Origin of the sequence: Amycolatopsis mediterranei, assembly GCF_026017845.1 — a bacterium.
Lineage (GTDB): Bacteria > Actinomycetota > Actinomycetes > Mycobacteriales > Pseudonocardiaceae > Amycolatopsis > Amycolatopsis mediterranei.
The window spans coordinates 3,199,962-3,313,634 of sequence record NZ_CP100416.1 but is presented as its reverse complement, the minus strand read 5'-3'; the positions used below and the strand labels follow the sequence as shown (position 1 = coordinate 3,313,634).

The 113,673-nt window shown below is 72.3% G+C and carries 105 protein-coding genes, 1 pseudogene and 1 riboswitch (1 of these 107 cut by a window edge); of the genes and pseudogenes, 43 read left to right on the top strand and 63 right to left on the bottom strand.

Features of this window, described 5'->3' with window-relative positions; all coding sequences use genetic code 11:
• On the bottom strand, nt 1-453 hold the 5' portion of the coding sequence (locus tag ISP_RS15805; protein WP_013224873.1) for a hypothetical protein. The gene continues 213 nt to the left of window position 1, outside the view; the window shows 453 of its 666 coding nt (coding positions 1-453); the start codon lies at nt 451-453; its stop codon lies beyond the left edge, outside the window.
• Between the two features lie 2 nt (nt 454-455).
• On the bottom strand, nt 456-1,247 hold the full coding sequence (locus ISP_RS15800; protein WP_013224872.1) for a hypothetical protein: 792 nt from the start codon (nt 1,245-1,247) through the stop codon (nt 456-458).
• Between the two features lie 263 nt (nt 1,248-1,510).
• On the opposite strand from ISP_RS15800, the gene ISP_RS15795 reads away from it, so the two are divergent.
• Nucleotides 1,511-2,254 carry an SDR family oxidoreductase gene (locus ISP_RS15795; protein ID WP_013224871.1) on the top strand — a complete coding sequence of 248 codons (744 nt, stop codon included), beginning with the start codon at nt 1,511-1,513 and terminating at the stop codon, nt 2,252-2,254.
• Between the two features lie 9 nt (nt 2,255-2,263).
• On the opposite strand, the gene ISP_RS15790 is transcribed toward ISP_RS15795, so the two are convergent.
• The gene (locus tag ISP_RS15790) at nt 2,264-2,692 is read right to left on the bottom strand and encodes a DUF6314 family protein (protein ID WP_013224870.1); all 429 of its coding nucleotides are present in this window, start codon (nt 2,690-2,692) and stop codon (nt 2,264-2,266) included.
• A 68-nt stretch (nt 2,693-2,760) separates the two neighbouring features.
• Between ISP_RS15790 and recQ the strand changes: the two genes are divergently transcribed.
• Nucleotides 2,761-4,599, top strand: a complete 1,839-nt coding sequence (gene recQ, locus ISP_RS15785; RefSeq protein WP_013224869.1) for a DNA helicase RecQ — start codon at nt 2,761-2,763, stop codon at nt 4,597-4,599.
• A 1-nt stretch (nt 4,600) separates the two neighbouring features.
• Here the strand turns inward: recQ and ISP_RS15780 are convergent, their stop codons facing one another.
• Nucleotides 4,601-4,816, bottom strand: coding sequence for an antitoxin (locus ISP_RS15780; RefSeq protein WP_014466907.1), 216 nt, complete (start codon nt 4,814-4,816; stop codon nt 4,601-4,603).
• A 162-nt stretch (nt 4,817-4,978) separates the two neighbouring features.
• Between ISP_RS15780 and add the strand changes: the two genes are divergently transcribed.
• Nucleotides 4,979-5,953 (top strand): adenosine deaminase, encoded by a 975-nt coding sequence (gene add / locus ISP_RS15775; protein WP_013224867.1) that lies wholly within the window; start codon nt 4,979-4,981, stop codon nt 5,951-5,953.
• Here add and ISP_RS15770 read toward each other — a convergent pair.
• Nucleotides 5,931-7,298 (bottom strand): vWA domain-containing protein, encoded by a 1,368-nt coding sequence (locus ISP_RS15770; protein WP_013224866.1) that lies wholly within the window; start codon nt 7,296-7,298, stop codon nt 5,931-5,933. The two genes, add and ISP_RS15770, sit on opposite strands and share 23 nt — an antisense overlap.
• Nucleotides 7,295-8,176, bottom strand: a complete 882-nt coding sequence (locus ISP_RS15765) for an AAA family ATPase (protein WP_013224865.1) — start codon at nt 8,174-8,176, stop codon at nt 7,295-7,297. The genes ISP_RS15770 and ISP_RS15765 overlap by 4 nt, the downstream gene beginning before the upstream one ends.
• Nucleotides 8,177-8,239: 63 nt before the next feature.
• Here ISP_RS15765 and mgrA point away from each other — a divergent pair, with 63 nt between their 5' ends.
• Entirely contained in the window at nt 8,240-9,268 is a 1,029-nt protein-coding gene (mgrA, locus tag ISP_RS15760; protein ID WP_013224864.1) for an L-glyceraldehyde 3-phosphate reductase, read from the top strand.
• Between the two features lie 47 nt (nt 9,269-9,315).
• Here the strand turns inward: mgrA and ISP_RS15755 are convergent, their stop codons facing one another.
• Nucleotides 9,316-10,176 (bottom strand): SDR family NAD(P)-dependent oxidoreductase, encoded by an 861-nt coding sequence (locus tag ISP_RS15755; protein ID WP_013224863.1) that lies wholly within the window; start codon nt 10,174-10,176, stop codon nt 9,316-9,318.
• Nucleotides 10,177-10,331: 155 nt separating this feature from the next.
• Here ISP_RS15755 and ISP_RS15750 point away from each other — a divergent pair, with 155 nt between their 5' ends.
• The 3 genes from ISP_RS15750 to ISP_RS15740 are packed head-to-tail and all read left to right on the top strand — an operon-like array spanning nt 10,332 to nt 12,156.
• On the top strand, nt 10,332-10,997 hold the full coding sequence (locus tag ISP_RS15750) for a TetR/AcrR family transcriptional regulator (protein WP_013224862.1): 666 nt from the start codon (nt 10,332-10,334) through the stop codon (nt 10,995-10,997).
• Nucleotides 10,998-11,014: 17 nt separating this feature from the next.
• Nucleotides 11,015-11,884, top strand: coding sequence for a TIGR03564 family F420-dependent LLM class oxidoreductase (locus tag ISP_RS15745; RefSeq protein WP_014466906.1), 870 nt, complete (start codon nt 11,015-11,017; stop codon nt 11,882-11,884).
• On the top strand, nt 11,881-12,156 hold the full coding sequence (locus tag ISP_RS15740) for a cyclic-phosphate processing receiver domain-containing protein (protein ID WP_013224860.1): 276 nt from the start codon (nt 11,881-11,883) through the stop codon (nt 12,154-12,156). The genes ISP_RS15745 and ISP_RS15740 overlap by 4 nt, the downstream gene beginning before the upstream one ends.
• Here the strand turns inward: ISP_RS15740 and ISP_RS15735 are convergent.
• The 4 genes from ISP_RS15735 to ISP_RS15720 form a co-directional block, all read right to left on the bottom strand.
• Complete coding sequence (locus ISP_RS15735) at nt 12,153-13,376, bottom strand: PucR family transcriptional regulator (RefSeq protein ID WP_013224859.1); 1,224 nt, start codon at nt 13,374-13,376, stop codon at nt 12,153-12,155. The two genes, ISP_RS15740 and ISP_RS15735, sit on opposite strands and share 4 nt — an antisense overlap.
• Before the next feature lie 135 nt (nt 13,377-13,511).
• The gene (locus ISP_RS15730; RefSeq protein ID WP_013224858.1) at nt 13,512-13,970 is read right to left on the bottom strand and encodes a (2Fe-2S)-binding protein; all 459 of its coding nucleotides are present in this window, start codon (nt 13,968-13,970) and stop codon (nt 13,512-13,514) included.
• An 11-nt stretch (nt 13,971-13,981) separates the two neighbouring features.
• A complete protein-coding gene (locus tag ISP_RS15725; RefSeq protein WP_013224857.1) occupies nt 13,982-16,228 on the bottom strand; it encodes a xanthine dehydrogenase family protein molybdopterin-binding subunit in 2,247 nt (748 codons plus the stop codon).
• 164 nt (nt 16,229-16,392) lie between these two features.
• Nucleotides 16,393-16,944 (bottom strand): sigma-70 family RNA polymerase sigma factor, encoded by a 552-nt coding sequence (locus ISP_RS15720; RefSeq protein ID WP_013224856.1) that lies wholly within the window; start codon nt 16,942-16,944, stop codon nt 16,393-16,395.
• Nucleotides 16,945-17,001: 57 nt separating this feature from the next.
• On the opposite strand from ISP_RS15720, the gene ISP_RS15715 reads away from it, so the two are divergent.
• Nucleotides 17,002-17,688, top strand: coding sequence for a zf-HC2 domain-containing protein (locus tag ISP_RS15715; protein WP_034284363.1), 687 nt, complete (start codon nt 17,002-17,004; stop codon nt 17,686-17,688).
• Nucleotides 17,689-17,719: 31 nt separating this feature from the next.
• Here ISP_RS15715 and ISP_RS15710 read toward each other — a convergent pair whose 3' ends face one another.
• Complete coding sequence (locus tag ISP_RS15710) at nt 17,720-18,232, bottom strand: PadR family transcriptional regulator (protein WP_013224854.1); 513 nt, start codon at nt 18,230-18,232, stop codon at nt 17,720-17,722.
• A 90-nt stretch (nt 18,233-18,322) separates the two neighbouring features.
• On the opposite strand from ISP_RS15710, the gene ISP_RS15705 reads away from it, so the two are divergent.
• Nucleotides 18,323-18,883: a DUF3159 domain-containing protein gene (locus ISP_RS15705; RefSeq protein ID WP_013224853.1), complete on the top strand. Its 561-nt coding sequence runs from the start codon at nt 18,323-18,325 to the stop codon at nt 18,881-18,883.
• A complete protein-coding gene (locus tag ISP_RS15700; RefSeq protein WP_013224852.1) occupies nt 18,880-20,160 on the top strand; it encodes a carotenoid oxygenase family protein in 1,281 nt (426 codons plus the stop codon). Before ISP_RS15705 ends, ISP_RS15700 begins: the two co-directional genes overlap by 4 nt.
• Nucleotides 20,161-20,165: 5 nt before the next feature.
• Here the strand turns inward: ISP_RS15700 and ISP_RS15695 are convergent, their stop codons facing one another.
• Nucleotides 20,166-20,906, bottom strand: a complete 741-nt coding sequence (locus tag ISP_RS15695; protein ID WP_049878120.1) for a DUF427 domain-containing protein — start codon at nt 20,904-20,906, stop codon at nt 20,166-20,168.
• Between the two features lie 100 nt (nt 20,907-21,006).
• On the opposite strand from ISP_RS15695, the gene ISP_RS15690 reads away from it, so the two are divergent.
• Entirely contained in the window at nt 21,007-22,206 is a 1,200-nt protein-coding gene (locus tag ISP_RS15690; protein ID WP_013224850.1) for an ROK family transcriptional regulator, read from the top strand.
• Here ISP_RS15690 and ISP_RS15685 read toward each other — a convergent pair.
• Nucleotides 22,203-22,664 carry a pyridoxamine 5'-phosphate oxidase family protein gene (locus ISP_RS15685; RefSeq protein ID WP_013224849.1) on the bottom strand — a complete coding sequence of 154 codons (462 nt, stop codon included), beginning with the start codon at nt 22,662-22,664 and terminating at the stop codon, nt 22,203-22,205. The genes ISP_RS15690 and ISP_RS15685 overlap by 4 nt on opposite strands.
• On the opposite strand from ISP_RS15685, the gene ISP_RS15680 reads away from it, so the two are divergent.
• Both ISP_RS15680 and ISP_RS15675 read left to right on the top strand, forming a co-directional pair.
• Nucleotides 22,663-23,139 carry a MarR family winged helix-turn-helix transcriptional regulator gene (locus tag ISP_RS15680; RefSeq protein ID WP_013224848.1) on the top strand — a complete coding sequence of 159 codons (477 nt, stop codon included), beginning with the start codon at nt 22,663-22,665 and terminating at the stop codon, nt 23,137-23,139. The two genes, ISP_RS15685 and ISP_RS15680, sit on opposite strands and share 2 nt — an antisense overlap.
• 50 nt (nt 23,140-23,189) lie before the next feature.
• Complete coding sequence (locus tag ISP_RS15675; RefSeq protein ID WP_013224847.1) at nt 23,190-23,510, top strand: nuclear transport factor 2 family protein; 321 nt, start codon at nt 23,190-23,192, stop codon at nt 23,508-23,510.
• Here ISP_RS15675 and ISP_RS15670 read toward each other — a convergent pair.
• Nucleotides 23,500-24,000 carry a PaaI family thioesterase gene (locus ISP_RS15670; protein ID WP_013224846.1) on the bottom strand — a complete coding sequence of 167 codons (501 nt, stop codon included), beginning with the start codon at nt 23,998-24,000 and terminating at the stop codon, nt 23,500-23,502. The genes ISP_RS15675 and ISP_RS15670 overlap by 11 nt on opposite strands.
• Before the next feature lie 124 nt (nt 24,001-24,124).
• Between ISP_RS15670 and ISP_RS15665 the strand changes: the two genes are divergently transcribed.
• Genes ISP_RS15665 through ISP_RS15655 form a run of 3 tightly spaced genes read left to right on the top strand, consistent with a single transcriptional unit; the run spans nt 24,125 to nt 27,621 of the window.
• Nucleotides 24,125-24,484, top strand: a complete 360-nt coding sequence (locus ISP_RS15665; RefSeq protein ID WP_013224845.1) for an ArsR/SmtB family transcription factor — start codon at nt 24,125-24,127, stop codon at nt 24,482-24,484.
• A 9-nt stretch (nt 24,485-24,493) separates the two neighbouring features.
• Nucleotides 24,494-25,225 (top strand): HAD family hydrolase, encoded by a 732-nt coding sequence (locus tag ISP_RS15660; protein ID WP_013224844.1) that lies wholly within the window; start codon nt 24,494-24,496, stop codon nt 25,223-25,225.
• The gene (locus tag ISP_RS15655) at nt 25,222-27,621 is read left to right on the top strand and encodes a glycoside hydrolase family 65 protein (RefSeq protein ID WP_013224843.1); all 2,400 of its coding nucleotides are present in this window, start codon (nt 25,222-25,224) and stop codon (nt 27,619-27,621) included. The genes ISP_RS15660 and ISP_RS15655 overlap by 4 nt, the downstream gene beginning before the upstream one ends.
• Here the strand turns inward: ISP_RS15655 and ISP_RS15650 are convergent.
• Both ISP_RS15650 and ISP_RS15645 read right to left on the bottom strand, forming a co-directional pair.
• Nucleotides 27,602-27,784 (bottom strand): hypothetical protein, encoded by a 183-nt coding sequence (locus ISP_RS15650; protein ID WP_014466904.1) that lies wholly within the window; start codon nt 27,782-27,784, stop codon nt 27,602-27,604. The two genes, ISP_RS15655 and ISP_RS15650, sit on opposite strands and share 20 nt — an antisense overlap.
• A gap of 41 nt (nt 27,785-27,825) precedes the next feature.
• The gene (locus tag ISP_RS15645; protein WP_034284362.1) at nt 27,826-28,767 is read right to left on the bottom strand and encodes a Ppx/GppA phosphatase family protein; all 942 of its coding nucleotides are present in this window, start codon (nt 28,765-28,767) and stop codon (nt 27,826-27,828) included.
• Between the two features lie 256 nt (nt 28,768-29,023).
• Here ISP_RS15645 and ISP_RS15640 point away from each other — a divergent pair, with 256 nt between their 5' ends.
• Nucleotides 29,024-29,599, top strand: coding sequence for a class F sortase (locus ISP_RS15640; protein WP_013224841.1), 576 nt, complete (start codon nt 29,024-29,026; stop codon nt 29,597-29,599).
• Nucleotides 29,600-29,980: 381 nt separating this feature from the next.
• Here ISP_RS15640 and ISP_RS15635 read toward each other — a convergent pair whose 3' ends face one another.
• The 3 genes from ISP_RS15635 to ISP_RS15625 are packed head-to-tail and all read right to left on the bottom strand — an operon-like array spanning nt 29,981 to nt 38,890.
• Entirely contained in the window at nt 29,981-31,021 is a 1,041-nt protein-coding gene (locus tag ISP_RS15635) for an LLM class F420-dependent oxidoreductase (protein ID WP_013224840.1), read from the bottom strand.
• A 31-nt stretch (nt 31,022-31,052) separates the two neighbouring features.
• Entirely contained in the window at nt 31,053-32,297 is a 1,245-nt protein-coding gene (fahA, locus tag ISP_RS15630; protein WP_013224839.1) for a fumarylacetoacetase, read from the bottom strand.
• Nucleotides 32,261-38,890, bottom strand: coding sequence for a DUF885 domain-containing protein (locus ISP_RS15625; protein WP_013224838.1), 6,630 nt, complete (start codon nt 38,888-38,890; stop codon nt 32,261-32,263). Before ISP_RS15625 ends, fahA begins: the two co-directional genes overlap by 37 nt.
• A 134-nt stretch (nt 38,891-39,024) precedes the next feature.
• Between ISP_RS15625 and ISP_RS15620 the strand changes: the two genes are divergently transcribed.
• On the top strand, nt 39,025-40,026 hold the full coding sequence (locus ISP_RS15620; protein WP_013224837.1) for an AsnC family protein: 1,002 nt from the start codon (nt 39,025-39,027) through the stop codon (nt 40,024-40,026).
• Here the strand turns inward: ISP_RS15620 and ISP_RS15615 are convergent.
• The 9 genes from ISP_RS15615 to ISP_RS15575 all read right to left on the bottom strand — a co-directional run bounded on the left by ISP_RS15615 (nt 40,023) and on the right by ISP_RS15575 (nt 52,855).
• Nucleotides 40,023-40,952: an RluA family pseudouridine synthase gene (locus tag ISP_RS15615; protein WP_013224836.1), complete on the bottom strand. Its 930-nt coding sequence runs from the start codon at nt 40,950-40,952 to the stop codon at nt 40,023-40,025. The genes ISP_RS15620 and ISP_RS15615 overlap by 4 nt on opposite strands.
• Nucleotides 40,949-41,731 carry a signal peptidase II gene (gene lspA / locus ISP_RS15610; protein WP_013224835.1) on the bottom strand — a complete coding sequence of 261 codons (783 nt, stop codon included), beginning with the start codon at nt 41,729-41,731 and terminating at the stop codon, nt 40,949-40,951. The genes ISP_RS15615 and lspA overlap by 4 nt, the downstream gene beginning before the upstream one ends.
• 26 nt (nt 41,732-41,757) lie before the next feature.
• Nucleotides 41,758-42,108 (bottom strand): hypothetical protein, encoded by a 351-nt coding sequence (locus tag ISP_RS15605; protein WP_013224834.1) that lies wholly within the window; start codon nt 42,106-42,108, stop codon nt 41,758-41,760.
• Nucleotides 42,109-42,371: 263 nt separating this feature from the next.
• A complete protein-coding gene (locus ISP_RS15600) occupies nt 42,372-43,715 on the bottom strand; it encodes an aminotransferase class V-fold PLP-dependent enzyme (RefSeq protein WP_013224833.1) in 1,344 nt (447 codons plus the stop codon).
• Nucleotides 43,716-43,754: 39 nt separating this feature from the next.
• Nucleotides 43,755-43,869, bottom strand: a riboswitch (SAM riboswitch).
• Nucleotides 43,870-43,947: 78 nt separating this feature from the next.
• Nucleotides 43,948-45,426 carry a potassium/proton antiporter gene (locus ISP_RS15595; protein ID WP_013224832.1) on the bottom strand — a complete coding sequence of 493 codons (1,479 nt, stop codon included), beginning with the start codon at nt 45,424-45,426 and terminating at the stop codon, nt 43,948-43,950.
• Nucleotides 45,427-45,523: 97 nt separating this feature from the next.
• Nucleotides 45,524-46,216, bottom strand: a complete 693-nt coding sequence (locus ISP_RS15590) for an ArsR/SmtB family transcription factor (protein WP_013224831.1) — start codon at nt 46,214-46,216, stop codon at nt 45,524-45,526.
• Between the two features lie 214 nt (nt 46,217-46,430).
• Nucleotides 46,431-48,056 (bottom strand): penicillin-binding transpeptidase domain-containing protein, encoded by a 1,626-nt coding sequence (locus ISP_RS15585; RefSeq protein ID WP_013224830.1) that lies wholly within the window; start codon nt 48,054-48,056, stop codon nt 46,431-46,433.
• 83 nt (nt 48,057-48,139) lie between these two features.
• Nucleotides 48,140-51,298 carry an isoleucine--tRNA ligase gene (gene ileS / locus ISP_RS15580; RefSeq protein WP_013224829.1) on the bottom strand — a complete coding sequence of 1,053 codons (3,159 nt, stop codon included), beginning with the start codon at nt 51,296-51,298 and terminating at the stop codon, nt 48,140-48,142.
• Between the two features lie 234 nt (nt 51,299-51,532).
• Nucleotides 51,533-52,855 (bottom strand): MFS transporter, encoded by a 1,323-nt coding sequence (locus tag ISP_RS15575; RefSeq protein WP_013224828.1) that lies wholly within the window; start codon nt 52,853-52,855, stop codon nt 51,533-51,535.
• Between the two features lie 64 nt (nt 52,856-52,919).
• Here ISP_RS15575 and ISP_RS15570 point away from each other — a divergent pair, with 64 nt between their 5' ends.
• Nucleotides 52,920-53,666: an ArsR/SmtB family transcription factor gene (locus tag ISP_RS15570; protein ID WP_013224827.1), complete on the top strand. Its 747-nt coding sequence runs from the start codon at nt 52,920-52,922 to the stop codon at nt 53,664-53,666.
• A gap of 180 nt (nt 53,667-53,846) precedes the next feature.
• On the opposite strand, the gene ISP_RS15565 is transcribed toward ISP_RS15570, so the two are convergent.
• From ISP_RS15565 to ISP_RS15515, 11 genes are all read right to left on the bottom strand, one after another.
• Nucleotides 53,847-54,431: a hypothetical protein gene (locus tag ISP_RS15565; protein ID WP_013224826.1), complete on the bottom strand. Its 585-nt coding sequence runs from the start codon at nt 54,429-54,431 to the stop codon at nt 53,847-53,849.
• 124 nt (nt 54,432-54,555) lie between these two features.
• Nucleotides 54,556-55,410, bottom strand: a complete 855-nt coding sequence (wag31, locus tag ISP_RS15560; protein WP_013224825.1) for a DivIVA-like cell division protein Wag31 — start codon at nt 55,408-55,410, stop codon at nt 54,556-54,558.
• A 52-nt stretch (nt 55,411-55,462) separates the two neighbouring features.
• Nucleotides 55,463-55,738 (bottom strand): YggT family protein, encoded by a 276-nt coding sequence (locus ISP_RS15555; RefSeq protein WP_013224824.1) that lies wholly within the window; start codon nt 55,736-55,738, stop codon nt 55,463-55,465.
• A 115-nt stretch (nt 55,739-55,853) separates the two neighbouring features.
• Nucleotides 55,854-56,456 (bottom strand): cell division protein SepF, encoded by a 603-nt coding sequence (locus ISP_RS15550; protein ID WP_013224823.1) that lies wholly within the window; start codon nt 56,454-56,456, stop codon nt 55,854-55,856.
• A gap of 98 nt (nt 56,457-56,554) precedes the next feature.
• Nucleotides 56,555-57,268, bottom strand: a complete 714-nt coding sequence (locus ISP_RS15545; protein WP_013224822.1) for a YggS family pyridoxal phosphate-dependent enzyme — start codon at nt 57,266-57,268, stop codon at nt 56,555-56,557.
• Entirely contained in the window at nt 57,265-57,969 is a 705-nt protein-coding gene (pgeF, locus tag ISP_RS15540; RefSeq protein WP_013224821.1) for a peptidoglycan editing factor PgeF, read from the bottom strand. Before pgeF ends, ISP_RS15545 begins: the two co-directional genes overlap by 4 nt.
• Before the next feature lie 74 nt (nt 57,970-58,043).
• Nucleotides 58,044-59,348 (bottom strand): cell division protein FtsZ, encoded by a 1,305-nt coding sequence (gene ftsZ, locus ISP_RS15535; RefSeq protein ID WP_013224820.1) that lies wholly within the window; start codon nt 59,346-59,348, stop codon nt 58,044-58,046.
• 242 nt (nt 59,349-59,590) lie between these two features.
• Nucleotides 59,591-60,346 carry an anti-sigma factor gene (locus ISP_RS15530; RefSeq protein WP_013224819.1) on the bottom strand — a complete coding sequence of 252 codons (756 nt, stop codon included), beginning with the start codon at nt 60,344-60,346 and terminating at the stop codon, nt 59,591-59,593.
• Nucleotides 60,347-60,357: 11 nt separating this feature from the next.
• A complete protein-coding gene (gene sigK / locus ISP_RS15525; protein WP_014466900.1) occupies nt 60,358-60,972 on the bottom strand; it encodes an ECF RNA polymerase sigma factor SigK in 615 nt (204 codons plus the stop codon).
• On the bottom strand, nt 60,965-61,699 hold the full coding sequence (locus ISP_RS15520; RefSeq protein ID WP_013224817.1) for a DUF1365 domain-containing protein: 735 nt from the start codon (nt 61,697-61,699) through the stop codon (nt 60,965-60,967). The genes sigK and ISP_RS15520 overlap by 8 nt, the downstream gene beginning before the upstream one ends.
• Complete coding sequence (locus ISP_RS15515) at nt 61,693-62,961, bottom strand: NAD(P)/FAD-dependent oxidoreductase (protein WP_013224816.1); 1,269 nt, start codon at nt 62,959-62,961, stop codon at nt 61,693-61,695. Before ISP_RS15515 ends, ISP_RS15520 begins: the two co-directional genes overlap by 7 nt.
• Nucleotides 62,962-63,043: 82 nt before the next feature.
• On the opposite strand from ISP_RS15515, the gene ISP_RS15510 reads away from it, so the two are divergent.
• Both ISP_RS15510 and ISP_RS15505 read left to right on the top strand, forming a co-directional pair.
• Nucleotides 63,044-64,309: an SAM-dependent methyltransferase gene (locus tag ISP_RS15510; RefSeq protein WP_013224815.1), complete on the top strand. Its 1,266-nt coding sequence runs from the start codon at nt 63,044-63,046 to the stop codon at nt 64,307-64,309.
• 2 nt (nt 64,310-64,311) lie between these two features.
• Complete coding sequence (locus tag ISP_RS15505) at nt 64,312-65,073, top strand: DUF1295 domain-containing protein (RefSeq protein WP_176742172.1); 762 nt, start codon at nt 64,312-64,314, stop codon at nt 65,071-65,073.
• Here ISP_RS15505 and ISP_RS15500 read toward each other — a convergent pair.
• Nucleotides 65,060-65,566, bottom strand: coding sequence for a DinB family protein (locus ISP_RS15500; protein ID WP_013224813.1), 507 nt, complete (start codon nt 65,564-65,566; stop codon nt 65,060-65,062). The genes ISP_RS15505 and ISP_RS15500 overlap by 14 nt on opposite strands.
• Nucleotides 65,567-65,643: 77 nt before the next feature.
• Between ISP_RS15500 and ISP_RS15495 the strand changes: the two genes are divergently transcribed.
• Complete coding sequence (locus ISP_RS15495) at nt 65,644-66,087, top strand: MarR family winged helix-turn-helix transcriptional regulator (RefSeq protein WP_013224812.1); 444 nt, start codon at nt 65,644-65,646, stop codon at nt 66,085-66,087.
• 40 nt (nt 66,088-66,127) lie between these two features.
• A complete protein-coding gene (locus tag ISP_RS15490) occupies nt 66,128-66,562 on the top strand; it encodes an OsmC family peroxiredoxin (RefSeq protein WP_013224811.1) in 435 nt (144 codons plus the stop codon).
• 77 nt (nt 66,563-66,639) lie between these two features.
• Here ISP_RS15490 and ISP_RS15485 read toward each other — a convergent pair whose 3' ends face one another.
• A complete protein-coding gene (locus ISP_RS15485) occupies nt 66,640-67,443 on the bottom strand; it encodes an SDR family NAD(P)-dependent oxidoreductase (RefSeq protein ID WP_013224810.1) in 804 nt (267 codons plus the stop codon).
• 85 nt (nt 67,444-67,528) lie between these two features.
• On the opposite strand from ISP_RS15485, the gene ISP_RS15480 reads away from it, so the two are divergent.
• Both ISP_RS15480 and ISP_RS15475 read left to right on the top strand, forming a co-directional pair.
• Nucleotides 67,529-68,203, top strand: a complete 675-nt coding sequence (locus ISP_RS15480) for a TetR/AcrR family transcriptional regulator (protein ID WP_013224809.1) — start codon at nt 67,529-67,531, stop codon at nt 68,201-68,203.
• A gap of 75 nt (nt 68,204-68,278) precedes the next feature.
• A complete protein-coding gene (locus ISP_RS15475; protein WP_013224808.1) occupies nt 68,279-68,848 on the top strand; it encodes a TetR/AcrR family transcriptional regulator in 570 nt (189 codons plus the stop codon).
• Nucleotides 68,849-68,854: 6 nt separating this feature from the next.
• On the opposite strand, the gene ISP_RS15470 is transcribed toward ISP_RS15475, so the two are convergent.
• The gene (locus tag ISP_RS15470) at nt 68,855-69,376 is read right to left on the bottom strand and encodes a 4Fe-4S binding protein (protein ID WP_013224807.1); all 522 of its coding nucleotides are present in this window, start codon (nt 69,374-69,376) and stop codon (nt 68,855-68,857) included.
• A 608-nt stretch (nt 69,377-69,984) separates the two neighbouring features.
• Here ISP_RS15470 and ISP_RS15465 point away from each other — a divergent pair.
• Complete coding sequence (locus tag ISP_RS15465; protein WP_013224806.1) at nt 69,985-70,878, top strand: LacI family DNA-binding transcriptional regulator; 894 nt, start codon at nt 69,985-69,987, stop codon at nt 70,876-70,878.
• Nucleotides 70,879-71,085: 207 nt separating this feature from the next.
• On the top strand, nt 71,086-74,376 hold the full coding sequence (locus ISP_RS15460) for a S8 family serine peptidase (protein ID WP_013224805.1): 3,291 nt from the start codon (nt 71,086-71,088) through the stop codon (nt 74,374-74,376).
• Here the strand turns inward: ISP_RS15460 and ISP_RS15455 are convergent.
• Genes ISP_RS15455 through ISP_RS15435 form a run of 5 tightly spaced genes read right to left on the bottom strand, consistent with a single transcriptional unit; the run spans nt 74,351 to nt 76,849 of the window.
• Nucleotides 74,351-74,914: a hypothetical protein gene (locus ISP_RS15455; RefSeq protein WP_013224804.1), complete on the bottom strand. Its 564-nt coding sequence runs from the start codon at nt 74,912-74,914 to the stop codon at nt 74,351-74,353. The genes ISP_RS15460 and ISP_RS15455 overlap by 26 nt on opposite strands.
• A gap of 18 nt (nt 74,915-74,932) precedes the next feature.
• A complete protein-coding gene (locus ISP_RS15450) occupies nt 74,933-75,106 on the bottom strand; it encodes a hypothetical protein (protein ID WP_014466898.1) in 174 nt (57 codons plus the stop codon).
• Nucleotides 75,103-75,669, bottom strand: a complete 567-nt coding sequence (locus tag ISP_RS15445; RefSeq protein WP_013224803.1) for a hypothetical protein — start codon at nt 75,667-75,669, stop codon at nt 75,103-75,105. Before ISP_RS15445 ends, ISP_RS15450 begins: the two co-directional genes overlap by 4 nt.
• The gene (locus tag ISP_RS15440; RefSeq protein WP_013224802.1) at nt 75,666-76,160 is read right to left on the bottom strand and encodes a hypothetical protein; all 495 of its coding nucleotides are present in this window, start codon (nt 76,158-76,160) and stop codon (nt 75,666-75,668) included. The genes ISP_RS15445 and ISP_RS15440 overlap by 4 nt, the downstream gene beginning before the upstream one ends.
• Nucleotides 76,157-76,849 carry a hypothetical protein gene (locus ISP_RS15435; protein ID WP_013224801.1) on the bottom strand — a complete coding sequence of 231 codons (693 nt, stop codon included), beginning with the start codon at nt 76,847-76,849 and terminating at the stop codon, nt 76,157-76,159. The genes ISP_RS15440 and ISP_RS15435 overlap by 4 nt, the downstream gene beginning before the upstream one ends.
• A 147-nt stretch (nt 76,850-76,996) precedes the next feature.
• Here ISP_RS15435 and ISP_RS15430 point away from each other — a divergent pair, with 147 nt between their 5' ends.
• Complete coding sequence (locus ISP_RS15430; protein ID WP_013224800.1) at nt 76,997-77,524, top strand: MauE/DoxX family redox-associated membrane protein; 528 nt, start codon at nt 76,997-76,999, stop codon at nt 77,522-77,524.
• A gap of 55 nt (nt 77,525-77,579) precedes the next feature.
• Here the strand turns inward: ISP_RS15430 and ISP_RS15425 are convergent, their stop codons facing one another.
• On the bottom strand, nt 77,580-78,056 hold the full coding sequence (locus ISP_RS15425; RefSeq protein WP_013224799.1) for a hypothetical protein: 477 nt from the start codon (nt 78,054-78,056) through the stop codon (nt 77,580-77,582).
• Nucleotides 78,057-78,191: 135 nt separating this feature from the next.
• Between ISP_RS15425 and ISP_RS15420 the strand changes: the two genes are divergently transcribed.
• Entirely contained in the window at nt 78,192-79,373 is a 1,182-nt protein-coding gene (locus tag ISP_RS15420; RefSeq protein ID WP_013224798.1) for a sensor histidine kinase, read from the top strand.
• A 16-nt stretch (nt 79,374-79,389) separates the two neighbouring features.
• A complete protein-coding gene (locus ISP_RS15415) occupies nt 79,390-80,040 on the top strand; it encodes a response regulator (RefSeq protein WP_165476094.1) in 651 nt (216 codons plus the stop codon).
• Here the strand turns inward: ISP_RS15415 and ISP_RS15410 are convergent.
• The gene (locus ISP_RS15410) at nt 79,921-80,487 is read right to left on the bottom strand and encodes an RDD family protein (protein ID WP_071831614.1); all 567 of its coding nucleotides are present in this window, start codon (nt 80,485-80,487) and stop codon (nt 79,921-79,923) included. The two genes, ISP_RS15415 and ISP_RS15410, sit on opposite strands and share 120 nt — an antisense overlap.
• 158 nt (nt 80,488-80,645) lie before the next feature.
• Here ISP_RS15410 and ISP_RS15405 point away from each other — a divergent pair, with 158 nt between their 5' ends.
• Nucleotides 80,646-82,328 (top strand): alpha/beta fold hydrolase, encoded by a 1,683-nt coding sequence (locus ISP_RS15405; protein WP_013224796.1) that lies wholly within the window; start codon nt 80,646-80,648, stop codon nt 82,326-82,328.
• A 90-nt stretch (nt 82,329-82,418) separates the two neighbouring features.
• Nucleotides 82,419-83,612, top strand: a complete 1,194-nt coding sequence (locus ISP_RS15400; protein WP_013224795.1) for a hypothetical protein — start codon at nt 82,419-82,421, stop codon at nt 83,610-83,612.
• A gap of 23 nt (nt 83,613-83,635) precedes the next feature.
• On the opposite strand, the gene ISP_RS15395 is transcribed toward ISP_RS15400, so the two are convergent.
• Nucleotides 83,636-84,124, bottom strand: a complete 489-nt coding sequence (locus ISP_RS15395) for a MarR family winged helix-turn-helix transcriptional regulator (protein WP_013224794.1) — start codon at nt 84,122-84,124, stop codon at nt 83,636-83,638.
• A gap of 64 nt (nt 84,125-84,188) precedes the next feature.
• Between ISP_RS15395 and ISP_RS15390 the strand changes: the two genes are divergently transcribed.
• Entirely contained in the window at nt 84,189-84,617 is a 429-nt protein-coding gene (locus tag ISP_RS15390) for a hypothetical protein (RefSeq protein WP_013224793.1), read from the top strand.
• On the opposite strand, the gene ISP_RS15385 is transcribed toward ISP_RS15390, so the two are convergent.
• A complete protein-coding gene (locus ISP_RS15385) occupies nt 84,614-85,432 on the bottom strand; it encodes a hypothetical protein (RefSeq protein WP_013224792.1) in 819 nt (272 codons plus the stop codon). The two genes, ISP_RS15390 and ISP_RS15385, sit on opposite strands and share 4 nt — an antisense overlap.
• A 125-nt stretch (nt 85,433-85,557) precedes the next feature.
• Nucleotides 85,558-86,136 carry a TetR/AcrR family transcriptional regulator gene (locus tag ISP_RS15380; protein WP_013224791.1) on the bottom strand — a complete coding sequence of 193 codons (579 nt, stop codon included), beginning with the start codon at nt 86,134-86,136 and terminating at the stop codon, nt 85,558-85,560.
• A gap of 85 nt (nt 86,137-86,221) precedes the next feature.
• Between ISP_RS15380 and ISP_RS15375 the strand changes: the two genes are divergently transcribed.
• The 3 genes from ISP_RS15375 (at nt 86,222) to ISP_RS15365 (ending at nt 94,470) form a co-directional block, all read left to right on the top strand.
• On the top strand, nt 86,222-87,412 hold the full coding sequence (locus ISP_RS15375) for an alpha/beta fold hydrolase (RefSeq protein ID WP_013224790.1): 1,191 nt from the start codon (nt 86,222-86,224) through the stop codon (nt 87,410-87,412).
• A gap of 116 nt (nt 87,413-87,528) precedes the next feature.
• Nucleotides 87,529-90,822: a ubiquitin family protein gene (locus ISP_RS15370; RefSeq protein ID WP_013224789.1), complete on the top strand. Its 3,294-nt coding sequence runs from the start codon at nt 87,529-87,531 to the stop codon at nt 90,820-90,822.
• Nucleotides 90,823-90,921: 99 nt separating this feature from the next.
• Complete coding sequence (locus ISP_RS15365; RefSeq protein WP_230468790.1) at nt 90,922-94,470, top strand: CHAT domain-containing protein; 3,549 nt, start codon at nt 90,922-90,924, stop codon at nt 94,468-94,470.
• A 43-nt stretch (nt 94,471-94,513) separates the two neighbouring features.
• Here the strand turns inward: ISP_RS15365 and ISP_RS15360 are convergent, their stop codons facing one another.
• The 3 genes from ISP_RS15360 to ISP_RS15350 are packed head-to-tail and all read right to left on the bottom strand — an operon-like array spanning nt 94,514 to nt 96,379.
• Complete coding sequence (locus ISP_RS15360; RefSeq protein WP_013224787.1) at nt 94,514-94,708, bottom strand: hypothetical protein; 195 nt, start codon at nt 94,706-94,708, stop codon at nt 94,514-94,516.
• The gene (locus ISP_RS15355; protein ID WP_013224786.1) at nt 94,671-95,363 is read right to left on the bottom strand and encodes a DUF6338 family protein; all 693 of its coding nucleotides are present in this window, start codon (nt 95,361-95,363) and stop codon (nt 94,671-94,673) included. Before ISP_RS15355 ends, ISP_RS15360 begins: the two co-directional genes overlap by 38 nt.
• 50 nt (nt 95,364-95,413) lie before the next feature.
• Complete coding sequence (locus ISP_RS15350) at nt 95,414-96,379, bottom strand: Lrp/AsnC family transcriptional regulator (RefSeq protein WP_013224785.1); 966 nt, start codon at nt 96,377-96,379, stop codon at nt 95,414-95,416.
• 115 nt (nt 96,380-96,494) lie between these two features.
• Here ISP_RS15350 and ISP_RS15345 point away from each other — a divergent pair, with 115 nt between their 5' ends.
• Nucleotides 96,495-97,934 (top strand): FAD-dependent monooxygenase, encoded by a 1,440-nt coding sequence (locus tag ISP_RS15345; protein ID WP_013224784.1) that lies wholly within the window; start codon nt 96,495-96,497, stop codon nt 97,932-97,934.
• Nucleotides 97,935-97,959: 25 nt separating this feature from the next.
• Here the strand turns inward: ISP_RS15345 and ISP_RS15340 are convergent, their stop codons facing one another.
• Nucleotides 97,960-98,364, bottom strand: coding sequence for a hypothetical protein (locus ISP_RS15340; protein WP_013224783.1), 405 nt, complete (start codon nt 98,362-98,364; stop codon nt 97,960-97,962).
• Between the two features lie 90 nt (nt 98,365-98,454).
• A complete protein-coding gene (locus ISP_RS15335) occupies nt 98,455-98,601 on the bottom strand; it encodes a hypothetical protein (protein ID WP_014466894.1) in 147 nt (48 codons plus the stop codon).
• A 135-nt stretch (nt 98,602-98,736) separates the two neighbouring features.
• Here ISP_RS15335 and ISP_RS15330 point away from each other — a divergent pair, with 135 nt between their 5' ends.
• Complete coding sequence (locus ISP_RS15330; protein WP_013224782.1) at nt 98,737-99,957, top strand: FAD-dependent oxidoreductase; 1,221 nt, start codon at nt 98,737-98,739, stop codon at nt 99,955-99,957.
• 83 nt (nt 99,958-100,040) lie between these two features.
• On the opposite strand, the gene ISP_RS15325 is transcribed toward ISP_RS15330, so the two are convergent.
• Nucleotides 100,041-103,892 (bottom strand): WD40 repeat domain-containing protein, encoded by a 3,852-nt coding sequence (locus ISP_RS15325; RefSeq protein ID WP_230468789.1) that lies wholly within the window; start codon nt 103,890-103,892, stop codon nt 100,041-100,043.
• Nucleotides 103,893-104,134: 242 nt separating this feature from the next.
• Between ISP_RS15325 and ISP_RS15320 the strand changes: the two genes are divergently transcribed.
• Both ISP_RS15320 and ISP_RS15315 read left to right on the top strand, forming a co-directional pair.
• The gene (locus ISP_RS15320) at nt 104,135-104,512 is read left to right on the top strand and encodes a hypothetical protein (RefSeq protein WP_013224780.1); all 378 of its coding nucleotides are present in this window, start codon (nt 104,135-104,137) and stop codon (nt 104,510-104,512) included.
• Nucleotides 104,513-104,646: 134 nt separating this feature from the next.
• Entirely contained in the window at nt 104,647-105,006 is a 360-nt protein-coding gene (locus ISP_RS15315) for an SRPBCC family protein (RefSeq protein WP_013224779.1), read from the top strand.
• A gap of 10 nt (nt 105,007-105,016) precedes the next feature.
• Here the strand turns inward: ISP_RS15315 and ISP_RS15310 are convergent, their stop codons facing one another.
• Together ISP_RS15310 and ISP_RS15305 are read right to left on the bottom strand one after the other, a co-directional pair.
• A complete protein-coding gene (locus tag ISP_RS15310; protein WP_013224778.1) occupies nt 105,017-106,003 on the bottom strand; it encodes a helix-turn-helix domain-containing protein in 987 nt (328 codons plus the stop codon).
• A 34-nt stretch (nt 106,004-106,037) separates the two neighbouring features.
• A complete protein-coding gene (locus ISP_RS15305) occupies nt 106,038-106,652 on the bottom strand; it encodes a TetR family transcriptional regulator (protein ID WP_013224777.1) in 615 nt (204 codons plus the stop codon).
• Between the two features lie 81 nt (nt 106,653-106,733).
• Here ISP_RS15305 and ISP_RS15300 point away from each other — a divergent pair, with 81 nt between their 5' ends.
• Nucleotides 106,734-107,204 carry a nitroreductase/quinone reductase family protein gene (locus ISP_RS15300; protein WP_013224776.1) on the top strand — a complete coding sequence of 157 codons (471 nt, stop codon included), beginning with the start codon at nt 106,734-106,736 and terminating at the stop codon, nt 107,202-107,204.
• Nucleotides 107,205-107,232: 28 nt separating this feature from the next.
• Here ISP_RS15300 and ISP_RS15295 read toward each other — a convergent pair whose 3' ends face one another.
• On the bottom strand, nt 107,233-107,970 hold the full coding sequence (locus ISP_RS15295) for a hypothetical protein (RefSeq protein ID WP_013224775.1): 738 nt from the start codon (nt 107,968-107,970) through the stop codon (nt 107,233-107,235).
• 126 nt (nt 107,971-108,096) lie between these two features.
• On the opposite strand from ISP_RS15295, the gene ISP_RS15290 reads away from it, so the two are divergent.
• Complete coding sequence (locus tag ISP_RS15290) at nt 108,097-111,138, top strand: NACHT domain-containing protein (protein ID WP_013224774.1); 3,042 nt, start codon at nt 108,097-108,099, stop codon at nt 111,136-111,138.
• Nucleotides 111,139-111,337: 199 nt separating this feature from the next.
• On the opposite strand, the pseudogene ISP_RS15285 reads toward ISP_RS15290, so the two are convergent.
• Nucleotides 111,338-111,718: pseudogene (locus tag ISP_RS15285) on the bottom strand (dihydrofolate reductase family protein); the annotation flags it as partial.
• A 329-nt stretch (nt 111,719-112,047) separates the two neighbouring features.
• Here ISP_RS15285 and ISP_RS15280 point away from each other — a divergent pair.
• Nucleotides 112,048-113,529, top strand: coding sequence for a non-reducing end alpha-L-arabinofuranosidase family hydrolase (locus tag ISP_RS15280; protein ID WP_013224773.1), 1,482 nt, complete (start codon nt 112,048-112,050; stop codon nt 113,527-113,529).
• Nucleotides 113,530-113,673: the final 144 nt, after the last annotated feature.

Genomic DNA, 113,673 nt, shown 5'->3' with positions numbered 1-113,673 from the left:
CTGCCAGCGCTCGCGGAAGCCGGTGACCTTCTCCTCGTCGATCAGCTCCGGCGTCTCCACGTCGCCATCCGACGCGGCGGGCCGCTCCACGTCCCCGCCCGAGCCGGCCGGTGTCTCGACGTCGCCACCCGACGCGGCAGGCGTCTCCACGTCCCCGCCCGAGCCGGCGGGCGTCTCGACGTCGCCACCCGAGCCGGCGGGCGCTTCGACGTCCCCGCCCGAGCCGTAGGAAGCGGTGGTGTCGTCGGTGTCGTGCCGCCCGGCCGAGGCCAGGTCGGCGGTGCTCAGGTTCTGGTCGTCGCCGGCGGTGTCCGGTTCGCGGAAGTCGGCCCGGTCCTGGCCGGGGACGTCGGCGTCGCTGTCGTCCCGGTAGCCGCCGGTCTCGTGCACGTCCTCACGCCCCGTCAGGTCCTGCTCGTCCTCGGCGTCGTGCCGCGTCAGGTGCTCGGTCATGGTCAACGTCCTCCATTCCACTCGGTCCGCGGGTTCGCGGACGCCTGGCGCTCGGTCTCGTGACGGTCGGTGTCGTGACGCTCGGTGTCGTGACGCTCGGTGTCGTGACGCTCGGTGTCGTGACGGCCGGTCTCGTGGCGGTTACTGTCGTCACGGCCGGTGTCGCGGCGGTTGGCCGCCCGCTGCTCGGCGCGGTCACCGTCGCGGTCGTGCCCGCCGTGGTCGTGCCCGTTCCGGCGGTCGTGGTGGTCGTGCTGCTCGTCGTCGGCACCGTCGGTCAACAGGTCCTCGAACACGGTGCGGTAGCGCACCATCGCGTCCCGCAGGTCCTCAGTGGACGCTCCATCACGCTTCTGCTGCGTGGTGTGCGCGGCCCGGTAGTGCTCGAGGGTCTTGGCGTGCCGCACGGAAAGGTCGGCCACCTGCTGCTCGTAGCCCTCGGTCGGGTACCCGCGTTCGGCCATCAGCGAGTTCAGCAGCTGGTCGGCCTCGGCGACCGCCGCGGACGGCTGGTCGACGAACTTTTCCTGCACCTGCGCCCATTCCCGGGCGTAGCGCTCGCGCGCCGACGCCGAAAGCGGCCGGATGTCGAGCTCCTTGTGCCGGCGTTCCCGCTCGGCGAGCTCGCGCTGCGCGGCACGGGGGCTGTCCTTCTCCGCGACCGCGCGGTCGTATTCGGGACCGAACCGCTGCTGCAGCCGTTTTCGTTGCATCTCCTGCGTCACCAGCCAGATCACGGCGCCGAGCACCGCGACGGCCACGACGACGATCAAGACGATCAGCCATGTGGGCATCGCTCAAACTCCTTCAAGGATGTCAAGCCCCCGATGGGATCGGTGTTCCCGGATTACCTCGGCCGAAAACGGGCAGGGGGCTCCCGACCTCGGGATTCGGCCGTCCGGCGGCGTCGATACGGCCGGATGACCGCGACCCGCGCGGGGAAGTCACGGTGATGACACCGCGTAGCGAGCAGCGTTATCAGGAAAGTGATATCCTTGATAACAGGTCGAGCGAACCGGCGGCCACCGAGGCCGCCCAGAGCGGAAGGAAGGAACCGATGAGCACCCCCACCGAGTCCCGCGTCGCCATCGTCACCGGCGGCTCCCGCGGCATCGGCCGCCAGGTCGCCGAGCGGCTGGCCGCCGACGGCATGGCGGTCGTCGTCGACTACGCGGGCAACGAGAAGGAGGCCACGGCCACCGTCGATGCCGTCACCGCGCGCGGTGGCCGGGCGATCGCGGTCCGCGCCGACGTGGCCGACCCGGCCGCGGTCGCTGAGCTGTTCGACACCGCGGAACGCACGTACGGCGGCGTGGACGTCGTCGCCCACCTGGCCGGCGTGATGAACCCGCCGACCCCGATCGCCGACACCGACTTCGAGGTCCTCGACCGCGTGCACCGCACCAACATCCGCGGCACGTTCGCGGTGGCCCAGCAGGCCGCGCGGCGGGTGCGCGACGGCGGCGCGGTGATCACCACCTCGACGTCGGTGCTCGGGCTGAACCTGCCCGGCTACGGCATCTACAACGCGACGAAGGGTGCGGTCGAGGCGATCACCATGATCCTGGCCCGCGAGCTGCGCGGCCGCGACATCACCGTGAACACCGTCGCGCCCGGCCCGACGGCGACCGCGCTGTTCCTCGACGGCAAGGATGAGGAGACCATCGCCCGGATGGCCGAGCAGCCGCCGCTCGAGCGGCTCGGGCAGCCGGAGGACATCGCCGAGGTCGTCGCGTTCCTGGCCGGTCCGGCGCGCTGGGTGAACGGCCAGGTGCTGCGCGCGAACGGCGGCATTGTCTGACGGGCATGCCTAACGGGTGAACCGGCTGACGATGACGTGGTCCTTCGCCGGCCCACGCACCGCCCACTCCTGCCGCCAGCGGGCGGCGCCGGTCACGCAGTACTCCCCGCGGTAGAAGTCGGCCCGGCAGGGGTGGTCCGCCGTCCAGTGGCCGGTGCGCAGGTCGAGGTCGTGGAAGAAGCCGCCGTGGTCGAAGTGGACCGCCGCGCGGCCGGGGCCCGCCGGGCGGTAGTGCAGGGTCCGGGTGACCGGCCCGGTGTACCCGCCGAGCCGCAGCTCGCCCTCCTCGTGGTAGACGAGGACGCCCCCGGCCTCGGTGAAGGTGGCGGTCCCGGTCACCTCACCCGCCGGGTCGCCGTCCGCGGTGCGGATTTCCCGGTCCAGGCGCCAGGCGCCGCCGAAATACGCGGCGAGATCGGGAACCGGCCAGTACTGCACCCCGCCAGTCTCCCATCCGGCGGCGGGGCGGCCCGGAACTGTCGGACCCCCGCTCTATAGTCGGGCGGGTGGCAGAGACCGACCTCGCACCCGCGTCCGACGCGCTGGAGATCCTCCGGCGCGTGTTCGGCTACGACAGCTTCCGCGGCGACCAGGCGGCGATCGTCGAGCACGTGATCGCCGGCGGCGACGCGCTCGTCCTGATGCCCACCGGCGGCGGGAAGTCGTTGTGCTACCAGATTCCCGCGCTCGTGCGGCCCGGCGTGGGCGTGGTGGTCTCGCCGCTGATCGCGCTGATGCAGGACCAGGTCGACGCGCTGCGCAACGCCGGCGTCCGCGCCGGGTTCCTCAACTCCACCCAGGACTACGCGGCGCGGCAGGAGGTGGAGACGGCGTTCCTGAACGGCGAGCTCGACCTGCTCTACCTGGCACCGGAACGGCTTTCGGTCGAATCCACCGTGCGGCTGCTCGACCGCGGCAAGATCTCGCTCTTCGCGATCGACGAAGCCCACTGCGTCGCCCAGTGGGGCCACGACTTCCGGCCCGACTACCTCCAGCTCTCGGCCCTGCACGAGCGGTGGCCGGACGTCCCGCGGATCGCGCTGACCGCGACCGCGACCGAGGCCACGCACCAGGAGATCGCCGCCCGGCTGAACCTCGACGAGGCCCGGCACTTCGTCGCGAGCTTCGACCGGCCGAACATCCAGTACCGGATCGTCGGCAAGAATTCGCCGCAGCGGCAGCTGCTGGAGCTGCTGCGCACCGAGCACGCCGGTGACGCGGGAATCGTCTACTGCCTGTCCCGGAACTCGGTGGAGAAGACCGCGGAGTTCCTGGTGCAGAACGGGATTCCGGCGGTGCCCTACCACGCGGGGCTCGACGCGCGCACCCGCGCGAAGCATCAGTCGCGGTTCCTGCGCGAAGACGGGCTGATCGTGGTCGCGACGATCGCGTTCGGCATGGGCATCGACAAACCGGACGTCCGGTTCGTCGCGCACCTCGACCTGCCGAAGTCGGTCGAGGGCTACTACCAGGAAACCGGCCGCGCGGGTCGCGACGGCCTGCCGTCCACCGCCTGGCTCGCCTACGGGCTGCAGGACGTCGTCCAGCAGCGCAAGATGATCGACACGTCCGAGGGCGACGAGGCGCACCGGCGGCGGCTGGGCGCGCACCTGAACGCGATGCTCGCGCTGTGCGAGACCGTCGAGTGCCGCCGCGTGCAGATCCTCAACTACTTCGGGCAGCAGGCCGGCCCCTGCGGCAACTGCGACACGTGCCTGAACCCACCGGAGAAGTGGGACGGCACGATCCCGGCGCAGAAGCTGCTCTCGACCGTCGTGCGGCTGCGCAACGAGCGGCGCCAGAAGTTCGGCGCCGGCCAGGTCATCGACATCCTGCTCGGCAAGGTCACGCCGAAGATCACGCAGTTCCAGCACGACACGCTGAAGACGTTCGGCATCGGCACCGAGCTGCGCGAGCCGGAATGGCGGGCGGTGGTGCGGCAGCTGCTCGCCCAGGGCCTGCTCGCCGTCGAAGGCGACTACGGCTCGCTCGTGCTCACCGAGACGAGCGCGGAAGTGCTGGGCGGCGATCGCCAGGTGCTGCTGCGCCGCGAACCCGAGCGGGCTGCGGCCGCGAAGGTCCGCAGCACGCGGAAGACCGCCGCCGCGGTGGTGGAGATGCCCGCGGAGGCGGCCCCGCTGTTCGAACGCCTGCGGGCCTGGCGGGCCGGGGTCGCGAAGGAACAGGGCGTGCCCGCCTACGTCGTCTTCCACGACGCGACCCTGCGCCAGATCGCCACGCAACGGCCGGCGTCGCTGGCGGATCTGGGCACGGTCAGCGGCGTCGGCGAGAACAAGCTCGCCAAGTACGGCGAGGGACTCTTGGAGGTCCTGACCGCCGGGTGACTTACCGTCCGGTGGCCGGGCCCGGGTGGCCCGGCTGCCCGGTCACCGAGTTGACCTTGCGGACCGCACCGGCGATCTGCTGGTGGTACTTGCCCTTGGTCTTGTCGTCGACGAACTTCGCGGCCTTCCCGACGGCCTGATTCACCTTTTCGGGGTTCTTCTTGGCGTACGCGCGGGCCGCCCCGGCGGCGCCGGCCAGTACGGTCAGCTTCTTCATCAGAGGCACGGTGGCCCTCCCTCGTCGGTTGCGGTCATCCTGACAACGCGGACGAACCACCCGGAGGTTCCCCGTGTGACGAGGGCCAAAACCTGGGCCCGCCGCGGCCGGCCCCGGAAATGGCCGCGCGGACCGCCGCCGCGCGGCCCTAGGCTCGCGATCATGCGCGACCTGGCCGCCCTGCCGAAGGCCCACCTGCACGTCCACCTGGAGAGCACGATCCGCCCCGCCACGCTCCGCGAGCTGGGCGAGGCGAACGGGGTCGACGTCCCGGGCGAGCCTCCGGTGTTCGACGGCTTCCGCGCCTTCGCCGACTACAACGCGCTCATCCGGTCCTGCCTCCGGCGTCCGGAAGACTTCGAACGCATCGCGCGCGAGTACGGCGAGGACGAAGCCGCCCAGGGCACGCGCTACGCCGAAGTCACCTTCACCGCGGCCTCGCACGGGGAACGGCTGGGTGACCTCGAAATGCCGCTGAAATCCGTCCTCAAAGGACTGTCGCAAAGCGAAAACCTCGAGTGGCGGCTGCTGCTCGACCACTCCCGGCGGCGGTCGGTCGAGCGGGCCGAGCGCACCCTCGATCTCGCGCTGAGGTACGCCGAAGTCTTCGCGATCGGTATGGCGGGCGAGGAAAACCACTCACTGCGGCCCTTCGCGCCGCTCTTCGGGAAGGCCCGTGCGGCGGGCATCCACCTGCTGCACCACACCGGCGAAGACGCCGGGCCCGACAGCATCCGCGAGGCGCTCGAAGTGGGCCGCACGGAACGGCTCGGCCACGGCATCCGCGTCCTCGACGACCCCTCGCTGGTCGCCGAGGTCCGTGCGCGTGGCCTGGCCCTGGAGGTGTGCCCGTCGTCGAACGTGACGCTGGGGCTGGTGCCGTCGCTGCCCGAGCACCCGCTCCCCCGCCTGCTCGAGGCGGGCCTGACGGTCACGCTCAACACCGACGTCCCGTCGGTCACCGGAACCGGCCTGGCCGGGGAGTACGCCCGCGTCCAACGGGCGTTCGGCTACGACGACACGAAGATGGCGGACTTCGCCCGTGCGAGCGTCACGGCGTCCTTCGCGCCCGAAGCGACCAAAAAGGCCATCCTGCGCGGCATCGACGCCTGGCTCACACCGGCAGCAGGCGGGTGACCAGCGTGCCGAGCTGGTGCACCGTGCGGCACTCGTGCATCTCGACGACCTCGGCGTACTCCAGCGCCGCCGAGTCCCCCGTGGACCACAGCGACCGCCGTTCCGGGTTGAGCCAGTGGACGTGCCGCGCGCGGGACTTGATCTCGCGGACCGCGTCGAGGTTGGGGTCGCCGCCGTTGGTACGGGCATCACCGAGGATCAGCACCGACGTCCGCGGACCGATCGCGTCCGGCCAGTTCTCGGTGAACTGCCGCAGCGAGCCGCCGTAATCGCTGTGGCCGTCCCAGCGCACCAGCGCCGCTTCGGCCAGCATGCGCGCGCCGAGGTGCTCGGGGTCGGCCGCGCCGGTGGTGACCAGGTGGGTGACCTCGTCGGTGCTGTCGACGAAGGCGAACACGCGGATCTTGCTGAACTGGTCGCGCAGCGCCTGCACCAGCAGCATGGTGAAGTTCGCGAACCCGGCCACCGAGCCGGAAAGGTCGCACAGCAGCACGATTTCCGGCCGTCCCGGCCGCCGGTGGCGGTAGGCCGGCCGCAGCGGCACGCCACCGGTCGAGAGCGACCGGCGCAGCGTGCGGCGCAGGTCGATCTGGCCGCGCGTGGTGCGCTTGCGGCGGGCGGCCAGGCGCGTCGCCAGCTTGCGGGACAACGGCTGGATGGTGCGCCGCAGCTCCGCGAGCTGGGTGCGGCTGGCGATGAGGAAGTCGACCCGGTCAGGTGAGGGCGCGATGGCGTGCTTGGCGACGCGTTCGCGGCCGCGGACCTCGGCCGCACGGCGGCGCGCCTCCGTGCGGACCTGCCCGCGGAAGCCCTCGACGCGGCGGCGGATCTCGTCGCGGTCGAGCCGGTCGGTGAACTCGCCGCGCACGCCCCCGCCGCGGACGGTGGCCAGCACCCGGGCGATCAGCGTCTGCGGCTGGAGCCGCTCCAGGGTCTGGTGGGCGGAGAAGCCGCCGCCCGGGCCGGACGCCGAGCCGTACTGGCCCAGCATGTCGACGGCCAGGCCGGCGAGCTGGGACAACGCCTGCTGATCGCCGTCGGCGAGCGCGGCGGCCAGCTCTTCACGCAGCTCCTCCAGCGTCGACGGCCGCTCTTCGCGGGCCCGCTCGGGTGTGCCGATCCCCGCCGGGAAGTACAGGTCGAAGGCGGCGTCGAAGACCGCCCGCTGCCCGCCGCGCCGGACCAGCGCGGCCGCCAGACCTTCGCGGACCAGTTCGCGGTCGTCGAAACCGAGGACCTCCAGCGCGGCCGCGGCGTCGACCGTCTCGGCGGGGCCGGCCGGGATGCCCTGCGCGCGCAGCGCCTTGACGAACGCGGCGAGCCGCTCCGGCACGCCGCCGGTCACGACGCGTCCAGGACCTGTTCGAGCTTCAGGCCGGCGCCCGCCTTGGCGATGTCGTCCTGGTGCTTGAGCACGACGCCGAGGCTTTCCCGCACGACCCGCTCGTCCAGCGTGGCCGCCCCGAGCGCGAGCAGGGTGCGCGCCCAGTCGATCGTCTCCGCGACCGACGGCAGCTTGCGCAGGTCCATCGCGCGCAGCGCGGCGATCACCCGGACGACGGAATCGGCGAGGGCGGCGTCGATCCCGGGGACCTTGAGCCGGACGATCTCGCGTTCGAGGTCCTCGTCCGGGAAGTCGATGTGCAGGAACAGGCACCGGCGGCGCAGCGCCTCGGACAGCTCGCGGGTCGCATTGGACGTCAGCACGGCGAACGGCGCGCGGGTGGCGGTGATCGTGCCGAGCTCGGGCACGGTGACCTGGAAGTCGCCGAGCACCTCCAGCAGCAGGCCCTCGACCTCCATGTCGGCCTTGTCGGTCTCGTCGATCAGCAGCACGGTCGGCTCGTCCGACGAGATCGCCGTCAGCAGCGGGCGGCGCAGCAGGAACTCCTCGCCGAAGATGTCGGTGCGCGCGGCCTCCCAGGTTTCGTCGCGGCCGGCGGTGATCCGCAGCAGCTGCTTCGCGTGGTTCCACTCGTAGAGCGCGCGGGCCTCGTCGATGCCCTCGTAGCACTGCAGGCGCACCAGCCGCGAGCCGCTGACCTGGGCGACGGCCTTGGCGAGCTCGGTCTTGCCGACCCCGGCGGGGCCTTCGACCAGCAGCGGCTTGCCGAGCCGGTCGGCGAGGAACACGGTGGTCGCCACCGCCGTCGACGCCAGGTAACCCGCTTCGGCCAGCTTGGCCGAGACGTCGTCGACGGAGGAGAAGAATCCGGTGCCCACCACGTGCCTCCTAAGCGGTCGCTCACCCGGAGCGTACCGGAAGAGCGGGCTAGCATCGGCCGCGTGACCTACGTTGCCGCTTCCGGCCGAAACGACTCGATCCCCTACCGGCGCTGCGGGCGGTCCGGGCTCAAGCTGCCCGCGATCTCGCTCGGGCTGTGGCACAACTTCGGCCACGACCGGCCCCTGGAAACCCAGCGCGCGATCACCCGCCGCGCCTTCGACCTGGGCATCACCCACTTCGACCTGGCCAACAACTACGGCCCGCCGTACGGCTCGGCCGAGGAGAACTTCGGCCGGCTGCTGGCCACCGACTTCAAGCCCTACCGCGACGAGCTGGTGATCTCGACCAAGGCCGGCTACGACATGTGGCCCGGGCCGTACGGCGAGTGGGGCTCCCGCAAGTACCTGCTGTCCTCCCTGGACCAGTCGCTCGGCCGGCTGGGCCTGGACTACGTCGACATCTTCTACTCGCACCGCTTCGACCCCGAGACACCCCTGGAGGAGACCGTCGGGGCGCTCGACGCCGCCGTCCGCGCCGGGAAGGCGCTGTACGTCGGGATCTCGTCCTACAGCTCGGAGCGCACCGCCGAGGCCGCGCGGCTCCTGCGGGAACTCGGCACGCCGCTGCTGATCCACCAGCCGTCGTACTCGATGCTCAACCGCTGGATCGAGGAGGACGGCCTCCTCGACACCCTCGAGGAGGCGGGCGCCGGCTGCATCGCGTTCTCGCCGCTCGCCCAGGGCCTGCTGACGAACAAGTACCTGAAGGGCGTCCCGGCGGACTCCCGCGCGGCGCAGGGCAAGTCCCTCGACCCGGACACCCTCGACGACGACCGGCTGGGCCGCGTCCGCGCGCTCAACGACATCGCGGGCCGGCGCGGGCAGTCGCTGGCGCAGCTCGCGCTGGCGTGGGCGCTGCGCGACCACCGCGTGACGTCGGTGCTGATCGGCGCGAGCAGCGTGCAGCAGCTGGAGGACAACGTCGGCGCGCTCGGCAACCTCGAGTTCTCGTCCGAGGAGCTGACCGAGATCGACGGCCACGCGACCGACGCGGACATCAACCTCTGGAAGCGTTCGTCCGACTCCTGAGCTCAGCCGACGGGGGGTGCCCGCGGGGGCGCCCCCCGTTATCCACTTTACCGGTGAGCACCGACAGTTTCGGCGTCGCCGCCTTGGGCCTCCGCCGACAGGTCCTGCCACTGCGCCCAGGTCGCGAGCCGGTCCGCGTAAGCCTGCTGGACCATCGGGTAGAAGCCCTTCCCGAAGAGCACCCGAAGGGGTGGGTTGGCCGCGTCGACGACCTTGAGCAGGGCCCGGGCGGCGGCGACCGGATCCCCGGCCGGCTGCCTGCCCGAGACCTCGGCGAGGCGGCGGCGGAGCCCGTCGTAGACCGGGGTGGTCTCGGCGACGTGGCCGTTGGCCAGGGGGTCCGGGTTCTTGCCGTCGCGGGTGGCGTAGCCGCCCGGCTCGACGATCGTGACCTTGACGCCGAAGTCCGCGACCTCCTTGGCCAGGGTTTCGTTCAGGGCTTCGATCGCCCACCTCGACGCCTGGTACGCGCCGCCGAGCGGCATCGCGATGAGGCCCGCGGCCGACGACAGCTGGATGAAGTGCCCGGCGCCTTGTTCGCGCAGGATGGGCAAGGCGGCCTGGATGACCCACACCGGGCCGAACACGTTGGTCTCCAGCTGGGCGCGCAGTTCGGGCTCGGTCAGCTCCTCGATGGCGCCGATCTGCGCGTAGCCGGCGTTGTTCACGACGACGTCCAGCCGCCCGAAGTGCTCGGCTGCCCGCTTCACGGTCTCGAAGACCGCGGCCTTGTCGGTCACGTCCAGCTCCAAGGGAAGCACCGCGTCGCCGTAGCGGGCGACGAGGTCGTCGAAACTCCCGGTGGACCGCGCGGTGGCGGCGACCCGGTCGCCGCGTCCCAGGGCGGCCTCGACGAAACAACGGCCCAAGCCGCGCGACGAACCCGTGACGAACCAGATCTTGCTCATGGTGTTTCCGTTCTCCGCAGTGACATCCGCAGTGGCATCCGATCGCCCACAGGACACCGGCGGCCGGACGCCCGTGACACCCACGCAGTCGTGACGCCGGTCACTCACAGCCTCAACGTTTGACCAATTTTCGTATTTGGTCATACGATGGCACCATGCCTCCCGCCGAAGATCGCGCCCAACGGGCCGAGCGCATCCTCGACGCCGCCGCCGAACTGCTCCTGCGGGCCGGCTACCGGCGGACGACGATCGAAGACGTCGCCGAGCGGGCCGACGTCGGCAAGGGAACCGTCTACCTGCATTGGAAGAACCGCGAAGAGCTGTTCCTCTCCGTCCTGCTCCGCGAGTCGGTCGAGGTGCTCGAAGATCTCGTGGCGGCCATCGCGGCCGACCCGCTCAGCGTGCGGCTGTCGCGCCTGACGGAGATCCAGTACGCCAACGTGCTGGAGCGTCCGCTGCTCCGGGCCGGGTACGCCGACGACACCGAGACCCTCGGCAAGCTGCTGCCGAAGCTGCACGGCCAACTCGACCCCCGCCACGGGGAAGCCTTCGTCGAGTACCTGGACCTGCTGGCCGCCAACGACCTGCTCCGCACGGACCGGCCGGTCCGCGAGCTCGTCGTCGCCTTCCAGGCCGTGCTGAACGGGTTCCTCGGCGCCTCTCCCCCACCCGAACCGGCCCTGATCGCCGACACGATCGAGCACGCCTTCGAGCCGCTCGCCGTGTCGACGAGGCAGCTGCGCGCCGTGGCACCCCGGGCGCTGGAGCTGTTCACCGAAGCCGTCGCGCTTGACCGCAAACAGCTCGAACGCGCTTACTGAAAACCTTGGAGAACCTGTTGCGCACCGGAATCCTGATCGACGAACTCGGCGTCGGCTTCGACGCCATCACGGCACAAGCCCGCGAAGCGGCGAAGCTCGGCTACGGCACGCTGTGGGTGGCGCAACGCGGCGGCTGGGACGCGCTCACGGCGCTGCCCGCGCTCGCCGCGGCCGCCCCCGGCGTCGAACTGGGCACGTGCGTCGTGCCGACGTACTCGCGGCACCCGATCACCATGGCGGCGCAGGCCCTGACGGTCCAGGCGGCGGCCGGCGCGCCGGTCCACCTCGGCGTCGGGCTGAGCCACAAGTTCATCGTCGAGGGCGAGTTCGGCTACTCCTACGACCGCCCGATCCGCCACCTGCGGGAGTACCTGCAGGCGCTGAACCCGTTGCTGCGCGGCGAAAAGGCGGACGTCCACGGCGAGTCGCTGACGGCCGCGGGCGCGGTGAACGCGCCCGGCGCGGAGCGGCCAGCGGCGCTGGTCGGCTCGGTGAGCCCGCAGTCGATGCGACTGGCCGGCGAGCTGGCCGACGGCGTGATCACGACGTTCGCGGGCCCGCGGGCGACCGCCGAGTACGTGGTGCCGGCGCTGGGGAGCGCGTCCCGAGTGGTTTCCGGCCAGCTGATCTGCGTGACGTCCGAAGTGGACGAAGCACGGAAGCGGATCGAGGAGCTGTACGCCGGGGCGGGGAACGTCCCGGCCTACCGGGCGATCCTCGACCGCGAGGGACACGAGCGGGTTTCCGACAGCGCGATCGTCGGCGACGAGGAAACCGTGCGCCGCCAGGTAAAGTCCCTCGAGGAAGCGGGAGCGACGGAACTGCTGGTCATGCCGGTCGGTTCGGCGGAGGAGCAGGCCCGCACCCGCGAACTGCTGGCCGCGTGAACCGCCTCTGGGTCGACGACCTGCGCCCGGCCCCGGACGGCTGGACGTGGGCGAAGTCGAGCGCTGAGGCGATCGCCCTGCTCGGCGACGGCGACTTCGCGGCGATCTCCCTGGACCACGACCTCGGCGGCGACGACACGACCCGCCCGGTGGTGTTGTGGCTGTGCGAGCACGACCGCTGGCCGGCCGAGGTGCGCGTGCACACCGCCAACCCGGTCGGCCGCGAGTGGCTGACCGGAATGGCGCGGCGGTACGGCCCCGGCGTCCGCTAGCGCGGCGCCGGCAGGTGGGCCGCCTCCGGGAACAGGTTCAGCGCCCGCAGGGCCGCGCCCAGCTCGGCGATGTCCGCCGGGTTCGCCAGGGACCGGCCGAGTTCCTCGGTGATCCGCTTCAGGCGGTGGCGGATCGTGTTGGGGTGGCAGAACATCCGCTCCGACGTCAGCTTCGTCGAACCCTGGCAGTCGAACCACGCGCGCAGCGTCAGCAGCAGCACGTTGCGGTCGTCGCCCGGGAGGTCCAGGAGCGGCTGGAGCACGTGGTGGGCCAGCTGCACCGAGGCCTCCGGGGCACTGGCCACCAGTCCGGCCAGCGGCGACTCGGTGAACTGGACCAGCCCGGGCGTCCCCGGCGTCATGCTCGACAGCGCCACCCGCGCGAGGTGCAGCGCGCGGGCGGTGTTGCCGAGGCCGGTGAACACCGGGCTCATCCCGACCCGGCCCACCGGGTGCTCGCGGACGAGGTCGACGATCGCCGAAGCCGCCGCGGGGTCGCGCAGGGACACCACGCCGACCTGGAGGTCCGGCGTGAGCCGCCACGCCGAGGCGTGCTGGAGCGCGCGCAGCCGGGCCTCGATCTGCGGCAGCGGCTCCTGGCCCAGGCGCGGGGTTTCCGCCGCGACGACGACGAACGTGCCGTCCAGGGACAACTCGAGCACGCGGGCGATGTCCCACAACGTGCCCTCGGTCGCGGCGCCGCCCGCGAACAGCGCCTCCACCAGCGCCGAACGCCGGTTCTGGTGGGCCACCATGACTTCCGCGGTCGTGTCCCGGTAGGACGTCGTGAGGGCCTCGGCGAGGTCGTCGATCAGCGCCCAGATCGCCGTCGTCGCGGCGACCAGCCCGGCCAGGTCCTGCCCGCGGGCGGTCAGCTCGACGAACCGGTGCCAGACCTCGGTGAGCCCGATCCGGTAGGCCCGCAGCAGCTCCGGCAGCGGCGCGCCCTGCAACGCCCGGGCGCGGCCGGTCGCGCGGGCCTGGGACAGGTCCGGCACGTCCGAGCCGCGCAGGGTGCGCATCACGTGCTCGAGGTTGGCCCGCACCGAGTTCCGCAGCTCGGCGTGCGTGACGAACCGGGCGTCGGCGTAGACCGGCATTTCGGCGCGGATCTGCCGCACGGTGCTCTCGACGAGTTCCGGCATCGCCGCCTCGACCTCGGTGGCGAGGACGGCGACGCGCGGGGCGAGCCCGTCGGACAGAAGCGCCGGGTAGTGCATGGTGGCCTCCGGTCCCCGGCCTCCTCGTCGAGGTCCGGGACCGACAGCTAACCCGAACGAGGCCACCACGTTCGGGTGAACTTGCGACACGCACCGCGGATGCGGAGGTTCTTTTGTGGAACCTCCGCATCCGCGTCAGGCCAGCTTGGCGGCCGCGCTCTTGATCGCCTCCCGGATCCGGAAGTAGGTGCCGCAGCGGCACACGTTCTGGATCGCGTCGATGTCGGCGTCCGTCGGGTTCTTCGTCTTCTTCAGCAGCGCCACCGCCGCCATGATCTGGCCGGGCTGGCAGTAACCGCACTGCGCGACGTCCTGCTCCAGCCACGCCTCCTGCACCGGGTGCAGCTCGTCGCCGTCCGCCAGTCCCTCGATCGTGGTGACCTCGCGCCCGGCGCACTCCGACACCGGCGTGACGCAGGGGTTGAACGCCTCGCCGTCGAGGTGGCTGGTGCAGGCCTTGCAGACGTTGATGCCGCAGCCGTACTTCGGCCCGCGGACCTTGAGCTTGTCGCGCAGCGCCCACAGCATCGGCAGGTCGGCGGGCGCGTCGACGGTGACGGTCTTCCCGTTCACCACGAAGGTGTAGTTCGGCATGGGGGCTCTCCTCAGCGCGGGAACGGGTCGAAGTCGACCGGGAAGGTGATCGGGAAGCTGCGGGGTTTGATCCCGGTCGCCCGGGCGTAGGCGTTGGCGATCGCGCCGACCGGGGCGGGCACGCCGAGTTCGCCCGCCCCACCGATGTCGTCGCCGGTGGCCGGCATGACGTGCACCTGGACGTCCATCGGCGAGTTCTTCTGCCGCGCGTAGTGGAACTGCGAGTAGCTGCCCTCCAGCGGCAGGCCCTTGTCGATGTGCAGGCCCGCGGTGAGCGTCGTCGAAATCGCGTCGGTCAGGCCCCCGAGCATCTGCGCCTGGATGCCGCGCGGGTTCACCGGCTTGCCGACGTCGACCGCGATGGTCGCCTTCGTGACGCGCGGGTGCTTCGGGTCCCGCGCGTCCAGCTCGACCAGGCAGGCGGTGTAGGACTTGTACTCGCCGTGCACCGCGATCCCCTGCGCGAACCCGCCGGGCAGCTTCTTGCCCCACTCGCCGAGCTCGGCGACCTTGTCGAGCACCGCCCGCTGGCGGTCGGACTTGATGAACTCGCGCCGGAAGGCCACCGGGTCCTTCCCGAGCTTCGCCGCGATCTCGTCGACCATGATCTCCTCGGCACCGCGGGTGTTCGCCGAGTAGACCGAGCGCCACGCCGAGGTGTGGAACTTCAGCGGCACCTCGTTGAGCAGCTGCGTGGTGACACCGAAGTTGTACGGCGACTTCACGGTCAGCAGGAACACCGTCTGCGCGAAGCTCAGGTTGCCGCCGACGGGCAGCTTCGCCGCGAACGCGGTGAGGATTTCGCCGAGCCCGTGGCTCCAGTCGGTCTCGACGCTCGCGACGCGGTGTTCGAACGTCAGCACCTGCCCCAGCGCGAAGGTGGCGCGGATCCGGTGGTAGCTCGCCGCGCGCCCGCGGCCGTGGCGCATGTCGTCGATCCGGCTCCACATCAGCCGGACGGGCTTCTTCATCGCCTTCGAGATGTGCGCGGCTTCGAGGGCGGCGTCGAAGAACAACCGGCGCCCGAACGACCCGCCGCCCTGCTGGACGTGCACGGTGACCTTGTTCTCCGGCAGCCCGAGCTCTTGGGCGATGGTCTGCTTCGCCACGATCGGCGACTTCAGCCCGGCCCAGATGGTCGCGCTGTCCTCGCGGACGTCGGCGACCGCGGAGTTCGACTCCATCGGCGCGTGGCTGGCGAAGGCGAAGTCGAACTCGCCGTCGACGTACTGCGTCAGCAGCGGCGGCACCACGAACGGCAGCGCGGCGGCCCGCAGCTTCTTCTTGATGGTCTCGTTGTTCTCGCCGTCGACCGTGCCCGGTCCCCAGGTGACGTCGAGGGCGTTCTTGCCGTCGAGGGCCTGCCCGAAGGTCTCGGCCATCACCGCGACGCCGGTCTTCACGACGGCGATGTCGATGATCCCGGGCATGGCGCGGACGGCGGCCTCGTTGTTGACCTTCGTGACCGTGCCGTTGATGGTCGGCGGGCGCCGCACCATCACCGGGTTCGCGCCGGGGACGTCGAGGTCGAGCGTGTAGACCTGCTTCCCGGTGACCATCGCGCGGGCGTCCTGGCGCGCGGTCGGCGTCCCGACGAGCGTGTGCGCCGACTCGGCCTTCGGGGCGATCGCCCCGACGCTCAGGCCCGAGCGGGACGCCGGCCCGGCGAGGACGCCGTAGGCGGCGCTGCGACCGTCGGGCGCCCACACCGCACCGTCGCGTGTGGACAGCCGCGAAGCGTCGGTCCGCCACTGCGCCCCGGCCGCGGCGACCATCCGGGCCCGCGCGGTGGCCGCGGTGGCGCGGACCGGGTCGTAGAGCGAGCGCATCGTGTTGGACCCGCCGGTGAGCTGGTTGAACAGCAGCTCGGTGCGGGCGTCGGACAGCACGACGTCGACGCGGTCGAGCGGCAGGTCCAGCTCTTCGGCGACGAGCATGGCGGTCGCCGTCGTGATCCCCTGGCCGACCTCGGCGCGCGGCAGCTGCAGCCGCGCCCGGCCGCCGGTGGTGATCTCCAGGACGAGCATCCCGGCGGTCGGCGCGCACGAGAGCGTCAGCACGTCGCCGAGGTCGAGGATTTCCGCGGGCTGCGGCAGCGTGGGGACGGCGGCTTCGGCGCCGGCCGGGGCGAGGCCGTCGGCGGTCAGCTTCGTGGCGACGGTGAGCGTGGGCGCGGCGACCAGGTAGGTCAGGAAGCGGCGGCGGCCGACCTGCCCGGGCTCGGCGGCTTCGGCGGCTTCGGTGGTGGGACGGGCCATCGGGGATCCCTTGCTGGGTGGTGGCGGGGTGCGCGCCACGCTAAGGAGCCCTTGGCCGGTCGTCAACGCGGCGTAGTCGAGTTCGCCCATCTCTGTGACGAGATGACAGCGCAGGGGGCCGAATGTGTGCGCCGCCACAGCGCCGGACGGTCCAGCGGGCTGGTTCAGCCGGCCCCGCGGGCGCGCCGGGCCTGGATCAGGTCCTCGCGGGCGCGGGCGACGCGGGAGCGGACGGTGCCGATCGGGCAGCCGCAGACGTCGGCCGCTTCGGCGTAGGACAGCCCGAGCACCTGGGTCAGGACGAGCACCTCGCGCCGGTCCGGTTCCAGGCCGTCGAGCAGCAGGCGCAGTTCGACGAGCTCCTCGAAGCCGGCCGCGGGATCAGGGGTGCGCTGGGCGGCGGCTTCCCAGTCGGTGGCGGCGATCTTGGGCCGCGCGCCGGCGGCCCGGATCTGGTCGACGACGACGCGGCGCGCGATCGACAGCAGCCACGTCCGCGAAGACGAGCGGCCCGCGAAGCGGCGAAGGCTGCCGAAGGCGCGAAGGTAGGTCTCCTGCGTCAGGTCGTCGGCCGCGGCGGTGTCGGTGAGGTGGGCGAGGAAGCGCCAGATGTCAGCCTGGGTGGCGCTGACCCACGCCTCCAGCGCGCGCCGGTCACCGCGGCCGGCGGCGAGAGCCAGCGCCGTGACGCGGTCGTCGTCCTCACGGTGGGTCATGATCGGGGAACATACCGCGGGGGGAACTTCGCCGAGCCGCCGTCCGGCTACTCGACCATGAGGTGCGAGGAATGCCGTGAAGCCCTGTCGGCGCGGTTGGACGGCGAGGCGGAGCCCGCTTCGCCCGATGAGCACCTCGCGTCCTGTGCGAAGTGCCGGGAGTGGTTCGCCGGCGCGGAACGGCTGCGGCGCGCGATGCTGCTGCGCCCCGCGCCGCCGGTGCCGGACCTGACCGCGGCGATCCTCGAACGCACGCCGGCACCCTCCGGCGACGGCTGGGGGCTGCGGATCGCGCTGGCCGTGGTGGCGATCGCCCAGCTCGGGCCGGCGTTCGCGCAGCTGCTCGGGACGGCGCACGACGGCGGCCACCTCGGCCACGAAAGCGGGGCGTGGAACCTGGCGGTGGGCATCGGGCCGCTGACCGCGGCGCTGCGCCCGAAGACGGCGGGCGGCCAGCTGCCGCTGCTGACGGGGTTCGTCGGCGTGCTCGCGGTGTGGTCGGCGGGCGACCTGGCCGCCGGTCAGGTGGCGTTGTCCCGCGTGGCGACGCACGTGCTCGTGGTGCTCGGGCCGGCGTTGCTCTACGCGGTGCACCGGGGTCACCGGGACCGGGGCACGCCGCTCCCGGCGGCCACGGCCGACGACACCGCCGCGACCCCAGGGTCCACTGTGGACGCTCCGACAGCGGGACGGCCGCGGCCGCGGGCCTTCCGGCGCCAGGCCCACAGCCGTCACGTGGCCTGAGTGCCCCGCCGCATAGGCCGTTATACGCCGGTCACTCGACCTGCTTCACCGCCCACTCCGCCCACTCGCGCTGCATGACCGAGAAGCGCTTGCCCCACTCCAGGACGAGCCGGCCGTACAGCGACTGGTTGTCCTCGCCCCAGTCGATCGTGGTTTCCAGCTCCTCAAGCCGCCGCTCGCGCTCCTGCCCCGACTCCCCCATCGCCGCCAGGTAGCCGCGCGCCTGCTCCGGGGCGACCGAGCCGAGGAAGTACACCCGCAACAGGCCGGCACTGCGGGGCGGGCCGCCGGGGTCGGCCTCGATCAGCCAGTGCCGCAGCTCCTCGAGCCCGGCTTCGGTGATCTCGTACTCCTTGCGCCCGCGCGGCCCCTCGGCGAGGACGCGGATCATCCCCGCGGCCTGCAGCTTGCCGAGCTCGCCGTAGAGCTGGCTCTGCGTCGCGGGCCAGACGTCGGCCATCGCCCGCTCGAACCGTTTCAGCAGGTCGTAGCCGCTTCCGGGCTCGTCGGCCAGCATCCCCAGCACCGCGTGTCGAAGGCTCATACCGCCATTCTGACATTCCACTATTGACATGTCCAACCGGCACGTTCTAACTTCGACCTGTCAATGTTGGAATGTCGGGGAGGGGCCGTCGTGAACTACCTGAAAAGCCTGCTGCCGTGGATCGCGTTCGCCGTGGTCGCGACGCAGTTCGACTGGCGCTGGTCGGGACTGACCGGCCTGGTGATCTCCGCCGCGCTGCTCCTGCTCGCGCGCCGCGACGGCCGCAAGGCGGACACGCTGATCATCGAATGGAGCGGGTTCGCCTTCTTCACCCTGCTCACCGCGGTCGCGTTCAGCTTCCCCGGGTCGCCGCTGAAGACCTACACCGGCGCACTCACCGACGCGTGGCTGGCGCTCACCGCCTGGGGCTCGCTCGCCATCGGACGGCCGTTCACCCTCGGCATCGCCCGCACGTCGACCCCGGAGGCGCTCTGGGACAACCCGCTCTTCAAGCGGGTCAACGTGCTCATCACGCTGGTCTGGGCGGCGAGCTTCACCGTCGGCGGGATCGCGGGCATCGCCCTGCTGAACTTCGCGCCGCACGCCACCTTCGCGCTGATCGCGCTCAAGGTTCTCTGCTTCGCCGTCCCCGTCGCCTTCACCATCCGCTACCCGCGCATCATGCGCGCCCGCGCTCAGGAAGCCGCATGACCACCTCCGAGTTCCACCTCACCGGCGCCTACGCACCCGTCCACGACGAGCTGACCGCGTTCGACCTCCCGGTGACCGGCGCCCTGCCGCCCGAGCTGACCGGCTGGTACCTGCGCAACGGCCCGAACCCGCGCGAGGACAGCAAGCACTGGTTCACCGGCGACGGCATGGTCCACGGCGTCCGCCTCGAGCGCGGCCGCGCCGCCTGGTACCGCAACCGCTGGGTGCGGACCGAGAGTTTCGCCGACCCGGACTTGAAGCTGTACAACGAAGACGGCACGCGGAACCTGCGCAGCAGCGTCGCGAACACGCACGTCGTGAACCACGCCGGCCGCACCCTCGCGCTCGTCGAGTCGTCACTGCCGTACGAGATCACGACCGACCTGGAAACCGTGGGCGTGTACGACTTCGGCGGCGAACTGGCCGACGCGATGACCGCGCACCCGAAGATCTGCCCGGTGACCGGGGAGCTGCACTTCTTCGGCTACGGCAGCATCACCGCACCGCACGTGGGCTACTACCGCGCCGACGCGGCCGGGAAGCTCGTCGTCAAGCAGCCGATCGACGTGCCCGGGCTGACGATGATGCACGACTTCGCTCTCACCGGGACGCACGTCGTGTTCTACGACCTGCCGGTGGTGTTCGACCGGGCGTCGGTCGGCCGGGGCATGCCCTACCGCTGGGACACCGGCTACGGCGCCCGGCTCGGCGTGCTGCGCCGCGACCGGCCCGAAGCCGGCGTCCGCCGGCTGGAGATCGAGCCCTGTTACGTCTTCCACACGCTCAACGCGTTCGACACCCCGGACGGCCGGATCGTCGTGCACGTCATGCGCTACGACCACCAGTGGTGGGCCGGCCACGAGGACCCGCCGGCGTCGCTGTGGCGCTGGACGATCGACCTCGCGGCCGGCACGGTGACCGAGGACCGGCTCGACGACCGGCCGGGCGAGTTCCCCCGCATCGACGACCGGCTCACCGGGGCCGACGCGCGCTTCGGGCACGTCACCGGCCACGACGTCCTGCGCCGCTACGACCTGCACACGAGCACGGCCACCGAGCACGTCTTCGCGCCCGGCCGCGTGCCCGGCGAGGCGGTGTTCGTCCCCGCCGAGCAGGGCGAAGGCCGGCTGCTCGGCTACGTCCACGAGGCGGCGGAGGACCGCAGCGACCTCGTCGTGCTCGACGCCGGGGACCTCGCCGCGCCGCCGGTGGCGACGGTCCACCTCCCGCAGCGGGTGCCCGCGGGCTTCCACGGGAACTGGCTGCCGGACGCGTGAGTGCCTCAGGCGAACTTGGTCTTCGGGCGCTCCTGCCGGACGTCGTCGACGTAGACGTCCACCTTCTCGTCGAGGAACGCGACCAGCCCGGCGACGCGGGTGCTCTCGGGCAGCGGGGTCGGGTAGCTCCACGCGAGGTCCTCGTGCCCGGTGACGTCGAAGTGCTCGGCGGCGCCCTTGTACGGGCAGTGCGTCACGACGTCGATCTTCTCCAGCAGGTCCATCCGGACGTCGACGCGGGGCAGGTAGTAGCGGGTCGGCAGGCCGGTCTCGAACAGCAGGTGCGGCCGCACGGTGTCGGCGACGGTGACGCCGTCGACCTCGATCCGGACGTGCCGGGAGCTCGGCAGGATGTCGACGCGGACGCCGGGGTCGCGCGGGTGCGTGAAGATCTGTTCGTCCTCTTCGAACCAGTCGAACGCGCCGAACTCGAACCGGACGTGGCCGCGAAGCTCTTCGATCGGCGAATCCGGGTACTCCAGCGCGCCGTCCACCGCCTCGGCTCCGGCACCCTTTATCGTCGACAGAACAGCTTCTCCGCGGCTCGGCGAGTGCGACGTCCGGCCGGAGGGGGTGAGAACACCGCTCACGACGTCCGCGCGCGGGATGTAGTACGTGGGGTAGTACGGAACTTCCCACACCAGGAGGGGGTGCACCGTGTCCGCGACGACCTGCCCGCCGAGGAACGCCCGTACCCGCTTCGCGCCTTGTGCCACGCGGACCCGGCCGCGTCCCGGAGTGCTCATAGTCGGGTCAACCGGCCCGGATGTGCGCCTATTCCGGCGGGATCCGGGGCGGGACGGCTAGCGTGGCAGGCAGCACGAGGACGACAGGAGGCGGGCACGGGTGGCCGGCGTAGAAATCCCCACGGTCGGTACCCCCGCCGGGATGCGCAAGATCAACCAGCGGGCGGTGCTGGACCTGCTGCGCCGCGGCGGGCCGGCGACCCGGCCACAGGTGGCGAAGGACACCGGGCTGTCGAAGCCGACGGTCAGCCAGGCGCTGCTGGCGCTGGAGGCGGCCGGGCTGGCCCGGCCGACCGGGCAGACCTCCACCGGCACCGGGCGCTCGGCCGTGCTGTACGAAGCCGACCCCACCGCGGGGTACGTGCTGGGGGTCGACATCGGCCGCGAGCACCTGCGGGTCGCGGTGTCGGACCTCGGCCGGACGCTGGTGGCGCGCCGCGACGAGCGCAACACCGCGCGGTCCGGCGCGGCGCTGGTGACGGCGGTCGGGAAGATCGCGGCCGCGGCGGTCGCGGAGGCCGGGCTGTCGGCGGGCGACATCGTTGTCCGCGTGGTCGGCTCCCCCGGCGTCGCCGATCCGGAGAAGCGGTGCTTCCGGCACGCGCCGAACCTGCCGGGCTGGGGCCGCGCGGGGCTGATCGACGACCTCGAAGCGGCGCTGGGCCCCGACCTGATGGTGGAGAACGACGCGAACCTCACCGCGGTCGGCGAGTGGGAGAGCGGGGCCGCGCGCGGGGCGTCGGTGTTCGGCTGCATCACGATCGGCACCGGCGTCGGCATGGGCCTGATGGTCGACGGCCGGGTGTTCCGCGGCGCGACCGGCGCGGCGGGCGAGATCGGCTACCTCCCGTACGGCCGCACCCGCGCGGCCGACGAGCCCGGCAGCCCGCCCGCGCGCGGCCACCTCGAAGAGGCGACGGCGGCGCAGTCGGTCGTCCAAGGCGCCCGCGAACTCGGCCTGGGCACGGCGAAATCGGCCCGCGAGGTGTTCCGCCTGGCCCGCGAAGGCGACGAACTCGCCCGGCGCGCGGTGGAGACGGAGGCCGACCGGCTGGCCTACACGGTGGCCTCGGTGGCGGCGGTGATCGACCCGGAGCTGATCGTCCTGGGCGGCGGCATGGGCACGGCGGCTGACCTGCTGCTGGAGCCGATCGACCGCGCCCTGCGCGCGTTCACGCCGCTGGTGCCGAAGGTGGTCCAGGGCGAACTGGGCGAGGACGCGGTGCTGACCGGCGCGATCAGCGTGGGCCTGCGGGCGGCCGAGGGCCTGGTGTTCGACCGCCGGGTGGGTGCCGCCTAAGCCGCCCGCCAGGCTTCACCGCCGGCCGATAGCCGCCAGGGTGTCAAGCGCAGCACCGTGATCTTCGGGTCGCGGTGGTCTTCGCCGCCGAGGATCTTCGGGTCGAAGCCCAGGGGCCCGGGCGTCGACGCGAACAGGTCCCACAGCTCCTTGCGCGTCTCCTCGTCGTCTTCGAACTCCGCCCGGCACTCCGCCACCGCCACCTCGTGCTGCGGATCCCAGTAGGAGCACGACACGTAGGGCGACGCCGCCAGGTGGGCCAGCTTCAACGGCGTCGGCCGGGTGAACAGCCGGCCCGTGAGGCCGTCCGGGGTGCGCTCCCAGATCGGGTGGACCACGCGGGAGCGCGGACGGCCGCGGCGGTCGACGGTCACCAGCGTGCACCAGACGATCCGGTGCGCGACGCGGACGAACGCTTCGGCCAGCTCCGCCGGTACTCTGCTAGATTCCACAACCATGGTTGTGCATCTTAGCACCCTCGACCTTTCGCTGACGGCCCTCTTCGCGGGCTGGGCCATGACCGACGAGGTCCAGCGGCGGCTCGCCGAGCGGGGCTTCGGCGACCTGCGCTTCAACGACGGCGTCGTGATCCAGCACGTCCTGGCCGCACCGCTGTCCATCACCGCGCTCGCCGAGCGGATGGGCGTGACCCAGCAGGCGGCGTCGAAGGCGGTCGCGGACCTCGAACGCCGGGGGCTGGTCCGCCGCGAACCCGGCCCCGCCGACGCGCGCACCAAGCTCCTGCACCTGACCGGGCACGCGCTGGCCGCCGTCGAGGCGACGCGGGTGCTGCGGAGGGAGCTTCAGGAAGAACTGGTCGCGGAGTACGGCGCCGAGCGCGTCGACGACGCACGGGACCTGCTGGCGGCGGTCATCGGCCGTTACGGTGGCGACGACGCGATCCGCGCCCGCCGCGTCCGCCCGCCGCGCTGATTACCTCCGACGTAATCGACCGCGAAGCCCCGGAAGCCGACCATGGGCGCATGAACGAGAATCGCAAGATCGTCCTCGACTGCCTCGAGAACCTGTTCGTGCACAAGGACTTCGACGCGGCGAAAGCCGCGCTGCACCCCGATTTCGTCACCCACAGCCCCGGCCTGCCCTCCGGCCGGGAGGCGTTCACCGACGCCGTGAAGAACTCGCCACTGGCCGGCGCGACCGCGGAGATCAAGCACGTCGCCGCGGAGAACGACTTCGTCATGGTGCACCTGCACGTGGCGGGCACGGCCATCGTCGACGTCCTGCGCGTCGAGGACGGACTGCTGGTCGAGCACTGGGACGTCAAGCAACCCCTCAGCGCGTGACGACGCAGGTCCCCGACGCCGTGGCCAGCAGCTTGCCCTCGGCGTCGCGGATCTCCCCTTCGGCGAACGCGATCCGCGACCCCTCCTTCACGACACGGCCGGTCGCGCGGATTTCGCCGCGGCCGGCGTGGATGGCGCGCAGGTAGCTCACCTTCAGCTCCACCGACGAGTAGCCGACGCCGGCCGGCAGCGTCGTGTGCACCGCGCAGCCGACCACCGAGTCCAGCATCGTGGCCGCGACGCCGCCGTGGACCATCCCGATCGGGTTGTACAGCGACTCGTCCGGCTCGGCGACCGCAACGACCTCGCCGTGGCCGATGTGCTCCCAGCGCAGCCCGAAGTGCGCGGCGATCGGCGGGCCGGGGACGCGCCCTTCGGCGACGGCGGTCAGGTAGTCGAACCCGGACATGGTGGCACCGAGCCGGGCCGTCTCCAGCGGGTCCTGCCACGTGATGGTCTTCGAACGGACCTGTGCTGCGACGTCGGTCATCCCGGCTCCTCGATTATGACAACTGTCTTAACGCCAGCGTCGCCTCCCAGGATGCCCGGCGTCAAGCGCGGCGTGACCCGGACCACCGGTGGTCCGCCCGCACCCCGGGTGGAATCATCCGGGGGTGAGCACCGACCGCAAGCTGATCGACCCGGAACGCGTCGCGGCGGCGGTCGACGGGCTCGGCGACCGCGCCGTGATCGACGAATGGGCCCGGCGCTTCTCCGTGGTCGCCGACCCGTCCCGGCTGGCCCTGCTGGTCTCCATCCACTACGCCCGCGAGATCAGCGTCACCGACCTCGCCGCGGCGACCGGCATGACCGACACGGCGGTGTCGCAGGCCCTGCGGCTGCTGCGGGCCCACGGCTTGGTCACGCCGCAGCGCGCCGGCCGGGTGGTGCGCTACCGGCTGGCGGACGCGACCGTGCACGAGCTCATCCACCACGTGCGGCCACACGCCGCGCCCGGCGGCGCGGACCGGTAGCGTGCGGGCATGACGGGATTGCCCGAGACCATCACCGCCTGCCTGTTCGACCTCGACGGAGTATTGACCGGCACCGCGGTCCTCCACCGCGAGGCCTGGAAGCGGACGTTCGACGAATTCCTCCGCGCCCGCGACGGCGCCGGATTCGCCGAGTTCACCGACCACGACTACGCGGCCTTTGTGGACGGCCGCCCGCGCGCCGACGGCGTGCGGGAGTTCCTGCGGTCACGGGGGATCGTGCTGCCCGAGGGCGAGCCGGACGACCCGGTGGACGCCCCGACCGTCAACGGCGTGGGCAACCGCAAGAACGAGCTGGTCCTCAAGATCATCGACGAGCGCGGCGTCAACCCGTACCCGGGCTCGGTGCGTTACCTCGAGGCGGTCAAGGCCGCCGGGCTGCGGATCGCCGTCGTGACGTCGTCGGCGAACGGCGCCAAGGTGCTCGACGGCGCCGACCTGAGCAAGTACGTCGAGGCGCGCATCGACGGCATCGTGATCCGCGAACAGCACCTGAAGGGCAAGCCGGCGCCGGACTCGTTCCTGGCCGGCGCCGCGGCGCTCGGCGTCGAGCCCGCGCACGCGGCCGTCTTCGAGGACGCCCAGTCCGGCGTCCAGGCCGGCAAGGCCGGCGGCTTCGGGTACGTCGTGGGCGTGAACCGGGCCGACCAGGCCGAAGAACTGCGGGCCCACGGGGCCGACATCGTCGTCGACGACCTCGCCGACCTCCTGGAGGACCGATGACCGAACCGCACGGCTACGAATGCTCGCCGTGGGAACTGCGGTGGCGCGGCATGGACGTCGACGCCCTGCAGCGCACCGAATCGGCGTTCGCCGTGTCCAACGGCCACATCGGGCTGCGCGGCACCCTCGAGGAGGCCGAGCCGCGCGGGCTGCCCGGGACCTACCTCAACGGGTTCTACGAGCAGCACGAACTCCCCTACGCCGAGGCCGGCTACGGCTACCCCGAAGAGGGCCAGACCGTCGTCAACGTGACCGACGGCAAGATCATCCGGCTGCTCGTCGAGGACGAACCGCTCGACATGCGCTACGGCGCCGCCACCGCGCACGACCGGGTCCTGGACTTCCGCAGGGGCACGCTGTCCCGGACCACCGAGTGGTCGTCGCCGACCGGGCGGCGGGTCCGCGTGCGCACCGAGCGGCTCGTGTCGTTCACCCAGCGCGCGATCGCCGCCATCCGGTACGAGGTCGAGCCGCTCGACGAGGACCTGCAGCTGGTCGTCCAGTCGGACCTGCTGGCCAACGAGCCGATCGAGTCCGACACGAGTGACCCGCGGGTGGCCGCCGCGCTGGAATCGCCGCTGGTCGGCGAGTTCCACCGCGCGTCGGACTACAACGCCGTGCTGGTGCACCAGACCCGCCGGTCCGGGCTGCGGATGGCCGCGGCGATGGACCACAAGATCGAGGTGGACGACGGGATCCGGGCCCGCATCCACTCCGAGGACGACCTGGCGCGGCTGACCGTCGCGGTCGACGTGCCCAAGGGCGGGCGGCTGCGGATCACCAAGTTCCTCGCCTACGGCTGGTCCGCGCAGCGCTCGGTGCCCGCGCTGCGGTCCCAGGTCGAGGCGGCGCTGGCCGGCGCCCGCCAGACGGGCTGGAAGGGCCTGCTCACCGAGCAGCGCGAATTCCTGGACGACTACTGGGCCACTTCGGACATCGAGATCGAGGGCGACCCCGAACTGCAGCAGGCCGTCCGGTTCGCCCTGTTCCACATCCTCCAGGCCGGGGCCCGCGGCGAGAGCCGCGCGATCGCCGGCAAGGGGCTGACCGGGCCGGGCTACGACGGGCACGCCTTCTGGGACACCGAATCCTTCGTCCTGCCGGTGCTCACCTACACCATCCCGGACGCGGCGCGCGACGCCCTCCGCTGGCGGCACTCCACAATGGACAAAGCGCGGGAACGCGCGCACCAGCTGGGGTTGTGCGGCGCGGCGTTCCCGTGGCGGTCGATCAACGGCGCCGAGTGCTCGGCGTACTGGCCGGCGGGCACGGCGGCCTTCCACGTCAGCGCGGACATCGCCGATGCCGTCGTGCGTTACCTCAACGCGACCGGCGACGAGGAGTTCGAGCGCGACTACGGCACCGAGCTGCTGCTGGAAACCGCCCGGCTGTGGGCGTCGCTGGGCCACCACGACCGGCACGGCGCGTTCCGCATCGACGGCGTCACCGGGCCCGACGAGTACTCGGCGGTGGCGGACAACAACGTCTACACGAACCTGATGGCGCGGCGGAACCTGCAGGCGGCGGCGGAGTCGTGCGAGCGGCACCCCGACGTGGCGGCGCGGTTCGGCGTCGACACCGTCGAGCTGGACTCCTGGCGGGCGGCCGCCGCGACGATGTACCTGCCCTACGACGAAGAACTCGGCGTGCACCCGCAGTCGGAGGGGTTCCTCGACCACGACGAGTGGGACTACGAGCACACCGATCCGGCGCACTACCCGCTGCTGCTGCACTTCCCGTACTTCGACCTCTACCGCAAGCAGGTCGTCAAGCAGGCGGACCTGGTGCTGGCACTGCACCTGTGCGGCGACTCGTTCAGCGCGGAAGAGAAGGCGCGCGACTTCGCCTACTACGAGGCGAGGACCGTGCGCGACTCCTCGCTGTCGGCGGCGACGCAGGCGGTGGTGGCGGCCGAGGTGGGGCATCTGGAGCTGGCCTACGACTACCTCGCCGAAGCCGCGCTGACCGACCTGCACGACGTGCACAACAACGTGCGCAACGGCCTGCACATGGCGTCGCTGGCGGGCGCGTGGCAGGGCGCCGTGGCCGGGTTCGGAGGCCTGCGCGACCACGGCGGGACGCTCGCGTTCGCGCCGCGGCTGCCGCCGCAGCTGGGGCGGATCACCTTCCGCCTGATGTTCCGCGGCACCCGGTTCCAGGTCGAGATCGATCCCGACCAGGCCACCTACCACGTCGTCGCCGGCGCGCCCCTGGAGGTGCTGCACCACGGGGAGCGCATCACGATCACCACGGAGCCGCAGCGGTACGCCATCCCGAAGATCGACGCCGGCGCGCCGCCGAAGCAGCCACCCGGGCGCGCCCCGATGCGGCGCGACTCGGAAGCGGTGCGTCAGTACGCGGAGCCGGCCAACCCCATCACCGAGGAAGGTCGCTAGCGGCTTCCCGTCCGGGTGGGGCCTGGACGTCCTCGGTCCCACCCGGGCTCACGTCCGGGTCCGGCGCGGTCGGCACGTCGTGCGTCAGCTTGCCGGGGGTCGGGAGCTTCGGGAGCTCTTCGTCTTCGTCGTCGCGGCCGTGGAGGCGCTGCTGCTCGCTCATGCTTTCCGGAATACCCGGTTTTCCCGGCCAAGGCCAGCGGTTCAGGCCGCGTGCATCCCCGCCGCCGCGCGCGCCTTGTCCTGCAGGGTGAGCAGCAGGCCGTCGCGGGTCGACCACGGGCAGATCGTCACCTGGCCGCCGGCGACCGTCAGCAGCGCTTCCGCGACGATCGCGCCGGCCAGGGCCTGGTGGGCGCGGTTGCGCGAGATGCCGGGCAGTTCGGCCCGCCGCGACGGCGGCAGCGCGGCGAGCCGCGGGATCCACGCGCGAAGGTCGTCGAGCCGCAGCTCCTTGCACTTGCCCGGGCGGGCGCCGGCCAGGCGCGCGAGCTGCTGCAGCACCTTGGAGCAGCCGACGACCCGGGCATCGTCGACGTCGGCGGCGGCGAGGGTGGTGGTCACGACGTCGAGCGCGTGCGCGCGCAGCGCCTTGACCTGCTTGTTCGACACGCGCTCGGAGGGCAGCCAGTCCCGCGTCATCGAGCGGGCGCCCAGCGGCAGCGAGCGCGCGAAGGTGGCCTTCTCCCCGGAGCCGGCGGCCAGTTCGACGGTCCCGCCGCCGATGTCGAGCACGAGCATCGGCCCGGGCTCGGTGTCGTACCAGCGACGGGCGGCCAGGTAGGTCAGTTCGGCCTCGCGGCGGCCGGAGAGGAACCGCAGTTCGACACCGGTTTCGCCGGCGACGTGCCGGACGACGTCCGCCGCGTTGGCGGCGTCGCGGATGGAGGAGGTCGCCAGCGGGTAGACGTTGGTGACGCCGTGGCGGTAGGCCGTGTTCATGCCTGCCGCGACGGCGGCGGTGACGGCGGCGATGCCGCGGTCGGAGAGCCGGCCACGGCAGTCGAGCTCGCGGTCCAGGCGCAGCCGCGTCTGGTGGTTGACCACCGGTTCGCGGGGTGAGCCGCTGACCGGCACCACCACCAGCCGGGCGCTGAACGAACCGACGTCCAGCACGCCCACCGCGGGCTCGGCTCTTTTTCGCACTGCTCGGCGCACCTCACTTCCGCCTGATGAATATCCCCAGTTCAAGCATTCGAAACCAGCAATGATGTCCGATCTCACGCCGCTGCGCCGAACATTTCCGGAATTGCGCCTTCCGGTGGCGTGTTTTTGACGCGAAGGTCACAGCGAGGTAACCCGAACGAGTGAACCGGAGTGCAACCGGACACGATTCGGTAACGCCCGCGTCGCCCCCTGCGATTATTCGGACATCGGAACCGGCGTGGAGCAGGGGAAAGAGATGCAACGGCCCGAGCGGCTCGTGCGGCCGGCCGCCGTGGTGCTCGCGGTCGTGGCCGGGCTCGGCTGCGTCCTCCTCGGCGTGACGTCGGTGCTCGCGCCCCCGGCCGCCCCCGCTTCGGGCGCGCCCTCGGCAGCCGGAGCTCCGCCGGTGGCGGTGCTGATCCCCTCGCTGGGCCTGACGGCGAACCACGTGGTCGCCCTCGGTCAGGTAGGCGGCCGCCGCGAGCAGCCGGGCACGGCCATGGGCGTGGGCTGGTTCGCCGACGGGCCGGCGCCGGGAGCGCCCGGGGTGGCGGTGTTGTCGGCGCACGCGAGCTTCGGCTACTCCGCCGGAGCGTTCGCCCGGCTGGGCAAGCTCGCCCCGGGAGCACCGATCACGGTCCGCGACGCGAGGGGCCGGGAGTCCCGGTTCACGGTCCGCCGGACGGCGGTGTTTCCGGCGGGCGAGCCGGACAGCACGCTGGTGGCCCCGGAGGGCGCGGGACCGGAGCTGAGGCTGGTCACCAGCGACGGGACGTACGACAGTGCGGGCGTCGGCGGGATGCGGGTCGCGGTCTACGCAACCCCGGCGTAGCAGCGGGCCGCGGCCACCCGGCCCAGCATCACGGCCCCCGGCATCGTGGACGCGGCCCTGCCGCAGACAGCGCGCCCGCGACCCGGCCTCGGCTCGCGGCCGCCGCCTTCCGGCTGCGCGCACTCCGCCCAGCCCCCTCTCGCGGCCGGGACCTTCCCGCAGCGCGCGCACCCACCCGGCCCCGTCCCAAGGCCGCCGCTTTCCGGCTGCGCGCACCCACCCCGGCCCCGACTCGCGGCCGCGACCTTCCCGCAGCGCAGCGCAGCGCAGGCACCTCACTCAACCCGGCACGCCCAGCGGCGCGCGCAGGCACCCCAACCCCTCAAACGCGGAAAGCCACCTCGAGGACCTCCCTCGAGGTGGCCGCCACCCGCGTCGGACTCAGTCGATCAGCTCGCGCAGCTGCGAGACCGCCGCCACGCGGGCTTCGCGGCCCGGCTGCAGCGGGTTCACCACCAGGGTCGTCGTGCCCGCCTCGGCGAAGGCCGCCAAGCGCTCCTTCACGTAGCCCGCCGGGCCGACCAGGGAAATCGCGCGCAGCAGCTCGGCCGGGACCGCCGCTGCCGCTTCTTCCTTCTTGCCGTCCAGGTACAGGTCCTGGATCTGCTTCGCCTCGGCCTCGTAGCCGTAGCGGCAGGCGAGGTCGTTGTAGAAGTTCTTGCCCCGGGCCCCCATCCCGCCGATGTACAGGGCCAGGACCGGGCGCAGGTGGGCGAGCAGGGGCTCCACGTCTTCGCCGATGGCCAAGGCCACCGTCACGAACGTCTCCAGCTCGCCCAAGGCCGCGTCGCGCTTGGCCTTGCCCTCGGCCAGCGAGGCGCCCCAGACGTCGGCGGCCTTCTCCGGGTGGAAGAAGATCGGCTGCCAGCCCTCGGCGATCTCGGCCGTCAGCGCGACGTTCTTCGGCCCGATCGAGGCCAGCAGCACCGGGATGCGCTCCCGCACCGGGTGGTTGATCAGCTTGAGCGGCTTGCCGAGCCCGGTGCCCTGCTCGGGCGGCAGCGGGATCGTGTAGTGCTTGCCCTCGTGCACCACGCGCTCGCGGCGCCACACCTGGCGGCAGACGTCGACGATCTCCCGGGTGCGGCCCAGCGGCGCGTCGTACTTCACGCCGTGGAACCCCTCGATGACCTGCGGGCCGGACGCCCCGAGCCCGAGGATGAACCGCCCGTCGGAGACGAAGTCGAGGCCGGCCGCGGTCATCGCGGTCAGCGTCGGCGTGCGGGTGTAGATCTGGAAGATGCCGGACGCCAGCTGGACGCGCTCGGTCTTCGCGGCCAGGTAGCCGAGCTGGCTGACCGCGTCGAACGAGTACGCCTCCGGCACGAAGACGACGTCGAGGCCGGCCTTCTCCAGTTCGACGACGTCGGCGACGCTTTCGGCGAAGCCTCCGGAATAGCTGATCCCGGTCCCGATCCTCATGACATCCTCCCGTGCTAAGCGTGCGCTTAGGCTAGCCGGGAACCACCGTACCCCGCACGTCGCCGAAGCCGATGCGCGTGCCGCGCGGGCCGGGCGCCGTCGCGCTGATCACCACTTCGTCGCCGTCCTCGAGGAACGTCCGCGTGACGCCGCCGGGCAGCTCCAGCGGCTCTTGCCCGCCCCAGGACAGCTCCAGGAACGAGCCCCGCTGGTCACGCTCCGGGCCGGTCACCGTGCCCGAGGCGAAGAGGTCGCCCGTGCGCAGGCTCGCGCCGTTGACCGTCATGTGCGCCAGCTGCTGCGGAGCCGTCCAGTACTGCGTCGCGAACGGCGGGCTCGACACCAGGTGGCCGTTGAGCCGGATCTCCAGCGCCAGGTCCAGTCCCCACTTTTCGCCGGTCCGGAGGTACTCGAACGGCTCGGGATCCTGCGGCGGGCCGGCGACGCGCGCATGCTCCAGCGCGGCCAGCGGGACGATCCACGGCGACACCGACGTGGCGAACGACTTGCCGAGGAACGGGCCCAGCGGCTGGTACTCCCAGGCTTGGATGTCGCGCGCCGACCAGTCGTTGACGAGGCAAACGCCGAACACGTGATCCGCGAAGTCCGCTGTGGACACAGTTGTGCCCACAGTGGACGGAGTGCCGACGACGAACCCGACCTCCGCCTCGATGTCCAGCCGCTGCGAGGGGCCGAACGACGGAGCGTCTGCGTTGCGGGGCTTGCGCTGCCCGTGCGGCCGGACGACCGGCGTGCCGGACGCCACGACGGTGCCGGCCCGGCCGTGGTAGCCGATCGGCAGGTGCTTCCAGTTGGGCGGGAGCTCGGTCGCGTCCGGGCGGAAGATCTTGCCGGCGTTGAGGGCGTGGTGCTCGCTGGAGTAGAAGTCGACGTAGTCGGCGACTTCGAACGCCAGGTGCGTGGTCACCTCGCTCAGGGGTACGAGGTGCGGCCGGAGCTGATCGGCGTAGCGGGGTTCGGTCAGCCACTCGGTGACGCTCTCGCGGACTTCGCGCCAGGTGGCGGCCCCGGCGGCGAGCAGCGGGTTGAGCACCCCGGAGGTGAGCAGCGGGGCGAACGCGGCGGCGGTCCCGGCGGCCGCGGCGGTCAGGTCGAGCACCTGATCGCCGACCGGCACGCCGATCCGGCGCTCGGGCGCCCCGCCGACGGAGAAGACACCGTAGGGCAGGTTGTCCAGGCCGAACGGCGTGTCGTCGGCAAGTTCGAGCCAGGTCACGGTCACTCCTCGTCCCCGGCGGCCCGCGCCGCCACCCATTCGGCCACCACGTCCGCCAGCACCGGCAGCGGCAGGGTTCCGCTGCCCAGCACCGTGTCGTGGAATTCGCGGATGTCGAACGCCTCGCCCAGCGCCTGCTCGGCCTCGGCGCGCAGCCGCTCGATCTCCAGGCGGCCCACCATGTAGCTGAGCGCCTGCCCGGGCAGGCCCGCGTACCGGTCGATCTCCGCCTCGATCTCGATCCGGGCCATCGGCGTGTTGCCGACCAGGTAGTCGACCGCCTGCTGCCGGCTCCAGCCCAGTGCGTGCAGGCCCGTGTCCACCACCAGCCGCGCCGCGCGCATCGAATCCTGCGTCAGCAGGCCGAGCCGCGCCGTGTTGTCCGAGTACAGCCCCATCTCGTCCGCGAGCCGCTCGGCGTACAGCCCCCAGCCCTCCGCGTACGCGTTGAACAGGCAGATGCGGCGCAGCACCGGCACGCCGGTGAGCTGCTGGGCGAGCGTCAGCTGGAAGTGGTGGCCCGGCACGGCTTCGTGGAAGGCGACCGACTCGCTCAGCGTCCGCTGCCGCTGCTCCGCATCGCGGGTGTTGGCGTAGTACGTGCCCGGCCGCGAACCGTCGAGCGACGGCTCGATGTAGTAGGCGATCGAGCCGCCCTCGGCCTCCGCGTCGGGCACCGGCGCGACCTGGCACCGCTGCTCCGGCAGCCGCGAGAACCACTGGGGCGCCGCGGCTTCGGCCCGCCTGATCGTCGCGCGGGCCGACTCCAGCAGTTCGTCGCCGTCGCGCCAGCGCAGCGCCGGGTCCGTGCGGATCCGCTCGAAGATTTCCGCGAGCTCGGTCGTGCCGAACAGCTCGGCGCCCAGCTCGCGGTACTCCCCCGCCAGCCGCTCGATGATCGCCCGGCCGGTGTCGTGCAGCTCCTGCGGCGTGCGCTCGGTCGTCGTCTCGGCCCGGATCAGCGCCGCGTAGCGCTCCGGCCCGCCCGGCAGGTCGCCGATCCCCGGCGACGTCTCGGGCCGGGCCACCGGGACGACCTCGTCGGCCAGGAAGTCCCGGTACCGCCGGTAGGCCGGCCACACGACTTCGGCCAGCAACCGGTCGCGCTCGGCTTCCAGGCCGTGGACCGGCACCTTCAGCGGGTCGTTCTCCGGGGCGGCGAGGTACCGCTCGACGTAGCCGACGCCGTTGCGCGCCAGGAACCCCGGCGGTGTCAGGCCCTCGGCGAGCGCCGCCCGTTGCCGCTCGATCACCTGGTCCAGGTAGGTGCCCACGGCGGCGAGCCGGCTCAGGTAGCCGCGCGCCTTGACGTCGTCGTCGAGGATCGTCTGCGGCAGCTCCATGAGCAGTCTGAGGGCCGGTGCGTCCAGCCCGTCGCTCACCGCGATGTCGGCCCGGCCGGAGTCGAGCAGGTCGACATAGGTGCGGGCCTGCCAGATCACGACGTCCCGGGTGACGCGTTCGGCCGAGGTCAGCCCGGCCGGGTCGAGCGCCTCGGCCCGCGCGATGACGCCGGTGAGCCCGGCGCGGAACCGGGCGGCGGCTCCGGCCGTCTGGTCGGCGAGCTTGTCGTGGGTGCCCGGCAGGCCGTACAGCGACGGGAACAGCGGCTGCGCCTCGAACATCAGCGCCAGGCACTCGTCGGCGAGCTTGTCCGGCGTGTCGCGGCGCTGCGCCACCCACTCGGCGACCACGCCGGCCAGCACCGGCAGCGGCAGGGTTCCGCTGCCCAGCACGACGTCGTGGAACTCCCGGATGTCGAACGCCTCGCCCAGCGCCTGCTCGGCTTCGGCGCGCAGCCGCTGGATCTCCAACCGCCCCACCATGTAGCCCAGTGCCTGGCCGGGATCGGCGGCGTACCGGTCGATCTCCGCCTCGATCTCCAGCCGCGCCATCGGCGTGTGCTCGGCGAGGTAGCCGACGGCCTGCTGCCGGCTCCACCCGAGCGCGTGCAGGCCCGTGTCGACGACCAGCCGGCCCGCCCGCATCGAGTCCTGGGTCAGCATGCCCAGCCGCGACACGTCGTCGGAATACAGGCCCATCTCGTCCGCCAGCCGCTCGGCGTAGAGCCCCCAGCCCTCGCCGTAGGCGTTGACGTGCACGATCCGCCGCAGCAGCGGCAGGCCGGTGAGGCCCTGGGCGAGGCACTGCTGGAAGTGGTGGCCCGGCACGGCTTCGTGGAACGCGATCGCCTCGCTGGTGAACCGCGGGCGCTTCTCCGCTTCGTGCGTGTTCGCGTAGTAGGTGCCCGGGCGGGAACCGTCGAGCGACGGCCGCAGGTAGTACGCGATCGTGCCGCTCGCCGCGTCGGCCGCCGGAACCGGCTTGACCCGGCACTTCTGCTCCGGCACCCGGGAGAACCACTGCGCGGCCACGGCTTCCGCGCGGGTGATGGCGGCCCGGGCCCCGGCCAGCAGCTCCTCGCCGTCCCGCCAGCGCAACGCCGGGTCGGTCCGGATCCGGTCGAAGATCTCGCCGAGGTCGGTGGTGCCGAACAGCTTCCCGCCCAGCTCGCGGTACTCCTCGCCGAGCTTCTCGATCAATGCCAGCCCGGTTTCGTGCAGGTCCTGCGCCGTGCGCTCGGTGGTCGTTTCGACGCGGATCAGCGCGGCGTACCGCTCCGGCCCGCCGGGCAGGGCACCGATGCCGGGTGATGTCTCGGGCCGGGCCACCGGCGCGACTTCGTCGGCCAAAAACGCGCGGTAACGCGCGTACGCGGGCCGGACCACCTCGGCGAGCAGGCGATCGCGTTCGGCCTCGAAGCCGTCGAGGGCATACGGCGGCGTCACCCGCAGCGGGTCGCTCTCCGGCGCGGCGAGGTAGCGGTCGACGTACTCGATGCCGATGCGCACCAGGAAGCCCGGCGGCACCAGCCCTTCGCCCACCGCCGCGCGCTGCCGGTCGATCAGCGCGTCGAGGTAGCCGCCCAGGCCCGCGAGCCGGCTCAGGTAGCCGCGGACCTTCGGCTCGTCGTCCAGGACCGTCTGCGGCAGGTAGAGCAGCAGCTGCAGCGCGGGCGCGCCGAGCCCGTCGCTGACCGAGATGTCGGCACGGCCGGAATCCAGCTCGTCGATGGCCGCTTTCGCCTGGGAGAGCACGACTTCCCAGGTGACGCGCTCGTCGGCGGGTAAGTTGGTTGTGTCGAGGGCTTCGGCGCGCGCGGCGATCGCCGCGTACCCCGCTCGGAGCCGGGCCTGGGCTTCGGCACCCGGATCGGGCAGCTTGCCGTGGTCGCCGGGCAGGCCGAACACCGACGGGTACAGCGGCTGCCGTTCAAAGTCCAGCGCGACCAGCTCGTCGGCGAGCAGGCCGGGGGTGTCGAGCCGGCCGGCCACCCAGTCCGCGACCACCTTGGCCAGCGCCGACAGCGGCAGCATGCCGTGGCCGAGCACGACTTCGTGGAACCCGCGGATGTCGAAGCGCTCGCCCAGCGCCCGCTCGGCTTCGGCGCGCAGCCGCTGGATCTCCAGCCGCCCCACCATGTAGCCGAGCGCCTGCGCGGGCCAGGCGATGTAGCGGTCGATCTCCGCTTCGATCTCCAGCGGCGCCATCGGCGTGTGGTCGATCAGGAAGTCGATCGCCTGCTGCCGGCTCCAGCCCAGCGCGTGCAGCCCGGTGTCGACGACCAGCCGGCCCGCCCGCATCGAGTCCTGCGTGAGCATGCCGAGCCGCGAGACGTCGTCGGAGTACAGGCCCATTTCGTCGGCGAGCCGCTCGGCGTAGAGGCCCCAGCCCTCGGCGTAGGCGTTGAACATGCCGATCCGCCGCAGCAGCGGCAGGTCCCGCAGCTCCTGGGCCAGGCTGAGCTGGAAGTGGTGGCCCGGCACGGCTTCGTGGAACGCGATCGCCTCGCTGGTGAACCGCGGCCGCTTCTCCGCTTCGTGGGTGTTCGCGTAGTACGTGCCCGGCCGCGAACCGTCGAGCGACGGCTGGAGGTAGTACGCGATCGTGCCGCTCGCGGCGTCGGCCTCGGGCACCGGCGCGACCTCGCACTTCTCCGCCGGGATGCGCGAAAACCACTGCGGCGCCACGGCTTCGGCGCGGGCGATGGCGTCGCGGGCCGCGGACAGCAGCTCTTCGCCGTCTCGCCAGCGCAACGCCGGCTCGGTGCGCAGGCGCTCGAAGATTTCGGCGAGCTCGGTGGTGCCGAAGACCTTCGCGCCCAGCTCGCGGTACTCCTCCGCGAGCTTCTCGATCAGCGCCAGCCCGGTTTCGTGCAGGTCCTGCGCCGTGCGCTCGGTGGTCGTCTCCGCGCGGATCAGCGCGGCGTAGCGCTCGGCCCCGCCCGGCACGTGGGAGATGCCCGGCGCGGTGTCGGGCCGCCCCGCAGGCTCGACCTCCGTGCGCAGGAAGTCCCGGTACCGCGCGTACGCCGGGTGGACCACCTCGGCGAGCAGCCGGTCCCGCTCGGCGTCGAAGCCTTGGACGGCCGCCGTCGTGTCGACCTTCAGCGGGTCGCCCTCCGGCGCGCCGAGGTAGCGGTCGAGGTACTCGATGCCCACGCGGGCCAGGTACGCCGGCGGCACCAGCCCTTCGGCCAGGCTCGCGCGCTGCCGCTCGGCCAGGTCGGCGAGGAACGGCTCGATCGCGGCGAGCCGGGCCAGGTAGCCGCGCGCCTTCTTTTCGTCGTCCAGCCGGTAGAACGGCAGGTACATCAGCAGCGCGAGGGCGGGCGAGGTGAGTCCGTCGCTGACCGCGAGGTCGGCGGTCCGCGCGCCGAGCCGGTCGGCCTCGACCTCGGCGGCGGCGATCACGACCTCGCGCGTGACGGCTTCTTCCGGCGTCAGGCCGTCGGTCGCCAGCGCCCGCGCCCGGGCGGCGATGGCCGTGTACGCGGCCCGGAAGCGCTCCTGCGCCTGCCTGGTCTGGTCGGCGAGCCGGTCGTGGTCGCCGGGCAGGCCGAGGACCGACGGGTGCAACGGCTCCTGCTCGAACGACAGCTCGACGAGCTCGCTCGCCAGGCCGTCGACGGTGTCGCCGTGCCCGGCCACCCACTCGTCGACGACGGTGGCGAGCACCGAGAGCGGCAGCGGGCCGCCGGCCAGCACGAGGTCGTGGAACGCGCGGACGTCGAACCGCGAGCCGAGCCGCTGCGCGGCGTGGGTCCGGGCGCGCTGGATCTCCCGCCGCCCCACCAGGTACCCGAGCGCCTGGCCCGGCCAGGCGATGTAGCGGTCGACCTCGGACTCGACCTCGGGGCGCGACTCCGGGGTGTGCTCCAGCAGGTAGTCGATCGCCTGCTGCCGGCTCCACCCCAGCGCGTGCAGCCCGGTGTCGACGACCAGCCGGCCCGCCCGCAGCGAGTCGCCGGCCAGCATGCCGAGGCGGGCGATGTCGTCGGAGTAGAGGCCCATTTCGTCGGCGAGGCGCTCGCTGTAGAGGCCCCAGCCTTCGATGTAGGCGTTGAACATGCCGATGCGGCGCAGCAGCGGCAGCTCGCTGAGCCCCTGCGCGATGCTGATCTGGAAGTGGTGGCCCGGCACGGCTTCGTGGAACGCGGTCGTTTCGGCCATGTGCCGGAACCGCTCGGTGGCGTCGTGGGTGTTCGCGAAGTAGATCCCCGGCCGCGAGCCGTCGGCGGCCGGGCGCAGGTAGTACGCCGCGGGCGCGCCGGGCGCGACCTCCGACGGCACGGCTTCGACCGTGCACTGCTGCTCCGGGATCCGGCCGAACCACTTCGGGGCTTCCGCGGCCGCGCGGGCGACGGCCGTGCGGGCGGTCTCCAGCAGCTCGTCCGCACTGCGCCAGCGCAGCGCCGGGTCGGTGCGCAGGCGCGTGAAGATCTCGGCGAGGTCGTCGGTGCCGTAGACCTTCAGCCCCAGCTCGCGGTACTCGACGGCGAGCGCCTCGATGGTGTCGAGGCCGATCCGGTGCAGCTCGTCCGGGGTGAGCTCGGTGGTCGTGTGCATCCGGGCCAAGCGGGTGTAGGTCTCGTCGCCGCCCGGCAGCCACGACAGGCCGGTCCGGTCCGCGGGCCGCCCGTGCGGCTTGACCTCGGTGCTCAGGAACTCGCGGTACTCGGCGAAGGCCGGCCGGACGACGTCGGCGAGCAGCTCCTCCCGGCGCCGCTCGAACTCCTCGTCCGGCGCGGGCTGGCGGCGCAGCGGGTCGGCGTCGGAGTCGGCGAGGTAGCGGTCGAGGTGGGCGATCGCGGCGTCGACCAGGTGGGCCACCGGGAGCAGGCCGCCGGCGATGCCGTCGGCATGCCGCCGCGCGGCCTGGCGCAGGTACTCCGGGATGGCGGCCAGCCGGCCGAGCTGGGCCTCCGCGGCTTCGCCCGCCGTCACCGTCGTCATCGGCAACGCCATGAGCAGGCCGGCCGCGATCCCGACGGAGAGGTCGGTGACGGTGAACTCGGTCATCCGGCTGTCGATCGCCGCGATGCGGTTTTCGGCCGTGGTGATCAGCACTTCGCGCGTGACGCGGTCCTCGGCCGGGAGGCCCTCGGTCTCCAGCGCGCGGGCCCGGCCGAGGAACTGCGTGAGCCGGGCCCGGAACGCCCGCTCGGCCTCGGCGGACAGATCCGCCAGGCCGGGCTCCGCCGGCCGCAGGCCCAGCAGCGCCGGCGTCAGCGGATCGGCGGCGAACAGCGCTTCGACGAACTCGTCGGCGAGTTCGGTGACCGCGGTCATGGCAGGACCCCCAGCTTCGGCTGATGTGCTCACGGCCGACCCTAACGGAGATCACCGACAGAAACGCCCGAGCCGTTCGCCGGGGGCGGACCGCCTCGGGCAGCGCGGAGCGGCCAGGCGGTAGCGTTTCCGGTGTGGCCGTGACCGATCCCGTGGATACCCGCCTGCTCGCCGCGCTCGCCGACCTCGGCAAGGCGGCGGTGCACGAGCTGGCGGCCAAGGTCGGCATGGATCCCCGCGAGGTCGCCTACCGGCTGGTCGCCCTCTCCGGCAGCGGGCTCCCCCTGCTCGTCGGCGTCGAAAGCGACCCGAACGGCCTGCGCGCGGCCATCGCCGGCGCCCCGCCGTCGTGGGCGAACCGGCCTCAGTTCCCGCCGCCTTCACAACCCGTGCCGCAGCAGCCCGCCCCGCCGGTCCAGGGGACGCCTTCGGGGCCGTACACCGTCCAGGGCGCCCCCTCCGGGCCGTACACCGTGCAAGGCGCGCCCTCGGGGCCCTACAACGTCCACGGCACGCCGTCCGGGCCGCACCACGTCCAGGGGACGCCGTCCGGGCGCTACCCCGGCCCGCCACCGCAGCAGCCGCCGCACCCGCCCCGGCCGTTCACGCCGCCTCCGGTGCCGCTCGACCCGGCCGTGAGCACGTGGGGCGTGCCGCAGACGGCGTCGTGGGCCCGCGGCGACGAACCCGCCCGGCCGAGCGGCCCCGCCGCCGGCAAGCGGGCCAGGCTCGGCGAGGTCAGGGAGACGCAGGGCCTGGAGGGCGAGCAGCTGTCGGTGCAGCTGCTGGAAGTCCAGGACCCGGCCGACTACCTGTTCAGCGCGGCCGGGTACCGCCTGGAAGCCGGTGAACGCGCGGTGGTGGTGCACACCGAGATCACCAACCGCGGCTCGATCCCGTTCGCGTCGCTGCCGGACAACTACCTCGAGCTGCTCGCCGCCGACGGCCAGGCGATCGGCAAGGCCCCGGTGTCGCTGACGTCCCGGCCCCCGCACAAGATCGGCGTCAACCCGGGCGAAACGCTGGGCGGCCACACGGTCTACGTCCTCCCGGACGCCACCCGCGTGGTCTCGGTCCGCTGGAGCCCGCGGCCGGAGCCGGACGAGCGCACGATCACCTGGTCGATCGAGGACTAGTAGCTTTCGTCGCGCAGGATCTCCAGGGCCTTCGCCAGGTCGTCCGGGTACTCCGACTCGAACTCGACCCAGCGGCCGTCCGCCGGGTGCGCGAACGCCAGGGTCTTCGCGTGCAGCCACTGCCGGCTGAGCCCGAGGTGGCGGGCCAGCACCGGGTCGGCGCCGTAGGTCAGGTCGCCGACGCAGGGGTGCCGCAGCGCCGAGAAGTGGACGCGGATCTGGTGCGTCCGCCCGGTTTCGAGCTTGATGTGCGTGAGCGACGCCGCCCGGAACGCCTCGACGACTTCGTAGTGCGTCACGCTCGGGCGGCCGCCCTGGACCACCGCGAACTTGTAGTCGTGGCGCGGGTGGCGGTCGATGGGGGCGTCGATCGTGCCGCGCATCGGGTCCGGGTGGCCCTGGACGATCGCGTGGTAGCCCTTGTCGACCGTGCGCTCCTTGAACGCGCGCTTCAGCACGGTGTACGCGTGCTCGCTCTTGGCCACCACCATCACGCCGGTGGTGCCCGCGTCGAGCCGGTGGACCACGCCCTGGCGCTCGGCCGCACCCGAGGTCGCGATGCGCAGGCCGGCCGCGGCGAGGCCGCCGACGACGGTCGGGCCGGTCCAGCCCGGGCTCGGGTGCACCGCGACGCCGACCGGCTTCGAGATCACCACGATGTCGTCGTCGTCGTGCAGGATCTGCATGCCGTCGACCGGCTGGGCGACGACCTCGACCGGGTTCGCCGGCTCCGGCAGGGTGATCTCCAGCAGGCCGCCGCCGGAGAGGCGGTCGGACTTGCCCGCGGGACGGCCGTCGAGCAGCACGTCCCCGGATTCGGCGAGCTCGGCGACGACCGTGCGGGACAGCCCGAGCAGCTTGGCGAGGCCGGCGTCGACGCGCATCCCGTCGAGCCCGTCGGGCACCGGGAGCATCCGCGAGCTCACGCCTGCTCCTCCGGTGCCTTCTCGATCTGTGCCTTCTCGATCGTCTTCTCGAGCTTCTTGTCCTTGGTCGACGTGCCGTCGTAGTCCTTGCCCAGCAGCGACAGCAGCACGATCAGGGCGCCGCCGACGCAGATCGCGGAGTCGGCGATGTTGAAGATCGCGAAACCCTTGCCGTTCGGGGCGAACGCCGAGATGAAGTCGACGACGTGACCCTGCAGCCCGCCGGGCGCGCGGAAGATGCGGTCGGTCAGGTTGCCGGTGGCGCCGGCGAGCACGAGGCCGAGGCCGATCGCCCAGCCGATCGACCGCAGCCGCCGCGACAGCCAGATGATCGCGATGACCACGGCGAGTGCGACCAGGGCGAGCACCCACGTCATGCCGGTGGCCATCGAGAACGCGGCGCCGGGGTTGCGGATCACCTGCAGGTAGATGAGGCCGCCGAGAACCTTGACCGGCTCCTTGCCCTCCAGGTTGGCGACGACCAGGTTCTTCGTCACCAGGTCGATCGCCCAGAACACGACGGCGACCGCGAAGACCCAGCCGACCCGCCGCTTGGGCAGCAGCGGCTTCGCCGGGATCTCCGGGTTCTCGGGCGCGTCCGCGGCGGGATCGGGCACCGCATCGGCGGGCGCGGCGGTGTCGGGTTCGGAGTGGCTGGGCTCGGTGCTCACCGGTCCATTGTCCACGGCGGCGGCCAGGCCGTGTCGGGCCCGTCCGGCGGCGGGCGCGAACGGCTCGCCCGCCGCGGCGGGCGAGGCCGCCACCGGCGTCAGGAACACCGGCGCGACCTGCGCGAATCCGGCGGTCAGGGTGTCCGGGGGTGCTGCCGCAGCAACGCGGTGAAGGCGGCGGCCAGCAGGATCAGCGCCGAGACCAGCATGCCCACCAGGTCCGCCGAAAGCACCACGGCGACCAGCGCGAACGCGACCGTCGTCAGCAGGACGAACCGGCTGCGCTCGTACGCGGCGAGGACGAGCAGGCCGAGCGTCGCCAGCAGCGGGCCGCGCAGCCCGTCGCCGAGCCGGAACTGCCAGGACCCGACCAGGTCGAGCAGCGGAACGGCGAGCAGCGCCCCGATCGTGCCGAGGACGAACCACCCGGTGCGGACGGGCCGCCGGGCCCGCGCGTACCAGACGGCCGTGCCGGCGAGGACCACGCCGAGCCCGACCAGCCAGCCGGGCCCGATCGGCGGGCCGGTGCCCCCCCGTGTGGAAATCCTCCAGGGGAAACCTCAGCGCTTGGCTGTACTCGGTCGTCCCGTGCGGGACCGTCGGCTCGAGCAGGAGATTCGCGGCTTCGTCCTCGGCCGGGCTGCGGCGGGCCGGCAGCTGCACCGCGACCAGGCCGATCTCGGTGAATCCCAGCAGTGCCAGCGGAAACCAGAAACGCGGCCCTCTCCCCATCGCTGCAGGCTAGCGCTCAGCAGAAGGGCGGCAGCTCCCGCGGGTCGCCCACCGGCGCCCAGCGGCCGTCCACCTTCGCGTATTCCCAACGCGCTCCGCGGGCGACGATCTGCCGCAGCGCCAGGAGCACGCGGTCGACGTGTTCTTCCGTGCTGCCGAGGCCGAGGCTGACGCGAACCGCCTGCTGCCCGTCGCCGCCGGTGACGCCGATCAGCCGCTTGGCCGCGATGTGGGCGCAGAAGGCGCCGTCGCGGACGCCGATGCCGTACTCGGCGGACAGCACCGCGGCGAGCCAGCCCGGGTCGAAGCCGTCGACGACGAAGCTGACCGTGCCGACCCGGTCGACCGGCGCGTCGAACAACCGCAGCTCGGCGCAGCCGGGGATGCTCTCGAGGCCCTTGCGCAGCCGGGTGAGCAGAGCCTGTTCGTGCGCCTCGACGACGTCCCAGTTCCGGCTCAGGGTCTCGCACGCGACGCCGAGCGCGTATACGCCGACCGTGTTGGGCGAACCGGCTTCGTGGCGCTCCGGGCCGGTGTTCCAGACGACGGCGTCTTCGGTGACGAGCTTGGTCGCGCCACCGCCGGCGAGGTACGGCCGGGCCGCGCGCAGCCAGTCGGCGCGCCCGATCAGCGCACCCGCGCCGAAGGGCGCGTACAGCTTGTGGCCGGACAGGGCCACGTAATCGACGTCCAGTTCCTTGAGCGAGATCCGGCGGTGCGGGGCGAGCTGGGCGGCGTCCAGCGCGATACGGGCGCCGTGTTTCCGGGCCACCGCGGCGATTTCCGCCACCGGGAGCAGCTCACCGGTCACATTGGACGCTCCGGTGACGACGACCAGCCGCGGTCCCTGCGGGGCGTCCGCGAGTGCTTCGTCCACAGCGGACACCGCGGCGAGGCGGGTGCGCGGGGTCGGGATCCGCCGGACGTGCGGCCCCTGCCACGGCAGCAGCGCGGCGTGGTGCTCGGTGTCGAACACGATCACCGTGGTGTGCCGCGGCAGGCTGCGGGCGAGGAGGTTGAAGGAGTCGGTGGTGTTGCGGGTGAAGACGACGGTGTCGGTCCGCCGGGCGCCGACGAAGCGGCGCAGGGTGTCACGGGTGCGCTCGTAGAGCCTGGTGGAGACCTGCGACGCGAAGCCGGCCCCGCGGTGGACGCTGGCGTACCAGGGCAGGAACTCGTCGACGGCGCCGCGGACGGCCTCGAGGCACGGGGCGCTCGCGGCGTGGTCGAGGTTGGCGTAGCCGATGTCCCCGCCGGTCACCAGCGGAACCCGCAGCGACGCGCCCGCCACGGCGGGGACGGCGCGGGTTTCGGGGCTTGCGGGGCTTTCGAGCTGGGTGCGGTCGATGGCGAGAGTCATCGGGGTGCCTCCTCGGCGATCCGGGGGACCCCGGCGAGGGGCCCGCGCTTGCCCGTCGCACGGCGCGACCGGCCCGGTCTTCACCCGGGGCACCCCACCGCGGTAGGAGGGTTGCCGGCCAGCAAGCCGGGGCTTCGCGCTGGCACTCATGACCTGAGCCAGAAGGTAACCGAGAACGCCGCCGGTGGCCAACCCCCGCCTCACATTCTGAGACGCCGGTCACAGAGCGTGCTCAGCGGCCGGATTCGCCCTTCCAGCGGGCCAGGCGCCCGGCCCGGTCGACGGCGCGCAGCCGTCGCTCGGCGGCGTCGCGGACGGCGCTCGTCGTGACGACCAGCAGCTGGTCGTGCTCCTGCAGCCGGCTGGTCTTCTGCGGGGTGAAGCCCGCGCCGCCGCGCACGACCAGGCTGATCGTCGCCCCGATGGGCAGCCGCAGCTCGGACAGGTACACGCCGTGCAGCTTCGAGCCCGGCTGGATGCGGACCTGCAGCAGTTCGGCACCCAGCTCGTCCAGCGGCGCGGAGTCGACCTCGACCTCGTGCGGCTCGGACTTCTTGGCCAGCCCGAGCCGGCGCGCGAGCGGGCCGAGCGTCGCCCCCTGCACCAGCGTCAGCACGATGACCAGCACGAACACCGCGTCGACCAGCCGCTGCGCGCCCGGCAGGCCCTGCGACAGCGGGATCATGGCGAGCACGATCGGCACGGCGCCGCGCAGCCCGGCCCACGACAGGAAGGCCTGTTCCCGCCACGGCAGCCGGAACGGCAGCATCGCCAGGACGACCGAGACCGGCCGCGCCAGCAGCAGCACGACCCCGCCCGCGACCAGGCCCGGCACGATCGCGTCGAGCAGCCGGCCCGGCGACGCGAACAGCCCGAGCAGCACGAACAGCCCGATCTGCGCCAGCCAGCCCAGGCCCTCGGCGAACGACAGCGTGTCCGACCGGTGCGGCAGCCGCGAATTGCCGAGCACCAGCGCGGCGACGTAGGTGGCGAGCAGCCCGGACGCGTGCAGCAGCTGCCCGGACGAGTACGCGACGACGCACACCGCGACCGTGGCGAGCGGGTAGAGGCCGGTCGCCGGCAGCGCGGCCCGGCGCAGCGCGAACCCGCCGAGCCAGCCGAAGGCGAGCCCGATGACCAGGCCCGCCGTCAGCTCGTAGACCACCAGCAGCGGCAGCGTCCAGTCCACAGTGGTGCCTTCGGCCAGCACCACGACGGCGATGTAGGCCGGCGCGTCGTTGATGCCCGACTCGAGTTCGAGCGCGCCGGTGAGCCGGTGGCCGATGCCCGCGGTACGCAGCACCGAAAACACCGCGGCCGCGTCGGTCGAGGCGAGCACCGCGCCCCACAGCAGCGCCAGCCGCCAGTCCAGGCCCAGCAGCCAGTGCAGCGCCGCGCCGGTCACCGCGACGCTCGCCACGACGGCCACTGTGGACAGTGCGATTCCGCGGCCCAGCGCGGGTTTCACCGCCGACCACCGGGTGGTCAGCCCGCCTTCGGCGAGGATCATGACGAGCGCGGCGAGCCCGAGCGACTGGGTCAGCCCGGGGTTGTCGAACCGGATGCCGAAGCCGGCTTCGCCCAGCAGGACGCCGATGGCCAGGTACAGCAGCAGCGAGGGCAGGCCGAGCCGGATCGACACGCGCACGGCCAGCACGGAGGCGAGGAGCACGACACCGCCGACGCCGAGCAGCACGGGAAGCTGGTCCATGCCCGCCTCCTCCCGAGTGCCGTGGGGCCCTCAGAATAGTGAGGCGCGCGGGTTAACTCGTTCGTGTACCGCTGCCCGTCGCCGGACACCCGGTGTGTTAAGGCGCCGCGACCCCACCGAGCGCGTCGAGATCGACACCGAGAGCGGCGAACGGCTCCCCCGCCGCGGGCAGCACCTTGACGGCGCGGTGGCCGTCCCTGGCCACCCAGCCGGCGTCGACCGCGCGGTCGAGCAGCGCCGCGGGCAGGGCGCCGGCGAGGTGGTCGCGGCGCTCCGTCCAATCCAGACAGTCACGCAGCAGCGGCCGCCGCCCGGCGGCGACCGGCACGCCGAGGTCGGCCAGCACCGATCGCCCGCGCGGGGTGAGGGCCAGGCCGTCGGCGGTGCCGAGCAGGCCGGTGGCGAGCATGCCTTCGCGCAGCGCCACGCCGAGCTCGCCGGCGAGGTGGTCGTAGCAGGTCCGCGCGAACCCGAGCCGCCGCGCCCGCAGCGACGACTTGAGACCGGTCACCGGGCGGTGCTCGGCGTGCTGGGCCAGGTGCTCGATCAGCTCGGCGACGCGCGGATCGGCGATCCGGACGTAGCTGGCCCGCCCCTGCTTGACCCGGACGACGAAACCGGCCCCGGCCAGCCGGCTGACGTGCTCGCTGGCCGTCGAGAGGGCGATCCCGGCCGCCTTCGCGAGCTCGCCGACGGTCCAGGCCCGGCCGTCCAGCAGCACGAGGCACATGGTGGCCCGGCTCGGGTCGGCGAGCACCGCGGCCACCTCGGCCAGCGCGATCGTCTCCATACCCCCACGCTACGGCCCCGACGGTTCGGCCACGGCCGAACCGTCGTACCCAGCCGGACGACACGCGTACCCCGGTGGACGACACGCGTACTCAGCCGGACGACACGCGTACTCAGCCGGACGACACGGCGCCGGCCGCCTGCCTCCGCGTGTCGTCCATCCAGGTACGCGTGTCGTCCGCGTGGGTACGCGTGTCGTCCGGCTGGGTCCGGGGTCAGAGGGGTTTGAGGAACTTGGCGGCGACCTGGACGGCCGGGCCCGAGTCGTTCGAGTTCTCCAGGACCACCGCGAAGGCGATGGTGCCGCGGTAGCCCACGAACCAGCCCGTGGCCTGCTTGCCGTCGCCGAACTGGGCGGTGCCCGTCTTGCCGAAGACGGTGCCCGACGCCGCGGCCGCGCGGCCGGTGCCGCTGGTCACCACCGCGCGCATCATCTTCCGCACCTCGCCGAGCACCGACGCCGGCGGCGGGGAGTAGCCCTTGACCACCTTGGTCTCGACGTCGTGCCACAGCCGCGGCGTGATCGCCTTGCCGGAGGCGACCGTGGCGGCCATCAGCGTGCCGCCGAGGGCGCTGGCCTGGATGCGGCCCTGGCCGAACCCGTCCTCGACCTGCTCGTCCTTGCTCGCCGCGGGCTCGACCTTCCCCAGCTCCGTCTTGAGCCCGGGGATCTCGTAGTCGGCGTTGAGGCCCAGCTCGTCGGCCGCCTTCTTCAGCCCGTCCGCGGGCAGGCCGAGCGCCAGCTGCCCGAACGTCGTGTTGCAGGAGCGCGCGAACGCCGTCTGCAGGTTGGTCGCGCCCAGCTCGAAGCCCTCGTTCTTGACCGTCCGGGTGCCGATCGTCGCGACGCCCGGGCAGTCGACCGGCGAAGCCGCGTCGAGCCCGCTCTGCTGGACCGCCGCCACCGAGGTCGCGATCTTGAACGACGACCCCGGCTCGTACAGGCCGTTGAGCGCCTTCGGCGAGTTTCCGGCCGCGGTGTTCTGCGCGACGGCGAGGATGTCGCCGGAACCCGTGTCGAGGGCGACGAGCATCGCCGATCCCTGGTAGCCGTCCACCGCGGCCTGGGCGGCGTTCTGCGCATCCAGGCTCAGGCTCGCCACGAGCGGCTTCGCCCCCTCGGCCGACGCCTTCCCGAACAGCGTCTCGAGGCTCTTGCCACCGGCATCGACGCGTTCGACGGCGAATCCCCCGCCGGCCGCGGCGGTGACCTGCCCGGTGAGCGCCGAGCGCAGCAGCGGGGCCGGGTTGCCGTCCACCGGCCGCACGCCGCCGGGCCCGCTGACGACCAGCGGCTTGCCGTCGCGGTCGGCGACCGCGGTGGTGTCCTGCGCGGCGGTGCTGATCACCAGCCGCTGGCCCGCCTCCAGCTTCGGGTGCAGCAGCGACGGCGCCCAGTGGACCAGCCACTTCCCCCCGTTCTGCGCGAGCTGGAACGGCACGTCGTAGGTCCACGTCTTGCCCGGCTTCAGCGTCCACGACACGCTGAACGTGCCGTCCGTCTGCTTCGCGCCGGCCGCGGCCGGCTGCAGGGCGGTCAGCTTGGCGGTGACCGACGACGGGGTCAGCGCGTTCCGCGTGGCCCGCAAGGCCACCGCGGCGGCCGCGTTGTCGTCGGTCAGCCGGCCCGCCGCGTCGGGGTTGTTCTCGGAAAAGTCCTGCAGGTACTCGGTGATCGCGGAGTTCGGGTCGTGCGCGCCCGGGCTCTCCACCGCGGTCGCGCCGGTGGCGGCCTCCGGCGTCGATCCGCCGCTGTTCAGCACGAAGAACGCGGCCACCAGGACCACGACGACCAGCAACGCGCCACCGATCAGGATGCCGCGTCTCTTAGCGGGATTCACCTTCGACGTACCCCTCCCCCAAGGTGCCGCCCCGGATCCGGGGTGGCCGGTCGAGTCTGCACCCTACCGGCCACCCGCGGCAATCATGCTTTCGCCACCGCCACGGTGACCTTCGTGCCGTCGCCGACCGTGCCGGCGAAGCCCTCGCCGACCGGGCCGTAGGTCACCGACGTCGCCAGCGTCTCCGACGCCAGGAACTCCTCGTGCGTCCGAGCCGCTTCGACGACGTCGGCGGGCGCGTCGATGGTGAGCGCGATCCGGTCGGCGACGTCGAGCCCGGCGTCCCGGCGGGCCTGCTGCACGACCCGGACCAGGTCGCGGACCAGGCCCTCGGCCGCCAGTTCCGGCGTCACCTCGGTGTCGATCAGGACCAGCCCGGACCCGCCGGGCAGCTCCGCCGCCGCGCCGCCGCCCTTGGCGACCAGCCGGCGTTCGAACTCGCCTTCCTGCAAGGCGATCCCGGCCGCGACCACGGCGCCGCCCTGGAACGACCAGTCCCCCGCCTTGACGGCCTTGATCACCGTCTGGACGTCCTTGCCCAGGCGCGGGCCGGCGGCGCGGGCGTTCACCGCGACCTCGAACCCGCCGTGCGCGGCGACGTCGGTGGTCAGCTCGACCGCCTTGACGTTCACCTCGTCCCGCAGGATGTCGGCGAAGGCGCCCATCGTTTCGGCGTCCGAAGCCGCCACGACCAGTGACGACAGCGGCAGCCGCACGCGCAGCTTGTTCGCCTTCCGCAGCGACAGCGCCGACGACGCCACCTGCCGCACCCGGTCCATCGCCGTCACCAGCGCCGCGTCCGCGGGCAGGTCGTTGGCGTTCGGCCAGTCGGTCAGGTGCACCGAACGGCCGCCGGTGAGCCCGCGCCAGACGACCTCGGTGGTCAGCGGCAGCAGCGGTGCCGCCACCCGCGAAGTCACCTCCAGCACGGTGTGCAGCGTGTCGATCGCGTCCTGGTCGCCCGCCCAGAAGCGATCACGCGAGCGGCGGACGTACCAGTTCGTCAGGACCTCGAGGAAGTCCCGGACGGTCTGGCACGCGCCCGCGACGTCGTAGTGGTCCATCGCGTATTCGACGTCGGTGACCAGCTCGTGCGTCTTCGCCAGGACGTACCGGTCGAGCACGTTCGGCGAATCCGTGCGCCACTTGCCTTCCACGCCTTCGGCGTTCGCGTACAGCGCGAGGAAGTAGTACGAGTTCCACAGCGGCAGCACGGCCTGGCGGACGGCGTCGCGGATGCCCTTGTCGGTGACGACGAGGTTGCCGCCGCGCAGGATCGGGCTCGCCATCAGGTACCAGCGCATGGCGTCGGAGCCGTCGCGCTCGAAGACGTCGTTGACGTCCGGGTAGTTGCGCAGCGACTTGGACATCTTCGCGCCGTCCGAGCCCAGCACGATGCCGTGCGAGACGCAGGTGCGGAACGCCGGCCGGTCGAACAGCGCCGTCGCCAGCACGTGCAGCAGGTAGAACCAGCCGCGGGTCTGCCCGATGTACTCGACGATGAAGTCGCTCGGGTAGTGGTGTTCGAACCACTCGGCGTTCTCGAAGGGGTAGTGCACCTGGGCGTACGGCATCGAGCCCGAGTCGAACCAGACGTCGAGGACGTCCGGGACGCGGCGCATCGTCGACTGGCCGGTCGGGTCGTCCGGGTTCGGCCGGGTCAGGTCGTCGATGTAGGGCCGGTGCAGGTTGTCCAGCCGCACGCCGAAGTCGGCCTCGAGCTCGTCGAGCGAGCCGTAGACGTCGGTGCGCGGGTACGCCGGGTCGTCGGACTGCCACACCGGGATCGGCGTGCCGAAGTACCGGTTGCGGGAGATCGACCAGTCGATGGCGTTCTCCAGCCACTTCCCGAACTGGCCGTCCTTGACGTTCTCCGGGTACCAGGTGATCTGCTGGTTGAGCTCGACCATCCGGTCCTTGAACTGCGTCACCGCGACGAACCACGACGAGACCGCGCGGTAGATCAGCGGGTTCCGGCAGCGCCAGCAGTGCGGGTAGCTGTGGTCGTAGGTCTCGTGCCGCAACAGGACCGCGCCCTGCCGCGCCGCGGATCCGGTGCCGTTCTTGAGGTCCCGCACGATGTTCGGGTTGGCGTCGAAGACCTGCTGGCCCTCGTAGTCCGGCACGGTCGCGTCGAACTTGCCGTGCGCGTCGACCGGCGTGACCGGCGGGATGCCCGCGGCGTCGGTGACGACCTTGTCGTCGGCGCCGTAGGCCGGGGCGATGTGGACGATCCCGGTGCCGTCGTCGGTGGTGACGTAGTCGGCGGCCAGCACCTGGTGGGCGTTCTCGGTGCCGAGGAAGTACGGGAACGGTGGGGCGTAACGGGTTCCGAGCAGCTGCGTGCCGGTGTAGTGCGCGACCACCGTCGGCTCTTCGCCGAGCTCACGCGCGTACGCGGCAACCCGCGCTTCGGCGAGCAGGAACCGCTTGCCCTCGCTCTCCACGACGACGTACTGCACCTCCGGGTGCACGGCCGTGGCGAGGTTCGACGGCAGCGTCCACGGCGTCGTCGTCCAGATCAGCAGATAGGTGCCGTCGAGCTCGGTCCCGTTGCCCTCCAGGCGGAAACCGACCGTGACGGCCGGGTCCTGGCGGTTGCGGTAGACGTCGGAATCCATGCCGAGCTCGTGGTTGGACAGCGGCGTCGCGTCACGCCAGCAGTACGGGAGGACGCGGTAGCCCTCGTAGACGAGTCCCTTGTCCCACAGGCGTTTGAAGGCCCAGAGCACCGACTCCATGTAGGTGACGTCGAGGGTCTTGTAGTCGTTGTCGAAGTCGACCCAGCGGGCCTGGCGGGTGACGTACTCGCGCCACTCGTCGGTGTAGCGGAGAACGGACTCCTGCGAAGCCGCGTTGAACTTCGCGATGCCCATCTCTTCGATCTCGGACGTCTCGGTGATGCCGAGCTGCCGCATCGCTTCGAGCTCGGCGGGCAGGCCGTGGGTGTCCCAGCCGAAGCGGCGCTCGACCTTGTGGCCCTTCATCGTCTGGTAGCGCGGCACCAGGTCCTTGACGTACCCGGTGAGCAGGTGGCCGTAGTGCGGCAGGCCGTTGGCGAAGGGCGGGCCGTCGTAGAAGACGTACTCGTTTTCGCCCTTTTCGCCGGCCGGGCGCGCGTCGATCGTCGCCTGGAAGGTCCGGTCGCTCTCCCAATAGGCGAGGACCTGCTTCTCCAGTGCGGGGAACGACGGCTGCGACGGGACTCCTGCGCCGTCGCCAAGCTGGGCCTGGGGGTACATCCGGGTGCTCCTCGGTTCGTCGCTCGCGTACGGACGACCGGCTTCGCACCGGTCACCCACACGGGGACGAGACGCCTCGGCGTTCCGCGGTACCACCCCGCTTGCCTGCTCGCGCAGGCCACTTCGTTCGACGGCTGTCACGGGCCGCACCCGTCCGGTTCTACTGAGAGCTCGCGCTCGGTTCTTCCGGAGGCTCCCCGGTGATGGCCGGATCGGCGCCTGTTGCCTACCAGGTTAACCGGCCCGCGCAACCGGGTTGTCACGAGGGGCACGTACCCCGGCGAGCGTGACGCCGATCGCGACCAGCCACAACACCCCGGCGATCAGGCCGGCCGCGTGGAGCCCGGCGAGGAACTGCCCGCCCGGCTCGCCCGCGACCGCGCCGAGCACCGCCACCCCGAGCGCGCCGCCGGCCTGGCGGGCGGTGTTGTTGACCCCGCCGGCCACGCCCGCGCGCTCCGGCGGGATGCCACCGACCGCGGCCGTCACCACCGCCGTCGTCAGCAGGCTCATCCCGATCCCGAGGCCGAGCAGCGTCGGCAGGAGGGCCGGGTACCCGCTGTTTTCGTTCAGCAGCAGCAGGTTCAGCATGCCGAGCGCGCCGAGCGCGAGGCCGGCGACCATGAGCGGCCGCGGCCCGAAGCGGCCGGTCAGCCGGCCCGCGACCGGGGCCAGCAGCGAGAGCGGGCCGAACAGCGGCAGCACCTCGAGCCCGGCTTCGAGCGGTCCCGCGTGCCGGACCCCCTGCAGGTACAGCGTCAGGACGAGGATCGCGCCGATGCCGGTGAAGTTCATCGCCGCCGCGACGAAGTTCGGGCTCGACGTCCGGCGGACGACGTCCGGGGGCAGCATGGGATCCGCGCCCCGGCATTCCACGACCGCGAACGCCGCGAGGGCCCCGGCCGCCACGATCCCGGCCACGATGTTCCGGTCGATGACCGCGTACACCCCGGCGCCGAGGGCGGGCACCGCGGTGGCGACGCCGGCGACGTCGATCCGCCGTCCGCTCCGGCGCTCGCCGCGCGGGACGAGCCGCCGCGTCGCGAAGACGGCCGCCAGCACGACGGGGACGTTGAGCCAGAACACCGGCCGCCAGCCCGCCGCCGTCACGACCGCGCCGCCCAGCACCGGGCCCGCCGCCAGGGCCAGCGCCGACACGCCGGTCCAGAGGCCGAGGGCCCGCGCGCGCTCGGCGCGTCCCGGGTAGGCCGTCGTGATCACGGCGAGCGTCCCGGGCAGCAGCAACGCCGCGCCAAGGCCCTGGCCGGCGCGGGCGGCGACGAGCCACGGCGCCGAGCCGGCGAGCCCGCACGCGGCCGACGCCGTGCCGAACAGCGCGAAGCCCGCGAGGACCACCCGGCGGTGGCCGAAGACGTCGCCGAGGGCGCCGCCGGTGAGCAGGAAGGCGGCCAGGGTGACGGCGTAGCCGTCCACCACCCACTGCTGCGTCGCGAGGCCGGCGTGCAGGCCGGTGCCGATGGCGGGCAGGGCGACGTTGACGACCGTGACGTCCAGCTGGACGAGGAACATCCCGGCGCACATGGTGAACAGGAGCATGTCCCCAGTGGACCGCGGGGACACTTCGGTTTGGGTGGAAGCGTCGCGGGGGCACCCTGGGAGCGTGGAAGGTGACGCCGACATCGCGCGCACGGCCGCGCTGTTCGCGGACCCGGCCCGGGTCCGCGTGCTGCTCGCGCTCGCCGACGGCCGGGCGCTGGCGGCGTCCGTGCTGGCCGCCGAAGCGCGGCTGTCCGCGCCGGGCGTCAGCGCGCACCTGGCGAAGCTGCGGGCGGCGGGCCTGGTCGTCGCCGAGAAGTCGGGGCGCCACCGGTTCTACCGGCTGGCCGGCCCGGACACCGCAGAGCTGCTGGAGACGCTGGCCCGGCGTTCGCCGTCCCAGCCGGTGACGTCGTTGCGCGAAGGGACGCGGGCGGAGGCGCTGCGGACGGCCCGGACGTGCTACGACCACCTCGCGGGCCGGCTCGGGGTGGCGGTGACGTCGGCGTTGCTGGCCCACGGTGCTCTGGCCGGTCCCGGTGATACGCGACGGCGGCCGGGTGACCGGATTTCGGCTCCGCTGCGCGAACACCCGTACACGCTGGGTCCGGCGGCTTCCGCGGTGTTCGGCTCGCTGGGCGTGGACGTCGACGCGGTCGCGGCCGGACGACGTCCGCTGCTGAAGTTCTGCGTCGACTGGAGCGAGCAGCGGCACCACCTGGCGGGCGCGCTGGGCGCGGCGGTGGCGACCCGGTTCCTCGACGCGGGCTGGGTCCGGCGGCGAGCCCGGGCCCACCGCGCGCTGCGCCTGACCCCGGAAGGCTCCCAAGCCCTCGCCACTCACCTCGGCTTGGCAGACCTCGCCGCCTGACGCCGTGTCGTCCCTTCAATCACGCGTGTCGTCCCTCCAGACACGCGTGTCGTCCCCTCAGGCACGCGCGTCGTCCGCTCCAGCGGGCATTACGCGAGATCCGGCGGGCACCTCGCGGTGATTGGAGAGGCATCATGCGTGATGGGAAGGGCATCATGCGTGATTGGGGGGTCGACACGGTCAGTGGTGGGCGGCGACCAGGGTGGCGTCGGGGCGGCAGCGGTCGCAAGGGGTGAAGCCGAGCTGGCGGGCCTCGCCCACGCCGATCGGGATCGTGTCGCGGGTGCCGAGCCAGGGGCACGTCCTGAGGTGGTAGCGGGGGTGCTCGTCGACCACCACGACCTCGTCCTCGAGGTCGGCCAGGACCGCGATGTCGGCTTCGGAGGTCTCTTCCACGCCCGGGTCGGAATCGGGCTTCGTTTCGGCCTCGGCTGAAGCGTCGGGCTCCGGGGCCGGCTCGGGGTCAGGCGTGTCGGCCGGGTCACCCAGGTCGCCGGCGGCCGGGATCAGGGTGGTTTGTTCTTCTTCGGCAGGCGACTCAGGTGACTCAGACGCCTCAGCCGGCTCGGGCTCCGGCGCGGAAACGACCAGAGCCGAAGGTGCGGCAGAGCGGCGACGGCGGCGCAGCCAGTCGGCGACCAGGAGCAGCCCGGCCAGTACGGACAGGCCGATGGAAACCCACGCCCACAGCGAAGAGGCCGTGATCAGCGCGGTGACGAGCAACCCCAGAGCCGCCAGTACCAGGACCAGCACGATGTAAAGCACGCTGAATTACAGCACGAACCGCCCTGGAGCGAACCACGACCCGCCCACGTGTGGTACCGGATCGACTCCGAACCGTGGTCCACCCCACCGGCGGCGGCCGGCGGGGTGGACGCGGAACGGGAACTCAGCCGGCTTCGGCGCGCGGGCCGAAGGAGTAGCCCTGGCCGCCGCTCGTCGAACCGGACGACTGCCCGGAGTTCGACGACGCCGACGCGGGGGCCGCGGAACCGCGGTCGTCGAGTTCGCGCAGCTGGGACTCGAGGAACCCGCGCAGCCTCGTGCGGTACTCCCGCTCGATCGTGCGCAGCTCTTCGATCTTCTTGCCCAGCCCGCTCTTCTCGGAGTTCAGGCTGTTCATCGTCTCGGTGTACTTCCGCTGGGACTCGCGCTCCAGCGTGGTCGCCTTGTCGCGCGCCTGGCGCTCCAGGGTTTCGGCACGGGTCCGCGCATCGTTCAGCATCGTGTCGACGCGGGTGCGGGCCTCGTTGACCATCGAGTCGGACTTCGCCCGGGCATCCGAAAGCAGCTGCTCGGACTTGGTGCGGGCCTCGGCCAGCATCCCGTCGGACTCGGTCTTCGCCTCGGCGGTCAGCCGGTCGGCCATCTCCTGGGCCAGGCCCAGGACCTTGGCGGCCTGCACGTTCGGCTCCGTGCTGTCGCTCACCATCGAGTGCGCCTGGGTCTGCTCCATGGCGGACTGCGGCGGCGGCACCGGGGCAAGCCGGCGCGACGGCTCTTCACGCATCGGGGGCGCGCCGACGTTCGCCTTGGCGTTGTCGAGCTCGCTCCGAGTCGACTCGAGTTCGGCGTCGAGCTGCTCCATCTGCTGGCGCAGCTCGTTGTTGTCTTCGATCAAGCGGGCCAGCTCGGTCTCCACCAGGTCGAGGAACGCGTCCACCTCGTCCTCGTTGTAGCCCCTCTTGCCGATGGGCGGCTTGCTGAACGCAACGTTATGCACGTCAGCGGGGGTCAACGACATCAGATCACCTCACGCACTCCATGGCCTGCAGGGTCCACCCAAGTTTCCCCGATCAACTTGGAGTCGCCAGTTGCATCGCGAAGAACACAACCAACAGCAGCACCATAATCGACAAGTCCAGTCCGACGCCGCCGATTCGAACCATCGGAATGATTCGCCTGAACAGACGAACCGGCGGGTCCGTCACTGTGTAGATGGTCTCGAGCGTGACCGCAACCCCTCCGGCCGGATGCCACTCACGCGCGAAGGTCCGGACGAGTTCGACCACGATCCGCGCCGTCAGCAGCAGCCAGAAGGCGAACAGCACGTACCAGACGACCAGCCACACAGCTTCCACGTACCTACTCTAACCGGGCGTCCTCTCCGAAGACGCAGTTGAGGGGGCCGACCTCGCCTCGGGTCGGCAAAGTCACGTCTGCATGCGCTCAGCGGTCCCGGCGACTTCAGCCCCGCAAAAACAATCCGCCCTCGGCAATCCGCCGACGGTCTTCCGCGGTGACGTCCACATCGGGCGGTGAGAGAAGGAACACCTTGTTGGTGACCTTGTCCATCGACCCCCTGAGCGCGAACGCCAGCCCGGCCGCGAAGTCGACGAGCCGCTTCGCGTCCGCGTTCTCCATCTCGGTGAGGTTCATGATCACCGGGATGCCCTCGCGGTAGTGCTCCCCGATCGCCCGCGCCTCCGCGTAGCTGGTCGGGTGCAGCGTGGTGATGCGGCTCAACGGGTCACGCACCGGCTGGCGCACGACCGGCTCGGTGACCGGTCGCAGCCGGGCGACGGGTTCCGGCTGCCGGTCCATGGCGAGCGCGCCGTGGACAGCGGGCTCGGAGCTGGGCACGGAGCGTGACCGGCTGCGGCTGACAGGCTCGTCGTACGTGTCATCGACGTCGCGGTACCGTGAGCGGGACGGCCGCGGCGCCGGCTCCTCGTAGGAGTCGTAGTCGTCGTCCGCGTAACCGCGCCGGTAATCGTCTTCGACGTCGTAGCCGTCATCGTCAGCGGGCACCATCCCGAAGTAGGCCTTCAGCTTCTGCAGCGCGCTCATGCCTCTCCCTAGCCCTAGCCGCTCCCGCACTGACTCAATCTCCACGCCGTCAGTGCCCCGCGCGGGCGGCCACGAAACGTGACGACCGCGCGAGCTCCCTACGGCGAGGCTAAACCGCGTCCACCGAGCAACGCGGTTCCGACACGCACAGAGGTCGAGCCGTGCGTGATCGCCTGCTCGAGATCATGGCTCATCCCGGCGGAGACGTCTGCGGCATTCGGGTGATCTTTTCGGAGGCTCTCCCCCGCGCGAGCGAGCCGTTCGAAGGCCGCGGCCGGGTCCGCACCCAGCGGCGCGACGGCCATCAGGCCGCGAAGCCGCAGCTCTCCGGACTGCGCGATGTGGTCAGCGAGCGCGGGGAGCTCGGCGAGCGGGCAGCCGCCGCGTCCGGGGTCGTCGTCGAGGCTGGCCTGGATCAGCACGTCGAGGGGTTCCTCACGTTTACCGCTGTAACGCTCGGTGTGCACCGCCTTGGCGAGCGCGTCGGCGAGCCGGGCGGAGTCGACGGACTGCACTTCGTGTGCCCAGCCGACCACGGAACGCGCCTTGTTCCGCTGCAGCCGGCCCACCATGTGCCACCGCAGCCGGGCGGCGACCTCGGCGGCCTTCGGCCCGGCCTCCTGGTCGCGGTTCTCGCCGACGTCGGTGACGCCGAGCTCGGCCAGCAGCGCGACGTCGGACGCGGGGAAGGTCTTCGTGATCGCGATCAGCTTGACCTCGTCCCGCGCGCGCCCGGCGGCGCGGCAGGCGGCGGCGATCCGCTCCTCGACCTCGGCCAGGTTCTCGGCCAGCTCGGCCTTCCGGGAGGTCACGCCTCGATCCAGGTGATGCCCGCGATCCGCCCGGTGGTCCCGTCGCGCCGGTAGCTGAACAGTGTCTTGTCCTCGTTCGTGCAGCGCGGGTCGACGCCGATCTTGCCGACGCCGAGGTCGGCCAGCTGCCGCCAGAGCCCGGCGCGCAGGTCGAGGCCGGGGGTGCCCGTGCGGGTCTTGCACGCGCTGCCGGGGACGTGTTTCTCGACGTCGGCGGCCATGGCGGCGGGGACCTCGTAGCAGTCGCCGCAGATCGCCGGGCCGAGCAGGGCCTCGATCCGGTGCGGCTCGGCGCCCAGCTTCCGCATGGCCTCGACCGCGGCCGCGACGACGCCGACCCGCGTGCCCACCCGGCCCGCGTGCACCGCCGAGACCACCCCGGCCTCGGCGTCGGCCAGCAGGATCGGGACGCAGTCGGCGACCAGCACCACGAGCGCGACGCCCGGGGTCGCGGTCACCAGGGCGTCGGTCGCCTCCGCCGCGGTGGTTTCCGAGCCGTCCACGATCGTCGCCGTGCGGCCGTGGACCTGCTCCATCCAGGCCAGCTCGTCCTCGGCCAGGCCCAGCTCGGCGGCCAGGCGCTTGCGGTTGGCGAAGACGTTGCCCTCGTCGTCGCCGACGTGGTCGCCCAGGTTGAAGGTGTCGTAGGGGGGCCGTGACGCGCCGCCCGCCCTGGTCGTGACCACTCGCCGCACCCGCACGAAATCCTCCTGAACATCACTGAAGGCCACCACCCACGACTCTAGTTCGCGGGCGATGGCCTTCAGAGGTGTGGCTAGCGCCGCATGAACGGCGGGACGTCGACCTCGTCGTCCGACGGGTCGTCGTGCACCGGCATCGCGCGCCCGGGCAGGCTGCCCTGGGTCGCGTTGGAGCCGAGCGGCGAGTAGCCGCGCGAACCGCCGCCGGGCTGCGGGAGCCCGCCCGAGGGCTGGTTGCCGCCGGCCGACGGCAGCGGCGAGTGCGACCGCGGCGGCGCCACCGGGTAGCCGGAGCTGCCCGCGGACGGCACCGGGGTGGCGCCCGACGGCGGCGACTGCGAGTTCGAGACCTGGCCGGCCGAAGCCGACGCGGTGGACGACCCGCGCGAGCCGGAACCGAACGTCGACGGGTCCAGCTTCTTGTGCGTCGGCGCGCCGGCGTCGAACCCGGCCGCGATCACCGTGACGCGGACCTCGTCGCCGAGGGAGTCGTCGATGATCGTGCCGAAGATGATGTTCGCGTCCGGGTGCGCGGACTCCTGGACCAGCGACGCGGCCTCGTTGATCTCGAACAGGCCCAGGTCGGAGCCGCCCGCGATGGACAGCAGCGCACCGTGGGCGCCGTCCATCGACGCCTCCAGCAGCGGCGAGTTGATCGCCTTCTCCGCGGCCTGGATGGCCCGGCCCTCGCCGCGCGCCGAGCCGATGCCCATCAGCGCGGAGCCCGCGCCGGACATGACGCTCTTGACGTCGGCGAAGTCGAGGTTGATCAGGCCCGGCGTGGTGATCAGGTCGGTGATGCCCTGGACACCGGAGAGCAGCACCTCGTCCGCGGAGCGGAACGCGTCCATCAGCGAGACGCCGATGTCGCCGAGCTGCAGCAGCCGGTCGTTCGGGATCACGATGAGGGTGTCGCACTCGTTGCGCAGCGACTGGATGCCGTCTTCGGCCTGCTTGCCGCGCCGCTTGCCCTCGAAGGTGAACGGGCGGGTCACGACGCCGATGGTCAGCGCGCCCAGCTTGCGGGCGATCTGCGCCACGACCGGTGCGCCACCGGTGCCCGTGCCGCCGCCTTCACCGGCCGTCACGAACACCATGTCGGCGCCCTTGATGACCTCTTCGATCTCTTCACGGTGGTCTTCGGCGGCCTTCTGGCCGACCTCGGGGGCGGCGCCCGCGCCGAGGCCGCGGGTCAGTTCGCGGCCGATGTCCAGCTTGACGTCGGCGTCGGACATGAGCAGTGCCTGGGCGTCGGTGTTCACCGCGATGAACTCGACACCCTTGAGGCCGACCTCGATCATGCGGTTCACGGCGTTCACGCCGCCACCGCCGATGCCGACCACCTTGATCACCGCAAGGTAGTTGTGCGGGGGCGTCATCGAAGTCCGCCTTCCTGATCGTTGTGCCCGTACAGCCCGCCGCCGGTGATCAACCCTCAACCTCAACCCCAGATCGAGAGTTATGTCAACCGCCGACGTTAGGCAGGACGGTAGGCACCAGGCAGGCTCTAATCCAGTAGGCACGCCGTGTGTCGCAAAGGTGTTTTGCCACAACACGTTCGAGCGCGCAAGAGCGACGGGCCCCCGGCACCGTCCCGGCCCGATCTGGTATGGCCACCGGATCAGGCGGGGACGGGCATGCTCATGAGGACTTCCGTGGGTGTTCCGGTGGCCGATCCACCGGGCGGTTCGACGCTCACCGCGACCTTGTCGGCGCCGGCGACGCCGTCCGCCACGACCAGGCCGCCCCGGTCCGCCGCCGCGATCACCCCGGCCGGGCGCGGCGCGGCCGCGCCGGTGATCAGCCAGGCTTCGTAGACCTTCCCGCCCGGCTGCGACGGCAGGCCGGCGTCCATCACCATCACCCGGTTGAGCGACCGCGACAGGACGACCGTGACGCCGCCGCCGGTCGGCGCCTCGCCGTGCGCGGTCTTCGCGTCCGGTGCCGCGAGCAGCGCCGCCACCGGCGCGAACTGCTGTTTCGCCTGGTCGAGGCGGCTCTGGGCGGCCTGCAGCTCCTGCTGCTGGGTCAGCGCGATCCCGCCGAACACCCCGCCCGCGGCGAGCCCGACGACGGCCGCCGCGGCCGACACGACGACCGCCCAGCGCGGGGCCCGCACCGAGCGGCGGTGCCGCTCCGGCGCACCGGGCCGGGTGCGCGGCGGCAGCTGGCGGGTGGCGTGCATGGCGGTCATGACGCGGTCCTTGAACCCCGGCGGCGGCTCTTCGGCCATCGCCGCGCCCAGCCGGGCCGCCGTCGCCCGCAGCTCGGCGACCTCCTGTGTGCACGAGTCGCACTGCTCGAGGTGGCGGGCGAACTCCGCGCGTTCGACGTCGTTGACGGCGTCGAGTGCGAAGGCGCCGGCCAGGGTGTGCATCTCCGGCGTGCTCAAGCGGTCACCCCCAGGCAGTCCCGCAGGCGGATCAGCCCGTCCCGCAGCCGCGTCTTGACGGTTCCTTGCGGCGTCGACAGCACTTCGGCCACCTCGCGATACGTATAGCCCTGGTAGTAGGCGAGCAGCACGGACTCGCGCTGCAGGTCGGTCAGGAAGGACAGGCACCGGCGCACCTGGGAGCGTTCGAGCCGCGCGGTGACGGACTCCGCGACCTCGTCGAACGGGCGGCCGCGGGCGGCTTCGAAGGTCGCCTTCTGCTCGCGCTCGGTGCTCGCGCGCGCCGAGCGGACGCGGTCGACGGCGCGGCGGTGCGCCAGCGTCATCGCCCAGTTCAGCGCCGAGCCCTTGTCCGGGGCGTACCGCGTGGCGGTGCGCCACAGCTCGACGAGCACCTCCTGGGCGACCTCTTCGGACTGGGCCGCGTCCCGGACGATCCGCCGGACGAGCCCGTAGATCGGCCCGGCGAACTGGTCGTAGAGCAGCTCGAAGGCCCGCTCGTCGCCCTTGGCGACGCGGATCATGAGCTCTTCCGGGGACGGCACAGTGGGGCCGGCCGAAACCTCCGAGGGCACCGGCGCCATGTGGCGCGGGCGGGCCGGCTCATCCATGCAGCTGTCCTCCGGCGTTCTGCGGGGTGCGCGCCGCGACCGCGGCCTTCCGCAGCCACAGCGCGACGCCGTGGCGGCGGATCAGCGCGGACACCCGCTGCGGGAGCAGCGGCCGGGCCAGCACCAGCCGGGCCAGCCAACGCGGGTTCACCGGGCGGCGAACTCCCCGCAGCGTAGCGATCAGGGGCGTGGCCGTCCCGCGGCGCAACGCCACGGTGAGGTCGAGCAGCGCCTCCGGGCGCGGCAGGCGCATCCGGTACTCGCCGTCCATCTCCTGGAACGGCGAGACGTAGAACGCCTTGGCCGCGCGGGCGCGGCCGGCCTCGTCCGGGTGCAGCAGGTAGGCGTGGCGGCCGCCGTAGGTGTTGTGCACCTCGGCGACGACGCACGCCGGCCGGCCCTCCGGCTCGTGGCACCAGTAGACGCTGATCGGGTTGAACGCGTACCCGAGCACGCGGGCGGCGGCCAGCATCACGACCCGGCCGCCGCGCAGGTCGACCCCGCGCTCGGCGAGCCAGGCGTCCAGCTTCTCCCGGATGCCGCGCGGGTCACCGGCCGCGAAGTGGTCGCGGGGGTCGAACCGGGCGAACGGCCGCAGCCACCACGGCAGCCGCGGGAGGTCGTCCAGGTCCACCCGCCACAGGTACACGCGGTGGGTGAAGGCGTGCGGCGGGTCGATCCGCCGCACGTGCGCGACCGTGGCGTCGTAGAGCGCGTTCGTCACCACGTCACCCCCAGGCTTTCCGCGGCGCGGGCGCCCGAAGCGCAGCCGTCCTCGTGGAAGCCCCAGCCGTGGTAGGCGCCCGCGTACGCCAGCACGCCGTCGTTGAGCCCGGCCAGCCGTCGTTGCGCGGCCACGGATTCCGGCGTGTAGACGGGGTGCTCGTACCGCATCCGCGCGACGACGTGCTCCTGGCCGGGGCCGTCGCCGGGGTTGAGGGTGACGACGTAGCCGGTCGGCTCGTCGAGGCGCATCAGGCGGTTCATGTCGTAGCTGACCTGGACCGCGCCGGTGGGCGCGCCGCAGGCGGGCGCGCGGTAGTTCCAGCCGGCCCGGGCGGCGGGCAGCGAGGGCAGCACGCTCGTGTCGGTGTGCAGCCAGGCCTCGTTCTCGGAGTAGCGGAACGCGCCGAGCACCTCGCGCTCGGCGGCGGTCGGGTTGGCCAGCAGCGAAAGGGCCTGGTCGGCGTGCGTGGCGACGACGACCTTGTCGACGCGGTGCGGCGTGTCGGCGTCGTCGCGGATCTCGACGCCGCCCGCGGTCCGCAGCACCGACCGCACCGGTGTCGAGAGGTGCACCGCTGTCAGCTGCTTCGCCGCGAGCTCGACGTACTCGCGCGAGCCGCCCACGACGGTCCGCCAGGCCGGCGAGTCCTGCACCGAGAGCATGCCGTGGTTGCGGAGGAACTCGAACAGGTACCGCGCCGGGTAGCGCAGGGTGTCGGTGCGATCGGCCGACCACACCGTGGACACCAGCGGCAGCATGAAGTGGTCGACGAAGTAGCGGGTGTAGCCGCCGATGGCGAGGAACGCGCCGAGCGTGACGTCGCCGGCGTCCTGCGCCGCCAGCAGCCGCTTCGCGTGCCGGTGGAACCGCTTCACCTCGGTCAGCATCCGCAGGTACCGGCCGCGGACGGCGTTCGCGCGCTGGGCGAACAGCCCGCCCACGCCCTTGGCCCCGGCGTACTGCAGGCCGCAGCCGTCGCACCGGATGCTCATCGACATCTCGGTGTCGCGCGTGGCCACCCCCAGCTCGCCGAACAGCTTGAGCAGGCTCGGGTAGGTGCGCTCGTTGTGGACGATGAAGCCGGAATCCACGCCGACGGTGCCACCGTGGGTGCTCGGCACGTCGTGCGTGTGCGCGTGCCCGCCCAGCCGGTCGTCGGCCTCGAACAGCAGAACTTCGTACTTGCGCTGCAGCAGGTATGCCGCGGTCAGCCCGGCCACCCCGCTGCCGATGACGCCGATGCGTTCTCCCGTGATCTCCACACCGGTCCTTCGGGACCGCGGCCCGCCCGGATTGCCGGACCGGGCGACCAATCCACCGCGGCGGGGAGAGCGAATCCCGGGCATGCCGCACACCACCACCGCGCACCGCCTCGCCTCGTTCGCCGCGAAACTCCTCGGCGGCCCGCTCCCCGTGGGCCTCCGGACCTGGGAGGGGACCCGCGCCGGCCCGGCCGACGCACCGACGGTCGTGCTCCGCAACCGCCGTGCCCTGCGCCGCCTGCTGTACGCGCCCGGCGAGCTGGGGCTCGCCCGCGCCTACGTCACCGGCGACCTCGACGTCGAAGGCGATCTGACGGACGGCTTCCGGCGGATCTGGGCTCTCACCCGCGCGGGGGACCTCAACCGGGCGAAGCTGGGGCCGCGCGAGTGGGCCGAAGCCGTCCGGCTGGCGGCCCGGCTCGGCGTCGCCGGGCTCCCGCCGAAGCCGCCGGCCGAAGAGGCCCGGCTGTCCGGGAAACTGCACAGCCTGCGGCGCGACCGCTCCGCCATCGCCCACCACTACGACCTGAGCAACGCCTTCTACCAGCTGCTGATGGACGAGTCGATGGCGTACTCGTGCGCCTACTTCACCTCCGGCTCGTCGAGCCTGGAGCAGGCGCAGCACGACAAGCTGGAGCTGATCTGCCGCAAGCTCGGGCTGCGGCCGGGCATGCGGCTGCTCGACGTCGGCTGCGGCTGGGGCTCGCTGCTCGTCCACGCGGCCAAGCACCACGGTGTCGAGGCCGTCGGCATCACGCTCTCGGCCGAGCAGCTGCAGCACATCCGCGGCCGGCTCGCCCAGCACGACCTCGAAGACCGCGTCGAGGTCCGCCGCCAGGACTACCGGGAGCTGCCGGACGCGCCGTTCGACGCGGTCGCGTCGATCGAAATGGGCGAGCACGTCGGCGAAGTCAACTACCCGGCGTACGCGGCGACGCTGCACCGCATGGTGAAGCCGGGCGGCCGCGTGCTGCTCCAGCAGATGTCCCGCGGGCACGTCGCCCCCGGCGGCGGGGCGTTCATCGAGCGGTACATCGCCCCCGACATGACCATGCGCCCGGTCGGGCGGACCATCGACCACCTGGAGACCGCGGGCCTCGAGGTGCGGGACGTGCAGGCGCTGCGCGAGCACTACGTCTGGACGGTCCGGGCCTGGGCCGCCACCCTGGAGGAGAACTGGGCCGACGTCGTCGCGCTCATCGGCGAGACGGGCGCGCGGGTCTGGCGCCTGTACCTGGTGGGCGGGGCGCTGGCGTTCGAGGAGAACCGGATGGGCGTGGACCAGATCCTGGCCGTGCGGCCCGACGAGCACGGTGGCTCCGGCCTGCCCGCGACGCGGGAGTGGTGACGATGCCCCAGCTGCTCGTCACGGCCGTCGTCACGCTCGTGGCGGTGACCGTGACCTTCGGGATCGCGCGGGCACGCAAGCGGTACGACACGATCGACACGTTCTGGGGGCTCGGGTTCGCGATCGTCGCGCTCGCCGCCTTCCCGTTCGGCGACGGCCCGCTGCCGCTGCGGCTCGTGGTGGTCCTCCTGACGGTCGTCTGGGGCGTGCGGCTCTCGGTGCACCTGCACCTGCGCAACCACAAGCTGCCGGAGGACCCGCGGTACGCGCGGATGGGCCACCGGCCGCTGAAGATGTTCCTGCGCGTGTACCTGTTCCAGGCCGTCGTGCTGTACTTCGTGTCGCTGCCGGTGCAGTTCGCCGTGGACGGCACGGGCATCGGTGTCCTCGGCTGGCTCGGTGTCGCGGTGTGGGTGGTCGGGTTCGCGTTCGAGACGATCGGCGACGACCAGCTGCGCCGGTTCAAGGCCGACCCGGCGTCGAAGGGGAAGGTGCTCGACACGGGGTTGTGGCGCTACACGCGGCACCCGAACTACTTCGGCGACGCGTGCGTGTGGTGGGGCCTCTACCTGCTGGCCTGTTCGACGTGGCCGGGCGCGGCGACGATCCTCTCCCCCGTCGCGATGACGTTCACCCTGGCCCGCGGGACGGGGAAACCCATGCTGGAGAAGGGAATGGCGCGCACGCGCCCGGCGTACGCGCACTACGTCGAGCGCACCAGCGGGTTCTTCCCGCTGCCGCCGAAGAAGGTCACTCCCCGGTGAGACCGTCGGTGAGCTCGCGCAGCACGTCGAGGTGGCCGACGTGCCGCGCGGTCTCCTCGATCATGTGCGTGAGGACCCAGCGGACGTTGAAGGTCTCGGCCTTGTGCGTCACTTCGTCGTCGAGGCCGTGCTTCGCAACGATCTCGCGGCTGTGGGCGCACTGCTTCTCGTAGTCGGCGAGGAGGGTTTCCAGCTTGGTGTCCGCCGGGACGCGGAACTCCGCGTCCGGGTCCTGCTCGAGGATCTCCTCCCAGGTGTCCTCCTCGCTGCCGACGACCACGCCGAACCAGAACCCCTCGTTGAGCGTGAGGTGGGCGACCAGGCCGGCGACGGTCGTCAGCTCGCTCGGCAGGTGTGCCCGGCGGGCTTGGTCTTCGGTGAGCCCGCCTGCCTTCCACGCGACGGTGGCGCGGTGGTAGTCGAGCAGGCCGGTCAGGATCTCGCGCTCGCCGCCGGTGAGCGGGACTTCCGGGCGCTGGGGGCGTTCGGTCATGGGCGCGACTCTGCCAGAAGGGTCCGACAGTTCCGAATACCTTGTGTACGATGTAATCGTGGGCTAGGTTTGCGGACGTGCCGGACGAGTTCCTTCTTGACGAGCAAGCCTGCTTCGCGCTGTACGCCGCGTCGCGCGCGGTGACGGACGCCTACCGTCCCCTGCTCGGCGAGCTCGACCTCACCTACCCGCAGTACCTGGTGCTGCTGGTGCTGTGGGAGTCCGACGCCCGGCCGGTCAAGGAGATCGGCGAGGCGCTGCACCTGGACTACGGCACGCTTTCCCCGCTGCTGAAGCGGCTCGAGGCCAACGGGCTGGTCACGCGGACGCGGTTGCCCGCGGACGAACGCACGGTGGTGATCAGCCTGACCGAGCAGGGCCGGGCGGTGCGCACGCGCGCCGCCGGCGTCCCCTCGGCGATCGGCTGCGCGCTGGGCCTCGGCGAGCGGGAGCGGCGGGAACTGATCACCACCCTGCGGCGGCTGACGGCTTCGGCCGCCGCGTATGCAAGCGAGCACTGACCAACCGAGCACTGACTCATCCGAGCACTGAGGAGGCTTTATGCCCAGCCGTGACGCCACCACCCACTGGGTCGGCGGACTGAACAGCGGAAAGGGCGAGGTCACGCTGGACTCGTCCAACGCGGGCACGTTCGCGGTCTCGTTCCCGACCCGGGCGGGCGACCCGGACGGCCAGACGAGCCCGGAGGAGCTCATCGCGGCGGCGCACTCGTCCTGCCTGGCGATGAACCTGTCGGGCGTGCTGGAGTCCCAGAAGCTCACCGCCGACTCGATCGACGTGAGCGCCGAGGTGACCCTCGGCCCGGCCAAGGGCGGCGGCTTCGAGATCAGCGGCATCGCGATCACCCTGCGCGCCTCGGTCCCGGGCGTGACGGCGGAGCAGTTCGCGGAGTACGCGGAGACGGCGGAGAAGACCTGCCCGGTGTCGAAGGCCCTGGCGGGCACGACGATCACCATGGACGCGGCCCTCGCCTGAGATCGGCCCGGTGCACGGCCCCTCGCCTTCGCGGCGAGGGGCCGTTCGCTTGCCGGACACGAACCCGCGCGGGTGCCTCAGCCGAACGCGGCCAGTGCGAGGGGTTCCCACTTGCGCCAGCCGTCGAGCCGGTCCCGGTACTCGGCTTCGACCGCCGCGAACGACTTGCCGAAGAACATCCGGTGCGGCGGGTCGTCGGTGTCCGCGAGTTCCAGCATCGGCGCCCGGGTCGCCCGCGGGTCGCCGAGGTCCCACTCGATCCGGCCCGCTTCGCGGACCGCGTCGTAGGCCGGGTCCAGCGCGCTCTGCCGGACGCTGCCGCCGCCGAAATCCGTGCGGTACGGGCCGGGCTCGAGGCAGATCACGTCGATCCCGAAGGCCGCGACCTCCTGCCGCAGGGACTCCGAAAGTCCTTCCACCGCCCACTTCGACGCGTGGTAGGCGCCGATGCCCGGGAACGCGCGGATGCCGCCCTCGCTGGTGACCTGGATGATCCGGCCACGCCCTTGACGGCGCATGATCGGCAGGGCCGCCTGGGTCAGCCAGAGCGTGCCGAAGAAGTTCGTCTCGAGCTCCGCCCGGACCTCTTCCTCGGTGAGTTCCTCGACCATCCCGAAGTGCCCGTACCCGGCGTTGTTCACCAGCACGTCCAGGGAACCGAACCCGGCCGCCGCCCGCTCGACCGCCTCGACGGCGGCGGCGCGGTCGGTGACGTCCAGCTTCAGCGGCATTACGGCGTCGCCGTACCGGTCGACCAGCGGACGCAGGCTTTCGACGTCCCGCGCGGTGGCCGCGACCCGGTCGCCGCGCGCGAGCGCCGCCTCGGTCCACTCCCGGCCGAAGCCCTTGGACGTCCCGGTGATGAACCAGTTCTTCGTCACGACTTGCCCTTCCGTTCGCATCTCTACGTCTCAAGCTAACAGTAGCACGGACTGCATTTTTATGATGGCTGGTAGAGTTGGCGCCATGATCGCGACTGACGGCCGCCGGGAGCGCAAGAAGGCCGAGACCCGGACCCGCATCCGGGAAGCGGCCCTGGACCTCTTCGCGAGCCAGGGCTACCGCGAGACGACGATCGCGCAGATCGCCGCGCGCGCCGACGTCGCGACCCGGACGGTCACGCTGCACTTCCCGGCCAAGGACGACCTGCTGTTCGCCGACGACCCGTTCACCCCGGAGTCGCTCGAGGAGCGGCTGCGCGCGCGGACGGCGGAGAGCACCCTCGACGCGGTCGGCGACTGGATGCACGCGACCATGCGCGAACTCGACGCGCGCGACCACGACTCCGGGGCGGACCCGGCGCACCTCTGGCAGCGCCGGGCCCTGCGCGCCGGGCTGCTCATGGCCGACGACGACCTCCGCGGCCGCGCCCGGGCCGGCTACCGCGACCTCGAACTCCTCATCGCGGCGGGCATCGGCGCGGACCTCGGCCTCCCGGCGGACGCCCTGCTCCCCCGGCTCGCCGCCGTCACCGTGGTCACCGGCCTCCGCGAGATCTACGTGACCCGCGAGGGCCGGACGCGCTCGGCGGCGAGCGAACTGTCCGATCTGGTCGACGAAGTGCTCGCCTTCGCCAGGGCCGGTCTCCGCGACCGGTCGGCGGCCCCGGATCCCCGAGGATCGGCCGTTCGCGACGAGTGATCGCGGCTCGCCGGGCGAGCCGACGCTGTAAACCGATCGGTTTTCAATCCGGACGAGCCGGGCTAACCTCGGGGAATGACCACCGATGCGAAACCCACCTCCCGGGAGCGGCTGCTCGAGGCCGCGGCCACCCTCACCTACCGGGAGGGGGTCGGCATCGGCGTCGAGGCGCTGTGCAAGGCCGCGGGCGTGTCGAAGCGGTCGCTCTACCAGCTGTTCGAAAGCAAGGACGAACTCCTCGCCGCCAGCCTGAAGGAAGGCGCGGGCGCCTTCGTGGCCGGCCTGCTGCCCCCGGCCGACGACGACCGCTCGCCCCGCGAGCGGATCATGCACGTCTTCGCGCAGCTGACCGCCCAGGCGAGCGCGCCGGGGTTCCACGGCTGCCGGTACCTGGCCGCGCAGATCGAGCTCAAGGACCAGCGCCACCCCGCCAGCCGGGTGGCGCGGCGGATCAAGCGCAACCTGCTGGGCTTCTTCCGCCGGGAGGCCGAACAGGGCGGCGCCGCCGATCCGGAGCTGCTGGCCCGGCAGCTGCTCGTGGTCTTCGACGGCGCCAGCGCCCGGGCCGGCATCGGGGTCGACGACCTGAAGGGGCTCATCGTCCCGACCGTGACCACCCTGCTCGACGCGGCGGCGCTGCGCTGAAGCCCGTCACTCCGGAGGCGCCCAGCCGCCGGTGACCTCCTTGAGCGGCTTGTGCGGGAAGCGGCGCCGGGCGTACTCCTGCGCGCGGGAACCCGGCAGGACGTACAGCGTCTCCCGCTTGTCCTGCAGCGGGCGCAGCACGGTCTTGAGGAACTCCTTGCGGTCCTCCAGGTACGGACCCAGCACGTCCTCGCCCGCGGGGCAGACGGCCAGGCAGTAACCCGATTTGTAGCCGGGCGGCGAACTCAGGCTCTGCCACATCGAGGCGCTTTCGGCCGCGGGGACGCGGGAGCGGTAGTCGGCCGCGTCCGCGCTGCCGGCCACGGTCTGCGCCCAGTCGGTGAACCCGCTCATGAACTCGCGGTAGTTGTGCGTGGTGCAGGCCAGCCCGTCGAACGCCCCATCCTTGGCGATGGCCCCGACCGGACACGCCGTGACGCACAACTTGCAGTCGATGCAGGGGTTGTAGTCCAGCGCCTGCCCGTACTCGCTCACTTCGGCATCCACCAGCACGGTGGCCAGCAGCACGAAACTGCCGAACTTCGGGTGGATGACGCCTGCGGTGCAGGCCCATCACGCCGAGCCCGGCGGCGACCGCGACGGTCTTGTGCGCCACCACCCAGATCCGATCCGTCCCGAAGCGGTCCCTCTCCTGGGGGAAACCGACCGACGGGTTGATCGCGTGGTGGCCGGCGTCCTGCAGCGCCTGGATCACGCTGCGGGCGGCGTGGTTGGCCTGCTCGTCGGTCTGGTGGAACTCCTGGTTGGCCACGCTGCGGGCCGGCGAGCGGCAGTTGTCGCGGTTCATCCGGAACGCCATCGCGATCAGGGTACCGCATCCCGCGCTCGGAAACCGATCTGTTTCCGATCACTCCCCCCAATAGCGGGACGACCTTCGACGAGAAGAGCCGCCGGCACAAAAACCACCCCAGCAGGCCGGCCGCCGCCCGGGACGCCGGCCGCGAAACCCCGGATGATCGAATCGGTTCGATCTTTCACGGGGCCCGGTTAATATTTTCGGACCAGGTGAGACTCGCTTGCACATCCTCGGCGCGTGCTCTACTTTCGATTGTCGTCGATGCGGTTCGACGACAATCGTGACGGATCGCCGTCTCTGGGGGGCAGTCGAGAACGCCATGCGCAAGCGCGGTCACCAGCAGTACGCCGGAGCACGGCTCGCGGCCGGTCAGCGGACGAACGTCCTGGCCCTGGTCGTCCCGCTGCGCGCCGGCCCCCACGACGTCGTCGTGCGGGAGTTCGTGGCCGCCGCGATCTCCGCGGCCGGCGCCCGCGACCACGCCCTGCTCCTGCTCACCGCCGAAGAGGGCCCCGCCGCGCTACGCCGCGCGGTGTCCTCGTCCGTCGCCGACGGCGTCGTGGTGATGGACGTCGAAGCGGCCGATCCGCGCGTGCCCGCGCTGCTCGGGCTGGGCCGGCCGGCGGTGCTGATCGGCCTGCCGGACCGGCCGCACGGGCTCGGCTGCCTCGACCTCGACTTCGCCGCGGCGGGCGCGCTGTGCCTGGGCCACCTCGCCGGCCTCGGGCACGAGCACGTCGCCCTGATCGGCTCGCCGCCCGCGGCCTACCGGCGCGGCAGCAGCTCCGCGACCCGGCTCGCGCTGGGGTTCACGGCGGAAGCGGCGCGCCGTGGCGTCCGCTCGACGACGCTGGCCTGGGGAAACACCCACCGGCGGTCGCTGCGCGGCCTGGACGCGCTCTTCGCCCGGCACCCCGGCGTCACCGGGCTCGTGGTGCACAACGAAACGGCGCTGCCCGCGGTGCTGGCGTGCCTGCACCACCGGGGGCTGCGGGTGCCCGGCGACGTCTCCCTCGTCGCGGTCGGCCCGGACAGCCTGACCGCGCACAGCCTGCTCGAGCTGACCTGCGTGGCGATCCCGGCGCGGGAGATCGGCGCGCTGGCCGTCGAAACGGTCATCGGGCAGCTCGACGACGGCACCGCGCCCGGCACCCGGCTGCTCGCGCCGAAGCTGGCCGCCCGCGCCAGCTCCGCACCGCCACGCCTGCCGTGACGCGGCCGCGCCGAATAGCGTCCCCCACATTTTGCCACTGTCGGTATTCCGGTGATCAATTGTCGGCTGTTGGTTCACGGAAATGACGTATTGCCCGGGCCACCCGAGCCGGTGTTAACGTGGCCGCGGCGACCGCGCGGCTGTTTTTCCCGCTCGCATTTGCCGAGACGAAATCCGGGGAAACGATCTCAGCCGGAGGGTCCTGACATGCATCGAAGACAGCTGGCACTGGCGGTCGTGGTGGTGGCGGGGTGGTCGCTGCCCGTTCCGGCGGCGGCGGAACCGGCCGCCTCGCCCGGCGATTCGGGCCAATCCGTCACCTTGATCACCGGCGACCGGGTGCGGGTGCTGCCGAATTTCCGCGGGGAAAGCACGGTCACCGTCGAACCGGGCCCGGGGCGCGACCGGATCGGTTTCTTCCGCGAAACGCACACCCCCGCGAAGCCCGGCGACATCACCGTGGTGCCGTCGGACGCGCTGGCGCTGGTGGCCTCCGGCCGGCTCGATCCCCGGCTGTTCGACGTTTCCGAGCTGCTGCGCCAGCACCTCGCCGACTCCGCGGGCAGTCTTCCCCTGATCGTCACCTCGTCCGCCGGCTCCCCCGCCGCCACGCCGCCCGCCACCACGGCCGTCCGGGACCTGCCGAGCGTGCGCGGCACGGCGCTGCGCCAGGACCGGCGCCGGGGCACCGAGTTCTGGAGCTGGCTCACCGCCGGGTCCGCGCTGCGCGCCGGGGTCGGGAAGGTGTGGCTGGACGGCCTGGCCACCCCGGCGCTCGACGTCAGCGTGCCGCAGATCGGCGCCCCGGCCGCGTGGCAGGCGGGGTACACGGGCCGCGGCGTCACGGTCGGCGTGCTCGACACCGGCGTCCGGGCGGACCACCCGGATCTCGCCGGCAAGGTGGTCGAGGCGCAGGACTTCACCGGGACCCGGCCGGACGCGAGCGACGACCTCGGGCACGGCACGCACGTCGCCGGCATCATCGCCGGGACCGGCGCCGCCTCCGGTGGGCGCTACCGCGGGGTGGCGCCGGACGCCCGGCTGGTCAGCGGCAAGGTCTGCGTCGCCTACGGCTGCCCGGAATCGGCGGTGATCGCCGGCATGGAGTGGATCGCGCCGAAGGTCCGCGTGGTCAACCTGAGCCTGGGCGGCGACGCGACCGACGGCACGGATCCGGTGTCCCAGGCGGTGAACGCGCTGACCACCCGGTACGGCACCCTGTTCGTCGCCGCGGCCGGCAACGACCGCTCGCTCGACCTGCCCGAACCGGGACCGGTTGTCGCGCCCGCCGCCGCGGATGCGGCGCTGGCCGTCGGCAGCGTGTCGGCCCAGGACACCACCAGCCCGTTCTCCAACCGGGGCGCGCGGCTCGGCGACTACGCGGTCAAGCCGGACATCGCGGCGCCGGGCGAAGGCATCGTCTCGGCCCGGGCCGCGGGCACGCGCGACGGCGACACCGCTCCGGTGGACGACAACTACGCCCGGCTTTCCGGGACGTCGATGGCGACCCCGCACGTCGCCGGTTCGGCGGCCCTGCTGCTGCAGCGGCACCCGGACTGGCTCGCCGGCCGGCTCAAGACGACGTTGACGAGCACCGCCACACCGACCGCCGACGTCACCGAGCAGGGTGCCGGCCGGGTGGACGCCGGCCGCGCGGTCAGCCAGCAGGTCACCGCCACCACCGGCAGCCTCGGCTACGGCTTCGTCGCATGGCCGCGCACGCAACCCGTCACGAAGACCGTGACCTACCACAACGACACGGATGCGGCCGTCACCCTGTCGCTGGCCACGAACCCGCAGCCGCTGTTCACGCCGTCGGTGCCGTCCGTGGTGGTGCCCGCGCACGGCGATGCCGACGTCGGCGTCACCCTCCGGGCGGGCGGGGACGCGGCCGGGCAGCACGGCGGCCGGCTGACCGCGACCGCGCCCGGGATCACCGTGCAGACCGCGCTCGGGGCCTTCCTGGAAGCGGAAAGCTACGACGTGTCCGTGCGGCTGATCGGCCGGGACGGGCGGTTCACCGCGGGGGTCGCCACGCTCGTCGACACCGCGACGGGAGCCGCGTTCGGCGTCCGGCCGTTCCGCGCCGACGGCACGGCCGTGGTGCGGGTGCCCAAGGGGCGCTACGACCTCAACGCGTTCGACATCTCCGGTGACCCGGCGGGCCAGACCAGCCCGGCCGCCGTCACGCTGCTGTCGCGGCCCGGTCAGCCGGTCACCGGCGACGTTTCGATCACGCTCGACGCCCGCGCGGGCAAACCCCTGCGGGCGGCGGTCGATCGCCCCGACGCGCGGCTGCAGGGCGGCGAACTGGGCCTGGTGTCCGGAAATCCGGGCGGGACCCGCACGAACACGCTCGCCTGGATCGCCCAGCCGGGGACCGAGCTGTACGCGGTCGGCTCGGACCGCGAAGTCACCGACCACACCTACGCGCTGTACTTCCGGGCGACGCTGGCCGCCCGGCCACCCGGGGTGGATCCGAACGGGTACGTCTACCAGCTGGCGCTGCTCGAGCGCGGCCGCGTGCCGGCCGATCCGGTGTTCCGGGTGCGCGACCGGGACCTCGCGGTGGTCGACGCCCGCTACCACACCCAGGGGAAACCGGCCGAGAGCCTGCGCCTCGACGACGTCACCTTCGGGTTCCCGGGCGCCGACAGCGGGACCTACCAGGTCGTGGCGCAGGCGCTGCCGAGCCGGCGCACCGAGTACTACACGACCGGGGTGAGCTGGCAGCACCTCCTGGCGGTGTACCCGGACCCGCTGACCGACGCGGAGAGCAACTACTCGTACCGGACGTACCGGCCCGGGCCGCAGCACTCCGGCTGGAACCGCGCCCCGGTCGGCCCCGCTTTCGGTGCACCGCAGGACGGCTGGGGAGTGCTGCGCGCCGGAAACCAGCTGACGTACGCGATCCCGCTGGTGTCGGGCAGCGACCCGGAGCAGTACACCGCGCCACCGGGCGGCCTCACCGGCACGGCGACGCTTTCCCGCGACGGCGTCGCGCCGGCCAGCACGCCGAGCCCGGCCTTCGGGGCGTTGACCATTCCGGACGCCGCGGGAACTTACACCCTGCGGTCGGTCGCCACGCGCAGCGTGCCGTGGTCGGTGGTGGGCACCGCGGTGGACGTGGCGTGGACGTTCCACGAGCCGGGAGCGATGGCGCCGGCGAAACCGTTGCCACTGCTGGTGGTCCGGGCCGAGGGTGCGGTCGACGACCAGAGCCGCGCCCCGGCCGGGAAGCCGTTCGTGCTCGCGCTGACCGCTCAGCGGCAACCGGGCGCGGGCGAGTTCCGGCTGGCGGACCTGCGCGTCGAGACGTCCACTGACGACGGTGCAAAGTGGACGAGCACGCCCACCGCCCGGATCGGCAACGGCGGGCTCGCGGTGGTGCACGACCCGCCGGGCGGCGGGTTCGTGTCGCTGCGGATCACCGCCCGGGACACCGACGGCAACGCCGTCACCCAGACGGTGATCAGGGCGTACCAGACAACACCGTGACGGCGACCGCGGCGAGCGGGACGACGAAGGCGGCCCCGGTCAGGAGCTTGAGCTCCCGGCCGTGGGCCCGCCATTCGCCGTCCCAGCCGCTTTCGCCGTCGTAGCGCAGGTTCGCCGTCGTCATCAGCGCCCGGCCGAGCCCGAACCCCGCGCCCGCGCACAACGCCGCGGGCAGCGAAGCCGTGAGGGCCACGGCGATCGCGGCGACGTACGGCAGGCCGCTGGGCAGGTAGGTGCGCGCACCCGTGCCCATCTCGAAGCCGAACTGCAGCGGGCCGAGGTGGCGGCCGAGGCGGAACACCGTGTCCGGCACCAGCCGGCGGTTTTCCGGCAGCCGGAACGACCACACCCCCGTTTCGCGCAGCAGCACCGCACCCAGCGCCGCGGCCACCACGACCCAGCACAGAAGCGCCGGAAGCGGGGCGCGCAGCAGGGAACCCGCCACGGTCAGGACGAGCGCGGTCAGGGCGCCGCCGCAGACGAGCCCGGCGCAGAACGCCAGTGTCGGAGTACCTCGCCAGACCGGCGAGCTCAGCACGAAGGCCGAATTCCGGCTTCAACTGGAGCCGCTGGTGGCGAACCCGGCGGCCGCGCACAGGACGAGCCACGCGCCCGGCAGCAGCCGGCCCGGTGCGAACACCAGCGCGATCGTCACCGCGGCCGCGGCGAGCACGAGCCCGGCGGCGATCGTCAGCGGGTGCCACCGGCGCCGGGCGATCCCTTCGGTCACAGGGCGGCGCGGCAGATCGTCAGGTACGTCTGGCCGGTGTACCCGCCGCCCCAGAAGGTGGAGAAGCCGTCGGAGCAGCGGTAGACCTTCATGTCCGGCGTCGTCCACCGCCACGCGTTCTTGCCCACGAACTGGCCGCACGTGTTGGCCACCGGTTGGTGGTCGACCTGGATGCCGCCCTCGTTCCAGGTGCCGTACTTGTGCCAGCCCGCTTCGCAGTAGGTGCTCCCCCGCCAGAACCCGCCGAAGCACGCGGCGTAGGCGTTGACGTAGGCGCCGCTGGTGTCGGTCAGCTCGGCGTAGCCGGTGGGGTAGGCGTCCCGGCAGTCGTTGCGGTCGAAGCCCGGCATGCCGTACGGGCTGTACTCGGCGTTCGCCTTCCGGACGCGGGACAGGCCGGACCAGTCGAGCGCGGTCGCGCCGATCGTCAAGGCCCCGAGCGTCACCGCCCGCAGGAACGTCCGGCGCGTGCCGCGGGTCTTCAGCTTCCGTCCCGCGCGGGTGGCCCCGGCCGCCGGGCCGGGGCGGTCAACCTCGGGAATGTGCGCCAACTCCAGCGTCACCGGGGGTCGCCTCCTTCCTTCGGGCCGGCCCAGCCGGCCAGTGCCGTGTCCACTTCGGCCGCCCGGACCGGCAGCAGCATCCGGCGGACGCGGCCGGTCCCGTCGAGCGACATCAGCACCGGTGGCGAGAGGTGGGAAACCGACCGCCACGCTTCGCCGTCGCTGATCACCGGCAGGCCGTGGGCCAGTTCCGCCCACGTCGTCAGGGGTTCGTGGGTCAGCAGGGTCGCCTCCGCGCCGAGGCCGGCCAGCCGCTCGACCACCGTCAGGCACAGCGGGCAGCCCGAATCGACCGCCGCCACGATCCGGCCGCCGTCGCCGGCGAACCGCGGGCCCAGCACCAGATCGGGCGGCGCGGCCACGAACCCGTCCGTGGCCCGGGTGACGATCCCGCGCAGCAGCCGGACTTCGCGCAGAACGGCCGCCAGCCCGAAGAACAGCAGGATGATCGCCGCCCACGTGAGGAGCGTGACCGCGACCGAAGGGGTCATCGGCGGTCCCAGGCGATGTCGATCCCGTCGAGCCAGTCGAGCCGTTCCCGCTCGGTCTTCGCCGCCGTGGTGGCGAGGTGGACCTCGGCCAGGCCCGCCGGGCAGCCGAGGACGAACGAGTGCGCGGACTCCTTCGCGTACCCGGACTTCCAGACCTCGCCGTGCTGCGTGCGCGCGCCCGCGTGCGGCGGGATCAGCGCCGCGGCCTGGCGCGGCGCGGGGATCGACAGCGAACCGTGGTCCTTCACCACGACCACGAAGTGTTCGTTCATCGGGTCCAGCAGCGTCTCCGCGCGGGGGACGACGGTCATGCCGTCGACGTGGTCCTCGATCCGCAGCGAGCCGAACAGGGCGAGCACGCGGTCGCGGCGGGGTGCCGGGCCCGCGTACACCGTCATCAGCTCGTGGTAGGCGCCGAACAGGGTGGCCACGGACGATTGCCCGTCACGCGCCTCGGCGACGGCCACTTCCCGGCCGTGCACGACCAAGCGCTCACGGGTTTCGGCCGGGGCGACGTGCGTGCACGCGAAGTCGTGGTAGCCGCGCGGCCCGATCTGGAACCCGGTGCCGTACGAGCCGCCGACGAACCGGACGCCGGCCACCACGTGGGAAACCGGGGCCGCCGCGGGCAGGCCCACGATCACCCGGTCGCCGCTCGGCGCCACCAATCGCAGCCGTTGTGTCGCCATGGGACCTCCGATTCCCGGAATCGCACCCGGTGAGACTAGCCGACGGATTCCGCGGTGGCCACGATCGTTTTCCAACGGTTCTCGGATTGCTCCGAACGGGGACGGTACTTCTGTCCGGAAATGCGGTGTCGCGAATACAGTGGGTCCGTGCACACCTTCTGGTCCGCGGGAATGACGGCGCTGACGGCGCTCGGGGCGGTGCTGCTGACCGCGGCCGGCGCGGCCCACGCGGCGCGGCCGCGGGAGCACCGGGCGGTGCTGCGCGCCCACCGCCTGCTGCCGCCCTTCGTGGCCGCGCCGACCGCCGGCGCGGAGGTCCTCGTGGGCGCGGCGATGCTCGCCTCAGTGCTCGCCGATCCGGCTGCCGCGGCGCTGCCCGCCCTCGCGCAAGCCGCGCTGTACTGCGCTTTCGCGGGTTACGCGGCGGTGCTGCGGACGCGCCGCGCGGGCGTGCCGTGCGGGTGTTTCGGCGCGGCGGAGGTGTCGTGGGCGGTGGTGGCCCGGGCGGTCGTGCTCGCCGCGGGCAGCGCCGGGTGCGCGGCCCTGGGCGCACCCGCGCCGGCCCCGGACCGGTGGGCGTGCGTGGCCGCCGGCGTGGTGCTGGCGATGGCGAACCACCTGATTCCGGCGTGGCGCGCAGCCGGCGACCGAAAATCCGGGCGGGCTTTCCGATGATTCTTTTACCGTTTCCGTGACCCCGCGAAGAAATCGACGACGGTTGGCCGGAAAATCACCGTCGGCGGTTCGCGTCCCGGTTCACCACCCGCAGGACGAGCCACTGGTCGAACCACGCCCCGGCGGTGGTCACGACGAGCATCACCAGCCCGATCACCAGGTGCGTGTAGCTGTGCAGCGGCGCGGCTTCGCCGGTCAGCTTCGCGAGCCCGAACTGCAGCAGCAGCCGCAGCGTGAACAGCACGGCGACGAGCGCGAGCGCCTGCTTGCTGCGCCACACCGCACGCAGGTACCGCCGCCGGCGGGCCAGCAGGGTGAACCACAGCGTCAGGTGCACCGCCACGAGCACCAGCGGCAGCAGCGCGACCCAGCTGTACCGGTCGCTGAACTGCAGGCTCAGGTCGTTGCTCGCCACCAGCAGCCCGACGAGCACGAAGTACCAGCCCGGCAAGCCCTCGATCAGCCCTTCGACGGGCCGCGTCCCGGTGGCGCCGGCCTCCCGCATCGGAACCTCTTCGCATCGATCGTCCATCGTCCCGAGTCTTCCGCGGAACCACCGTGCCGCGATCGGCCGCCGGTACGAGATGCGCGCCGCCGTCTCGTACCCGGGTAGGAGTTTCGCCCCGTGTGTGGGGCGCGCGGCCGCGCGGTGCGGCACCATCGGCGGATGACCTTCGCCGGCCACCCGCGGATCCCGTGGACCGGCCGCCGTGGCCCGCTCGTGGCCGAGGCGGTCGTCCTCGGGGCACTGGTCGTGCTCGACACGGTCGTCGCGGCCCGGGCCGGTCCGGGCCAGGGGCAGCTCGCCACCGTCGCCATCGAGTTCGCGCCGGGCCTCGGGCCGGTGGTGGCGCTGCTGGCCGTGCTGCGCCGCCGGTTCCCCGGCCACATCGCCGGCCTGGCCGCCGCCGTGTCCGGGTTGTCGCTGCTGGGCACGGCCGTCACCGCCGCGCTCGCCACGGCGGGCGCCCGGCTGCCGCCGCAGCCCGGTTCGGCCGAAGCCCTCGCGCTGGCGCTGATGGTCGGTGCGTGCTGCCACCGGCTGTCCCCGAAGGCGGCCACCGCACAGGCGGTCCTCGGTGGCTGTGCCGCGACCCTCGCCCCGATCCTGCGCTACGGCGCCGAAACGACGTCCGCGCTCTACGCCGCGGGCGCCGCGGTGGCCTGGGGCGGCGCGCTGGCCGGCGGCCTGGTCCTGCGCGACGCCGACGTCCGCCACCGCGTGGAGGTGCTCGAACTCCGCACCGCCGAGCGGCTGCGGCTGGCGCGGGAGCTGCACGACCTCGTCGCCCACCAGATCAGCGGCATCGTCGTGCGCGTCCAGGCCGCGCACCGCGTCGCCGAGCGGGCCGGCGGCGACACCGCGACCTTCGCCGAGCTGGAAACCGCGGGCGCGACGGCCCTGTCCGCGATGCGCCGGCTGGTCGGGGCGCTGCGGACCGGCGACGAAGACCTCTTCGTCCCGCCCGCCGACCTCGCCACCGCCGTGGACCGCGCGGTCCCCGACGACGACCGCATCCACCTGGAGGTCGGCCCCGGCCTCGCCGACCTGGCGGTCGCGCCGGAAGTCGTCACCACCGCGCACCGGCTGCTCACCGAGTCGCTCACCAACGTCCGCCGGCACGCGCCCGAAGCCGCCGAGGTGCGGGTGCTCGTCCGCCACGAGCCGCCCGGCGAGCTGCTGGTCGAAGTGGTCAACGACGGCGCCGGCCGGCCCGCCCGCCGGGGTGGCTACGGCCTGCTGGGGATGGCGGAGCGGGTGGCCGCGGTGGGCGGTACCGTGCAGGCGGGTCCGGCGGCGGGCCGGCGCTGGCGCGTCGTCGCGCGGCTGCCGCTGCGGCCGGGCTGAGCCGAGGGGAGACCGGGTGCCGACGCGAGTGCTGATCGCCGACGACCAGGCACTGGTCCGCGCGGGGTTCCGGCTGATCCTCGACGGCGAACCGGACATCGAGGTCGTCGGCGAAGCCGCGGACGGCGATCAGGCGGTGCGCCTGGCCCGGCAGCTGCGCCCGGACGTGACGCTGATGGACATCCGGATGCCCGGTGTGGACGGGCTGCGGGCGACGGAACTGCTGGCGGGCCCGGACGTCCCGGAGCCCCTGCGCGTGGTGATGGTGACGACGTTCGGGCTGGACGAGAACGTGCACGCGGCGCTGCGGGCCGGTGCCTGCGGGTTCCTGCTCAAGGACGCCGGGCCGAACCTGCTCGTCGAGGCCGTGCACGCGGCCGCCCACGGCGAGGCGCTGGTCTCCCCCGCGATCACCACGCGGCTGCTGGCGCACTACGCGCGCCGCGCTCCCCGGCGCGTCACCCCGCCGGAAAGCCCGCTCACCCCGCGCGAACTCGACGTCGTGAAGGCCGTGGCGCGCGGCGAGACGAACGACGAGATCTGCCGGTCACTCGTGGTGTCGATGCCCACGGTCAAGACCCACATCGGCGCGGCCAAGCGCAAGCTGGGCGTCCGCAACCGCACCGAAATCGCCATCTGGGCCTGGGAAAGCGGCCTGGTGCGCTGACCGGGGGACGCGCACGACGACCGTGCGCGCCACGACGTCGCCGAACCGCTGCCGCCGCCGGGTCGCCAGCATCACCACGATCCCGGCCAGGCCCCACGCGAAGCCGTCGACCACCATCAGCAGCTCGCGGACGAAGAACGCGCCGAGCGACGGGTGCGTGCCCTCGAGCGTCACGATCCGCAGGTGCAACCACCGCATCGCCGGCGTCTGGCCGCCGTGCCGGTAGGGCCACCACGCGAGGACGAACCACAGGCCCACCAGGTCCAGCGCCAGCATCGTGTAGAGGACGACCTCCAGGAACGTCAGCAGGCCCGGGCCGTGCGGGTGGAACAGCCAGACCACCGCGATCGCGAGCAGCAGCATCGGCCCGAAGACGAGCAGTTCGTCCAGCAGGAACTGCACGAGGCGGCGCCCGACGACGCCCAGCCCCGGGCGGGAACCGGTCATGACCCCATGATCTCCGCCGCGGCCGCCGGGCGCACGCCGGGCGCGTCTCATACCCGGGGCCGAGGCGGCCGCGGCGAGTTCGTCCTCCGGGCTGATCACCGGCGACCGCCACCCGGGCCAGGCTCGGGCGCACCCCCACCACCGACGGAAGGATCCCGGTGCGTCTCTCCCGGACAGGACTGGCGGCCGCGACGGCCGCCCTCTTCGCGGCCTCCGTGCCCGCCGCGGCCGCCGACCCGCTCACCCCGTACACCACCCAGCAGCTGAGCTGGGGCGACTGCCCGTTCAAGCCGGCCGAGGACGAGAAACCCGCGCAGTGCGCCCGGGTCACGGTCCCGCGGGACTGGGCCGACCCGGCCGCCGGCCCGCAGCTCGAGGTGTCGATCAGCCGGGTCGCCGCGACCGGCGAGCGGCGCGGGGCCATCCTGGTCAACCCCGGCGGTCCCGGCGGCCAGGGCACCCCGCTCGCGGGCGCGCTCGCCGGCCTGCAGCCGACGGTGAACGAGCTCTACGACGTCGTCGGCATGGACCCTCGCGGCACCGGCCACGCGGGCACCGACGACAACGGCTTCCAGTGCCAGGTGCCGGTCGGCCGGCTGCCGGCGGGACCGCTCGACGCCCGCGACCGCTCCGCGGCGAGCATCGCGGCCCACCGGCAGGTCCCCCGGGCCGTCGCCGAGGCGTGCCAGAGCGACGCGCTCGCGCCGTTCATCACGACCTGGCAGACCGCGCACGACATGGACCTGATCCGCACCCTGCTCGGGGACGAGAAGCTCAACTACCTCGGCTACTCCTACGGAACGTGGCTCGGCGCCAAGTACGCGTCGCTGTTCCCGGAGCACACCGGCAAGACCGTGCTCGACTCCAGCGTCGACTTCGAAGGCAGGCTGCAGGCCGACTTCGAAGCGTTCCCCGGCATCGACCAGCGGCAGTTCGACGACGTCTACCTGCCGTGGCTCGCGCGGAACTTCTCCGCGCAGCTGGGCGGAACGGCCGCCGAAGTCAAGGCGAAGTGGGAGGCCGTGCGCGCGTACTACGGCACGCACGGCCTCGCCCCCGACACCTACGACGGCGTCTTCGTCGGCAACGGCAGCCACGTACGGTGGCTGCTCGGCGCGCTGATCTTCCTCCTGGGCGCGCAGGCGCTCGACGGGACGCCGCCCGCGGCCCCGGCGGCGCTGTCCGGTGACCTGGACGCGGTGTCCCGCACGACGTTCGGCGTCCCGGCGGCCGAGCTGACCACCGGCCGCGTGGTGGCCTCGGAGCTCGCCCCGGACTACACGCAGCGGCCCGGCACCCGCTTCGCCGTGGCGTGCGGCGACCAGCCCACCCGCTCGGCGGCCTGGTACAAGCGGCTCAGCGATCGGCAGGGCCCGCGGTACCCGCTGTTCGGCTGGGCGTACGGCCTGGGCGAAACGTGCGGCTTCTGGTCCGACAAGCCGCGCCACGAACTCCCGGACGTGCCCTCCGAAGCGGCGGCGAACATCCTGGTCGTGCAGGGCGAGTTCGACCCGCAGACCGGCTACGAGCAGGCGACGGCGGGAGCCCGCGCGGCCGGCGTGCCCCTGGTGTCGGTGGACGACTCGCCGTTCCACGGGCAGTACGCCTTGGCGGGCAACCCGTGCGTGGACGGTCTCGTGAACGTGTTCCTCGTCAAGAACTCCCGGCCGCGCACGACGACCTGCCCGGGCGTGCCCCTCCCGGGCGAGGACCGGGTGTACCCGGTCGCCGGTCCGGTGCGCGGCGCGGCGATGTCCGTCCAAGCGGGACAGTCCGGTGCCGCGGCGGCGTTGCGCACGCGGGTGCAGGACGAGATCAGCGCGGTGAACCGGCAGCGGTGAAGGGGGTCGTCGTGGTCGGCCCCGGCTGCCCGGCCGGGCCCGGCCGCGCGCTAGCATCCCGGCGGCGACCGCGCCGACCGGGAGGCGAAGATGGCGGACGAACGCGGTGTCGAAGCCGTCGAGCAGTGGTTCCGGCGGCGGGGGCTGCCCGCGGTGGTGCGGGGGCGGCCCGCTCACCTGCTCGTCCGCATCGCGCCGGCCGTCGTGTTCATCGCGGGCTGGCGGGTGCTGACCGCCGTGCTGTCCGCAGTGGACGGTGAAACGGACGCGGACTTCGACCGGCTGATGGACAGCGACCTCTTCGCACTGGGCTACAGCGGACTGCTGCTGAGCCTGGTCGTCGTCCCCGGCCTGAGCTCATGGCTCACCGCGCGGTGGGTGCGGCGCAAGCTGGTCGAGCGCGGCGGGACCGGGCCCGCGGCGGTCATGGCGGCCGCGTTCGTGGTCGTCGTGCCGGTCGTCGACCTGGTCGTCGACGGCGACTCGCCGGTGCTCGGCCTGCTCATGCAGGTGGCGATCCTGACCGGGCTGTTCGCGGCCGCGTTCGCCGGGGTCGGCTCGATCGTCGGCTGGGCGCTGCGGGCCGCGTACCGCCAGGCCCGGCTGCTCGGCGAGCTGACCAGCCGGGCGCTGCCGCTCCTGCTGCTGTTCACCGTTTTCGGGTTCTTCACGACCGAAATCTGGCAGGTCGGCGCCGCCCTGCCGCGGCCGCGGATGTGGCTGGTCGCCGGGCTCCTGGCCGTGGTCGCCGTGGTCTTCCTGCTCGCGATGCTCAAGGACGAAGTCACCTTGCTGACCCAGTCGCGCACCGCCCCGGTCGGCCTCGACAAGCTGGGCGAAACCCCGCTGGCGGCCTTCCTGGCGGACGACGTCCCCGCCGAACGGCTGCCGCTCACCAAGCTGGAACGGGCGAACATGGTCCTCGTCCTGGTCCTGACCCAGGTGCTGCAGACGTTCGTCCTCGCCACGCTGGTGTTCGTCTTCTTCGTGGTGTTCGGGATCGTCGCGGTGCAGCACGCGGTGATCAAGGCGTGGATCGGCCGCGACCCCACCAGCGGCACGCTGTTCGGCATCCAGCTGCCGGTACCGCAGGAGCTGCTGCAGGTTTCCCTGTTCATCGCCGCGTTCTCCGGGCTGTACTTCGCCGCGTCGACGGTGACCGACGCCAATTACCGCAGCGCTTTCTTCGACCCGCTCGCCGACCACCTGGCGGTGAGCCTGGTGGCCAGGGACCTCTACCTCGGCCGGCTCCTCGAGGTTGCCCCGCACGCCGCGGACGACTGAGGCAACCCGGCTGTTCCCGAGCCCTACCGGGATTTGAGGATCTCCGTGGGCAGCCCGAGGTTCTCGACGATCCGTTCCACCGCGGCGCCGACGGGCACGAAGTCCTCGCCCAGCGGATCCAGCACCAGGCGGCGGACCGTCGCCAGGTGCGCGGGTGCGGAGGCCGCCAGATGGGCGCGGCCGGCCTCGGTCAACGTCGCGGTCGTGAACCGGCGGCCCTGGCCGGTGCAGACCTCGCGCGTCACCCAGCCCCGGTCCTCCAGGCGCGCCACCGCGTGCGAAATCCGCGGCAGTGACCCGTTGGCCATCTCCGCGATCTGGCTCATCCGCAGGCTTTCCCCCGGCACCATCGAGAGCCGCGCCAGGATCATGTAGCCCAGCAGCGTCAGGTCGGCGTCCCGCAGCAGCTGGCTCTCCAGCGCGCCCGGCAGCGAGAGCAGGACCTTCACCAGGTTGATCCACGCTCGCTGCTCGTCTTCACCGAGCCCGGGGAACAGTTCCTTGCCACGCACGCCTTGACTTTAACACGCAACCCAATCTAACGTTTGGGTTGCGTGTTAAACCCAAGGAGGAGCGATGCTCACCACCGCCAACCCGACCGCCACCACCGCCGTCCGCCTCGGCTTCGCCCTGCTGGCGGCCGCCGCGGCCAACACCGTCATCGCCCTCGGGGCGGTGGCGCTCGACGACGGCGGGATCGGCATGGGCCTGTCGCCCGCGTCCTACCTGCCGGCCACCGCCATCGGGCTGCTGCTGGGCACCGTCGGCTGGTTCGCGATCGCCCGCAGGGCGCCGAAAGCGCTGCGCGTGGTCGTCCCCGCGGTCCTCGTCCTGACCTGGGTGCCGGACCTGATGCTGTTCAACATCGGCGCCACCGCCGCCAACGTCTTCGGGCTGATGCTCATGCACCTGGTCGTCACCACGGCGGCGGTCACCGCGCTCCGCCCGACCCTGGTCCCGGCCCCGGCCACCGGTGGCGTCCAGCCGGTCGGGACGGCCGACTAGCTCGCCGAGAGGACGGTGCGGGAGCCGAGCCGGCCCTTCTCCGGTTCCCGCGTGAGCTGACCGGCCGCCACCGCGGCGGTCAGCGCGCCGACGGCGTCCTCGGCCCGGTAGATCGTCTCGAGCAGCGTGAACCGCTGCAGCTCGGCGACGGTGCGGGAGCCCCGCCGGTCCAGTTCCTCCAGCAGCGCCCGCCGCAACGGCAGCAGCTGCGGGGTGAGCGAGATGTCGACCAGCGCGCCTTCGGCGTCTCGCGGGTCGCGGTACCGGATGCCCGCGAACTCGTCCGCCGCCCACAGCTCGGTCTTGAACGTCGCGAGGTGCCGGCTGTCCGCCGTCGCGAACACCAGCGCCCGCGCGGTTCCGTCGTCGGCCACGAGGTCCACGGCCACCACGCACCCGAGGCCCGCCGCCTGGAGCCGTTCCCGGTGATCGGTGCCCGGCGCGGCCGAGAGCAGGACCTCGTGCGCCTTGCCCCGCACCAGTGACGGCGGCCCGGCATCGGACAGGTGCGCCAGCATCGGCCCGGGCACCCGGACGTCCCCGAGGTCGGCGACGGTCCGGACGGCCAGCCCCGCCGGAGCACCACCCGGCGGGACGGGCCGTCCGACGAGAACCGCCTCCAAGTGGTGGTCGCCGAGCCGATCGGCGAACTCGCCGAAGACCCGGAAGGCGTCGGCGGCGAAGTCCCCGCACTCGACGTAGGTACCCCCGCGCGGCGACCGCAGCACGGTCGCCGTCCACGCGTCGAGGTACCGCACCAGCACGTCACGCTCGACGGAAACGTGCGGGTCGGGACGCCGGACGCGCTCGGCCACGCTTCCGGTTGTACCGCACTCCCCCACCGGTCACCAGCAGGACCACCCGGTCGCGGCGACAGCCGGTCCCACTCACTCGCGAGTGGCGAGATGGCCCGTGCCGGTTCCGATGGACGCCCGGCACGCTAGGAGAGGCCGAGTGAGCGGGAGAGCTGAGCGGTCCACCAGCGCAGCTGCGGGCCGCTGTCCGTGGCCGCCCGGCCGGTGATGCCGGCGCTGCGGCGGAACGCCGGACCGTAGCGGGACTCGGTGACGAGGGCCTGGTGGAGAGCGGCCACGGCCAGCCTGGTGTCCTCGACGTCCGCCGCGTCGGCTCGCAGCGCGTGCAGCGCCTCGACCACCGGGGCGAGCATCCCCGAGCCCCGGTCCCGCCACCCGGCGGCGTGCAGCGCCACGGCGAGTTCGCCGTAGCCGCCGCGGTAGAACGCGGCCAGGGCCTCGACGAGCTGACCGAGGTCGGCGCCGCGGTCGAGCCAGGACGCCAGCACCTCCGCCACCCCGGCGCGGATCTTCCGGCCACCGTGCCGCAGCAGCGCTTCCAGGAGGTGGTCGCGGCTGCCGAAGTGGTGGCTGACCCCGGCGTCGGTCATGCCGACCCGCGTGGCGACGGCCCGGACCTGGACGGCGGCGACGCCACCCTCGGCCAGGACGCGCTCGGCGGCGTCCAGGATCAGGCGCCGAGCCTCGTCGGCAGAACGACGCACTCGCGGCAATGTCACTCCGCCACCATACCTTGACGCATCAAGGTATGCTTCACCTTGACCAGTCAAGGTGAAGAGGTGCTGTCCCATGACCGAGCGACGCCTCGCGCGTCCGGACGCGGTCCTTCGAGGACAGGAGGCCGGCGCCGGACCGACCGTGCTGCTGCTGCACGCCGGCGGTGAGCGGCGCCGGGTCTGGACACCCGTCATCGACGTCCTCGTCGAAGCCGGGTTCCGGTGCGTGGCCTTCGATCAACGCGGGCACGGGGACAGTGACGGCTCGCCGCGGACGCTCGCCCTCTGCGCGGACGACGTCGCCGCCATGCTCTACGCCGAACCGCCGGGGTGCGTGGTCGTCGGCGCCTCGCTGGGCGGGCTCGCCGCTATCGCCGCCCTCGGCGATCCGGCCGTCCGGGCCCGGGTGGCGGGTCTCGTGCTGGTGGACGTCGTGCCCGGCCTGGATCCCGGCCGGGTCCGCCGCTTCCTCGCCGCGGGCGGCCTGCTCGACACCAACGCCGGGCTCGTCGAGGACATCCTGGCCCGGGTTCCCCGGCTCGAGGAGGTCACCGCCCGGCTCGACCGGCCGGTCTTGCTGGTCCGCGGCGGCGACGGGTCGCCCGTCACCGACGACGACGTCGACCGGTTGCTGCGGCGGGCTCCGCACACCGCGGTGACCCACATCCGCGGAGCCGGGCACCTGATCGCCCGGGACCGGCCGGTGCCGTTGGCCGAAACCATCGCCGCCGTCACCGCCGAGTGGCCCGCGCTCGCGCTCCTGCGCGATCTCGGCGCGGAGCAGGCCGGCCACCCCGGCGGCACCCTCCTCGACCACCTCCGGCGCGTCCGCGATCAGGTGGCCGACGGGGGTGGGAGCCGGCGCGCCCGCCTGGCCGCCCTCTGCCACGCGGCTTATGGCACCGACGGCTTCCCGCACCCGCTGCTGCCGCCGGATCAGCGAGCCCGCCTGCGCGCGGCCATCGGCGACGCCGCCGAGTCGCTCGTCCACCGCTACGGCGTGTGCGACCGGAGCAGGACCTACGCCCACCTCGGCACGACACCGCTCCCGCTCACGGACCGCTTCACCGGCGAGACCGTTCCCCTGGCCGCCGACGACCTCACCGACTTCGCGCTCCTGACCATCGCCAACGAACTCGACGTCGCCCGCACCGCCCGGCTCACCCCTGAAGCCCGCAGGGGCATCCGTACCCTCATCGCCGCGCTGAGCGTCTATGTCCCCGACTTCGGCAGCCGAGCCCTCGCCGACCCGTGCCTGCGCTGACCGAGCCGGTCCACCTGCGGTGTTCACCAAGGATTCGGCGGTTCTCCAGGGGTTTTCGCCCGACGCCGAACGGAAATGCGTTGGCGACGGCCCCATGATCGGGAACAATCGCCGAAATGGACATGCCCGCCCTGCTGGCCCGGATCGATCCGCTGGCCGCGCCGGCCCGGCGGCGGGTCTTCGCCGATACCGCACGCGCGCTCGCCGGTTCCGCGGAGCTGACCGCTCTGCTCGCGGAGCTGGACGCCGTCCCCGGGCTTCCGCGCGCCTGGGCCGCGACGATGGCCGTCATCGCGGGCGACGACACGCACCTGCGCCACTGCCTCGTCGCGGCTGACGCCCGCGTCGCCGGCCTGGCCATGAGCCACTGCGCCCGCCGCGGCCTGCACTTCGACGTCCTCATCGCGGCGCTGCCGACCGCACCGGCCGCCTGGCGGCACACGCTCTACCGCGCGGTGCGCGCCACCGGCGCCACCGAGTGGGCCGAAGCCCTGCTGCCCCCGGTCCGCGCCCGCTTCGGCGACCACGAAGCCGCCGCCGTACTGGCGGCTTGCGAAGCCGATACCGTGACGGCCCTGGTGCCGGAACTGGACTTCGCCGTGCCCAACCTCGCCGCGCTGGCCCGCCGGCACCCCGCCGTCGTGCTCGCTTACCTGCGCCGCCGGCTGACCGACGCCGCCGGTACCGGCCGCACCGCCGTGTGGGCCCGGTTCGGTCCCGCGCTGGAGCACCTGGTCGAGCACGACCCCGGCCAGGTCGTCGACCTGCTCGCGCGCTCGGGGCCGCCGACCGGGCTGCCGGCCGGCGCGGACAACTGGCTGGCCACGGCGGTCGCGGCCGATCCGGACCGGGTCGTCGCCATCCTCGCCGATTCCGCCCGGCGCATCCGGTTCCGGCCGGGCCGGAGCATCGAACGCGCTCTGCGGCGGGCCTCGGACGAATCCTTGACCTCGCTCGCGCGCACCCTCCTCGCCGACGTGCCCCGGTTGACGGCGCTGGTGCGCGGGCTCCCGCCCGCACGGCGCGCGACCGTCCTCAGTGGAGCGCTGGGCGAACGGAATCTCCGGCAGGCCGGGCTGCCGGCCGCGCTGCTCGACGTCCTGCCGTGGCGGTCGCGGCACGAGCACGCCCGCCGGCTGCTCGCCACCCGCCCCGTGGCCGACGACCCCGCGCTGCGGCGGGAGGCGACCGCCCGGTTGCCGTGGGCCGAAGCCGAGCCCCACCTGCGCGCCGAGACGACCCGGCCGAACGCCGTGGAGCGCGCCACCGGCTACTCGCTGCTGATCGGCGCGGCGGCCGCGACCCGGGACCCCGGTGTCGTCGCCCGGGTGCTGACGTCGCTGACCCGGCTGACCAACGAGCAGGAGCCGGTCCGCCACGCCACACTCGCGGCCATCGCGGCGATCCCCGGCTGGCTGCTGCGCTCGGCCGATCCGTCCACAATGGTCAAGTTCGCCACCGACGCCGTCCAGGCCAGGGACGCGTCGTGGCGCGTTCGCCAGGCGGTCGGCACCGTGGCCGTCACCCTCGTCCGGCAGGGCACCCGCACGTCGCGGCCCGAGCTGGCCGAGAGCGGGCTGCGGATCCTGGAGCTGTCCGGTTCTCACGCGCGCCCCCTCGCCCAGCACCGGCTCGACCAGGACCTGCCCCGCGGCGCCGAGCACGCCGTGTGGTCCGCTCTGCGGCCGCGCATCGAGGCCGACACCCGCGCCGGCCGCTACGACCTGGTGCTGCTCCTGGCCTCGGGCCTGCGCCGGCGTGCGTGGGCGATGCCCGACCTCCAGGCCGTCGTGGGGGAAGCGACCGGCGCCGCCGCCGACAGCACGGTGCAGTGGGCCCTCGAGCTGTGGCTCGCCCCGCCCGCGACCCGGGACGAACGCGTCGAGACGGTGCTGCGCCGCGATCCGTCCACGATCACGGTGACCACCGTGGCGAACGCGATCAGCACGCGCCGGACCGACCTGCTCGACCGCGTGCTGGACCGGCCGCCGCACGGCCGGTTCGTCGCCCGTGGTGTCCGGCTGGTCCCGGTGTTCGGCGGGTCGTTGCGGCACTGGCTGCCGCGTCAGGTCGCCCGGTACGCCGAGCTGCTGGCCGACCTCGCCACCGCGCCCGGCAAGCCGGTCTGGGAGCGGGTGACGGCGGTGCGGCGCCTGGCGAGCCTGCCCGGCGCCGCCGTCGACGACGTGCGGCCGTTCCTCCAGGACGACGAGGTCGCCGTGGTCGAGGCCGCGCTGGCCGGCCTGGCCTGGACCGACCGGCCCGGTGACGCGCTGGGCACCTTGCTCGGCTACGCCGACACCGAGCGCGCCCGGGTCGCGGTGTACGCGGCCGGCCGGGCGGCCCGCGCCATCCCGCCGGACGAGCTGATGGCCGCCCTCCGTCCCGTGCTGGCGGGCAAGAAGCTTACGGCGCGCAAGGAGGCGATCCGGCTGCTGACCGAGCACCGCGTGCCGGACGCGGCCGGCGAGCTGGCCGCCCGGTGGGCGGACCCGGACCTGCACCGCGACCTCCGCCGCGCGATGGTGTCGGCCGCGCGCCGGCTGCTCGACGACGAACGCGCGTGGCAGTGGCTCACCGACGCGACCACGATGACCGCGGTGGCCACGGCGGTGACCGAGACTCCCCCGGCGACCATCTCCGAGCAGTACCGAGCGCGCTACGGCGCGCTGGTGCGGACCGTGGCGACCGGCGCCGACCCGGACACCGCGCAGATCGGCTTGGCCGCCTGGCCGGCGTGGAGTGCCTGGGACCGCGCGGGGTCCGCCGCGCTGGTGGCCCGGATCGGCGACCTGACCAGCACCGCGACGTGGCCATCGGCGGTCGAGGCGGTGTTGGCGGCGTGCACGATCACCGGCGACCCGGCGCCGTTGCACGCGATGGTCACCACGCTCATCGAGCAGGACGACGTCGTCATCGAAGGGCGTGACCAGCCGGCGCGCCAGCGGTTGCGCTCCATCGTCACCCGGTTCGCGCCCCGCGTGGACGGCACCGGCGAGACGATGCGCGACGCGGCGGAGCGGCTTTCGGCAACGCTGGCGGAAAGCGCGGAGTACCGAACGGACGCGCTGACGCTGGCGATCGCCGCCCTCCCCCGCCGTGGCGACCTGCTCCCGGCTGTCCGCCGGATCGCCGCGCTCGCCGACCGCCCGGCGCCGGCGTGGCAGGCGGCGGACCGGCTGGCGACCTGGCTGGCCGGCCACGACCCGGCGCGGCCCGAGCTGCTGGGCACTGCTCAGGCGTTGGGTTCGGGCGCGGCGGAAGCGTTACTGGCGGCCGGTATCGCGAGTCAGGCCGGTCCCCGGGCCGGCTGGCCGAGCCCGTGGCGCGAGCTGGTGACGGCCTTGCGCGGCCACTCCGACGCCGACGTCCGGGATCGAGCGTCGCGTATCTCGCTTGCTCCGGAATGAAGGGGCGCCTTCGACACGGACCACGACCCCGAGTGGGCCGTTCGGGCGATGGCCGGTGAGGGAACGGTTTGATCCCGGGAACGGCGCAATACTGTGCCGGTGACGGGCAGTTCTGGCCGTAAGAGCACGTCGGCCGAGGCGCTCCTCGGCGCGCTGCGGAGCCGGTTGCGCCGCTTCAACGCGGGCCACGTCGATGACGTCATGGCCCCGGAGGCGGCCGGTGAAGCGCGTGAGTTGGTCCGCTCGCTGAGCATGACGTGGAAGCCGGCGGAGGTGTTCGAAGTCGCGGGCTGGTTGCTGTGGTCCCGCTGCATGGTGGCACCCGACGGACCGGATCCGGAGGAATTGACCTTGGCGACGAGGCTGCTCGTGCACTACCGCCATTCCGGCGGCCGGGTACCCGCGGCGATCGAGCAGCTTTATGCCGATTCCGGCGGAGACCTGGACACGGCGTTGGAGCGGTTGCCGCGCTATGACTACGAACGCGGCCTCGCGCTGTTCACGTGCTTCGAGCGCACGGGCAACCAGCGGTATCTCGTCGACGCCACCCGGTCGATGCGCGCCGCGCGGGACGATTTTCCGCCCTCGGGAGCTGACCGCTGCGAGCGTCTGTTCAACCTGGGCACCGTCTCCTGGCACGTCCACCGGGAGACGGGCGATCTCGACGCGGCCGCCGACGCCGTGGCCGCACTGCGGGAAGCGGCGCAGGCCGACAAGGGGGCGATCGACACGCCTCGGGTCCTGGCCGTGCTCGCGTCGGCGCTGGCGTCGCTGCACCGGGCCGCCGGTGATCCCGCCGTGGCTGCGGAAGCCATTGCTGCGGGCCAGGAAGCCGTGGCGCGGACACCGCCCGACCATCCGGCGTATGCGCAGCGGGCTTCCGACACGGCCGAGTTGTGCTTCCAAGAGTGGCGGCGGACCCGGGCGGACCCGGGCCTGCTGGGGAAAGCCGTCGAGTTGTACCGCTCGGCGCTGCGGACCCTCGCCGACGACGTCCCGGCCGTGAGGCGCGGCGACTTGGCGTTCCGGTTCGCCTACGCGCTGCGGGCCGGCCTCCCCACAGCCGGTGGCACGCTCGAACCCGCCCACCTGCGCGAGGCCGCGGACGCCTACCGCACCGCGGCCGATTTGCTGCCACCTGACGATCCGCGGCTCCCGCTCAGCCTGGCCAACCTGGCGAAGACCCTCGTCGACCTGCACCGGCTGAACCGTTCGCCCGAGGACGCCGCTGCCGCCGTGAACGCGGCCCGCGCCGCCGTCGCCGCCACTCCGCCGGACGATCCGCGGCTCGCCGAGCGGCAGGCGGCGCTGTCCCTGGCGCTGCAGGCCCTGAGCGGGCATCAGGAGTCGCACGGCGCGTTGGACGAGGCCATCGAGCTGCAGCGCACCGCGGCCCGGAACACAGCCGACCCGGTCCTGCGCGCCAAGATGCACTACCACCTCGGCTCGGACCTCGCGCAGCGGTACGCCCGGACCCATGATCCGGCCGGCCTCGAAGAGGCGATCGCGATGCGCCACCTGGGTTTGGCCGAGGCCCCCGGCGACGACCGCGGGGAACGTGCCGTCCACGTCGCCGGGCTCGGCATGCTGCTGCAGCTGCACTACGAGCTCACCGGTTCCGCGCAGTCCGCCGACGAGAGCCTGGGGCTCCTGCGCGAGGCGGTGGCGACAGCACCGCCCGACCACCCCGAGCGGGCGATGCTCCTGAGCGAGCTGGCTGCCGCGATGAGCTCCCGTCTTCGCCGAGACGGAGCGCCCGGATCCTTGGACGAGGCCATTGCGCTGCGCCGCGAAGCGCTCCACCACACGGCGGCCGACGACCCGCGCCGCGGACCACGGCTGGCCCTGCTGGCCGACCTTTTCCTGCGACGGTACGACGACCGGGCGGCACACGAGGACCTCGACGCGGCGATCGCGACGGTGCAGCACGCTCTCGGCCATCGCGGCGGCGCCGGCCGGGATGATCCCGTGGTCCTGGAGGCGCTGGCGCGCGTCGGGCTCCGCCACTACCAACGCACGGGCAGCACCGATTCCTTGCGCGATGCCGTCGACTCCGGACGACGCCTGGCCGGCATGGACACCGCCGCTCCGGGCGATCGTGTCCGAGGCGCGATCGCGTGGGCGGCGGCCGCCTGGGAGGCCGGAAGGCCGGCGGAAGCGGCCGAAGCCGGCGCGTTCGCGGTCGAGACGCTGGCCGCGGCGGGGCGTCACGAACTCACCGAGCTCGACCGGATGCGGCTGCTGGCCCGATATCCCGCTGCCGCGTCGGACGCGGCGGCCTATGCGCTCCGCAATGCGGACCCGGAAGGCGCACTCCGCCTGCTCGAACAGGGCCGCGGCATCCTGCTGGGCGAGGCCCTGGAAAACGGTGGTGCGCTGGCGGATCACGACGAGGTCCGCGAGCTGCAGCGCTGTCATCCCGGGGTCTGGCAGCGGTTCTTGGCGTGGAACCTCGAGCAATGGGTCCACCGCTTCGCCGCGCGGATGGACCCCGCCGAACCCCATGTCGTCGTTCCGTACGAGATGCGGCACGCGGTGGCACAGGCGGGCGGTGACGTCCTCGGCGAGATCCGGACGCTCCCCGGGTTCCACGATTTCCTCCGGCCGCCTCCCGTGCGGCGGCTGCTGCAAGCCGCGCGGCGGGGCCCGGTGGTCGTGGTGAACGTGAGTGCGGTCGGCTCGGACGCGCTCCTGCTCACGGCGGACCAGCTCAGTACTGTGCCGTTGCCCGGCCTGACGCCGGAATCCGTGGCGGCCCACGTGGTCGCGCTGCAGGAGGCGATCGACACCGCCCACCGTGGAGGGCGGCCGAGCGAGGCCGTGCACGGCGTCCTCTCCTGGCTGTGGGACCACGTGACCGGACCGGTGCTCGACGCGCTGGGTCCGGCGGCCGCGGGGCGGCCGCGCCTGTGGTGGTGCCCCACCGGGCTCCTGGCCTTCCTTCCGCTGCACGCGGCGGGACACCACCGGCGCGGCACCGGCGACACCGTGCCGGACCGGGTGGTCTCGTCCTACACGCCGTTGGTGCGGTCACTGCTGCGGCGCGGCGGCCCGGGGCGTCCCGTCCCCGAGGAACTGCTGGTGGTCACGATGCCGAGGACGCCAGGCCACCCGGACCTGCCCGCGGCGGTCCAGGAAGAGCAGCTGCTGCGCACCTTGTTCCCGAAGACACGCGGTCTCTCGGGCGAGGCGGCGACCAAGACGGCCGTGCTGACCGCGCTGAAGTCGGCACCCTGGGTCCACCTGGCGTGCCACGCACAAGCCGCGGGCGACGGCTCGCCGCTGCGCGCCCACCTGGTGCTGCACGACGGGGAGCTGGCCCTGCGCGACGTCTCCGACCTGCGGCTCCACGGCGCGGAGCTGGCCTTCCTGGCGGCCTGTGACACGGCACGCGGCAGCAAGCCGCTCGCGGACGAGTCACTGCACGTGGCGGCCGCCTTCCAGCTCGCCGGATACCGGCACGTCGTCGCCACGCTGTGGCCGACCACGGACCGCGCTGCCGCCGCGCTCACCGTGCGGACGTACGACATCCTGCGCACGCAGGGCGATGGACCGGCGCACGCCGTGCGCGAGGCCACGCTCTGGGCCCGGCAGAGAAGGCCCGAGGAGCCCTGGCTGTGGGCGGCACATTGCCACTTCGGCCCGTAGGCAGCATCTCAGCCGTCAGCCAAGACCTTTGCCAGACACACCCCTAGTCCGCCTCGGCCGGCGCCTCGGCCGGCGGATCGGGGAGGCCGACGCCGCCGGGGCCGGAGGGCGGTGTGGCCGGTTCCTCCGCCGCGTCGACGGGGTGATAGCCGCGCAGGCCGCCGCCCTCGGCCGTGGCCAGCAGGTTCTCCGCGAGCGTTTCAGCGTTCTCGTTCGTCGTGAACTTGTTCTCGTTCAAGGATCTCGAGCACCTCCACCTCGGCGCCGCTGATGTAGACCCCGCCGGTTGCGGGCATCTTCTCCAGGAAAGTGCCGTCCGCCGTCAAGCGATATTGGGACTCCAGGAACAGGTCGGCGGTTTGCGGGTATGCGGCGGCGAAGGAATTCCGCCCGTACCAACCCCCTACCCAGGCCCCGGATTTCGTCCGCACCCGCACGAAACAACTGCTGCGCCGCCGGAACAACGCGTCCCAAGCCGTGGGCACCGGGTCGTAGACCGGCCGGCCCCGGCGCCGCACCAGCGCCGCTTCGGCCCAGGCCAGTCCCGTCGGGACGGCCACCACCAGCAGCAGCGCGATCAGCCCCGCCGTGCGGGGATGGTGGGCCACGCCGGAAAGGGGGCCCGGGCCGTTGCCGACGGCCATTTCGACCAGCCAGGGACCGGCGACGAGGGCGTAGCACACGTCGAGGAGCGCACTGACGGCCATCACCCGCAGCAGCCGGTTGCCCGGCTCCCGCTCCGCGGCCAGCGGGCCCTTCAGCCGGTCGCGGACCGCCTGGTAGAAGACACCGGGAAGCACCAGGATCACCAGGATGGCGACCTGCTGCATCGTGGACGGAATCGCGGTGACCACCTCCCAGTTGCTCCACCACTCGCCCGCGACCTTACTCATGCCCGGCGGACGCGGGTGCCGTTCCCGGCGGACGCGGCACCACCGGCCCGCTAGGTCCGGTTTGCGGCCCGCTTGACGGTCTTGATCACCGGCGCGGTCTCGATGTGGCTGATCGCCGGCAGTGCGGCGACCCGGGTGGTCAAGTAGCGGTACAGCTCTCGCTGGTTCGCGCACACCACGCTGGCGTAGAGGTTCGTCGGCCCGGTCGTGGCGGCGGCGAACGCGATCTCCGGGTGCCCGGCCAGCGCCGTACCGGCCTCTTCCAGGTACGCCGGGGCGACCGACAGCCAGAGCAGGGTTCGCGGGCCGACACCGAACAGGCGTCCGTCGACGTCGATGTCCAGGTACAGCACGCCGCGTTCGCGCAGTTCGGTCATCCGGCGCCGGACCGTCGTCGGCGACCAGCCGGTCACCGCGGCCAGCTGCTCGAGCTCGGCCCGGCCGTCGGTGGCGAGCGCGGCGAGGAGCTTGCGGTCCCCGTCGTCGAGCCGCATCGGTTCCGGCCGGTGCGGCACCGGCGGCGGGCGCAGCCGCTCGATCGCCTCCTCGTCCAGCGACCCGAGCTTGGCGACCAGGTTGTCCGGGCCGCCGTAGAACGCGTGCAGCACGGAATGTGCGGTCACGCCCTCCACGCGCGGCGTGCGGGGCAGCTTGGCCAGCAGCAACGCCTCGCTGTCCGCCTCGCTCTCGGTGCGGACCGTGCAGGCGATCTCGGTGCCTCCGGAGGTGATGCTCACCCACGACGTGTCGGGGCGCCGGGCCAGCGCCTCGGCGACCGGGAGCGAGGCGGCGGGCGCGCAGCGCACCCGCAGGAACCACAGCACCGCGCCCAGTGCGGTCGGGTCGACCCCGCCGAGGACCCGCACCGCCCCCGCCGACCGCAACTTCGCGTACCGGCGGGCGATGGTGCGATCCGACACGCCGAGCACCTCGGCGATCGTGCTGAAGGGGGCGCGGCCGTTGATCTGCAAGGCGTGCACGAGCCGACGATCCACCTCGTCGTAGCCGGATTCCACCGTACCGAGCGTAGTTCGCGTCGGATACCGGCGCAAACCAGCTCGTTTCTGGCTTGCCTGCGCCCTCCGGCGGAGCGTTGCTCTCGTCCCCGATCGACCCAGCCAAGGAGAATTCATGGACACCGACGTGCTCATCGTCGGCGCGGGCCCGACCGGCCTGACGCTGGCCAACGAACTGCGGGTGGCGGGCGTGCCGACCCTGCTGGTCGACAAGCTGCCGCAGCGCAGCACGTTGTCGAAGGCGGGCGGCGTGCAGTCCCGCACCCAGGAAGCCTTCGACCAGCGCGGCCTGCTGGAACCGTTGCTGGCCACGGGAAATCACCCGACCGGCACCGCGCACTTCGCCGGGATCACGCTCTCGCTCACCCAGGGCAGGCACCGCCATCCTTGGCGGTCCATCCCGCAGGCGGTGATCGAAGGGTTCCTCGAACAACACCTTGCCGCACAAGGCATCTCCGTGCGACGAGACCACGAACTGACCGGACTCTCCCAGGACGAGGACGGGGTCACCGCGACCTTCGCGAGCGGCCGTGTCGTCCGCTCGCGTTACCTGGTCGCGGCCGACGGCGGCCGCAGCACGGTGCGGTCGTTGCTGGGGGCCGAGTTCCCCGGCAGGCCGGGCACGATGACCACCGTCGCCGCCGACGTGCGGTTGAGCGGCGACGACCCGGTGATGACGCACACCCGCAGCGAGGACGGGCACTGGGCATCGGTGTTCCCGCTCGGCACCGACCCGCAGGGCAGGCCCCTGCGCCGGCTCTCCCTGGGAGGGCCGGGCCGATCGCTGCCCCGGGAGGTCCCGGTCACCGAAGCCGAGATCCGCGACGGGCTGTCCGCCGTCTTCGGCTCCCGGGTGCAGCTGCTCGAACTGCGCTACGCCCGCCGCATCACCAACGCGGCCCGGCAGGCCGCGCAGTACCGGCACGGACGGGTGTTCCTGGCCGGCGACGCCGCCCACGTCCACCTCCCGATCGGCGCCCAGGGCATGAACACCGGGATCCAGGACGCGCTCAACCTGGGGTGGAAACTCGGTGCCGCGGTGCACGGCTGGGCCCCGGACCACCTGCTCGACACCTACCACGCCGAACGCCACCCGGTGGCGGCCGCCGTGCTGCGCAACGTCCAGGCGCAGAGCCTGTTGATGGACCAGCAGGGCACGCGCGACCCGGACCTGGTGGCCACCAAGGAACTGTTCGCCGCGCTGACCCAACTGCGGGACGTGCAGTACTTCCTCGACGACGTGCTGTCCGGGATGGGCATCCGCTACCCGATGCCGGGCACCGAGGGCCGGCCGCTCGTCGGCCTTCCCGCGCCGGACCTGGACCTCGGCCCGGTCCGGTCGCACGAACTGCTGCGGCGCGGGCGCGGCGTCCTGCTCGATCCGGCCGACCGGTTCGCCAAGGTCGCCGCCCTCTGGCACGACCGGGTCGACCGCGCGGGTCAGGGCGCCGGTACGGAACCGATGCTCATTCGCCCGGACGGCTACGTGTGCTGGGCAGGCAACCCGGACGACCTCGAACCGGCCCTCGGCCACTGGTTCGGCGAGCCGCACTGACCGGCAGCGCCGGTGCGGCCGCCGGTCAGTCGCGGCGTTCCGCGCGTTCGACGATCGCGGGGAACACCCGGCCGAACGACGCAAGGCTTTTGAACGGCTCGCCCGACAGAACCCGCTCGGCGATGCCGAAGGGGAACGCGGTGGCTCCGCTCACCATCACGACATAGGCGCCAGGCGTCTCCTCGTGCGTGGTCCACTCTCCGCCGTACGCACGCACGAGGACCTCGCCGGTGTAGGCCCCGATCAACTTCCACCACAGGTCGAAGCGCTGCCCGTCCAACGAACCCTCGGACAGCAGTTCGGCGCACACGGCGTCGAGCTCGCCGAGGCTGTTCAGGCTCCAGTCCAACTGGCGGCCGAACCGAGTGGCCACCAGCCCGACGCACCCCGTCGCCACGTTGCGCAAGCCGATGGCCGGATCCGTGGTCATGGCCGGTGATCGTGCCAGCCGCAGAGACTTCGCGGCAACGGACTTTCTTTCCCAGCCGACGTTTCGTTAGTGCAGTGCAGCCGGAGCGGATCAGCCGCGAATCAGGCGTTCCGCCCGATCGATGCGCCGCCGCACCTCGTGTTCCGTCTCGGGCTCTGCGGTGAACGCACTCCCCGGTTCGGGCGGGTTGGTGGCACCGACACGCCACGGTCGGCCCGGCTTGTCGAGCGCGGCCACCGGGCGTTACGATCAAGCTCGACGTACGAAAGCCACTGCCCGGTAGGTAGTCCGGGTGACGTTCCGGTGTTCGTGCAAGTGCCCGGTCATGGGCCACCTGTACGTCCTTTGTCGATCACGCACAAGGGACGGATCATGTCTGAACTGAAGGTTCTTGTCGTCGGCGCCGGTCTCGGCGGGCTCACCCTTGCCCAGTCGCTGCGGGGACACGGAATCGACGTCGCGGTCTTCGAACGCGACGCGGGCCCGTGGGACCGGCCGCAGGGCTACCGCCTGCACCTGGACGCCGACGCGATCAACGCCGCGCGAGAGGTGCTCCCCGCCCAGCTGTACGCCGTGTTCGAGGCGACGGCCCAGTACACCGAGCCGTTCACCACGATCCTGGGCACCGACCTGTCGGTCCTCAAACGCCTGCCGGCGCGGGACGACCACGGCCAGGTCTGGCCCGCGCACGACGGCCCCGCCGTCCACGCGAACGTCGACCGGGCCACCCTGCGCCAGATCCTGCTCGCCGGCCTGGAGGACGCCGTGCAGTTCGGCAAGACGGTGCAGCGCTACGAGAACACCGCCGACGGGGTGACCGCGTACTTCACCGACGGCTCCACGGCGCACGGTGACGTCCTGGCCGGCGCGGACGGCATCCGTTCGGCCGTCCGCCGGCACCGGGCCCCGCGGTGCGAGACCGTCGACGCGGGCATCACCGCGATCTACGGACGCCTGCCGATGGCCGTCGCCGAACCACTGGTCCCGGCCGAGACCCTCACCGACGTCTTCACGATCGCCTCGGACGAACGGAAGGTCTTCCTCGGGCTCGGTTCGGTGCGCTTCCCGACCTCTCCCGCCCAGGCCGCACAGCGGTTCGCCCCGGGGACGAGCATGTCCGATCAGGACGACTACGTGGTGACCATCGTCGGCGGCCGCCACGAGTTCTTTCCGGCCACCGCCGCGGGGATGCGCACGCTTCCGGCGGAGCAACTGCGCGGGATCGCCGCCGGGCTCCTCCAGAACTGGCCCGGCGGTGCCGCCGAGGTCGTCGGCAACGCGGACGCCGCCTCGTTCTTCCTCGTCGAGATGTACACCAGTGTGCCCGCCACACTGGACGCGCCCACCCGCGTCACCCTGCTCGGCGACGCGATCCACGCGATGACCCCCACTTTGGGGCGAGGGGCCAACGTCGCGATGCGGGACGGCGCCCTACTCGGTCGCGCGCTCAAGGAGGTCGTCGACGGCGGTCTGCCCCTGGCCGCGGCTCTGGCCGGCTACGAGCGTGAGATGACCGCCTACGGGTTCTCCGTAGTGCGGCAGGCAGCCCGGATCGGCCGGCAGCGCATGGCCCAGAACGCTCTGCCCGAATAACGGGCGCTGACGCCGCGCTGTCGGCAGTCGGTGTCACAGCACCGACTGCCGACAGCAAGACGTAACCGCCCGAAGAGCGCCAGTCAACGGCTCGAGGGCAGATACATCCGGCGTTCTTCGGAGGTGAGCTCTCGGGTGACGTGGCGGTTTGCCTGAGCGAGGACTTCGGTGATGGGTCCACAGGCGAGGCATCGCCAGATCCGGATCACGCCGTCGTCGTGGGCGGTGACGTATCGGCCGTCGGCGAGAGAAGTGACATCCGAAGCGGCGGCGCGGAATCCGGTGAACACCAGTGGTTCACCGGTACCGGTCGTCTTCCAGACTCGCACAGTGGCGTCGAGGCCGACCGTGATCAGCCGGCGGCTGTCTTGGCTGAAGGTCATGGCCCGGACCGCACCCTGGTCGCGGCCGCGCAACATGACCGGGCCGGTGCGGTGGGCCGGGTCGGCGATGTTCCAGATGTGGATGGTGCCGTCGTCGGCCGCGCCGGCGAGGTGGGCTCCGTCAGGGCTGAAGGCCAGTGTCCGAATCCGGCCGGCGTCGCCGGGCAACTCGGTGAGGCCGCCGGCTTCGAGGTCCCAGAGCAGGATGGTGCCCCGGACGACTCCGGCGATGTGGCGTCCATCGGGACTCCATCCGGTACGGATCGGCGGCGCAACCAACGTGCTACCGAGAAATGGTTCCGGAACCGGTTCGGCTGATGAGTCTTCAGGGGTGTTCCAGATGTACGGGATGCCGTCCGCGGCGAAGCCGACGAGCCGGTCGCCGTGCGCCATGAAGCCTACTTCCAGCACCGGGACACCCGGGTAGGTTTCCCGCAGCCGAGTCGGCGCGGCCGGGTTGGCGGTTTTCCAGATGTCCACGATGCCGTCCTCGTCGACAGCGGCCACCTGTCGCCCGCGGGGGCTGACGGCGACGTGGACCACCGGTTTGCCGTTGCCGGCCAGGACGATCGGGGCGCGGTCACCGGAGACGTCCCAGACGCGGACGGTTCCGTCCTGGCCGCCGCTGACCACCAGGCGCCCGTCCGCGCTGGCTGCGATGCCGGCAACCGGGCTGTTGGCCTCCGGGAGCTCGTTCGGGCCGGGCGCGGCGGTGGCCGGCCGTCCTTCGTGACCACGCAAGGCAACCAGATCCCCGACCGGGTCGACGTCCCAGGTCTTGACTGTCCCGTCGACAGCCACGCCGGCGACGGATCTTCCGTCGGGGCTGAACGCGACAGACCAGACAGCGACGCGGTGCCCCCGCAACACCGTCGGAACGCCGGCGTGGCCTGCGTTCCAGATTTCCGCTGTCCGGTCGTTGCCGGCGCTGGCGATCGAGTAGCCGTCGGGGCTGTAGGCGATGTCGAGGATGCCGCTGCCCTGCCGACCGAGCACCACTGCCTCAGCCGGGTGGGCGAGGTCACGAACCCGGACCGTGCCGTCGGCACCCGCCGACACCAGGTGGAGGCCGTCCGGGCTGAACGCCACAGCTTCCACTGAGCCTTCGTGACCACCCAACACCGCCGGACTCCCGCCGTCGGCGAGGTTCCAGAGCCGGACCGTGCCGTCCGCTCCGCCGCCGGCCAGCCACTTGCCGTCTCGGCTGAACGCCACGCCGAGGACCCATCCGGCGGGCCCGCGGAGCACGGTCGGCTGGTCGTCGCCCACCGCTTTCCAGATGCGGACCGCACCATCGCTCCCGCCCACGGCCACCTGTTGACCGTCCGAACTGAGCGCGACCTTGCCCCGCCAGGTCAGGCCCTGCACCGGGTGCATCGCGGCCGGCTGTGCTTGGCCGGCCAGGACCTTCTCCCACTCCCAAACCGACACGCCTTCATCGCCCAGCGCCGCGATCCTACGGCCGTCCGCGCTGAACACCGGCCTCGTCGGCGATGAGGCGGTGCGCAATGTCTGCGTCACGGCCCCGATGCCGTGTTCGGCGTCCCAAGTCCGCACCTGAAGCGTGCCGCCGGCAATACCGCCCTCACCGGCGACGACATGTTTCCCGTCCGGGCTGAAGGCCGCGCCACCGAACGAGCGGCTTTCCGCAGGATGGGCCCCGACGCTGGTTCCTCCCAGCGTGGTCCGGATGTGCGAATCGACGGTCGCTTGCCGGAGCACGGCCTCGGTGTCCTCGGACGGCGCGACCCGATACGCCTCACGAGCCAGCAGTAAGCCGAGCTCGGGATCGACCGGGAGTTGCGCACGGGCGTCGGCGACCAGCTGACGCCCCTCCGCGAGCGTCCGCTGGTCGTCGGCTCGGGCGGCCATGACCAGCGCGACCACCGCGAGGACGGTCACGATGACCACGGCCGAGCTCAGACCACCGACCGTGAACCGGACCCGGCGCCGCCGCGCCAGGCGTTCCCGTTCCGCGGCGTCGCAGCCGGCGGCCAGGAAGGTGCGCTCGAGGTCATTGAGCCGGCCGGTCGGGCGTCCTTCCCAGGTATCGAGGCGGGCTCCTCGATACAGCAAGCCGGCGTCCCGCTCGTGGCGGTCCCACTCGGCGGCGGCTTCGGTGAGCCGCCGGTGGATCCGGTGTCCGTCACGGTCCTCGGCCAGCCAGCCGCGCAGCCGGGGCCAATGCCGGATCAGCGCTTCGTGTGCGATCTCGATGCCGTGGTGTCCGAGGGACAGCAGCCGCGCCTCGGTCAACCTGGCCAGGACGACTGCGGTGTCCGGTTCGTCGTGGTCGAGCTCCTCCAGCGGAACTCGGCGTTTGATGTCCTCGGTACTGTCACCCAACGCGGTGAGCCGCAGGAAGAGGTGTTCGGCCACCTCTTGCTGGTGGGCGTCGAGACTCGCGTACGTTTCCTCCGCGGTGCGAGCGAGGGCGTGTTCGATGCCACCGGCCGCCTCGTACCCGGCCAGGGTCAGGGTGGTTCCTCGCCGCCGCAGCCAGGTCTGCAGCAACGCGTGGGATACCAACGGCAACGCGCCGGGCTGACCGGCCGTGTCGGCGACCAGCCGGGCGACCAGTGCCGTCTCCACCCGGTATTCCTGTTGCTCGGCCGGCCTGGTGACCGCCAGCCGCAACTCGTCGACGGTCATCGGGCCGACGAGCAGCTGCGTATCGGTCAACGCCGCCACGAGGCTGGTGTACTGCCCGCAGTGGCCCAGGAAGTCGGCCCTGGTGCCCAGCACGACTCGGGCCCGGCTGTCCGGGCGCGTGGCGGCGGTGATCAGCGCGGTGATGAACCGGTCCCGTTCTGCCGGGTCGGTGCACAAGGTGAAGATCTCCTCGAACTGGTCCACGACCAGGACCAGATCGGACTCTGCGGGCCGGTTCACCATGATCTGCCGGATCCGCAACCCCAGCTGGCCCGGGTCGGCCAGCACCTCGTCCCGCAATTCTCCGGGCGAAACTCCCGCCAACCCCGCCAGATTGATGGCGCACTCCTCCACGGGATGCGCCCCGGGAGTGAAGAGCACAATAGGCGAGGCCTTGGTCGTGGGGTCTTCGCGGAGATGGGCGATGAGACCGGCGCGGAGCAACGACGACTTACCGCATCCCGAAGGCCCGAACACACCGAGAAACCGCTGCCTGCCCAGCCGCCTCACCAGATCGGCAACGAGTCGTTCCCGACCGAAGAACCGGTCCGCGTCGTCTATCTCGAGAACGGCCAAACCCGCGTACGGCGCCCGGCTGTCGCGATCCATCTCGACCTGGCAGCCATCCTCCGCAGCCAGTTCGACGGTCACCGTCTTCCACCGCTGTTCCCAGTCGGCGGTGTCACCGCCACACGCGGCCACGTACGCCAGCGTGACCGGCAGGCTCGGCAGCTTGCGCCCGTCCACCGCCTGCGACAGCGCGCCCACCGAATAGTGCGCACGAGCGCTGAGCTGCCGGTACGACGGCCTGCCCGCCTGATCACGCAGACCGCGCAGATCACGCGCGAAGCCGACCACAAGATCATTACCCGGCCCCAACGGCCGTTCCGGTCTCGGCATGTCAACCACCCCGGGATGTCATTGTTCACGGATCTTTGTTCAGTGTCGAGCGGCGGAGAATGAACAACCGGATAGCGATAGACAGAACGCCGTGCACGAAACCCGGTGACTGAGTGGACGAATCGGAAGCTCGTTACCGGACCGGAAAGAACTATTGCAATCGAACGAAGCGCGGTGGCTGTCAAACAGGAGCAACTCACTCTTCAGGACAGCCGCCGCGTTTCTCCAAGGGAGGAGTGCAGATGGGCAAGGCGATGAGGGTTGGTTTCGCGGCCGTCCTGGCGGCCGTCACGTCCGGGAGTGTGCTGGTCGGCTCGGCAGCAGCGGCCACCGAGACAAGCTCGGGCTGGATGCTCGTCCAGGGCACCTGTGGCGATACGTTCCAGCCGAGAGTCAACGGCGGTGAAGCAGGCTGGACGGTCATCTGCGGCGGCGGCACGGTCCGGGCGAACGGCTGGGTGAAGGACACCAAGGCCGACGGCAAGGGCGCCGAAGTTTACGGCGGCTGGGGAGACGGCGCGGACTTCGGCACCGTGCGCACGGGCGGCAAAGGCTCGATCGCGCGGTTCGACAAGTCGCACGCCGGGTCGGTCGTCAACCTCTGGCTCCGCGTCATCTAGCGCCGGCCGATCACCGGTAGCCACCGGTTCGCCGAGGGAAGAGGGGATTCCGCCCGGGCCGACCCGGCCCAGGCGGAATCCCCGCCACCCGAAACCAATGGCCTGAGGATCGCGGGACGGCATACTCTGCTCGGGTGATCGAGATCGGTTCACGGGCGCGCACGCTGCCGGCACCGCCGGCGGTCGTCTGGGACTCGCTCGTGGAGCCTCGCCGGCCGGGAACCCGTCCGTGGCTTCACTTGCTGGCCGACGAAGTCGATCCCAGAGTCCTCGCCGCGGAGAAACCCGGCCAGGTCACGTGGTCTTCACTGTGGCCGAGCCGGCCCGATGATCGGATACATTTCGCGCTGACGGCCTCGCCCGACGGCGGGACCTTGCTGAGATTCACCCTGCTGACCCCCGGCGAAGCCCCCGACCAGAGCAAGACCGGGCACCTTCGGCGACGGCTCAACCAACTGCTGTTCGCCGATCTTCGTTTCTCCTATGGCCAGTGAGCGGTGATTCTCAGGTGCCCTCCCGACGCAAAGCTGCGGCCATCCACTCCTGAACCGCCGCCGTCTTGTCCGGGTCCGGCTTGGAGGTGCCGTTGATCGTCGCCACGAGAGTCGTGTACCTGACCATCAGGTTCGTCCCGGTCAGCTTGGCCCGGGTCTGCGCGGACCTGGTCCGGTCGAAGCCGATCATGCTGCGGCGGGCCTTGTCGAGGTCGTGGTCACCGGTCATGGCGGCGACGAAACCGGCCGAGTCGGCCGCCATCCGCTCGGCGATGTCGCGGGCCTGCGGGGAGTCCGCCGGGACGCCCGCTTGGTGCGCCGCCTGCGCCTCCAGGTAGAGCAGCCTGCGCTGTTCGGCGCGGGCCAGCATTTCCGGCGTGGCCATGAGTTTGCCTTGCTCGGTGCCGAAGGCGCGGCGGAAGTGGTCCCGCAATTCGGTGCGGAACTGCTCGTCCCGCACGATTTCGGCGAGTTCGATCCAGGCCTCGAGTTGCTCGGTGGACGGCTCCTCCGGCAGGTGCGGCCGCCGGCTGCGCAGCCGGTCCAGGTAGCCGGGATGGACGTCCAGACCGTCGGTCACGAAGTCCCAGAACCGGCTGATGAGCTGGTCGCGGTCGTCGTCGGACATCGACACGAGCTTGTGCATCAAGCACACCTGGTCCGTCGTGGTCTGCTGCCGCACGATGGTCCGCAGCACGGCGCGGCGCGCGCGGAACTGCCGCAACCGGTCCTCGACCAGCCGCAGATGCCGGGCAGCCAGCTCCTGCAGGGTGCTCTCCTCAGCCAGCACCCGGCGGATGTCGTCCAGGCCGGCGCCGAGGTCGCGGAGGGTACGCACGAGTTCGAGCCGGGCGATGGCCTGCACGTCGTACTGCCGGAAGCCGCCCTCGGTGAGACCGGTGGGCGCGACCACGCCCTCGTCGGCGTAGAACCTGATCGCGCTCACGCTCAGACCGGTGCGGCGGGCGACATCGCCGATGGGATAGAGCTCGTTCATACCCGCCACTATGCGATCTCGACCGGCTTGAGGGTCAAGACTCCCGACCGGTGGCCGCCGGGTAGTCCAGTCCGGCGGACAGCAGGGCGAACGCCTGCCCGGTCAGCTCGGATTCCGGCGCTCGGCTGCCGGCCGCTCGCCAAGCTACGACGGCCGGCTGGACCGCGCACAGCGTTACCGAAGCCACCAGGTGCGGCCGGGGATCCGCAGCCGGGTCCACGCCCATCCGGGCGCCGATCAGCCGCGCCACCTCGTCGAACCGGGCGGCCGCCCGCTCGAGGCGTGCGGCCGTCAGCGCCGGGCTGACCGAGATCACGTCCTGCAGGCTGTGGAAGCGCGAGTCAGTCTCGTACGTCCGGACGACTTCGACCGCGGCCGTCCGCATCGCGGTCAGCACGGGCAGGCCGGCCGGTTGCGCGGCGAACGCCTCGAGGACCGCCGTGATCTGGTCGTCCGCGAGGGCCAGCGCGACGTCCTCCTTCGAGGCGAAGTACCGGAAGAACGTCCGCGAGGAGACTTCGACCGATTCGGCGATCTGGTCGATGGTCGTGGCCTCGAAGCCGTTGGCGCAGAACAGCGCGTGGGCGGCATCGATCAGCGCCTCCCGCGTCCGCTGCTTCTTCCGTTCCCGCAGGCCGAGCTTCTCCATGCCGGCCAGCTTACGGCCATCACGTCATAGACAGACTCTTGTCAGTTGAAGACACTTGACACTCCATGACAGAATTAGGGCATGCCCAAGGCCCCCGCACCGACGTCTCGTTACTGGAAGCTGCAGCGGCAGCTGACGCGGCTCAACACGTTCCTGTTCCGCAAAACCGGCGGCAAAGTGGGCGGCTCGTACTTCGGCGGCGCACCGGTGCTGCTGCTGCACCACGTCGGCCGCAAGTCCGGCGAGGCCCGGATCAGCCCCCTGATCTACCTCGACGACGCCCCGCGGCTGGTCGTCGTCGCCTCGAAAGGCGGCGTGGACGCGCACCCGGCGTGGTTCCACAACCTGACGGCGATGGCGACCACGGAAGTGGAGTTGCCCGGAGGCGAACGCCGCCGGGTCCGCCCGCACGTCGCCGAAGGCGCGGAGCGAGCCCGCTTGTGGGACCGAGCGGTGGCGATCTACAAAACCTATGCGGCGTATGCGACCTACACCGAACGGACGATTCCGGTGGTCGTCCTCGAACCCGCCGACGCCACACCGACGGAGTGAGCACGCCCGGAGACGACGTCGCGTTCGATCAGCGCGTCCGCTCCTGCGCCGCGAGGTAGTCGTGCAGCCGGGCGTGCCGGAACTGGTAGACCCTGCCCGCCGCCCTCAGCACTCCCCGCTGGTGGGCATCGGCCAAGAACGGCATCACGCGCCACGGCAGGCGTCCGGTCAAGGACAGCCACAACCGCGCGAGCAGCCAGGGCCCCCAGACCGTGACGAACAGCATCCAGATCAGCAGTCCCGCCGCGGCGGTGGCCAGGAAGCCGGGAATCCAGCGCCCGCCGGCTAACACGACGGAGATCGGAACGCCGAACGCGGGCTCGAAGGCGAAGGCCAAGGCCAGCATCGTCCAGAGCACGGCCGCCCCACCCAGGCCGACGGCGAGACCCTGGCGCAGCGCGGCTCGCCGGTCGGTGCGCAACAGCTCGGCCGGACTGGTGGTCTCGGTGGGATCGACCGGGGTCCCGAGCGCGCGGACGAAGGACACGACGAACCACGTGCCGAGACCGGAGAACAGACCGGCGGCGAGCCCGACGGGAACCACGTTGCCACCGTGCCCGAACTCCGCCGCCGCGACGCCGAACAGCGCGCAGCCGCCGGTCCACACGACCAGCCACGCAAGGGTGCGCCATCCCCGCAAGCTGACCGCAAGTTGTCCGGCGATCTGCCCGAGCCTGCCCAGTATCTGCAGCCGGATGCGGGCCGGGGCGGGCCGGATACCGCGGGCCTGGCCCACGATGGTCCCTCCGGCGATGCCGGCGATCACGCCGGCGACCGGACTCGGGGCCGGTTCTTGAGACGATGCACGAGAACGGCTCTCGCGTGGTACCCGGCCCACCTGCTATCACAGGTCGACGAGGGGGCCGGCTGCTCCCGATAGAGCGGAGAGTTCATGGCCAAGGGTTTGACCTATGCCGACGCGGCGAGGCTGCTGGATGACAGTCATCTGGTGGGGGCATTGGACAGGCTGCTCGGCGGCGCCCTGCTCGCCGCCTCGGCCGGTGGAGCGGGATTCGTCCTGAGCCTGTTCGACGCCAAGGCCGAGCTGGCCCGGCTGAGCGTCGGGCTGGTGAACGGGTTGCGGGCGCGAGTGAGCCACGGCCGGAGAACCGATCGCACCGAGCGCATCGCGGCAGCCCATTCGGTGCTGGTCGTGGCGGCGTTCTTCGAGTGTCTGGCGCAGGCGGACGTCGGGTTCGACGTGGCCGCGCTGGACCTTTCGAAAGCGGATCAGCGGACGCTCGCCGCCTCGGTGATCCGCACGCCCGTTCCGTTGCCGGCGCCCCAGTTGCCGTACGAAGCGTCGCTGGAGGTGCTGCGCGGTTTCTACGCGGACCTGGCCCGGCCGGTGCTCGGCTTCATCCAGGGCTTGGCGGTGTGGGACGGCCTGGACGAGACCCGCCGGGATCGGCTGACCGATACCCTGCTCCGGATCCTGCCCGAACGGGCCGTGGCCCGGTACGAGGAGTGCTTCCGGCGATTGGCCGTCGACTTCCCGGAGGTGGCGTTCTGGGCGAACCTGGTGGATCACCAGGCAACCCGGGCTGACCTCCAAGCGTTGCGGCACGGACTGGCCGGCATCGAACGCGTTCTGGCAGACCTCGCCGGCGGCCGAGAGCCTGATGAATGGCGGCTGGCTCTGGCCAGGGCCTACCAGGCCGCGCTGGTCCGGACGATCCTGCCGGAAGCACGCACCCCGGACGGCGTCACGCTGCCGGCATTGGGCGCGGCGTACATCGATCCGAGTTTCCGCGTCGCGGAGACCGGGACCGTCCCGGCGGACGAAGGGCGTTGGCAGGAAATCGCCGTCCGTGACGATCTCCAGGAGTTCCTGCTCGGGCACCTGACCGCACCGCAGGCGATCGACGCTCCCCTGGTGATCCTCGGACAGCCGGGCAGCGGCAAGTCGGTGCTGACCCAGGTACTGGCCGCCCGGCTGCCACCGAGCGAGTTCCTCGTGGTCCGGGTCGTGCTCCGGGAAGTAGCGGCGGACGCCGAGCTGCAGGATCAGATCGAGCGCGCCCTCCGCCTGACCACCGGGGAGTCCATGACCTGGCCGGAAATGGTGCGCGGTGCCGGCGACGCGCTCCCCGTGGTGCTGATGGACGGGTTCGACGAGCTGCTGCAGACCACCGGGGTGAACCAGTCGGACTACTTCGAGCGGGTGGCGAACTTCCAGCGGCGGGAGGCCGTTCTGGGCCGGCCGGTCGCGATCGTGGTCACCAGCCGGACCGTCGTCGCCGACCGCGCCCGGCCGGTGGCCGGCATGGTGACGATCCGCCTCGAGCCGTTCGACGACGGTCAGGTCCGTCGCTGGCTGGACGTCTGGAACACGGTGAACCGCCCGATCCCGGCCGAGGCGGTACTGGCGCACAGCGAGCTGGCCGCCCAGCCACTGCTGTTGCTGCTGCTCGCCCTCTATCACGCCGATGGGCAGCCGCTGCACAGCGACGACCAGCCGCTGGGCCAAGCGGAGTTGTACGAGCGGCTGTTGAGCAGGTTCGCCGAGCGCGAAGTAGGCAAGCTCGGCGCGGGACTCCCCGCCGAGGACCACCAGCGCGCCGTCGACCGGGAACTGCTCAGGCTCTCCGTGGTGGCGTTCGCGATGTTCAACCGCCGGCAGCAGTGGGTGAGTGCGGCAGAAGTCGACACCGACCTCGCGATCCTGCTCGAGGCCGCGGAGAGCCGGCCCGCGCCGGGACTGCGTGCTCCCCTCACCGCCGGGGAGGACGTCATCGGCAAGTTCTTCTTCATCCACCGGGCTCAGGCACGGCGCGGCGACCAGCGGCTGACCACCTACGAGTTCCTGCACGCCACGTTCGGCGAGTACCTCATCGCCCGGCTGGTCGCCAGAGAGCTCGACGACCTCGTCGCGACCGCCGAGCTCGGCGCCGTCCGGACCCGGAAGGCCTTCATCGACGACGCTTTCCCGTACGCGCTGCTTTCGTTCGCACCATTGACCATGCGGCACACCGCGGTGTACTTCCTGAACCAGCGTCTCGAGGTTCTGCCCCGGCCCCGGCGATCGACGCTGCGGCAGCTGCTGCTGTCCCTCTTCCACCGAGCGCTGATGGCGCGGCATGCCGGCCGGTACGACGAGTACCAGCCGGACACCGTCTCGGTGCCCGCGCGACACGCGACCTATTCGGCCAACCTGCTGCTGCTGATCGTGTCGGTCGGCGGCGAGGTCAGCGTCGCCGAACTGTTCCCGGACCGGCCGGATCCGATCCATGACTGGCAGGAGATCAGCTCGCTGTGGCAGGCGGTGCTGCCGGAAGAAGGCTGGATGGTGCTCATCGACCAGCTCATGCTCACTCGCGGCTGGGAGGGCGACCGTCGCACCCTGACCGTCGCACCTACGACACGCGAGCGGGTGGAGCCCTTCGACCCGTTCTGGGCCTACGACTTCAGTCCGGACCACGAGCACCGCCGGGGTAACTGGTACGGCTGGCTGTACGAAGGCGGCAATGTGCTGCGGACTCGCATGGACTGGGTAGCCGACCGGGGTGCCGGCGCGTTCGCGCACGCACTGGAACCGCTGTCGATCGAATTCGGCAACATGGTCACCACCTTCTTCGACTTCTGGCAGGGCCGGCCGGTATCGGCGGCCCACGCCTTGATCGCCCTGTGGACGGCATCAGGCTCGGCCGCGGATCAGGAGCAGTTGGTCCACGCCCACGAGACCTGCCTGCGGTTCGCCATCGACGGGTTCGCGCCGCACGACGCCGACACCAGGGAGTACTTCCGGAAGCTGTACCTGAGCCAGCTGGTCGCGGACCGGGACAAGTTGCCACCGAAGTGGATCGACGACGCCACGCACCGGCTCCTGTCCACCCAGGGGGCGGACAAGGAAAGAACGAAGCTGGCCATGCTGGCCCGCGACTATCTCGGCGTGGCGAACGGTGAGTCGGGCATCGTGGGAGAACGGGGGTAATGATGTCCGCGCGCGGCTCGCCATCACGGCCGTTCCGCCGCTCACCGGACGATCCGGTAACGCACATGCGTGGCGTTGCGGCCTTCGAGCCGCCGGAGGGGTTCCAGTTCGACGGCGCCGAGTCCGGTCGGCTCGAACAAGCGCGCCCGCTGCCCAGCAGCACCGGCACCAAGTGCAGCTCGAGCTCGTCGAGCTGGCCGGCCGCCAGGAGGGCCTGCGCCGCCCCCGCGCCGTGGACCAGTACCGGTCGGTCGCCCGCCGCTTCGCGGGCCTCGACCGCGCACGCCGTGACGTCCGTGTAGAACTTCGCGCTGCCCGGTGGCGAGTCGGCCGGGTCGATGCGGTGGGTGAGCACGTGGATCGGCACGCCGTCGTGGTGGTCGCCCTGCCACCGCCCGGCCAGCTCGAACGTCCGGCGGCCGGACACCACCGCGCCGGTCGACGCGGCCTCGGCGTACACCTGCCCGTTGACGCCCTCGGTCATGCGGTCGTCGAGCCAGTCGAACAGCCGCCCGCCGCCGCGGCCGAGTTCCTGGCCCGGCCGGTCGTCCGGGCCGGCGATGTAGCCGTCGACCGACATGGACATGTACAGCCGCAGTGGTGTCCTGGCCATTCTCGTTCCCCTTCCTCCGAACAGCCGGCGCCGGCACGGCGCCGCTCTCACCCGTACGTCGATCGCGCGACGCCGGATTCGACAGCCGGATCAGAGAGAAGTCCCTACACCGCCTTCTTGAAGGACTCGAAACCTTCGCGTTACATCTTGACGCGGCCGACGTAATCGTTCACAGTCCTCCTACTGCATTCAGCCGCACCGCCGATCCCCCGCCCTCCCTGATCCCCCACCGCGTTCCCGCAAAATGTTAGCGCTAACACTGCGCCGGCGGTCCCCACGACGAAAGGAAAGATGCCATGTCGCTTGGACTTGCGCGCACCGCGAGGTGGCGCCGCCGGTGGCGGGCGGGGTCGGCCGCCGCGGCCGTCGTGACCGTCGCGGCCGGGCTGCTCACCGTGGCGCCCATGACGGCGTCGGCCGCCACCGTGGACCCCACCGCCTGGTACGTCCTGCTGAACCGCAACAGCGGCAAGGCCCTCGACGTCAACGGCGCCTCCACCGCCGACGGCGCCAACCTCATCCAGTGGACCCGCTCCAACGCCACCAACCAGCAGTTCCAGTTCGTGGACGCCGGCGGCGGCAACTACAAGCTGCGCGCGCGGCACTCGGGCAAGCTCGCCGACGTGCTGGGCGCGTCCACCGCCGACGGCGCCAGTGTGGTGCAGTGGACCGACAACGGCGGCGCCAACCAGCAGTTCAGCCTCGCCGACTCCGGCAGCGGGTACGTCCGGCTGGTCAACCGCAACAGCGGCAAGGTGGCTGACGTGCAGGGCGCCTCGACGGCCGACGGCGCCGGTGTGGTGCAGGCCAGCAGCGGGACCGGCAACGACCAGCAGTGGCAGCTCGTCCAGGTCGACGGGGGCAGCGCCACCTGCACGCTGCCGTCGACGTACCGCTGGTCGTCGACCGGTCCGTTGGCGAACCCGAAGTCCGGGTGGGTCGCGCTCAAGGACTTCACCAACGTCGTCTACAACGGCAAGCACGTCGTCTACGGCACGACGCACGACACCGGATCGAACTGGGGATCGATGAGCTTCGCCCCCTTCACGAACTGGTCCGACATGGCCACCGCCGGCCAGAACACGTTGTCCATCGGGGCCGTCGCGCCGACGCTGTTCTACTTCGCCCCGAAGAACATCTGGGTGCTCACCTACCAGTGGGGCTGGCCCGACACCTTCTCCTACCGCACCTCGAGCGACCCCACCAACCCCAACGGCTGGTCCGCGCAGCAGACGCTGTTCACGGGCACCCTTCCCAGCGGGGCCCCGCTGGACCAGACCATCATCGGCGACGGCACGAACATGTACCTGTTCTTCGCCGACGACAACGGCGGCATCTACCGCGCCACCATGCCCATCGGGAACTTCCCGGGCAGTTTCGGCTCGAGCTACACGAAGATCATGAGCGACACTCCCGTCAACCTGTTCGAAGCGCCCGAGGTCTACAAGGTCCAGGGCCAGAACCAGTACCTCATGATCGTCGAGGCGCAGGGCGCGAACGGGCGCTTCTTCCGGTCGTTCACCGCCACCAGCCTGGGCGGCTCCTGGACGCCGCAGGCCGCCACCGAGAGCAATCCCTTCGCGGGCAAGGCCAACAGCGGCGCCACCTGGACCAGGGACATCAGCCACGGCGATCTGGTCCGCACCAACCCCGACCAGACCAAGACCGTCGACCCGTGCAACTTGCAGATGCTCTACCAGGGGCGCGACCCGAGCTCCGACGGCATGGACTACGGCCTCCTGCCGTACAAGCCGGGCGTGCTGACGCTGCAGCGCTGATCGATCGAGAACGGCGAACCGGAGAGGGGGGGGGGGGGGGGGGCGGGGGCGGGCCGCGCGGGCCGCCCGGCCAGGGGGCGGGCGGCACGCGGCGCCCCGCCCCCGCGCCCGCCGCCCCGCGCCGCGCGCGGCGCCGGGCCGGGC

Coding starts and splice junctions, on each gene's coding strand:
- ISP_RS15800 (WP_013224872.1), bottom strand. CDS start 1,247: ATGCCCACATGGCTGATCGTCTTGATCGTCGTCGTGGCCGTCGCGGTG.
- ISP_RS15795 (WP_013224871.1), top strand. CDS start 1,511: ATGAGCACCCCCACCGAGTCCCGCGTCGCCATCGTCACCGGCGGCTCC.
- ISP_RS15780 (WP_014466907.1), bottom strand. CDS start 4,816: ATGAAGAAGCTGACCGTACTGGCCGGCGCCGCCGGGGCGGCCCGCGCG.
- add (WP_013224867.1), top strand. CDS start 4,979: ATGCGCGACCTGGCCGCCCTGCCGAAGGCCCACCTGCACGTCCACCTG.
- ISP_RS15755 (WP_013224863.1), bottom strand. CDS start 10,176: ATGAGCAAGATCTGGTTCGTCACGGGTTCGTCGCGCGGCTTGGGCCGT.
- ISP_RS15750 (WP_013224862.1), top strand. CDS start 10,332: ATGCCTCCCGCCGAAGATCGCGCCCAACGGGCCGAGCGCATCCTCGAC.
- ISP_RS15735 (WP_013224859.1), bottom strand. CDS start 13,376: ATGCACTACCCGGCGCTTCTGTCCGACGGGCTCGCCCCGCGCGTCGCC.
- ISP_RS15730 (WP_013224858.1), bottom strand. CDS start 13,970: ATGCCGAACTACACCTTCGTGGTGAACGGGAAGACCGTCACCGTCGAC.
- ISP_RS15725 (WP_013224857.1), bottom strand. CDS start 16,228: ATGGCCCGTCCCACCACCGAAGCCGCCGAAGCCGCCGAGCCCGGGCAG.
- ISP_RS15720 (WP_013224856.1), bottom strand. CDS start 16,944: ATGACCCACCGTGAGGACGACGACCGCGTCACGGCGCTGGCTCTCGCC.
- ISP_RS15715 (WP_034284363.1), top strand. CDS start 17,002: ATGAGGTGCGAGGAATGCCGTGAAGCCCTGTCGGCGCGGTTGGACGGC.
- ISP_RS15710 (WP_013224854.1), bottom strand. CDS start 18,232: ATGAGCCTTCGACACGCGGTGCTGGGGATGCTGGCCGACGAGCCCGGA.
- ISP_RS15700 (WP_013224852.1), top strand. CDS start 18,880: ATGACCACCTCCGAGTTCCACCTCACCGGCGCCTACGCACCCGTCCAC.
- ISP_RS15695 (WP_049878120.1), bottom strand. CDS start 20,906: ATGAGCACTCCGGGACGCGGCCGGGTCCGCGTGGCACAAGGCGCGAAG.
- ISP_RS15680 (WP_013224848.1), top strand. CDS start 22,663: ATGGTTGTGCATCTTAGCACCCTCGACCTTTCGCTGACGGCCCTCTTC.
- ISP_RS15685 (WP_013224849.1), bottom strand. CDS start 22,664: ATGGTTGTGGAATCTAGCAGAGTACCGGCGGAGCTGGCCGAAGCGTTC.
- ISP_RS15675 (WP_013224847.1), top strand. CDS start 23,190: ATGAACGAGAATCGCAAGATCGTCCTCGACTGCCTCGAGAACCTGTTC.
- ISP_RS15670 (WP_013224846.1), bottom strand. CDS start 24,000: ATGACCGACGTCGCAGCACAGGTCCGTTCGAAGACCATCACGTGGCAG.
- ISP_RS15660 (WP_013224844.1), top strand. CDS start 24,494: ATGACGGGATTGCCCGAGACCATCACCGCCTGCCTGTTCGACCTCGAC.
- ISP_RS15655 (WP_013224843.1), top strand. CDS start 25,222: ATGACCGAACCGCACGGCTACGAATGCTCGCCGTGGGAACTGCGGTGG.
- ISP_RS15650 (WP_014466904.1), bottom strand. CDS start 27,784: ATGAGCGAGCAGCAGCGCCTCCACGGCCGCGACGACGAAGACGAAGAG.
- ISP_RS15640 (WP_013224841.1), top strand. CDS start 29,024: ATGCAACGGCCCGAGCGGCTCGTGCGGCCGGCCGCCGTGGTGCTCGCG.
- ISP_RS15635 (WP_013224840.1), bottom strand. CDS start 31,021: ATGAGGATCGGGACCGGGATCAGCTATTCCGGAGGCTTCGCCGAAAGC.
- fahA (WP_013224839.1), bottom strand. CDS start 32,297: ATGGGTGGCGGCGCGGGCCGCCGGGGACGAGGAGTGACCGTGACCTGG.
- ISP_RS15625 (WP_013224838.1), bottom strand. CDS start 38,890: ATGACCGCGGTCACCGAACTCGCCGACGAGTTCGTCGAAGCGCTGTTC.
- ISP_RS15600 (WP_013224833.1), bottom strand. CDS start 43,715: ATGACTCTCGCCATCGACCGCACCCAGCTCGAAAGCCCCGCAAGCCCC.
- ISP_RS15595 (WP_013224832.1), bottom strand. CDS start 45,426: ATGGACCAGCTTCCCGTGCTGCTCGGCGTCGGCGGTGTCGTGCTCCTC.
- ISP_RS15590 (WP_013224831.1), bottom strand. CDS start 46,216: ATGGAGACGATCGCGCTGGCCGAGGTGGCCGCGGTGCTCGCCGACCCG.
- ileS (WP_013224829.1), bottom strand. CDS start 51,298: ATGTACCCCCAGGCCCAGCTTGGCGACGGCGCAGGAGTCCCGTCGCAG.
- ISP_RS15575 (WP_013224828.1), bottom strand. CDS start 52,855: ATGCTCCTGTTCACCATGTGCGCCGGGATGTTCCTCGTCCAGCTGGAC.
- wag31 (WP_013224825.1), bottom strand. CDS start 55,410: ATGTCGTTGACCCCCGCTGACGTGCATAACGTTGCGTTCAGCAAGCCG.
- ISP_RS15550 (WP_013224823.1), bottom strand. CDS start 56,456: ATGAGCGCGCTGCAGAAGCTGAAGGCCTACTTCGGGATGGTGCCCGCT.
- ftsZ (WP_013224820.1), bottom strand. CDS start 59,348: ATGACGCCCCCGCACAACTACCTTGCGGTGATCAAGGTGGTCGGCATC.
- ISP_RS15530 (WP_013224819.1), bottom strand. CDS start 60,346: ATGCACACCCTGGCCGGCGCCTTCGCACTCGACGCCGTCAACGACGTC.
- sigK (WP_014466900.1), bottom strand. CDS start 60,972: ATGGATGAGCCGGCCCGCCCGCGCCACATGGCGCCGGTGCCCTCGGAG.
- ISP_RS15510 (WP_013224815.1), top strand. CDS start 63,044: ATGCCGCACACCACCACCGCGCACCGCCTCGCCTCGTTCGCCGCGAAA.
- ISP_RS15505 (WP_176742172.1), top strand. CDS start 64,312: ATGCCCCAGCTGCTCGTCACGGCCGTCGTCACGCTCGTGGCGGTGACC.
- ISP_RS15500 (WP_013224813.1), bottom strand. CDS start 65,566: ATGACCGAACGCCCCCAGCGCCCGGAAGTCCCGCTCACCGGCGGCGAG.
- ISP_RS15490 (WP_013224811.1), top strand. CDS start 66,128: ATGCCCAGCCGTGACGCCACCACCCACTGGGTCGGCGGACTGAACAGC.
- ISP_RS15480 (WP_013224809.1), top strand. CDS start 67,529: ATGATCGCGACTGACGGCCGCCGGGAGCGCAAGAAGGCCGAGACCCGG.
- ISP_RS15475 (WP_013224808.1), top strand. CDS start 68,279: ATGACCACCGATGCGAAACCCACCTCCCGGGAGCGGCTGCTCGAGGCC.
- ISP_RS15465 (WP_013224806.1), top strand. CDS start 69,985: ATGCGCAAGCGCGGTCACCAGCAGTACGCCGGAGCACGGCTCGCGGCC.
- ISP_RS15460 (WP_013224805.1), top strand. CDS start 71,086: ATGCATCGAAGACAGCTGGCACTGGCGGTCGTGGTGGTGGCGGGGTGG.
- ISP_RS15440 (WP_013224802.1), bottom strand. CDS start 76,160: ATGACCCCTTCGGTCGCGGTCACGCTCCTCACGTGGGCGGCGATCATC.
- ISP_RS15435 (WP_013224801.1), bottom strand. CDS start 76,849: ATGGCGACACAACGGCTGCGATTGGTGGCGCCGAGCGGCGACCGGGTG.
- ISP_RS15425 (WP_013224799.1), bottom strand. CDS start 78,056: ATGGACGATCGATGCGAAGAGGTTCCGATGCGGGAGGCCGGCGCCACC.
- ISP_RS15420 (WP_013224798.1), top strand. CDS start 78,192: ATGACCTTCGCCGGCCACCCGCGGATCCCGTGGACCGGCCGCCGTGGC.
- ISP_RS15410 (WP_071831614.1), bottom strand. CDS start 80,487: ATGACCGGTTCCCGCCCGGGGCTGGGCGTCGTCGGGCGCCGCCTCGTG.
- ISP_RS15400 (WP_013224795.1), top strand. CDS start 82,419: ATGGCGGACGAACGCGGTGTCGAAGCCGTCGAGCAGTGGTTCCGGCGG.
- ISP_RS15390 (WP_013224793.1), top strand. CDS start 84,189: ATGCTCACCACCGCCAACCCGACCGCCACCACCGCCGTCCGCCTCGGC.
- ISP_RS15375 (WP_013224790.1), top strand. CDS start 86,222: ATGACCGAGCGACGCCTCGCGCGTCCGGACGCGGTCCTTCGAGGACAG.
- ISP_RS15370 (WP_013224789.1), top strand. CDS start 87,529: ATGGACATGCCCGCCCTGCTGGCCCGGATCGATCCGCTGGCCGCGCCG.
- ISP_RS15355 (WP_013224786.1), bottom strand. CDS start 95,363: ATGAGTAAGGTCGCGGGCGAGTGGTGGAGCAACTGGGAGGTGGTCACC.
- ISP_RS15345 (WP_013224784.1), top strand. CDS start 96,495: ATGGACACCGACGTGCTCATCGTCGGCGCGGGCCCGACCGGCCTGACG.
- ISP_RS15340 (WP_013224783.1), bottom strand. CDS start 98,364: ATGACCACGGATCCGGCCATCGGCTTGCGCAACGTGGCGACGGGGTGC.
- ISP_RS15330 (WP_013224782.1), top strand. CDS start 98,737: ATGTCTGAACTGAAGGTTCTTGTCGTCGGCGCCGGTCTCGGCGGGCTC.
- ISP_RS15325 (WP_230468789.1), bottom strand. CDS start 103,892: ATGCCGAGACCGGAACGGCCGTTGGGGCCGGGTAATGATCTTGTGGTC.
- ISP_RS15320 (WP_013224780.1), top strand. CDS start 104,135: ATGGGCAAGGCGATGAGGGTTGGTTTCGCGGCCGTCCTGGCGGCCGTC.
- ISP_RS15310 (WP_013224778.1), bottom strand. CDS start 106,003: ATGAACGAGCTCTATCCCATCGGCGATGTCGCCCGCCGCACCGGTCTG.
- ISP_RS15305 (WP_013224777.1), bottom strand. CDS start 106,652: ATGGAGAAGCTCGGCCTGCGGGAACGGAAGAAGCAGCGGACGCGGGAG.
- ISP_RS15300 (WP_013224776.1), top strand. CDS start 106,734: ATGCCCAAGGCCCCCGCACCGACGTCTCGTTACTGGAAGCTGCAGCGG.
- ISP_RS15290 (WP_013224774.1), top strand. CDS start 108,097: ATGGCCAAGGGTTTGACCTATGCCGACGCGGCGAGGCTGCTGGATGAC.
- ISP_RS15280 (WP_013224773.1), top strand. CDS start 112,048: ATGTCGCTTGGACTTGCGCGCACCGCGAGGTGGCGCCGCCGGTGGCGG.